Origin of the sequence: Streptomyces sp. NBC_00876 (assembly GCF_045207435.1) — a bacterium.
Classification (GTDB): domain Bacteria; phylum Actinomycetota; class Actinomycetes; order Streptomycetales; family Streptomycetaceae; genus Streptomyces.
Genome location: NZ_CP108800.1, coordinates 687,873 through 803,215, shown reverse-complemented (window position 1 = coordinate 803,215; position 115,343 = coordinate 687,873). Strand labels below are relative to the sequence as shown.

Below are 115,343 nucleotides of genomic sequence, written 5' to 3'. Positions count from 1 at the left end.
GAAGACGGAGAGCCTCACCATGGACACCGCCCCGCCCCGGGACTCGGGACAGCTGACCTTCCGCGATGCGACCGACGCGGATGTACCCGCCCTCGTGGAGCTCATCCAGTCCGCGTACCGCGGCGACACCAGTCGCGCAGGATGGACCACCGAGGCGGACATCCTCCAGGGACAGCGCACCGACCCGCAGGGGGTGCGCGCGGTGGTGGAGAGCCCCGGCAGCCGGCTGCTCGTGGTGGAGCGCGACGGCGAGCCGGTCGCCTGCTGCCAGCTCGAACACCGGGGGGAGGCGGCCTACTTCGGAATGTTCGCGGTCCGGCCCACGCTCCAGGGCGAGGGCCTCGGCAAGGTGATCATCGCCGAGGCCGAACGCACCGTCCGGGAGAGCTGGGGGGTGCGGGAGATGCACATGACCGTGATCTCGGTACGCGACGAGCTGATCGCCTGGTACGAGCGCCGCGGCTACCGCCGTACGGGACAGCTGAGCCCGTTCCCGTACGGCGATGAGCGCTTCGGCATCCCGCAGCGCGACGACCTCGCCTTCGAACTGCTGGTCAAGGACCTCGCGCAGGACTGAGGGAGCGCTACGCGGTGAAACGGCCCGCGCGGCGGATCTCGGGGAAATCGGTGGTCGCGCCGTCGAGGCCGAGCCCGCGGGCCAGCCGCAGGTGGTCCTGGGTGTTGACGACCCAGCCGACCACCGTCAGCCCCTCGGCATGGGCCCGCTCGACCAGTTCCAGGGTGATGCGCCGGACGTTCAGCACCAGCCGGGTGGCGCCCACCGCCTTCGCGCGGTCCACCAGGTCCTCGCCCCAGCGGCTGGCCACGAGCGCCGTCCGCACCCCCGGCACCAGCTGTGCGATCTCGGCGATCGCCTCGTCGTGGAACGAGATCACCTCGACCCGGTCGACGAGATCGCGCTCCCGCATCACCCCGGCCAGGGTGCGGGCGGCGGCCACGTCCTTGATCTCCGCCTGCAGGGGGGACCGCACGGCGTCGAGGACCTCCTCGAAGACCGGCACCCGCTCCCCCTGCCCGGCGTCGAGTTCGCGCAGTTCGGCCAGGGTCTTCTCGGAGATCGGGCCCTTTCCGTCGGTCGTGCGGTCCACCTCGGCGTCGTGCATGACGGCGAGGGCGCCGTCCTTGCTCAGATGAAGGTCAAGTTCGATGAGGTCCATCCCGGCCTGCTCGGCGTGGACGAACGAGCGCAGGGTGTTCTCCGGCTCGACACCCATCACCCCGCGATGACCGATGGTGAGAAAAGACAAGACAATCTCGCTTCCGTCGACGGTGTCTCCCCGCGTGGTCTCCCCGCGTGCTGCTCCTACCCACGCGGCACTACGGCATGACCGCAATCCGGCAGCCTAGTGTTCCGGCGCCGAGTGCGGGGCGGCCGGGCGCGGGGGAGCGGCGCCGTGTCCCCGGACACCGGCGGTGCCGAGCAGGAATCCGGTGATGACGGCGGCGACCAGGACGGCACGGATACTCACGCGGCGGTTCTCCAGGGGCTGCACGAACGGCTGACACCGTCCGTCCTACCGGCAGCGGCCCGCGCCCCGCGAGCCGCGTCACTCATGCGTGGGCGCGTCCTGCCAGGCCTTGCCGTGCAGGTGTGCGAGGGGTGGCGGGACTCGTTCTTCCCGAGCGGCGCTCGGCCGTCATCCATCCACGGAACAGGCCGCTCCACCGCCGTACGACGGGAAAATTCGCGGTGACCATGGGGGTGCGGCAGGATAATTTTCAGATCCCCACTTGTCTCGAAGAACCGTACACAGATACGGTTGCTTAACGCGAGGTTCTCCCGTGGAGGAAGTGTTATGACGGAAATTCTTGTGCACGAGGTCGCCACCGGCGGCATAGCTTCAGCACGGCGGGTGATCGATCACCCGTCCTGGCCGGTGCTCAAGAATGCCGTGGAGGAGATCCGGCCCTGGCAGTCGAAGGACGGTTCCATCGACTTCGACGCCGAGGGGGCACCCGCCCCGGCGGTCGCCGAGTCGGTACTGGAGCGGGTGGCCGCCGCGGTCGAGCAGCTCTCCCCGCTGCTCCCGCACGACGCCGCCTACCACCGCGCCCTGGTCAAGGACCTGCGTCGCTGGGCCGCGGACGGCTTCGGCGTCCCCGACTTCCTGGACTCGCTGCTGGCCTTCCAGCCGGCGAAGGACCGTGCCGACGGACTCCAGCACCTGGTCGTCTTCGCGATGTACACGCAGAACGGCAACCCCGACCGCAACCTCGAAGCGGTCGTGCTGCGGATGGTCTGGCCCGAGTGGCTCGCCGACCTGGAGGCGACCCGCTACGACAACCCGCTCTTCTGCGGCATCACCTTCGAGGACTTCACCTCCGGGTACGACACCAACTCCGCGGTGCTCTTCCCGGAGACCATCGCCGTGCGCGAGGCCCCCGAGCGCTTCAGCTGGGGCGGCATCTTCTGCGACCGCGAGGCCGCACGCTTCCGCCGCGTCACCGAGGCCTCCGTCGAACTCCTCGGCGTCGAGCTGCCCGACGACATCCGCGAGATGGTCGCCGACCAGCGGCGCTGCGAGCAGGCCTTCGTGCTCTGGGACATGGTCCACGACCGTACCCACAGCCACGGTGACCTGCCGTTCGACCCGTTCATGATCAAGCAGCGCCAGCCGTTCTGGATGTACGGGCTCGAGGAGCTGCGCTGCGATCTCACCGCCTTCAAGGAGGCCGTGAAGCTGGAGGCCGACGGCTTCGGCCAGGGCCGCGACGTGCAGTACGCCGTGCTGTTCGACCGGATGTTCCGCTTCCCGGTCACCGGCGAGCGCGTCCGCAACTACGACGGTCTCGGCGGCCAGCTGCTCTTCGCGTACCTCCACAAGCACGACGTCGTGCGCTGGACCGACAACACCCTGAAGATCGACTGGGAGCGGGCCCCGCAGGTCACCAACCAGCTCTGCGGTGAGATCGAGAAGCTGTACCGGGACGGCATCGACCGTCCCAAGCTGGTCCACTGGTTCGCGGCGTACGACCTGGTCGCCACCTACCTCGCGCCGCACCCCGGCTCCCGCTGGGCCAAGGGCCCGGACGCACTGGACCTCTCTTTGCCGCCCCGCAAGCTCGTCGACGACGTGCTTCCGGACGAGTTTCCCCTGAGCATGTTCTATGAGGCGCTCTCCAAGAAACTGAAGAACGTGATCGCCTCCACCAAGGGGATCACCGCCGCGGACGCCGGGCAGGCGGCCGCGTGAGCGCACGTCGTCAGGAGGCGGTGGCCATGAACGGAAACGGCAAGGGCAACGGGAACGGTGCGCTCGAAGGCGCCGTGATCGCCGTCGCGGGTGCCGCCGGCCCGGCCGGCCGGGCGGCGCTGCTCCGCCTCGCCGAGGCGGGCGCGGTCGTCGTCGCCTCCGATGCGAACGCCACCCGGCTCGCCGAGGCCGTGGACGCCGCCCGCTACGCCCATGGCGGAGCCACCGTCACCGGGGACACCGTGGATCTGCTCGATCTCGATGCCGCCCGTGACTGGGCCGCCAGGACGGAGAAGGAGTTCGGCCGGATCGACGGCCTGGTCCACCTCGTGGGCGGCTGGCGCGGCAGCGCGAGTTTCGGCGAGACCGACCTCGCCGACTGGACGCTGCTGGAGAAGCTGCTGATCCGCACCGTCCAGCACACCTCGATGGCCTTCCAGGACGGCCTGCAGCGCAGTGACCGCGGCCGCTACCTGCTGATCAGTGCGGCCGGGGCGAGCCGCCCCACCGCGGGCAACGCCGCGTACGCCGCGTCGAAGGCGGCAGCCGAGGCCTGGACGCTCGCTCTCGCGGACGAGTTCCGCAAGGCGGGGGGCGAGGAGGGGCCGCGGACCGCGGCTGCGATCCTGGTCGTGAAGGCATTGGTGCACGACGCGATGCGCGCCGAGCGCCCGAATGCGAAGTTCGCGGGCTTCACCGACGTCAAGGAGCTGGCCGACGCCATCGCCGGCGTCTGGGACCGGCCCGCCCCGGAAGTGAACGGAAAGCGCCTGTGGCTGACCCCGCAACCATAAGGACCGACGCGCGTCGTCACCACGACCCGCAGGTACGCGGATTCGCCAGTGACAACTACGCGGGGACCCACCCGGAGATCCTCCAGGCCCTCGCGCTCGCCAACGGCGGCCATCAGGTCGCCTACGGCGAGGACGACTACACCGGTCATCTTCAGCGCGTCATGCACAGCCACTTCGGCCCCACTGCCGAGGCCTTTCCGGTCTTCAACGGCACCGGCGCCAACGTGGTCGCGCTCCAGGCGATGACCGACCGCTGGGGCGCGGTCATCTGCGCCGAGACCGCCCACATCAATGTCGACGAGGGCGGCGCCCCCGAGCGGGTCGGCGGCCTCAAGCTGCTCACGGTGCCCACCGAGGACGGCAAGCTCACGCCGGAGCTCATCGACCGGCAGGCGTACGGCTGGGACGACGAGCACCGCGCCATGCCGCAGGTCGTCTCGATCACCCAGAACACCGAGCTCGGCACGGTCTACACGCCCGACGAGATCCGCGCCATCTGCGAGCACGCCCACGGGCACGGCATGAAGGTCCACCTCGACGGTGCCCGGATAGCCAACGCGGCGGCCTCCCTGGACGTGCCGATGCGCACGTTCACCAACACCGTCGGCGTGGACGTGCTCTCCTTCGGCGGGACGAAGAACGGGGCCATTTTCGGCGAGGCCGTCGTGGTCCTGAACCCGGACGCGGTCCGTGCCATGAAGCATCTGCGCAAACTGTCGATGCAGCTGGCCTCCAAGATGCGCTTCGTCTCGGTCCAGCTCGAGGCCCTGCTCGCGGGCGATCTCTGGCTGCGCAACGCCCGGCACGCCAACACCATGGCCCTTCGGCTCGCCGAGGGAGTCCGTGGGGTGGACGGCGTGGAGATCCTCTATCCCGTCCAGGCGAACGCCGTCTTCGCGCGTCTGCCGCATGCGGTGAGCGAGCGGCTGCAGAAGCGTTTCCGTTTCTACTTCTGGGACGAGAAGGCCGGCGACGTGCGCTGGATGTGCTCCTTCGACACCACGGAGGAAGATGTCGACGCCTTCCTCCTCGCGCTGAAGGAGGAGATGGCCGCCTAGGGCCTCTGGCCCTTCGTGCATAAATATGCGGCCGATCGGAAAAAGATTGACTCCGGTCGGCCGCTTGCCTATGCTCGGCGGTCATGGAGCTGATTCAGCAGGTCCCCGAAATCTCCGCGTATCTGGTCGCCGATGAGGCCATTGACCATGAGCACCCCTTGGTTCGCGAGACGGCTGCGCGCCTGCGCGCCGACTCGGAGGGTGCATACGCATACGCGGTAGCCGCCTACGGCTTCGTGCGCGACACCATCGCGCACTCCGCCGACTCGGGCGATATGCGAGTCACCTGGCGCGCCTCGGACGTCCTCGCCACCCGCAACGGCATCTGCCATGCCAAGTCCCATGCCCTGGCCGCGCTGCTCCGGGCGGAGGGCATCCCCGCAGCCCTCTGTTATCAGCGGCTCGCCGAGGAGAACGGGGATCCGGGCCCGGTGCACGGACTGATCGCGCTCAGGCTTCCGGGCCGGGAGCGCTGGGCCCGGCAGGACGCGCGCGGCAATCGGCCGGGCGTCGATGCGCAGTTCTCGCTGGACGGGGAGCGGCTGGCGTGGCCGATCCGCCCGCAGTTCAATGAAGTGGACTATCCGGTGCTCTATGCGGCGCCACACCCGGAGGTCCTGCGCGGCATGAAGGCGGCCGCCGACCGGGCCGAGCTCTGGCGCACGCTCCCCGCTGCGCTCTGAGCCTCGCGCCGCTGACCGCCGGTGCGCTCCCGACGGGGTTGAGCAGCTGAGCGCCGGGGTACGGACTGTGGTCCGTACCCCGGAGTGACGTTTCAGCGGCGGCCCGGACCCCGCCTGTCAGCCGCGCTCGCGTACCTCGGCGGGCGTCGGGGCCGTACCGCCGAGATGCGAAGGCACCCACCAGGTGTCGCTCGCGTCCTTCGGGCGCACCGGATAGGCGCGCTGGGCCGCTTCCAGCAGCTCCTGCACCCGCTCGCGCAGCCGCCGCGTGATCGCACCCGCGTACTGGTCGGTGGGAGCCTCCACCGGCTCACCGACACGGATCGTCACCGGGATGTGGCTGCGCTTGAAGTTGCGTGGGCGGCCCTTCGTCCACACCCGCTGTGTGCCCCACAGCGCCATCGGGATCAACGGCACACCGGCCTCCTGGGCGAGGCGCGCCGCGCCCGACTTGAAGCTCTTCAGCGTGAAGGACTCCGAGATCGTCGCCTCGGGGAACACCCCGACGATCTCACCGGACCGCAGCGAGGCGAGGGCGTGCGCATACGCGTCCTCGCCCTGCTTGCGGTCGACGGGGATGTGCTTCATGCCGCGCATCAGCGGTCCGGAGATCTTGTGCCGGAACACCGATTCCTTCGCCATGAAGCGGACCAGCCGCTTCTGCGGCAGCGCCGCGAGTCCGGTGAAGATGAAGTCCAGATAGCTGATGTGGTTGCTGACCAGAACGGCGCCACCGGTCTTCGGGATGTGCTCCGAACCCTGAGTGTCGATCTTCAGGTCGAGCGCCTTGAAAAGCGTACGAGCGGCGCCGACGACCGGTCGATAGACGAGTTCTGCCATCTGGAGAAGACCCTTCTTCAGCGCCTGGGGAGGGTTCTCCCGGCGGAAGTTACGCAGCCGTAGGTTTTCGGCATTGGGCCGATCGTGCCCCATGCGCGACGTGGTGGCCAGTCTCGGCGGGCGCGGGGCGCGAGATTCTCGTCACGTGGAAGGGGCGGGAATGTCCCGGCGCCCGCAGGTGCTGACCCTTTGCGTAGAGCTCTGACAGGAGGCCGAAGGTGGACCGGCAGACGTATGTGGACAGGCTGGACGCGGCCCAACTCGGCGTGGAATTGGGGGAGCGGGCCACGCTGCTCCAGTTCTCGAGCGCCTTCTGCCAGCCGTGCCGGGCCACCCGTCGCACCCTCGCCGAGGTCGCGGGAATGGTCGAGGGGGTCGCTCATGTGGAGATCGACGCAGAGGCACATCTCACTCTTGTGCGCGCGCTGGGCATCGTCCGGACCCCGACGGTGCTGGTCCTCGACGCCTGCGGCCGGATCGTCCGGCGGGCTGTCGGGCAGCCGCGCACCGTCGACGTCGTCGCCGCTCTGGGGCAGGCGATGTGACGGGCCGTGATGCTTCTCCCACCTGGTGGGACGGTCTTGACTGCACCGGCCACGCATCGTCAGTCTGACGCTATGCCGCCAGAACTCCTTCTCTACGGCCGGGTGCACGTCGACCTGGCACGCAACGCGAGTGCGCGCTGTCCGGATGCCTGAGCATCCACGGCCCCGAACACCCGACGCGCAGAAGGACAGCTCCATGACGGCATCACCCGAGCTCGGCAACGCCCGGACGGCATCCCCGGATCTTCTCCGCTCCGTATTCCGGCAGCACGCCGCAGGAGTCGCCGTGATCACGGCCGCCGGTGACCGGCCGGTCGGCTTCACGGCCACCTCGCTCAACTCCGTGGCCGCCGAGCCGCCCCTCATCTCCTTCGGTGTGGGCACCTCGTCCTCCAGCTGGCCGGTGCTCGCGGAGGCCGAGCACGTCGGCGTCCACATACTCGGCGAGCACCAGCAGGAGCTGGCCGCCACCTTCGCGCGCAGCGGCGCCGACCGGTTCGGGCCGTCCACCGATTGGCGCAGTGGGCCCGAAGGCGTCCCTTTGCTGGACGGCGTGCTGGCGTGGCTGGTCTGCCGGGTGGTGGCGCGGATCCCGGCGGGGGACCACCGGATCGTGATCGCCCAGGCCGTGGTCGGTGACCCGGCCGGGTCAGGCCGGCCGCTGGTCTATCACCAGGGCCGGTTCACGGCTCTGCGAGACTGAGAACTCCTTGGTGGCACTCGGGCGCCGAGCGTTGGGCAGATCACAGCGCAAAGCGCTTGCTTATGGGGCACGCACTGGGTGTACTGGCGAGTAATATTACGGTCGGAGCGTCGGTCGCCCCGACCGGAAATCGCCCCATCAGGCGCCTATGCTGCGTGCAACAAGGCAGCCCGGAAATGACGATGCAGTAGGAGAGCCGGCGTGAGCTTGAGGATCGTTGTCTGTGTGAAGTACGTGCCCGACGCGACCGGTGACCGGCATTTCGCCGATGACCTGACGTTGGATCGTGAGGATGTCGACGGTCTGCTGTCGGAGCTGGATGAGTACGCGGTCGAGCAGGCGTTGCAGATCGCGGACGGGGCGGACGATGCGGAGGTCACCGTGTTGACGGTGGGTCCGGAGGATGCCAAGGACGCGTTGCGCAAGGCGTTGTCGATGGGTGCGGACAAGGCTGTTCACGTCGAGGACGACGATCTGCACGGTACGGACGCGATCGGTACGTCGTTGGTGCTGGCGAAGGCCATCGAGAAGACGGGTTACGACCTGGTGATCTCGGGGATGGCGTCGACGGACGGCACGATGGGTGTGGTTCCGGCGCTGCTGGCCGAGCGGCTGGGTGTGCCGCAGGTGACGCTGCTGTCCGAGGTTTCGGTCGACGGTGGTGTCGTGCGGGGCCGCCGGGACGGTGACACGGCGTCGGAGCGGCTGGAGGCGTCGTTGCCTGCGGTGGTGTCGGTGACCGACCAGTCGGGCGAGGCCCGTTACCCGTCGTTCAAGGGGATCATGGCGGCGAAGAAGAAGCCGGTCGAGTCGCTGGATCTGGATGATCTGGGGATCGACGCGGACGAGGTGGGCCTGGGCGGTTCGTGGACCGCGGTCGACTCCGCGGCCGCACGTCCGGCCCGCACCGCGGGCACGATCGTCAAGGACGAGGGTGAGGGCGGCAAGGCGCTGGCCGAGTTCCTCGCGGGCCAGAAGTTCATCTGAGCCCCGGCTGTTCCCTCACCGCCCCCGCCTACCTCGCACACGCAGGAGATTGAAGTCCCATGGCTGAAGTTCTCGTCTATGTCGACCACGTGGACGGTGCCGTCCGCAAGCCCACCCTGGAGCTGCTGACGCTCGCCCGCCGCATCGGCGAGCCCGTTGCCGTCGCCCTGGGCAACGGCGCCGCGGACACCGCCGCCACGCTCGCCGAGCACGGTGCGGTCAGGGTCCTGACCGCCGAGGCCTCCGAGTTCGCCGACTACCTCGTCGTTCCGAAGGTGGACGCGCTGCAGGCCGCCTGCGACGCGGTGTCGCCGGTCGCCGTGCTGCTGCCCTCCTCCGCGGAGGCCAAGGAGATCGCGGCCCGTCTCGCGGTGCGGATCGGGTCCGGCATCATCACTGACGCCGTCGACCTGGAGGCCGGCGACCAGGGCCCGGTTGCCACGCAGTCCGCGTTCGCCGCCTCGTACACCACCAAGTCCCGTGTCTCCAAGGGCATCCCGGTCGTCACGGTCAAGCCGAACTCGGCCCCGGTGGAGCCGGTTGCGGCCGCGGGTGCGGTCGAGGAGCTGGCGGTCTCCTTCTCGAAGCTGGCCACCGGCACCAAGGTCGTCTCCCGTACCCCGCGCGAGTCGACGGGCCGTCCGGAGCTGACGGAGGCCGCGATCGTGGTCTCGGGCGGCCGCGGGGTCAACGGTGCGGAGAACTTCCACATCATCGAGGCGCTCGCGGACTCGCTGGGTGCGGCGGTCGGTGCCTCGCGCGCCGCGGTCGACGCGGGCTGGTACCCGCACACCAACCAGGTCGGCCAGACGGGCAAGTCCGTCTCGCCGCAGCTGTACATCGCCTCGGGCATCTCCGGCGCGATCCAGCACCGGGCCGGCATGCAGACCTCCAAGACGATCGTCGCGATCAACAAGGACGCCGAGGCCCCGATCTTCGACCTCGTCGACTACGGCGTCGTCGGCGACCTCTTCAACGTCGTCCCGCAGCTCACCGACGAGATCACCGCCCGCAAGGGCTGACCCGGCCGGCACGGCTGCACCACACGCACGATTCAACGGCCCGGGGCCGCGCGGTGAACCCACCGCGCGGCCCCGCACCGTTTCCGATCACCATTGACGCAGGTACAGCAGCCTTATAACTTCACTATACGGATTGTTGATTCCGGGAAGCGGAAATGACGAGAGCGTGGAGGGTGCGGAAATGGGTCAGCAGGAGAAGGCGGCGACGAGCCTCGCCGGTGCGGTCAGCGACGGGATCAGCGCCTCGCTCACGGCGGTGGACGCCGAACTCGCCCGCCGGTACCCGGGCGACCCCGGCACCCGTCAGCCCGTTCACACGGTCTACGTACCCGGCGACACCTTCACGGCAGGCACCATCCGCGCATGGGGCGACCAGGCGTTGAAGGCGCTCGACGAGCACGCTCCCGACGCGGCCTCCCTCGCCTCGGTGCTCGGCATCCCGGACGAACTCGCCGGGCCCGTCCACGACCGCGTACGCGCCAAGCTGGAGCGCGAGCCCGTCGAGGACCTGCGGATCGACTTCGAGGACGGCTACGGCCCCCGCTCCGACGCGGAGGAGGACGAGGCCGCGGCCCGCGCCGCCCGGCTGATCTCCGAGGCGTACGCGAACGGCACGGCGGCGCCGTACATGGGCATCCGGATGAAGTGCATGGAAGCCGCCGTACGGGACCGGGGCATCCGCACCACGGACGTCTTCCTCACTGGGCTGATGCGGGCGGGCGGCCTTCCCGACGGGCTCGTCCTGACCCTGCCCAAGGTGACGTACCCCGAACAGGTCACCGCCTTCGTGCAGCTCCTCGAAGCCTTCGAGCAGACGCACGGACTGCCCGCCGGGCGGCTCGGCTTCGAGATCCAGATCGAGACCAGCCAGTCCATCCTCGCCGCCGACGGCACCGCCGCCGTCGCCCGGATGATCGACGCCGCGCAGGGCCGGGCCACGGGGCTGCACTACGGCACGTTCGACTACAGCGCCTGCGTCGGGGTCAGCGCCGCCTACCAGGCGAGCGACCACCCGGCCGCCGACCACGCCAAGGCCGTCATGCAGGTGGCCGCCGCCGGCACCGGCGTACGCGTCTGCGACGGCTCGACCAACGTGCTGCCCGTCGGCCCCACCACCCAGGTCCACGAAGCCTGGCGGCTCCACTACGGCCTCACGCGGCGCGCTCTGGCCCGCGCCTACTACCAGGGCTGGGACATGCACCCGGGTCACCTGCCGACCCGTTACGCGGCCGTCTACACGTTCTACCGCGAGGGCCTGGAGCAGGCCGCGGGCCGGCTCGCCGCGTACGTGGCGAAGGCGGGCGGCGATGTGATGGACGAACCCGCCACCGCCAAGGCGCTCAGCGGCTACCTCCTGCGAGGCATCGACTGCGGGGCCCTGGACACCGCGGAGGTGGCCCGGCTGACCGGACTGACCCGCGCGGACCTCGACGCCTTCGCCTCACCGCGACGCGGGGGACTGACCGTCACGACGCCGTAGCCCGTATCCGCGCCGCTCGGACGAGCGGCGCGGAGGGTGCCGGCCCGCGCTCAGGTGCCGAAGCCGTCGCCGGACGGGCTCCCCGGCACCCCGTCGACCAGGTCCTCGAGACCGGACGGCGTCACGCGCCCCTCGTCCCGGAACAGCTGGGTGCCCTTCTCGCAGAGCGGTCTGTTGCCGCGTGCCCGCGAGCTGAACTCCTCAGGGGTGCCGCCGAACCATTCGCGCAGTCTCGGTGACTCCGCGAGCAGCTGTGTGAGCAACTGCCGCTCGCCCGGGTGCACCCTGGCGACGCCGGTTCCGTCGTGGATCACGCCGCGGCGGTGCACGTACGCGTGGACACCGCCCAGCAGTTCACCCGAAGGCGTTTCCATGGGGAAGCGGCCGGCCGGCAGGAGCACCCGGTCGTACTCGCCGTCGGGCGTGAAGACGCCCTCGCTGTCGTCGACGATCTTCAGCTGAACCGCGTCCAGCCACGTGACGAACAGGTCGCGCGTTCTGCCCGGTGCGTGGAACGGGGACGCCGAGACGTAGCCGAGCGGACTCACGTTGGCGGACACCCCGGCCAGGATGCCGGTCGCGCGCACCTTGACCATGGGGATCGTCGAGGAGACGCCGAGGCCGCCCATCTTGTGCCGGAGCTGTCCCGGGCAGGCGTTCGAGCCGATCGAGAGTACGGGGATCCGGTCGCCGGTCAGCGGCTCACCGGCGTCCCTGAGCACCTGGTCCAGCGGCAGCGGCCCGCCCGCCTCCAGGCCTTCCACCAGCCACTGGGCCGGCCCCGCACCCGGCCCGGGCCGCAGTCGCAGGTACGTGTTCCGATGCAGCAGGCCCGATTCCGAGGGCCAGGCCCCCGGGTAGATGAGCGGCTGCTCGCGTGGTGCCGCGTCGAGGCCGAGGGCCTCAAGAGTGCGTTCGTTCACCCTGCTTCTGAACCTTTCCCCGGAAGGCGAGTGCGGTGAGCGCGCATCCGGAGCCCTGGCGGACCGTACGCCGGGTCTCCTGGAGGCCGCATGGCGGCACAGGATACCCAAGTGGGCTCAGGCCGGGCGCAGTTCGCCCGATCCCCGCGGGATCAGCCTCGTCGGGAGCTCCACGCGTGCCGGGGCGTGGTCGGCTCCGTCGAGGCGGCGGAACAGGTGCTCGGCCGCGGTGCGGCCGACGGCCGCGGCGTCCTGGGAGATGACGGTGATGCCCAGCAGGTCCGCGAGCTCGATGTCGTCGAAGCCCACCAGGGCGACCGGCCGTTCCCGGTCCGCCAGGACGCGTACCGCGGTCACCGTCACCCGGTTGTTGCCCGAGAAGAGTGCCGTGACGGGCTCCGGACCGCAGAGCATGGTCTCGGCGGCGCGGCGGACCCGGCCGGGGTCCGTGGAGCCGAGGGAGACCCAGGAGTCCTCGACGGTGATTCCGGCGTCCGTCATGGCGGTGTGATACCCGCGAAGGCGCTCGGTGGCGGTGTGGATGCGGGGCTGGTCGCCGATGAAGCCGATCCGGCGGTGACCGTGCGCGATCAGATGGGCGACGCCCTCACGGGCGCCGCCGAAGCTGTCCGAGAGCACCATGTCGGCGTCGATCCGGCCCGCCGGACGGTCGACGAAGACCGTCGCTATGCCGGCCTTGATCTCCGGTTCCAGATAGCGGTGGTCGTCGCCCGCCGGAATCACGATGAGCCCGTCGACCCGGCGCGCGCACAGGGCGAGGACGAGTTCCTGCTCGCGCTCCGGGTCCTCGGCGCTCGAACCGTTGATGAGCAGGGCGCCGTGCGCCCGGGCGACCTCTTCCACGGCGCGGCTCAGCGGACCGTAGAACGGGTCGGCGAGGTCCTCCAGGACCAGGCCGATGGAGGCGGTGCGCCCCTTGCGCAGCACGCGCGCACTGTCGTTGCGGCGGAAGCCCAGCGCGTCGATGGCCTCCTGGACCCGGCGCTCGGTGTCGGGTGTGACGCCCGGCTCGCTGTTGACCACGCGCGAGACCGTCTTGAGGCCCACTCCGGCGCGCGCGGCCACATCCTTCATGGTCGGCCGGTTGCCGTAACGGGGCTCGGGGTGACGGGTGGTCTCGGCCACGGTGCGCTGTCCTGTCGTCGGGTGCGGGCTGTCCGGCGGGGCCGCGGAGGGTGCCGCGGAAGGGGCCGGAGGCTGTGGCGTCGAGCATAGGCCCTGGACAACGTTGTCAGCTGAATGGAGACTATGCAGACTATTCAATGAAGCCGCAGGTCCACCCCCTCACCATCCGGAGCCCACACCGATGCATACCGACCTCGTCGCCGCGCTGGACATCGGCGGCACCAAGATCGCCGGCGCGTTGGTGGACGGCAGCGGCACGCTCCTCGTACGGGCGCAGCGCCCGACGCCGGCCCGGGAGAGCGGCGAGCACGTCATGGCGGCGGTCGGCGAGGTGCTGGCCGAGCTGACCGCATCGCCGCTGTGGGGGCGGGCTTGCGCCGTCGGTATCGGCAGCGCGGGTCCGGTGGACGCCTCCGCGGGGACGGTCAGTCCGGTCAACGTTCCCGGCTGGCGGGGCTTTCCGCTGGTGGCGCGGGTGAGCAGGGCGACCGGCGGACTGCCCGTCGAGCTGGTCGGCGACGGGGTCGCGATCACCGCGGCCGAGCACTGGCTGGGCGCGGCCCGCGGCCACGACAACGCGCTGTGCATGGTCGTGTCGACCGGTGTCGGTGGCGGGCTCGTTCTCGGCGGCGCGCTCCACCCCGGCCCCAGCGGCAACGCGGGCCACATCGGACACATCAGCGTGGACCTCGACGGTGACCCGTGCCCGTGCGGTTCCCGCGGCTGCGTCGAGCGCATCGCGAGTGGGCCCAACATCGCGCGCCGCGCGCTGGAGGGCGGCTGGCGCCCCGGCCCGGACGGCGACGCGTCGGCGGTGGCGGTGGCGGCCGCGGCGCGGGCGGGCGACCCGGTCGCCGTGGCCTCGTTCGAGCGGGCCGCGCAGGCGCTGGCCGCGGGGATCGCGGCGACGGCCACGCTGGTCGAGATCGACATCGCGGTGATCGGCGGCGGGGTGGCCGGGGCGGGCGACGTACTGTTCGCGCCGCTGCGCAGCGCCCTGCGCCGGTACGCCACGCTGTCGTTCGTCCAGCAGCTGACGGTCGTGCCGGCGGTCATGGGCAACGACGCGGGGCTGGTGGGTGCGGCGGCGGCGGCCTTCGCTGCCCGCGTCGGCGCGGACGGCCCGGTCTCCGTCTAGACACCGCAGCCGTCCGGTGGGCCCGCCGGACGGCCGGGTCCCGGACCGTCCGGCGAGCGGGGATCCTGCGGCCGGGCGGCGACGGCGTCACGCCGCCACCCGGCCCCTCGGGTCCGTACCGTTCACACGGCCTCAGCAGGTGATGCGGAGGTCCCCCCAGTCCGCGTGGTCGTAGTCGACGCCGTCGCCGCCGTCGGTGACCACCAGGCGGACGACCTGCGCGCCGCTCACGTCCGCCGAGACGGACTGCGCGGCCATGTCGTTGGTCAGGACGCCGGTGGAGGCGGCCTTCGTGCCGTCCGACCAGATCTCGAAGGCCACGCTCCCCTTGGCGCCCGTCTCGTCGTCGACCCCGACACTGGCCGTCACGGTGCTGCACGCGCCGCCCGCGTAGTACTCGACGCTGCTGGACGCGTGAGCTCCCAGCCCCTTCGTGAACACCTGGCCGCCGATGGTCAGCGGCTTCCCGTCGCCCGCCGCGCTCTCGCCGTTGCTGGTGTCCTTCTCGACCGGCCCGTAGCCGTTGGAGGCGGAGAGCCGCGGCAGATCGCTCAGATAACCGCCCCCGGCCGGAGGCGCCACCACCACATGGGCCTGGAACGGTACGGAGGACCGCACCTGCTTCCCGGAGGGCGCGCGGTACCGAGTGGTGAGTGTCAGGTCGTACGTACCGGTGGCCGTGCCGGCCGGGGCCGTCACCTGCCAGCGCGTGGCCAGCGTCCGTCCCGTGGCGAGCGCCGCCGCCGTGGTCGCGGAATCGGCCCGTACCTGCCAGCCGGCCGGCCCGGTGAGCGCGGCCGACACCTTCGTGGCGGGCGTACGGCCCAGATCGGTGACCCGGGTCGTCAGCTTCGCCGTGCGGCCGGCCTCCACCAGCGCACTGCCGTCCAGAGCGAGCTCAACGGCGGGCGGATAGGCCGCCCAGTGCTTGTCGGCCGCGACACGCAGCAGCACGGTGCCATGGGCCGGGACGGTCGCCGAGAGGCCTCCCGCCGTGTTGGTGGTGGTGTGCGTCCACAGGTCGCGCACGCTGTACGCGGTGGCCTCCGGCAGCCCCGCCTCCGTGGCCGTCGTCGAGATCCGCTGCGCACTGCCGGTCTCGTTGAACAGTGCGACTGCCCGGCTGCCGTCCTGCATCTCCTTGGCGACGACCCAGCGCCCGCCGTCGGAGGAGAGCACGGTGCCCTGCTTGCCCAGCGGGTCCTGGTCGACGGCGATGACCTCGTGGTTGGAGAGGATGTCGAACGTCTCCGGCGTCGCCTTGCGCAGATCGGCCCCGATGAGCAGTGGCGCGGCCATGACCGACCACATGGAGAAGTGGGTGCGGTATTCGGTGTCCGTCATCCCGCCGTTCCCGACCTCCAGCATGTCGGGGTCGTTCCAGTGGCCGGGGCCCGCGGCCGCGGCGAGCGGAAGGTTCTGCTTCATGATCGACAGCATGCTGTTCCAGCTGTCGTTGATGTCGCCCGTGGTGCGCCAGAGGTTGCCCAGTTCGGCGGCCCACTCCCAGGGTTTGTTCTCGCCCCACTCGCAAATGCTGTAGACGATGGGCCGGCCGGTCGCGGCCAGCGCGTCACGCATCGTCGTATAGCGCTCTTTCGCGTCCACACCCAGGTTGTTGCAGTTGTCGTACTTGAGGTAGTCGACGCCCCAGTCGGCGAACTGCTGCGCGTCGCTGAACTCGTGGCCCAGCGCGCCCGGAATTCCGACGCTGTCACAGGTCCTGGTACCCGCGCTGGTGTATATGCCGAGCTTGAGCCCCTTCGAGTGGACGTAGTCGGCGACGGCCTTGATCCCGTTCGGGAAGCGCACCGGATCGGCTTCCAGCTTGCCGTCCGCATTGCGCTGCGTCTTGGCCCAGCAGTCGTCCAGATTGACGTACTCGTAGCCCGCTTCCTTGAGTCCCTTCTCGACGAAGATATCGGCGATTCCCTTGACCATCGACTCGTTGAACTCGGCCCGGCAATGGGTCGAGTTCCAGTTGTTGAAGCCCATGGGGGGAGTGAGGGCAAGGCCGCTTCCGGCCGGTGCGCCGGCGGGCGGCGCCGGGGTGGCCGGGGAGTGGGCCGCGGCGGGAACGGTTGCTCCCGCCGCGCACAGGAGGGCTGCGGTCAGCGCTCCGATGACTCTGTGGCGGCTTGTTCGGGTTGCGCTGCTGGAAAAGTGACGCATCGTTAGGTTCCTCCGGACTCGTGCCGAATCGAGTAGCGCCATGCACACATCAAGACGAGCGATTACGTTAGAGCCTGTTGGAGAATGTTGGAAGAGGGTGGGTGCTGGTTGCCCGGGATCTCGTCAAAACCCTTGACGGGGCCCCTGGTTGGGAGTGGGATCCAAGCGGGCGTTCGGTTGTGTTGGGTTGCCTTCCGGCAGAGGGGGTCATGGCGCACGCGTACGACAGGCCAGAGCTGCCCGGTAGCGTCGCGGGATATCGGATGTCCCGTCGGAGTCTGCTGCGTGGTGCGGCGGTTGGAGCCGGTGCGGTAACACTTCCCGCGCTGCTCACCGCGTGCGGAGGCGGTCCCGGTGGTGACGGGAAGACCATCACTCTGGGCTCGAACTCGTCCGATCCCATTCCGGAGAAGACGTTCGCGGAGGCCTTCAAGGCCTGTGCCGCTCAGTCGGGCGGCCGGAAGGCGAAGGCCAATACCGTTGACCACAACACTCTTCAGGGGAACATCAAACTCAAACGGTATCTACGGGGAAGCCCGATGACGTCTGCATGTGGTTCGCCGGAAACCGCATGCAGTACCTCGCGCCCTACTGCTGCTATCCGTGGGCCGTATTCAACCGGAAGAGTCTCTTCAGCGAACGGGGCCAACGGGCGCCGGTGACGCTGGACGAGTACGTGACCCTCGCCAAACAGACCTCGGTGATCGTCGCGCTCCCGGCCCTCGTCGCCTTCCTGCTGCTGCAGCGGCACTTCATCGCGGCGCTCACGCTGGGCTCCGGCAAGGGGTGACCGGGAGCTGGGGGAGCAGGTGCTTACGTGGGGCCCGGCAGGAACGGCAGCCAGGTCATTCCGTGGGCCTGTCCACACGGATCAGTGTCTGCTGGCCGTTGGCGACGAGCTTCCGCTCGCCGTCGCTGCGGACGCCGAACACCTCCAGGAGACACACGGTCAGAGTGCGTCCGGACTTCAGGACGGTGCCGATGGCCTCCAGGCGGTCGCCGGCGGCGGGCGCCAGGAGGTTGATCTTGTACTCGACGGTGAGGACCTCGGAATCCTCGGAGAGCAGGGTGAGCGCCGCGTAGCCGCCCGCGCTGTCCGCGATGGCGCTGGTGGCACCGGCGTGGATGTAGCCGTGCTGCTGGGTCACCTCCGGCCGGGACGGAAGCTCGATGTGCACCCGGCCGGGGCCGATGTGGCTGAGGCGTGCGCCGAGATGGGCCATGAGGCCCTGGCGCTCGAAGCTGTCCTGGACCCGCCTGCGGATCGCGGAGTCCGCTTCTTCCTGGTGCGCAGAGGGGTGTCCCATGTGCTCTCCTTCGGACGCCGTACGGGGTGGGCCGGGCACGACAGCCTGCCAGGCGCTCCATCAGCAGGTGCCCGCCGACGACGATCATCATGGCACCGCAGGCCTGAGCGTCGTCGACGACCGCCCGCTTCCCGAGCAGCCGCCAGCCCCATGGGGCTGTGCGCCGGCGGAGCGGCCCCGGAGGCACGGAAGGGGGACGCGGGCCCGATGGCAGAGGCGATTGTCAGTGGCGGGTGCGATCCTGCCTGCATGGACGAGATCATGCGGCGGCGGGTGTACGGCGCCGATCACGACGACCCCGACCCGGGGCCCCGGCCGGGTCGCAACTACCGGGAACTGGTGGGCGGCCCGCTCGACGGGCTGCTGCTGGACGTCACCGGCTGGACGGAGGTGGCCCTCGCGGACGGCTCCGCCCTGATCACCGAGATCGGCTCCTACGGGCCGGGCGGCCGGGCCGAGTACGGGCCGCGTCCGGACGAGCCGTACAAGTGGGACTGGCGGGGCGACACGCCGTAGCATCCGGGGATGTCACGCAGCGAGAAGAAGTCCCGCCGCCTCGTCGTCGACGGCACCGTCTTCCTCTGGAAGGTCGGTCACCGGCACGAGAGGGACGGTGGCCCGGAGCAGAACTGCCGCGAGATACTCGCCGTCCATCCGCTCGACGGCCGGGGGCGGTTGGAGATCGTCTTCCGGCCAGGACCCGGCAGGCTGGTGCCCGACGGCAGGCTGCACTCCGGCGGGGTGGCCACCGCGGGCGCCTACCTCAACCTGAACGAGCCGGGAACGGTGCGTGCACTGGTCGACGAGGCGATATCCGTTCACGGCTGGGACACCGATGACGCGGTGCCCCGGACGGTCGACGGATGGAGCGTCTTCGACGCGGTGTCCGCCCGTCGGCCCGAGACCACCCAGGAGCCGGGTTAGGGCAACGCCGGCCCGACGGACTGACCCGCGGTGCGGTAGCGGGGCGTTCGGCCGGTTCGCACCGGACGTCAGTGGCCCCGGTCCGAGGACTGCTGCGGCACGATCACCAGGAACACGTCCTGTTCCAGATCCATCACGACCTCCGCCGCGACACCCTCGCCGCGACGGGCCGCCGCGAACTCCTCCGCCGGCCAACTGCCTCGCGGGCCCCCTGCGGGGAACTGTTCAAGCACGGTGCGACGCACGGTCCACCCCCTGTCGTTCTTCCTGCTGCCCGCTCCAACGACGTCCGGCCGTACCCGTTACGGCTCCGCGGACGCCGCCCCCGTACCCGAGGACCTCCGCCGGCGGCCGTCCGTGGTTGCGTTCGTCCAACGGCATCGCCTCAAACGTGTCTTCGAGGCAGGGTGTTGCGGGCAAGCCACAGGGGGCTACGGAAGAGGGGGAACCGTGATCGTCTGGATCAACGGTCGCACGACCTAACCTTCAGCAGAGCGTGCAACGCAGCAATCAGTCGGCACTGGCTATGCACCTTCGTTCGTGCACCTTCGTGGTGGTCGAGCCCCGACCACCCCTACGGCCCCATCGGCTATATCGTCCCCGGCCCCGCCGATGCGACCGGTTCCGTCTTTTCCGCCAAGTCCGGTCCGTTCTGCCCGGCCCAAAAGCCCAAGCAGGGCGTTCCCTCAGGGAAGCAGTCGGGCATCGCAAGAAGTGGAACACCTGCGGAGTTCCTGCTCAGTTCGGCATCCATGGACAGCAGGGTCTGTACAGCGAGTGGTGTATCTCAGGGGTTGGTTGTTACTGCTGTGCTGCAGTGAGCCTGCCTTCGAAGGCGATGTCGAATGCCTGGAGTGCCGGCTTCCATCGCCTGGTCCAGCGTTTCGCGCCGGTGCCGGTCGGGTCCAGGCTCATGACCGCGAGGTAGACGCTCTTGAGGGCGGCCTGGATACGGGCGTTGACGGACTCGATCACGTTGGTCGTGCACACGATCTTGCGGATCTCGACGTCGAACTGGAGGAAGGGCACGAACTCCGCCCAGGCGTTCTCCCACACCCGCACGATCGCGGGGTACTTCGCTCGCCCCGGGATTCTCCCAGTGCAAGATAGTTTGTGTTGCTTTTCTGGCTGCGGCGCGGGCGCGCTGTGTCCTCAGCCGCGTTCACCCATCAAGCCCCCGGCGCGACCGGGGCGATGGCGCGGTCGGCGCGGCCTCCCTGGCGGCGGTCCAGGGAGACCGCGATCCCCTCGTGGGGCACAATGAGCGGCGCCGCGCCGACCTCGGCCCTGCGCCCTCGACGCCCAGCGCGCAGTACACCCTGTAGCTGTCGAGCCGGGAGAGGTTGCGCGGGCTGCTGATCGGGACGAGCGTGGCCACGGAATGGGCGGCGCGCTTGCGTACCCAGGCCACCGCCAACTGGGCGGGTGTCACGCCGGTCTCCTCGGCGATCGCCCGCGCGAGAGGCACGCCAGGCGGGGAAGTTGGGCGGCGCGGCATGCCGCGGGGAGTGCCCCCTGGGTCAGGGCTTCCTGCATTTTGTTCAGGAGAGCGAGGATGACTTCCAGCAGATCCGTTCCGTCCCTGACCAGTCGTCGACGGGGGTCGTGGATCAGCTGACTGAGTTCGTCGACCCAGGAACCTTCCCGGTGCGCTTGTTCGGCTTTCTGTACCACCGCTCGGAGAACGCTGGCCTGGGGCCCATCGGCCGCCAACTCTCGCAGGCGACGGATGGGCCTCACCGGTGCCCCGCGAGGCGATGTGGTCGAGTGCGGCATCAATGTGCGTCTGCGCAGCAGGTGCACTCGGCGGGGGACGAGCCAGACGAGTCCGTCGGGGGTAGCGGCCCAGGAGGATGCGGCCGGTTCGGCGAGTGCCGGTTCGGGCAGTTCGACGAGCCACGCCTGAGTGCTGTGAGAGCGGGAAGGGGCGGCGGCGACTGCTTCGAGCGCGGTGCCGTCGGTGCGAAGACGGTGCGGCGTGGAGGAGGGCCATTTCCAGCAGTTGGCCGCGCGGGCCGATGTGGCGGGCCGCAGTGCTGGTGAGGAGGAAGGCCAGGAGTGTCGGTGCCCAGGCTTGCCACTGGCCTGGGTTAGCGTCCGGAGGTGCCGCTCGTGTGCTGCCCCGTTCAAGCCGTACGGGGACGGCTGCCGAGCGCGCAGTGCGCGCCGCCTTCCAGGAGTTGTTCCACCTCGCGGTGGGCGGAATCGACGATGGCGCGGACGCACCGCGACGCATCGTCCGGGCGTCCGTCGGCGATGGCCTCGGCCACCTCCATATGGCGGCGTACGGCGTCCACGTCCACGTGGTCCGGCATCAGGGGCAGGTCGCGGCGGGCGAGGAGAAGCTCCTCAGTGACCTCGGAGAGCTGGGCGAACATCCCGTTCCCTGAGGCATTCAGCAGCGCCCGGTGAAAAGCCAGGTCCGCCGCTATGAAGCCCTGGATGTCATCAGCTCGAGCGACACTCTCCATCGCCCGGGCGAGCTCGACGAGCGCCTTCCGCGAACTGGGTGACGCGCCCACCGCCGCGAGAGCAGCGGCGGACGGTTCCACCGCGGCCCGCAACTCGGTGAGTTCGCGCAGCTGGGCGTTGCGGAAGGGCGAGGCCAGTCGCCATCGGATGACCTGGGGGTCGTAGAGGTTCCACTCGATCATCGGCCGCACGGTGATTCCCACGCGGGGCCGGCTCGTGACGACCCGCTTCGACTCCAGGACCCGGACCGCCTCGCGTGCCACGGTCCGGGAGACTCCGTACCGGTCCTGTACGTCTTCGAGGCGGAGCACCTCGCCCGCACGAATCTGCTCCGCGGCGAGGGACTCCCCGATGCGCTCGACCACCTGACCGTGCAGTCCGTGAAGTTCCACGCCACTCCCTGTCGTCCGTTTCGAAAGCGCCTACATTTGCCGATTGTGGCGTCCGGTGCTCGTCAACGAGAATTGGCGAGTCTGCGCAAGAGCGTGCCCACGCGTTCACCTGTGCTCGGGGCACCGCCCGACGTCAGGGCCGAACCGATCCCGCAGGCCACCGCACCCGCGGCGATCCATTCCGGGGCATTGTCGATTGTCACACCTCCAGTGGGCAGCAGGGGGGCCTGGGGGAGTGCCGCGCGCACGTCGCGCAGCCAGGCAGGTGATACAGCCGAGGCAGGGAAGAGCTTCAGCGCGTCGGCGCCCTCCTCCAGGGCGTGCACCATTTCAGTCGGGGTGGCGACGCCGGGGAAGACCGGAACTCCGTAGCGGTGGCCTGCGCGGATGACTTCCGGGTGGAGGCTTGGCGACACGAGGAAGCGTGCGCCGGCTTCTATGGCCGCGCGGGCCGCAGCCGCGTCGATGACGGTGCCCGCGCCGAGCAGCGCGTCAGGGCGGGTCTCGGCGAGGCGGGCCAGGGCGGTGAGAGCACGTGGTGTGGTCAGGGCGATCTCCACGGCGTGCAGCCCGGCGTCCAGGACGGCTTCCGCCGCGATGACGGCCTCGTCCGGACCTGCCGTGCGGATGATGCCGAACACGCGCTGTGCGGTGACGGCCTGGGTGGTTTCCCATCGGTACATGACGTTCATACTCTTTTGCTTGTGTAGGGGTGTGGTGGTTCGGCGGTGGCCGGTCGCCGCTGTCACCGGATGACGGTTTCGGATCCGGCGTCCGTGAAGCCGGCCAGGGCGCGATCGAGTCCGGCCTGGTTGGGCAGACCGTCCGTGTCCGTGGGGCATTGGACCACCAAAGCCGCCACAGCGGCGGCCTGGCGCAGGCACTGATCTGGGCCATGACCGTGCAGCAGGCCCGAGAGGAATCCTGCGGCGAAGGCGTCCCCCGCTCCCACGGGGTCGGAGACCGGTACGTCGAAGGCGGGCTGTCTGGCCGCTTCCGCCTCGGAGGTGAGACAGGTGGCCGATTTGTCGCGGTGCTTCACGACGACGGTTCGCGGCCCCTTGTCGAGCAGTGTGGCCGGGTCCGGGACGCCGAGCAGTTCCCACTCGTCCTCGCCCGCCAGCACCACGTCCGCACGGGACAGTAGGGGGGTGACGACCTCGCGCCAGCGGTCGGGTGAGCCGAGCTTGTGACGGATGTTCGGATCGAACGAGACCGTCGCGTCGGCGGCTCGCGCCAGTTCGAAGAGGCGCAAGGTGGCCCGGTGCGCCGAATCCGACAGCATTGGGGTGATGCCGGTGATGTGGACGAGTCGCGCCCCCTCGAACATGCGGGGCTCCAGTTCGTTCGGGGACATCCGGGAGGCGGCTGAGCCCGTACGCAGATACTGCACGTCGATGGCGCGCGCCGGATGGCTGTCGCGCATGAGAACTCCGGTCGGAGCCTCGGGGTCCGTTATGGCGTACGAGCTGTCCACGCCTTGCGCGCGGAGCTGGGCCAGCACGGCCCGCCCTGCCGGATCGTCACCGACGCGGCCCAGCCACCGGACGGAGTGTCCGAGCCGGGCCAGACCCGCCGCCACATTGCTCTCGGCGCCAGCGATGGAACGGCGGAACGCGAGCGCGTGTTCCAGCGGCACCCCGGGTTCGGCCAGCATGAGGAGCATGGCCTCGCCGCACACGACGACCTCGGCGCTCATCGGGCCAGCTCCGGCACCTGGGGGGCGAACTCGGCGCAGAAGCGGTCGATCATCTTCAACTCTTCCTCGTCGAGCCGGTACCCCGGGGCCCGGCAGTGGGCGGACGCAATCCAGCCACGGCGCACGGAGATCTCCTTCTCGACGGCGATGATGAGCTCCACGTTCTGCATCCAGTAGGAGAGGTAGGGCAGCATCCGGGTGTGCAGGGCGACGGCCCCGGTCTCGTCGCCCGCCTCCCAGCGCCTCCAGAGCTCGACGTACAACTCGGTGAAGGAGCAGCCCGGCTGCACGCCGACCGCGCCCCGCCGCAGGGCGTCCGGCAGTTGCAGACCGGCGTAGCCGACGAGCGAGGGCAGCGGACGTGGCCCGGCGGCCAGAGCCGCGATCAGCCGGCCCGGGGGAGCGGACTCGACCTTGACCCAGCGCAGATTGGGGTGTTCGGCGGCGAGCCGGTGCAGGGTGGGAGCGTCCAGTGCCGTTCCGGTCTGCGCCGGGGCGTACTGCACCACGACGGGCAGCGGATCGACGGCGGCGAGTATCGCACGCAGGTGGGCCGAGACGGCGTCCCTGGAGGGCGCGAGGAAGTGGGGCGGGAGCAGGTTGACGGCGTCGGCCCCGAGTTCCGCGGCCCGGAGAGCCTGGCGGACCGCGGACCGGGTGGCGTGGTCCGGGACGGAGACGATGGCGGCGACATCGTGGCGGTGCCGGGTCTGCTGGAGGAGAAGCCCGGTGAGCAGTTCCCGCTCGTCGGGGTCGAGTTTGTGGAACTCGCTCGCGAAACCGGGGAACATCAGCGAGCTCACCCCGGCCGCGAGTACCCGGTCCACCACTGTGGTGAATCCGTCGGGGTCGAGCTCTCCGTCGTCGTGGAACGGAACCTCCAGTACGGGTGAGACTCCTCGGATCAGTGTGTCGAGATCCTTGTGTACGGGTGCGGACATGTCGGTTCCTCAGAAGGCTTGGCGGGGCGGGGGCGAGTCGGTCGCGCCGACGAGGAAGTCGAGGTCGGCGCCGGTGTCGGCCTGCGTGACGTGTTCGGTGTAGAGGTAGGTCCAGCCGCGGGTGACGGGCGGTTTCGGCGGCTGCCAGGCGGAGCGCCGCCGGTCCATCTCGGTCTCGTCGATCAGCACGTCGAGGCGCCGCCCGGGCACGTCCAGTCTGACCTGGTCGCCGGTGCGGACGAAGGCCAGCGGGCCGCCGACGGCCGCCTCCGGTGCCACGTGCAGCACGCACGTACCGAAGGCGGTGCCGGACATGCGGGCATCGGATACGCGCACCATGTCCCTGATCCCGGCGTCCAGCAGCTTCTTCGGCAAGGGCAGGTTGCCCACCTCGGGCATGCCCGGATAGCCGCGGGGGCCTGTGTTGCGGACGATGAGCACCGTCTCGGCGGAGACGTCGAGCGTGGGGTCCTCGGCAACGGCGAGGTATTCCTCGATGGAGTCGAAGACGAGGGCGGGGCCGGTGTGGTCCAGCAGGTGCGGTGCGGCAGCTGACAGTTTGATGACGGCACCGTCCGGGGCGAGGCTGCCGCGAACCACGGCCGTCCCTCGTCCCGCGGGCAGCACCGGGTTGTCGAAGGCCCGGATGACCTCACGGTCGTACACCTGCGCACCCTGGCAATTGGCTGTCAGGGAAAGTCCGGTGACCGTCACCGTGTCCTGGTGCAGTGCGTCCTGCAGGTCGTTGACGAGCGCCGGCAGCCCTCCGGCGTAGGCGAACTCCTCCATCAGGAATCGCCCGGAGGGCATCAGGTCGATGAGCAGCGGAAGTTCGGCGCCCAGGCGGTCGAAGTCGTCGAGTTCCAGGGGTACTCCCAGCCGGCCGGCCAGGGCGAGCAGGTGTACCACCGCGTTGGTGGACCCGCCGATCGCCGCATTGATCCGGACGGCGTTCTCGAAGGCGGCTCGCGTCATGATGCGCCGGGGGGTGAGGTCGCTTCCCGCGAGTGCCACGGCACGTGCGCCGGTCTCTTCGGCCAGTGTGCCGCGCCGGGCGTCCACGGCCGGAAGTCCGGAGCCGCCGGGCAGCATCATGCCCAGGGCCTCCGTGAGACAGGCCATGGTGGAGGCCGTTCCCATGGTCATGCAGTGCCCCGCCGAGCGGTTCAGGGACGACTCGAACTCGGTGAACTCCTCCTGCGATATCGTCCCGGCGCGCAGCTCTTCCGTCATCCGCCAGATGTCCGTGCCGGAACCCACGTTGCGGCCCTTGAACCGGCCGTTGAGCATGGGTCCCCCGGTGAGGACGATGGCGGGCACACCGGCGCTGGCGGCACCCATCAGCGCGGCGGGCGTGGTCTTGTCGCACCCGGTGAGCAATACGACGGCGTCGATCGGATTGGCCCGGATCTGTTCTTCGATCTCCATGGCCGCCAGGTTGCGGTAGAGCATCGAGGTCGGCCGCAGGAACGGTTCCCCGAGAGACATGGCAGGGAATTCCAGGGGGAAGCCGCCCGCCTGCAGCACTCCACGCTTCACCGCGTCCGCGAGGATCTGCAAGTGGCCGTTGCACGGGGTCAGTTCGGAGAACGTGTTGCAGATGCCGATGACCGGGCGGCCGTCGAAGTTGTGACCACCGCGCCCCATGGCTCGCAGGTGGTGACGGGCGATGAATCCGTTCTTGCCGCCGTCGCCGAACCAGGCACGGCTCCTGAGTGGCTCTCGACGGGTGACGGGAACTGTGGCTGACGGTGTCTCTCGCTCTGCCATGTATGAGCCTCCGATGGGGTGCGGCCGCGCGGTTCCGCCCGCTTGAGACCGTGCTGTGACCGTGCAGGGGCTTGCCCTGCCGACGGTTTTAATGATGCTATCAAATGACGATAACGCCTCAGGGGCTGCGTGCGGCTGTCACGGAAGCGGAGGTTCACCCGTGGTACGCAATGCGCCGGTGCGGCTCGTCCGCTTCTTGACCTTTGGCGTACCGCCTGTCGCCACCGCCGGAACCCGTCCGTCGGGCACCGGCGGACCGGCCCCCCGCACACCCCCGCACCAATGCACGAAGCCCGGCGCCCTCCGCGGACGGGCAAGCACACCGACGTGACCCGGAACCACCGGATCAGTCCTCACCACACGGCCCCGACAGCACGATGCGCGGCGGTCACTGCCAGCTCGAAGGAGCTCCTCATGAACTCTTCGTTCCACCGGAACATCGCCGTGGCCACCGGCCTGCTGCTCACTCTCGGTCTCGCCACGGCGTGTTCGTCGGGCAAGGAGTCCTCCGGCAGCGACGCGGTCGACAAGAAGGTCGAAGGCAAGATCTCCCTCACGTACCTGCAGAAGCAGGGCGATCAGGAGTACTTCATCGGCGAGGCGGCCGGCGCCAAGGCGAAGGCCAAGGAGCTGGGCATCGACCTCAAGGTCGTCAACCTGGGCAACGACGCCAACAAGACCGTCAGCGAGGTCCAGTCCGCCGTCGCACAGAAGACGAGCGGCATCATCATCGTCGTCCCCGACCCGGCCGTCGGCCCGCAGGTCGTCCAGACGGCGAAGGACGGCAAGGTCGCCCTGCTCACCTCCGACGACCAGATCTGCACCACCGGACCCGACCCCGCCGCCTGCGGAAAGGACGACCTGGTCCCCCGCATCGGGTTCAGCGGTGCGCAGATGGGTGAGGAGGTCGGCAAGCGCGCGGCCGCCGAGTACAAGAAGGCCGGCTGGAAGGCGGCCGACACCCGGGTCATCTCGGCCTGGAAGCAGGACGTCACCGTCTGCGGCGACCGGGTCAACGCGGCCAAGAAGACCTTCGACGCCGCGGTGCCCGGCGTGAAGACCATCAACGTGCCCACCGACAACACCCCCACCGGCGCCCAGGACAAGATCGCCGCGACGATCACCGCGAACTCCAAGGTCAAGAACTGGGTCGTCTGGGGCTGCAACGACGAGAACGCCATGGGCGGGGTCACCGCCCTGCAGAACGCCGGCATCGGCCCCGACCACGTCATCGGCGTCGGTCTCGGCGCCTACCTCGCCTGCAAGGAATGGCAGACCGACAAGAAGAGCGGCATGAAGGCCGCCCTCTTCATCAACGGCAAGGACGTCGGCGCCCTGGCCGTCCAGACCATGTACGACAAGCTCAAGAACGGCAAGAGCTTCCCGCAGGAAGCCTTCGCTCCCACCACGATGGTCGACCACTCCTCCTGGAAGACCGCCGGTCTCACCTGCGGCTGACCCGGCCCGGCCCGCGGCCGCACCAGCGGTTGCTGCCACGGGCCGGAACGGCACCGCTCCATGCCGGTCCAACACCCTTGACCACTCTGCGCGCCATGCCTTCGAGGTGAACGACATATGACAAAAGCCCCCCACGCGCCCGCCGGCCCGGACCCTTCCGAAGGACAGACTGAAGAAGCGTCGCCGCCTTCCCCGTCGCCGGGCATCGTGGACGTCACCAAACGGTTCGGGGCGGTGCGGGCCCTTGGCGGGGTCACGCTCGACTTCCCCCGCGGGCAGGTCACCGCACTGATGGGTGAGAACGGCGCGGGCAAGTCGACCCTGCTCAAGATCCTCACCGGTGACCACCAGCCCACCCAGGGGCACATCGTCCTGGGTGGCGAGCGCGTGGTGCTCGACTCCCCGGCCAAGGCACGCACGGCAGGCATCCGGATCATTCCGCAGGAACCGGAGATCATCCCGCACATCTCGGTCGCCGAGAACGTCTACGCCGGCGCCCTGCCGCGCAAGTCCGGCCGGCGATTCGACCGGGCCGAGCTCCGCCGCCGCATCGACGCGGACTTGGCCCGGCTGGGCTTCGCCGATGTCCTGGACCCGAACCTCCTGGGTTCACAGCTGACCCCGGCACAACGCCAGCTGGTCGAGATCATGCGCGCCCTCACCGGCAGTACCGCGGCGACACTGATCGCGTTCGACGAACCCACGTCCTCCCTCGCCGAGCACGAGGTGGACGCCCTGTTCGCCCTGATCCGGCGACTGCGGGACCAAGGCATCGCGATCGTCTACGTCTCGCACCGCATGCAGGAGATCTTCCAGCTCGCCGACCGCATCGCCGTGCTGCGCGACGGCAGCCTGGTCGGTGTCCAGCAGGCCGACACGACGAACGAAGCAGAGCTCGTACGCCTCATGGTGGGCCGCGACCTGTCCACCATGTTCGTCCGACAGCGGGTCGCCACCGACCGCCTCGTCCTCGACGTCAAGAACCTCACCACCGACGATGTCCACGACATCTCGCTCCGGGTCCACGCCGGCGAAGTCGTCGGCCTGGCCGGTCTCATCGGAGCAGGACGCTCAGAACTCGCCCTCGCGCTGGCCGGCGACCAGCCCGTCCACAGCGGCACCGCCGCCCTCGACGGAGTCCCACTGCCAAGTGGCCGCCCCGGCGCGGTGATCCGCGCCGGCCTCGGACTCGCCCCCGAGGAGCGCAAGGCGCAGGCGCTCTTCCTGCAGCAGTCCGTCCGCGCCAACATCTCCCAGGTAGTCCTCGACCGGCTACGGCGCTCCCGCTTCGTACGCCGCACCGCCGAACGAGAGCTCGCCCAGCACTACACCGACCGGCTCCGGGTCCGCACACCCTCGATCGACCACGAAGTGCGCAAACTCTCCGGCGGAAACCAGCAAAAGGTCGTCCTCGCCCGCTGGCTCGCCCGCAAACCCAAGGTCCTCATCCTCGACGAGCCGACCCGCGGCATCGACGTCGGCGCCAAGGCCGAGATCTACCAGATCATCGCCGACCTCGCCGCCGACGGTGTGGCCGTCCTCGTCATCTCCTCCGAACTCCCCGAACTCCTCGGCCTCGCCGACCGCGTCGTCGTCATGCAGGGCGGCCGCATCACCGGCGAACTCAACCACGGCGAAGCCACCGAAGAATCCATCCTCCAGCTCGCCATGGCCGACGACATCATCAGCACCCGTACCCCCGGAGCCTCTTCATGACCACCACCAGCGCCCCATCCCCGGCAGTCAAGGAGCCGTCGGAAGGGCCGGCCTCCTCGATGCCGAAGCTGCTCTCCCGCATCAGCGGGCAAAACATCAGCCTCGTCGGCGCGCTGATCCTCGTGCTCGGGCTGTTCGGGGTCCTCAACGATAACTATCTGAGCCTGTCGAACATGCAGGTCATCGCGGAGGCGGCGACCATCACCGGGCTCCTCGCGATCGTGCAGACCGTCGTGATCATCTGCGGCGGCCTCGACATCTCCGTCGGCTCGCAGGCCGGTGTGGCATCCGTGGTCAGCGCCATGGTCTTCACCAGCACAGGCACCAACGCCTTCCTCGGCATGGCGGCCGCCATCGGAGTCGGCCTGCTCATCGGCGCCCTCAACGGTCTGATCATCGTCTACGGCCGGGTCAACCCCACCATCGCCACCCTCGCCGGCCTCGCCGCCTACAAGGGCCTCGCCCAACTCCTGTCCGACGGACGCGCCCAGGGATACGTCCTGAACAACGACGTCTTCATCTTCCTCGGCCGCGGAAAGATCGCCGGACTTCCCGTCATGGTCTGGATCCTCATCGTCGTCGCCGTGGCCGTCCACATCCTGCTCCGCTACACCGACATCGGCCGCAACATCTACGCCATCGGCGGCAACGACACCGCCGCCCGCCTCGCCGGCATCAACATCAACAAATACCTGATCTGCGTCTACGCCCTCATCGGCATCGTGGCCGCCATCGCCGGCATCCTCCTCACCGCCCGCACCGGATCCGGCCAGCCCACCTCCGGCAGCGAAGGCCTCGAACTCAAGGCGATCACCGCCGCCGCACTGGGCGGCGCGGCCCTCAAGGGAGGCAAGGGCGGCATCGGCGGCACCCTCCTCGCCGTCGCCCTCCTCGGCGCCCTGGAGAACGGTCTCACCGTCCAGGGCATCAACTCCTTCTGGCAGAACGTCGCCCAGGGCGCCCTCCTCGTCATAGCCGTCGTGATCCAGCAGCGACGCAGCGGCGAACGCGCTGTCGGACTACCCAACTGACTCAGCCGGGCCAGGCCCCACGCGGCCCGGGAAGGAAGGAGAGCCTTTCGCCGAACCACGTGCCCATACCGATCCGCACACATAGCAGCTTAGTTGTCAAGAAGGGTTTGACGTGACGTTCTCGCACAGCAGCACGCCTTCGGAACACACCGGCCCCGCCGCAAAGGCAGGAGGGTTCAGCCGCCGCGGTGTGCTGAAGAGCCTGGCGGCAGCGGGATTCCTCGCCGTAGCAGGTGATGTCTTCCTTGCCGCACCCGCCCAAGCCGCCACCGCTCCGCCCGTGATCCCGCCCCTTCCCGAGACGGTCTCCGGGGTAAGCAACCCGCGCGTTCCCGTCACCTCCGGATGGCGCTGGACGTCCAGCCCTCCGGCATCCTTCTGGACATCCGGCACCGACACCTCCTCGTGGCACCCGCTCGACGTACCCGGCGAACCGGCCCTGCAGAACCAGTCCGTCCCCTCGGACACCGAATGCGCGTACACGGTCGAGGTCACCGTTCCGGCGGACTTCGCGGGCAAGCGCGTCATGCTCCGCTTCGATGGCGTCTACAGCTACGCCCGGCTCTGGGTCAACGGCACTGCCGTACGCACCCACGACGGCGGCTTCACCACCTGGTATGCCGACATCACCTCCCTGGTCACGCCGGGCCGCGCGGCCGTCGTCACCCTCGGCGTCACCGACCGGCCCACCAGCATCGCCGGCCAGTCCAACTACGCGCACCACATCATCGGCGGCATCCTGCGCGACGTCACCCTGGTCGCCCTGCCGGCTTCCCACCTCACGAGGCTGCACGCCGACACGACCTTCGACAGCGCGTACCGGGACGCCACGCTCACCGTGACCGCGGCCGCGTCGTTCCAGACGGGCCAGAGCGGAACGGCCAAGCTCACCCTCACCGACCCCGAGGGCCGGCCGGTCGCGATCACTCCGTCGAAGATCGACCTGACCGGCACGGATCCGCAGCAGCAGGCCGTGATCCCGGTCAAGGCTCCCCTCAAGTGGGACGCGGAACGCCCCCACCTCTACACCCTGACCGCCGAGTTCACCGCCGGAGGCGTGACCCAGACAATGACCCGGAAGGTCGGGTTCCGTCAGGTCAAGGTCGAGGGGAACAAGCTGGTGGTCAACGGCAGCCCCGTACATCTGCTGGGCGTCTGCCATCACAGCATCACGGAGAAGCAGGGCCGTTCGACCAGCCCGGCCATGGAGGAGCAGGCCGCCCGCCTCTACAAGGAGGCGAACTGCAACTACATCCGCACCTCGCACTACCCGCCCACACCGGCGCTGCTCGACTGGGCCGACCGCCTCGGACTCTACGTCGAGGTCGAAGCCCCCGTCTGCTTCCAGCAGGGCACGGTCGACGACCCCGCCTACACCGAGCAGTACATGACGCAGTTCGCCGAGATGATCGAACGCGACCGCAGCCACCCCTGCGTGATCGAGTGGTCCGTCGGCAACGAGAGCGGCATGGGCCGCAACTTCGCCTCGGAGAACACGTACGCCCACGAGACAGACCCGTCGCGTCCCACGGTCTTCGAGGACATGGGCCAGAGCAACGGCGGTAATCAGACCGACATCTACAGCGGTCACTACCCCAACCTCCAGAACGCCAATGGCAACGCCAAACAGCCCATCCAGTACGGCGAGTTCGCCCATGTGCCGTGCTACAACGTGGGGACCCTGAAGGAGGACCCCGGGGTGCGCGACTTCTGGGGCCACAGCATCGCGAAGCTGGCGGACAAGTTCCGCACCACGGACGGAGTCGTGGGCGGCGCCATCTGGGCGGCCATCGACGAGGTGTTCCACCTGGCCAACGGGCCTGTGGGGTACGGCGAATGGGGCATCATCGACCTGTGGCGCCGCCGCAAGCCCGAGTTCTGGCTCACGCAGAAGGCCTACTCTCCGGTACAGATCGCGGACGGGGTGCTCACCGGCCTGACCCCGGGAGGAGCCATACCGGTGCCGGTCAAGAACTGGCACGACCACAGCAACCTCGGAGAACTCCAGGTCGGCTGGCAAATCGGCAGCAGGTCAGGCACCATCGACGGCGTCGATATCGCACCCCGGCAGAGCGGCACCCTGACCGTCCCGGCCGGCGCCTGGTCGGCCGGCGACACCCTCCGGCTCACCTTCCGGCGTGGCACGGCCCTCATCGACGAATACCGGCTCTGGCTCAACACCCGTGCGACGCCGCCCTCCCCTTCCGACAGCGGCAAGGCGCCCACCGTCAACGAGAGCCCGGACACGATCACCGTCATGGGCGTCGACGCGCCGTTCACGGTGGTGTTCGACAAGCGCACCGCACGGCTCGTCGAAGCGACCGCCGACGGCACCGTGATCCTGACGAGTGGCCCGGACCTGGTGATCTCCCGTGCCGTTCCCGGACAGTGGGTGGGGACATCGGCGAGCGTGACCACGGCCGGCGGCCAGGTGACCGTCACCCTGAAGGGAAGCTTCGGCGCCATCGACACCACGATCAAGGTGGCGGTGAGCCCTCGCGGTCTGCTGACCACGACCTACACGATCACCAACCCGCCCTCTGGCCAGGTCAGCGACGTGGGCATACGGTACGTCCTCGCCGACGGCACGGACACCTTGAGCTGGCAGCGGGACGCCCAGTGGACGGCGTACCCCGACGACCACATCGGCAGGGCCTCCGGTACTGCGACCCGCAGCCGGGCCACCGGCGCGGACGGATACCGCACGAAGCCGGACTGGTCATGGGCCCAGGACACCCACAGCTACTTCCTGTTCGGCAAGGACAGCGCCGCACACTGGACCAATGACTTCCGCAGCGCCAAGGCGAACGTCAGGGTGGCCAAGGCCACCGCGGGCACGTCGGGACCGGGTGTGCAGGTCGAGTCGGACGGTACCCACTCGGTCCGGCTGGCACCGCTGGAGCCGGCGCTCATCGACGACGCCTCCCCGGACATCGTCTACACGGGTTCCTGGACCCATGCGGACGCGAGCTCGGGCTACACCGCCGGAGACCTGTTCGGCACGGAATCCTTCACCAACGCAGCGGGTGCGGCAGCAGAACTGACCTTCACGGGTACGGGAGTCGGCCTGTATTCCGCCCGGGCGGACAACCTCGGCATCGTGAAGATCTCGGTGGACGGCAAGCCTGCGGAAACGGTCGACCTTTACGGACCAGGCAAGGCGCCGGCCCAGCTCGTCTTCCGAAGCGCATCACTGGCGTACGGACGGCACACCGTCAGGGTGGAGTGCACCGGCACCAAGAACGCCGCTTCGAAGGGTGCCTTCGCCCTCGTCGACGCCTTCCAGGTGGTGGACCCGGTGATCGACGACGCTTCGGACGCGGTCGTCTACAAGGGGTCGTGGACGCATGCGGACTCGAGCAAGACGTGGACGAGCGGCGATCTGGGGCGCACCGAATCCTTCAGCGGAACCGCGGGCGACACGGCGACCGTCAGGCTCTCGGGGACGGGCGTCCGCGTCATCTGTCCCAAGGGCCCCAACCAGGGGATCGCTGAGATCTCCATCGACGGTGGGCCCGCCACTGCGGTTGACCTCTATGCGTCGAGCAAGCAGTTCCAGCAACGGGTGCTCGAACGCACCGGCCTGGCCGAGGGTCAGCACACTGTCAGTATCAAGGTGAGCGGCCGCAAGAACGCAGCCGCCACGGACGCTTATGTGGTCCTGGACGCGTTCGAGGCGCTGTCGAGCGACGCCTTCCCGCTCCGGGCTCCCGGCGTGGGCCTGATCGTCAGCGCCCGCATCAACTATCCCGACCTCGCCTGGGGCAACTACGTCGACCCCGCGATCACGCTGCCGGCCGACTGGAGCGGCACGGCACGGGTGCGACTGCTGCCCTGACAGCCGTCGGAGCGCAACACAGTCCGAGGTCGTGACCGGTCCCCGCAAGGTGGGCGGTCATGGCCTCGGCCGCGCGATTCCCGTCGCCACCGGCGATCGCGTCGGCGATGCGCCTGTGCGCATCGCCCGTGGCTTCCTGACCCGCCCCCGGCGTTCACGACCGTGGTAGCTCGCTCTGCGGGAGTCGAGCAGAATGCCGTTCATTGCCGTGAGAACGAAGGAGAACGGGCCCGATGCGGCCAGTTCTGCGACAGCCTGATGGAAGGCGAGGTCCGCGGCGATGAACGCCTCCGGCTCACCGACCGCGTGGCCCATTGTGGCCAGCGCGCGATCCACCTCCGTCATGGAGCCCTCGCCGGCGCCGCGACGCACTGCGGCCCGGCGCGCGAGCTCCGCCTCGATCACACGCCGGGTGTCGAGCAGGTCCGCCAGATCCATCGAGTTCTGGCTGAGGCGGAAATCGAGAATCTGCTCCAGCACAGCGGGAGCGGGGACCGCTACACGCGCACGCTTGCCCTGGCTCAAGATGAGGGCACCACACGCGACCAGCGTGCGGATCGCCTCACGCACGTCGAGACGGTTGACGCCGTGCCGCTCAGCGAGTTCGGCCTCGGCCGGGATCTCATCGCCCGCCCGCAGACCGCGCAGCTTGATCTCGCCGATGATCTCCTGAGCTACGTGCTGACTCAGCGTCGTCCGCCCGATCGCCATGCGTTCACTCCCTCGCCTCTGGGCAGGAGCCGTCCGCCACCAACCCGCCAGCATATTTAGCAGCTTAGCTGCTAAATTCGCCTCATATTCAGCTCAGCACGCCGGCCCAGAGGCCCGCGCAAGCGATGGCTCTGCCCGGTGTGCTCCGTTACCCACCTCGACGACTCCCGCGCCCCGCGCGGAACGGAGACCGACATGTTTGACCTGAGCGATGAAGTAGTGCTGGTCACCGGCGCCGCCCGCGGCATCGGCGCCTCCGTGGCAGCGATGGCAGCCGCCGCCGGTGCAAGGGTGGGCCTCCTGGACATCGACGGTGACGGCGCGCGGGAGACCTCACGCCGTATCGGCCCGGCCGCCGGCTGGGCAGCCTGCGACATCACCTGCGAGGATCAGGTCCGCGACGCTGTGAACGCCCTGAGCGACGAGTTGGGACCGGCGACGGGCCTGGTGAACAACGCAGGACGGAACTCGTATGCCGACGTGGTCGCCATGACCACCCAGCAGTGGGACGAGGTGTTCGGCGTCGACCTCAAGGGGGCGTGGCTCATGGCCAGGGCTGTCCTGCCGGGGATGACCGCCCAGGGGCGGGGCGCGATCGTGAACATCGCCTCGATGCACGCCACGATGACCTGCCCCGGCATGTTCCCCTACGCCTCGGCCAAAGCCGGACTCGTAGGTCTGACACGCAGCATGGCCCTCGAGGTGGGGCCGCAGGGTGTCCGGGTCAACGCGGTCAGCCCCGGATATATCGAGACCGACCTGCTGGCCGAGTATTTTGACCAGGAGGCGCCGGAGGTCCGCCAAGAAGCGATGGCCAAACACATCCTCGGCCGTCTCGGCACCCCCGACCAGGTCGCCTCTGTCGTCGCATTCCTCCTGTCCGACGCTGCTGGATTCGTCACCGGCGCGGACTGGGCTGTCGACGGTGGAGTCTCCGCCCGATTCGCCTGAGGCGCGAAGCCCGGCGGCCCGGCGGCGGATGGGAAGACACCTTCCACCCTGCACGTGGCGAGGACGGGCCGGCGGCCCTGCGTATGACCGATGGGGCCGCCGGGGCGTCACGGTGCGAAGCGGTAGACCCTGTGGGCCGTACCGGCGAGGATCGCGGCCCGTTCCCCGGCGGAGAGTTCCGCGATCAGGGCGCGGCCGATTTCCAGAGTCTTCCCGTAGTCGGCGGCCAAGAGACATACAGGCCAGTCAGACCTTGCCATCAGCCGGTCCGGCCCGAAGGCATTGAGTGCCATATCGACGTAGGGGCGCACCGCGTCGGTCCAGCTTGAGCCCGGCGGTATTTCGGTCAGCAGGCCGGACATCTTGGCGCTGACGTTCCCGTTCCTCGCGAGGGCCCGCAGGCCGTGAGACCACAGTGCCGCAGAACCCGGTGCAGGCGACGGCTTGCCGAGGTGATTCAGGACGAGTCGCAGGTGAGGAATCGCCCTTGCCGTTTCCGCAGCAGCTGACGGTTGTTCCGGGGTGACCAGCAGGTCGTATGCGAGTCCTGCCGCGGCTACGGCCTTCAGGCCGCGGTGATACGTCGGTACGACAGAGCCAGCGTCGATCGGGCTCCCCCTGCACGGGGTGACGGATCGACCTGAGGTACCGGCCATTGGGTCCCTCGCGCAGTTCGGCCACCTGGTCGGCTACGTCGGGAGCGGTCAGATCGACCCAGCCGACCACTCCGGCAGTGAGCGTGTGCTGTCCTGCGAGAGCCAGGAGCTCGTAGGTCTTTTTCCGAGTGGGAGCGGTCTGCACCAGTATCGCCGAGGTGACTTCGGCAGCCTGTGCGGCCGGCTCCAGGCCTTCGACACCGAAGTTGCGTCGGATCGGGGCGAGCCCGGGGCCTTCGATCCACGGCTGGCGGCGCGCGGCAAGGTCCCACACGTGTACGTGGGCATCCACGAAGCTCGTCGCAGCGCTCATGGTCGCGAAGGGCGTTCGCTTCGCGACGGCGCCGGGCGTACCCGCAGACCAGACATGCCGCCGTCCACGGCCAGCGCGGTGCCCGTGACCGAGCCCGCCGACGGGCCGGCCAGATAGGCGATGGCAGCGGCCACCTCGTCTGCGGTGACCAACCTGCCGGTGGGCTGCCGGGCCTCCAGCGCAGCCCGCTCGCTTTCCGGGTCGTCGGCGGCGTCCAGTAGGCGCCCGACCCACGGTGTGTCGACAGTTCCCGGGTTCACGCAGTTGACACGAATTCCTTCGCCGACGTGGTCGGCCGACATTGCCAAAGTCAGCGACAGCACGGCGCCCTTGCTCGCTGAGTACAACGCGCGTCGGGGGAGCCCGGCGGTCGCGGCGATCGAGCAGAGATTGACGATCGAGGCGGCGCCTGACTCCCGCAGGTATGGCAGAGCCGCCCGGGTCGTCCGCACGACTCCGAGAACGTTCACGTTGAGCACGCGCAGCCACTCTTCGTCCAAGTGGTCCGCAATGGTCCCCGCCGCCCCGACACCCGCGTTGTTGACCAGGATGTCTATGCCGCCGAGCGCGTCGGCCGCCCTCAGCACCGCGTCATGGATCGACGCTTCGTCCGCGACGTCGGCCTGGAAACCTATGAGTGGCGCGGGCACGTCAGCCGGCGCGAGGTCGAGGACTGCCACGCGGGCGCCCAGCGAGGCCATCAAGAGCCCTGTGGCGAGGCCGATGCCGGAGCCGCCTCCAGTGATGACCGCGCGCAGCCCTGTGAGGTCGCTCATGACTTCTTCCCGTTCCGCTCACCGAGGGGTGCGGCAACGAAGACCTGACGCTGCACACCCAGCCCGTCGATGCCCAACTCGACCACGTCGCCCGCCTTCAGGTAGGGCGTGTCCGGAAGTCCCAGGGCGACGCCGGCAGGGGTGCCGGTATTGATCAGGTCGCCGGGTTCGAGAACCATGTACTGGCTCAGGTACCAGACGAGATGGTTCACGTCGAAGATCATGTCCTTGGTGTGCCCGTCCTGGCGCCGGACACCGTTGACCGACAAGTGCATCGCGAGGCTCTGGGGGTCGCCTGCCTCGTCTGCGGTGACGAGCCACGGGCCGAGCGGGTTGAACGTCTCACAGGATTTGCCGAGGTCCCACTGCGCGGAGTACTCCAGCTGGAACTCCCGCTCGGAAACGTCGTGGCTGACGGCAAACCCGGCAATGACCGCTGCGGCGTCCTCGGGGGAATCCAGGTAGCGGGCGCGGGTGCCGATGACGACGGCCAGCTCCACCTCCCAGTCCGTTTTCACTGACCCCCGCGGCACCCTCACACGGTCGTAGGGACCCACCACTGTCGAGGAGTCTTTCAAGAACACCACAGGACGCACAGGGATCGCTGCCCCGGTTTCTCGTGCATGGTCCCGGTAGTTCAAGCCGACGCAGACCACCTTCCCCGGGCGAGCCACGGGTGCTCCGACCCGGGCTTCTCCAGCCTCCAGGGTGGGGAGGACACCGGTACCGAGCGCCACCCGTATCCGCTCCAGGCCGTTGCCGGAGAAGAAGTTGCCGTCGAAGTCCTCGACGAGGCCGGACAGGTCCAGCAGCCGCCCGTCATGGGCCAGCAGAGCGGGCCGTTCGGCCCCAGGGGGACCGATGCGCAACAGTTTCACTTCACACTTCTTCCTTGATCCAGATTCACCACCACACATCGGAGAACTCGGCGGTGAATCGCAGCGAACCTAGCGTTTTCATGGGATCATCGCAAGAAGTCATCAGACCTCTCGTGGTTGCACTCGTGAGGGGCGGCCGCCGTGGTTCAGCGGGTGGCTTGCTTCGGTGCAGGCGCACTTCAGGTAGAGCCGCTGCAGGCAGGTGTTCCCCTGTGGCGGCTGCTTGCCGGTCTGCCGGCAATCGATGAGATGCAGGGCGCAACGCTTATGCGGAGAAGCCATGCCCCAGATCAGTCATGTCCCAGCTCACGTTGAGACCCCGTTCACAGGAGAGCCCATGGCACACCACCCCCGGATCCTGACCACCGCGAGCGGCACAGCGGTGCCGAAGTTCGGCCTTGGATGCGCTCCGCTCGGCAACATGTTCCGCGCGCGTTCCGACGAGGAAGTCGAGGCCGTACTCGAAGCTGCCTGGGAGGCCGGTGTTCGGCACTTCGACACGGCGCCCCACTACGGGCTGGGCCTGTCGGAGCGGAGGCTCGGCCGGTTTCTGGCGACGAAACCGCGCTCGGAGTTCGTGATCTCCACCAAGGTGGGCCGACTCCTGCGGGAGGACCCTGCCTGGGACGGCAGATCGACCGACCCGGAAGGGTTTGTCGTCCCCGCGCAGCTCCGCCGCTCCTGGGATTTCAGTCAACACGGCGTTCGGGCGGGGTTGGAGGACTCGCTCGAACGTCTGGGGATGGACCGAGTGGACATCCTCTACCTGCACGACCCGGAGCATTCCGGCGACTCCCGGGCGGTTCATGAGGGGATGGCGGCCCTCAGCCGGATGCGTGACGAGGGAGTGGTCACCTTCGTCGGCGCAGGCTCGATGGATCCGAGCACGCTGATCTCCGCGGTAGAGACCGGGTTGGCGGACATCGTCATGGTCGCCAACCGTTACACCCTTCTCGATCAGGGTGCGGTGCCCGGTCTTGCTGCCGCGAGCCGTCGTCACGGCACCCTGATGGTGGCGGCGGCGGTCTTCAACAGCGGTCTCCTGGCGCGGTCGCCCACCAAGGGGGCGACGTTCGACTACCAGGTTGCCTCCGAGGACGTCCTCGCCCGGGCGCGCAGCATCGAATCCATCTGTGTCGCGCACGGTGTCGAGCTTCCCGCGGCCGCCGTGCAATACCCCCTGCTCGACCCTGCTGTGGCCGGCGTGGTCGTAGGCGCAGACAGTCCCGACCAGATCCGTCAGAACCTCACCCGGTTCGGGGCCGCGATTCCTGATGCCCTGTGGGACGACCTTGACCAGAAGGGTCTGGTACCGCGAACCAGTCGGTGACCCCGAATCCGGCGGCTGCGACCACGCGACGGACGTCGAGCAAGTGCTCATACCTCTTGTTGTGGGTAGATCCAGGTTTCACCGTATTACTGGCTCAATGCCATGCTGTTGGGGGCGTAGACATAGGAGAACTTTCTCGTTACGTTGCCGTCACTTACTGGCGACACGGGAGTGGACATGGTCCGACGGACAAGTACAGCCATCGCGGCGGCCGCCGCGATGTTGTTTTCGACAGTCCTCGTGGGAGTCTCCGCGGAGCCGGCGCAGGCCGCCGGCTCCGTGTACTTCGTCTCGCCGGACGGCGACGACTCGGCAAGCGGGGAGGAGCCCTCACCCCTGCGCACCATCCAGCACTGCGCGGATACCGCGCAGCCCGGTGACACCTGCCGCATCCTGTCCGGGACCTACCGGGAGACAGTCACCCCGCCCACGTCCGGTACGGGTACGGCCCCGATCCGCTTCGAGGCGGCGCCGGGGGCCCAAGTAACAGTGGACGGCACCGACGCCGTCTCCGGGTGGACCCCCGACGTGGGCAATGTCTACAAGACGTCCCTGGTCCTGGCCGGCACCGCGAGCGCGCCCTACGGCAGCAGCGTCGATCCCGCGAACTCCGACCTGTGGGCCAATCAGATATTCACGGGCTCGACACCAGTGCCGGAGGCGTCCTATCCGGCTTCCGGCGCCGGAGTCTGGGACGCGGGATACGTCTCCGCGGGCTGGTCGGGGTCCCTCACCACGGGCGGCACCTGCGCGAAGCCGCCCTGTACCTCTCAGGGCACCGGCACCCTGAGATATGACGGGTTCCCTGCTCTGGGTGACCTCACCGGCGCCACCGTCCAGCTGGCCGGCCACTGGGTGACAACGACAAGCACGGTGTCCTCCGGCAACCTCGACGGCACCAACAAGACACTGCACCTGACATTTCCCAACAGCGACTCACCCGTCATGATCGGTGGCCCTTCGCCCAAGTTCCGGCTGGTAGGCAAGAAGTCATTCCTGCGTGAGCCGAACCAGTGGTACTACGACGCTGCAAGCCACCAACTGTTCATGCGGGCATCCGACGGTCAGGCACCGCGCAATATCACGGCCAAGAAGCGCAACTACGGCTTCGACCTCGCCGGGCGCAGCTCCATCGTCATCGACGGGATCAAGTTCTTCGGCACAACGATCCGCACGAACGACTCCAGCTCGGACATCACCCTGGCCAGGATCGACGCAAAGTACCTGTCCGAGTGGCAGACCACGCAGTACCGAAGCGACTTGCCCTACGCCGGCATCTACGCCGGCAACCACCGCGCCGACAGCGGAATCCGTCTGCACGGCAGCAACAACAAGCTCCTCGACAGCCGCATCCAGTACTCCGGCGGCGCAGGGATCTCCCTCAAGGGCTCCGGCCACGTCGTGCGGAACAATCTCATCACCGACATCGCCTACAACGGCTCGTACGCCGCTGCTGTCACCGTCGAGGACGGGACCCAGAACTCCTCCATCGTCCAGAACACGATGCGTTCCACCGGCCGCGACGTCATCAACATGAACACCAACGCCTACCCCAACGCCGGCTACGACCTGCGGATCGCCTACAACGACATGTCCGACTACGCAAAGATCGGATACGACCTGGGCGCCGTCTATGTCTGCTGCGACACCTCGCTGCGCGGCAGGATCGACCACAACACGATCCATAACCCCTCCCATGTCGGCAACGGCCTGCATTTCGACAACGGAACCATCGACGTCAACGTCGACCACAACGTCATCTGGGGTCTCGGATCCAGCGCGAACAGCGGCTACGGCATCGCGCAGGGCGGCTGGAACGCGGGTCACCCCCTGCCGTACCTCAAGGGCTCATACACGAACAACACTGTCGTCACGCCCGACAAGTCGACGATCCTGAACTACTACGCGACAGCTGCCCAGGTCGCCAATACCACGGCCCGCAACAACATCCTCGACGGCGACAAGCCTGCTGACCGGACCTATGAATACATCCCCGGTGGCACCCCGAACGAGTCACACAACCTCGCCACGAAGTACAGCCAGAACCCCGCCGCCAACACGCCGAATCCCGGCTACACAGCATTCTCCGCGAATGACTTCACACCCGCGGCGGGATCACCCGCGATCGACAAGGGCACACCGGTGGCCGGAGTGACCGACGGCTACACGGGCAGCGCCCCCGACCAAGGAGCCTACGAGGCGGGCCAGGCCGCATGGCTGACCGGCTGCACCATCGCACCGGAGTGCGGCAAGGCTTCGACAGCGAAGGTGACCATCGTGGCCCGGCACAGCGGCAAGGACATCGCTGCGGACGGGACCGCCGCGCAAATCACGCAGCGGACCGACACGAACAGTCCTTCACAGCAGTGGGAGATCCTGCCCCAGGCGGGGGGCACCGTGCAGATCAAGAACCTCGCCAGCGGACTGTGCCTGGCAGTCGCGGGCGGGCGTACGGACAACCTCGCGCCGGTCTACCAGTGGTCGTGCTCCACCCAGCCGCACTTCTCGTGGAACGTGCGTGAAACCGCCGCAGGCTACCAAGAGATCGTGGCCTCCCACTCCGGCAAGTGCCTCAACGTAGCCGGGCTCGGCACTGAGGACGGCGTCGGTCTCCTGCAGTACACATGCAGCGACGTCGGCAATATGCAGTTCACTGTCCGACCGGTCAAGTGAAGCCCCTCCTAGCCAGTTCGAAGAGAAGCTGACCCGCTCCCGCACGACGAAGCCGGGGCGCCGCGGAGGGAAGACCCTTGCGGCGCCCCGGCTCATGAGTTCGCTGAACGGCACGCAATGAGCAGCAGTTCTGAAGAGCAACGACCGGCCCAGGAAGGGTGACCCATGCGACAGATGGATAGGGCTCCTAGTGAAGAACGAATCCACGTGACGGGCAGGCGGACCCGCGTCCGGCCAGGAATGGAGATCCGGTACGCCGCAGTGCATGCCGAGATCCCCTCCGCGGTATGCGACGCACTGGCTTCCTGCGGCGTGGTCCGGTGGCAGATCTGGCGTGACGGAAGGGGACTCTTCCACCTGATCGAGACCACGGACCGCTATGAGGTCATGGTCGAGCGGATGCTGAGAATCGGCCCGGTCGACCCCGACTGGGACGCCATCATCAGCGAGCTGCTGGAGGACGGAACAGACTCCGACGAAATTCTCCCGCTTGTCTGGACCATGACCGGGACAGCGCAATTCGCCGGAGCAGAGGGCGAAGTGCTCCCTGCTCCGGCGAAGTGATGAGGGTCAGGCGCTGAGCGGAGGCCGCCCGGCGGCCTCCCACTCCTCGTACTCGGCGCGTCCGACGTCATCGAGGGGGTAGTAGCGGCGCAGCGCACCGCCGAGCGCGAGTTTTGCCCGCGAGAAGTCCTCCCACGCCTCGTGGGAGGCGCCGGCCTCGGCGACCGCAGTGGCCTTCGCCACCGGCACCACAACTGCTCCGTCGTCGTCGGCGACGATGAGGTCCCCGGGAAGGACCAGGGTGCCTCCCACGGCCACCGGAACGTGGTAGCCCCAGGGCAGCAGTTCCCCCTGGGAGGCGTAGTGGGGTGTCGGCCCGAGCGACCAGATCGGCACGTCGAGCTGGTCGAGTTTGGCCCAGTCCCTGATGCCTCCGTCCGCGACGAGACCCAGACCACCGCGGTTCTGGAGGTGGGTGGCGAGCATCTCCCCGACCACACCACTGCGCAGGGAGCCGTGCGCCTGGACGACCAGGACGTCGCCGGGTTCGATGAAGTCGAGGACCGCCCACAGCGCGGTGGCCCGCTCGACGTACTCCTGGGTGACGCCGGCGTCGCTGTAGATGTCCTCCCGCATCGGCATGAGCTGCAGGGTGACAGCCCGACCGATGATCCTTCGGCCCGGCTTGTTGGACCGAGGACCCTGGATGAAGGTCTTGGTGATGCCCATCTGGTGCAGCGTGGCCGACGCGGTGGCGGCGGTCACCGTCCGCAGGGACTCGACCAGACCGGGGTCCAGCCGGGGAACCGCAGGCCCCTTGACGGGCAGCGTCCACGCTCCCTCGATGCGGTACTCGGGTATCCCGTCCGGCCCTATGCCGACAGGCTCGATCCCACCCTTGGGAGTGGCCCCTGTCATCGGTACACCTCGACGCTGTAGTGGCCCTCGACGTAGGGATACCGATCGACAAGGTCGTCGATGAGCTCCACCCCCAGGCCCGGCGACTCGAGTACCGAGACGGTGCCGTCCTTGACGCGCGAGCCATCCTGGACGATGTCCCATCTCAACGGGCCCTGGACCATGCATTCCTCGACCATCGAAGCGTTCGGAAGCGCCGCGACAGCGTGAGCGTTGGCCATCAGCATGACCCCGTTGTGCCACGAGTGAGGAATGAGCGAGAGGCCCGCGCTGTCGGCGATGCGTCCGATCCGCATGACCTCGCTGATGCCGCACACACCGGCGTCGGGCTGGACGATGTCAAAGCATCCACGGTCGATCCACGGCCGGAACTGCTCGATGGTGGTGAATGACTCGCCACCGCTGATCTTCAGGTCCACCGACCGCGTCAGCGAGGCGTATCCCTCGATGTCGTCCTTGGCGAGCGGCTCTTCCAGCCACAGTGCTCCGCGCTCCGCCAGGCCCTCCGCGAGCTCACGTGCTTCGGCACGCGAGAGTCGGCTGTTGGCATCGACCGCCAGCCCCGCGCGGTCGCCGACGGCCTCGCGAACCTCGTCGAACAAGGCGAGGAAGCGAGCCGGAGTGACATTGTCCCAGTGCCACGCGGTGCCGAGCCGGAACTTCACGGTCCGGTATCCCGCATCCACGTAGCCGAGCACGTCCTCTATCAGCGTGCGAGGCTCGTCGTGCCAGTCGTAGCGCACGCCGCCCGAGGCATAGACATCGACCTCGCTCACAGAGGCCGAAGGTTCCAGGAGCTGGGCCACCGGCTTGCCGGCCAGGCGGCCGCGCGCATCCCACAGGGCGCAGTCGATGCCGGCGACGGCGAAGTCGTGTGCCGAGCCCACCGCGTGCTCCAGAGCGGTCCCGGTAGGACGGGGCACGATGGAAAAGTCGTCGAGATCTCTGCCTATGAGGCTGGGGCGGTACCACCGGACCCAGTCGGCGATCTGGAGCGGATTGCCGTACGAGCAGGCTTCTCCGATCCCTGTCACGCCGTCATCGGTCTCCACGACGACGATGGCCACATCCGCTTTGACGCTGCGGTATCGATCGGTCAGCCATTGGTCTGCCCGCCCGTGCAGCCGGGTAGCACACAGAGTGCGTATGTCGGTGATCACAGAATGTGATCCTTTCGAAGAGTCATTCCTTCTCTGCTCCAGCCTTCTGGCCGGCGACCAGGAAGCGCTGGGCGAAGAGGAAGATGAGCAGGATCGGGGAGATGGACAGCAGGGCGGCGAGTGCCACCTCGGGCTCGCGCACGGGAATGCCCGTGAAATTCGCGCCGCCGAGGGCGTTGGTGTTGCGGACGAGCAGTTGAAGCCCTGTCTGCACGTTGGCCAGCTCTGGATCGGTATTCATGATGTACGGCAGGAAGAACGTGTTCCAGGCCGTGACGAACGAGAAGAACGAGACCATCGCGATCGCGGGCCGCGCTATGGGGGCGTAGATACGGAAGAAGATCGTCCACTCCGAAGCCCCGTCGAGCCGGCCGGCTTCGATCAGGGAGTTCGGCATCGAGGCCACAGCGTGCAGATACACGATGTAGACGCCGAATGGGTAGAAGGAGAGGGGCAGGATGACCGCCCACAGCGTGTTCGTAAGGTCGACCGCCGACATCTCGAGGTAGAGCGGCAGGATGAGGGCGGCCTGCGGAACGATCATCGTGACCATTGTCAGAAACAGCATCGTGGTCCGGCCGACGAAGGCGAACTTGGCGAGGCCGTAACCGGCGGGGACACAGGTGCACACGGTCAGAAGTACGGCGGCAACGCTGATGATGGCGGAGTTGCCCAGCCACGTGCTGAAGATCCCGTCGCTGTAGCCGAATACATGTGACCAGGCGTCGCCGACGTGGGAGGCGCTGCCGAATGAGAGCGGCGCATCGTTCGTCAGTTCCTTCCGGGTCTTCGTCGGGGCCAGCAGCAGCCACAGGATCGGAACCCCGAAGAACAGGACGGTCATCGACAGGAGTGCGTTACGGCCCAGAGAGCCGAGCGGTGCCCCCGTCCCCCTCCGGCCGGACGGGGAGGATGGTGAGGACGGTGCCTTGTTCATGCCGCTTCTTTCGAGTGGAAACGGGTCTTCTTGATCACGACAACTGCCGCCGTCACCGTGACCAGGAGCAGGAGCACCGAAAGGGCGGAAGCGCGACCGTAGTTGGACTCGCCGGTGGCGTAGGAGAAGACGAGCTGGTTCAGCGACCAGGCGCTGTCGATCTGACCGCGGGCGCCCGCACCGAGTACCTGCGGCTCGACGAAGACCTGAAAGCCGTTGGCGAGGGAGACGATGAAGATGAAGCCGATGTAGTTGCGCAGCATCGGTAGCTTGATGTGCCATACGACGTGCCACGCGCGCGCCCCGTCGAGTTCGGCTGCCTCCAGCACGTCCTTCGAAATGTCGGTGAGCGCACCGTAGAGCAGCACGATCCAGCCGCCGGCTCCGGCCGCGATGCCCATCACCGAGAGGATCACCGGCATCGTGCTGTCACGGACAATGGTTCCGGAATCGTCCGTGAGCGGCTGCAGAAGCGTCCCGACCGGACTGACCGCAGGCGAGAACATGAACAGCCACAGCAGGGCCGCGGCCGCTCCCGTGACTGCGCCGGGAACGTAGGAGACGAACCGGGTCAGCGCCGCGAAGCGGGTACGTCGGGCGTCCATCGCCAGGGCGATCGCGAAAACGATCACCAGCATCGACGGCAGCCAGATCAGCAGGTACTGGCCGACGTTCTTCGCTGCCCGGACGGTCCGGTCGTCACTGAGGACAGCCGCGTAGTTCTCCGTCAGGCTCAGGTGGGCATCTCCGATGACGGGTGTCACCTCGAAAGAGGTGGCGATGCCGTAGACCGTGGGCACGATTCCGAAGAGGACAAGGAAGACCAGGTACGGCAGAACGAAGGAGATACCAGCGGTGCGGCGCCGGAGACGGCGTCGCACCGCGGAGGTGGGCGGCGCCATCAGTTATTCGCCCTTGACCGTGTAGCTCGCCGACTTCGCGGCCTTGGACACCCGGTCGCCGAAGGCCGTCAGCGCGGCGCCGATGTCGCGGCCCCTGCTCTTGACGACGGTGGCGTTGAACGCATCCTCCGCCTGGACCTGGAAGCGTACGAACCCGAGGGTGGGGGAGATCCTGCCCGCGGCATCCCTGTAGACGGCCGAGGGGTCTTCCGCGTACCAGCCGTCCTTAGCCACCTTCTTGAGCCAGGCGTCAGCTGCCGCGGTGGAGGCCGGGTAGCCGGGCGAAGTGCTCTGGACAGCTGGGTCCGTGGCCATCCCCGAGGCGAACTTCGCGGCGGCGTCCCTGTTCTTGGAGAGCGCAGAGACCACCCAGATACCGCCGCCCGCGGTGCCCGACGCGTTGGTCGTGGCCCCCTTCCAGGTCGGCATGGGCGCAGCGGCCCAGTCGCCCTCCTTCGGGGCGGTCGGCTTGATTCCGTAGTCGCCCATCCAGGACGGAGAGATCGATGCCAGTAGCTTGCCGCTCTTGACGACAGGCGTGTAGGCCGCGTCGAAGGGGTCCAGCGGCGAGAGGGTCTTGTTGGCGAGCAGCGGACCGATCACGTCGTTGACCCGCGTGCATTCCGGAGACTTCAAGTCGATCTTGACAGTCGTCGGAGAACTCGAAGCGCTGAAGGCGCAACCACTCGAGCCGTAGTAGGCGTTCAGCCCGTATCGGCTGTTCACCGAGCCCAGAGAGTATCCGGGGTGCTCCTTGCCGACCTTCAAACCGAGCGCGAGCCACTCGTCGAACGTCTTCGGGACGGTGTAGCCGAACTCCTTGAAGAGGCTCTTGTTGTAATACAGGACGGTCTGGGCGAGGTCGTTGGGCAGACAGTAGGTCTTGCCCTCGAACGTGCAGGCCGCCGTGGATCCCTTGGCGAATCCGCCCAGGACATCGGGACCGACCACGTCGTTCAGCGGGAGTGCGTAGTTCACGGGGTTGACCATCATGCCGGCGATCTCGTCCGGGTAGCTCAGGAAGATCGCGTCCGGCACGTCCTTCTTCGCCTTGACCGCGAGAGCGATCTGGGCCGATATGTTCCCGTGCGTGTTGTCCACGGACTTGATCGTGGCCTTCAGGTCCGGATGGGCTGCGGCGAACTCCTGGGCCGGCTTCGTGCGCGTGTCGTCGACCCAGATGGTGATCGGAGCACCGGCGTCCTGCTTCACGTCGGACTTCGACTCATTCTGCCCGCCGCACCCGGCGAGCATCAGGCTGGTCACCGCAAGGAGAGGTACGACCGCGAGTCTGGCTTTCATGTGCTTCTCTTCCTCGGAGGGCGGGATGAGCTTAGAGCGCCATCAGAGCGACTTCTCCGACCTCTCATGTACGCTGAGCGCCTATGTGACACCCGAATGAACGCTCATGTCAACGATGGGCCGTAAAGACATCGGAGAACTTCGCCGGGTTGGAGCACATGTGGCACGGCGTAATCGCGACATAACGTTATGTGTAGGAGGGGTAGGCTGTGGCTGTCATCGACGGCGTGGTTGCCGAGGTCCGGAAGCTGATCATCGAGGGGCGTCTGCTGCCCGGGGACCGGCTCCCGCAGGAGTCCGACTTCGCCGAGCAGCTCGGTGTGTCCCGTAGCTCGCTACGGGAGGCGGTCAGGGTCCTTGAGCAGATGCGCGTGCTTGATGTCCGTCATGGTTCAGGGACGTATGTCAGCTCGCTGCAGCCTGCTCAACTCCTTGAGGGCATCGCCTTCGCCGTGGAAGTGATGCGCGACGAGACGCTCCTGGAAGTGGTCGAAGCCCGAGAACTCCTCGAACCGGCGGCCACGCGCCTGGCAGTCACCCGCATGACTCCCGAAAGTCTGGCCCGTATCCGCGCCGCCTACGAACGGCACAGCGAACAGAGATCGATCGAGGATCTGGTCTATGGGGATCTGGAGTTCCACGCGGAAATCGTCCGCGCCACAGGCAACCAGACGCTGATCAGCCTGCTCGAGGGTCTCTCAAGCAAGACCGTGCGCCTGCGCCTGTGGGGCGGCATCGTCAGTGACAACGCAGTCGACCTGACCGTCCAGCACCACCACAACATCCTCACGGCTATCGAGGCCGGAGATCCCCATGGCGCCGAATGTGCCGCGTACGTGCATGTGACAGCCGCGCGCAGATGGCTCGATGCCTACTTCGCCGAGCACGGCAAGCCGGCCTAGAACCGACCTGTTGGCGAGCGCAAGTCGGACGACGCCGCTGGTCAGAGGGGCGGGAAGGCGGGCTCTCTACTGAGCAGAATGCTTCAAGACCGAGCGCCCAGCATTTCCAGCCCAGACTGAGCGCGAGTAGGGCGGCAGTGACGACGCGCCGCCATCGCATCCTCTGGGCCCTGGGTGCGTTCTTCGCCTTTGCGGTCGCGGCCACCGTGCAGGCCCGGGGCATCGCTGCTGTGAACGCGAGCGGCTTGGGTCATGGCTGAGGGCCAGGCGCCGTCGGCGGATTTCACGGCGACTCTGCGGGGGCGGGACCGTGTGACTACCCGCATCAGCCCTCTGATCTCGGCCTTCGGCGTCCTTGTCATGGGAGCTTTGCGCAGCTCGCATGCTGGGCCGTGGGAGTCGCGGTGGACCTGACGGTAAGCAACGACATGGCGGGCCGCCGTCGCCACCCGCTACGAGAAACGCGCCTACATCTACCTCGGCACCGTCACCCTCGCAGCCCTCGTCATCTGGCTCAGAACATGATCCGAGAACAGTGCCTAGTAGTACCCCTTCACCTCGTCGAGCAGCCCCCGCACGATGTCCGTGTGTCCCGCGTGCCGCCGAGTCTCCTCGGCCCACTTCAGCGGAGCGCCATTGGCCCGCCAGTCGGCGTCCTCGTCCGTCTCGTCGAAGGACGGGTTCTGTGTCTTGTCGGCCCCGAGGAATGCCACCTCCAACCAGGTGTGCTCGACCCACTGCGTGTGGCTGATCAGCCCGGCCGTCGCCATCGCCGGCGAGGTCGGGACTACGGAACGGTGCGCGTCGGCCTCGCTCAGGCCATCGCACTTCCATCGCAGGATCTGCCGCTGGAGGTCCAGCCAGCCGATGAGCGCGGTGCGCTCATCGGCCTGCAAGGGGGGACGCTCAAGTGAAGGTGCCATGCCTGCACGTTGCGCGGTCACAAGACCCGCCGGACAGGCCCCAGTCACGAGTGACGACGGGGGTGGTTGCTAGGCGCGTACCCAGAACTCGATGGACAAGGGCGGGAGGGGCAGGGTCAGCTCCGGGCCGGTCCTGGTGCCGAGGTTCTTGTTGTTGGTCGCGGGGCCGTACCGGTGTCCTTCGAAAGCCGCGGCTGTCTGGGTGTCCACGGTGTAGGTGAAGGAGTCCGTGGGCGACCGGTTGGTCACGGCGAAGACCTGCTTGCCCTGTGGGGTCTTCCAGGCCATGATCCGCTGGTCGCCGAGCCTTGTGGATTCGTCCACCATGTAGCGGACGGAGTCCCACGGCATGTACTTCACGAACCCGGCCACGCCGTTCCAGTTCTGCGGGTTGTAGTCCCAGTGGCCGACGGGGATGTCCGGGAAGTGACTGAAGTCCTTGTCACTCGGCGGGCGCCAGAATCCGAGCGAGTAGCCCGGGGACTCGGCGTTGGTCGTCGGCTTGAGGGCATGCAGCCAGAACCAGGTTGGCGAGTCCTGGAAGACCATCCAGTTCATGATCGACTGTGCCGTGTTGACGGTCCGTACGTCGGAGGTCTGGTGGTCCAGGTACTCGAACTCGTTGTTGTAGACCGGCTTTCCGACGGCGCCCGAAGTGAAGTCCTTGGTCATCTGGTCGTTGCTGTCCGCGCCGATGCGGTGGTACGTCCAGGCATCCACGTACTTCAGCGCGTTCGGGTCGGCCTTGAGCGCCGCGCCGATCTCGCCGCCCCAGCCGTCCAGGCTGTCCGCCATGATCTGTGCGTCCGGGTACTTGGCCCGGATCTTCGGCGCCACTGCGGCGAAGGCCTTCCGGTACTGCTCGGCGTCGTACCTGCACGAGGAGTACGCGGCGGTGAACCGCGGCTCGTTCTGTAGTCCCCACATGGAGATCGGTACGCCCCGGGAGCTGAGGTGGTCGAGGTCGCCGGCCATGGCATCGCCGAGCGCGTCCAGGTCCGCTGGGGCGAACGACTTGAGTGTGCCGCCGATGTAGGAGTTGTTGGACTTCCAGCCGGGAGCAGGTGACCAGTACTCGGCCGAGATGCCCTCGATGCCGGTCTGCTCGATCATGTCCGCGAGTTGCGCGGTCTGCCCGGGGTAGCGGCCTCTCAGGTGCTTCTGCGTGGAGTCCAGGCCGCGGTAGTAGAGCCCCAGTGCCAGCCGGCAGTAGCGGAAGCCCCGGTCGGAGCGGCCCGCCATGAGCATGTCCTTGTAGAACCGGGTCCGCTCGGAGGGCGTGAGGTCGTACGGCACGCCACTGACGGTGTCGGGAAGGCCGTCGTTGCCGGAGCCGATGGAGTCGGACTGGATCTCGAATCCCAGGCCCTTGATGGTCTGTTGGCGTGCCTGGTCGTAGCGGATGGTGTAGGTGCCGGACGTGGCTGCTGCGGCGGCGGGAACGCGGTTGAGTACGGGGTAGATCGCTGCGCCCGCTCCCGCGATCGCGGCGCCGCGCAGCAGCGAACGGCGGTTGAGGTGTCTCGGCTCGGGTGTGGCACCGGGGTGGGACATCTTCGTCTCCTGTCAGTCGGTCGGCCGATCAGTGCGGGTGAGTCAGCTGTTCTCGACCCAGAACTCGATGGTGTTGGGCTGCACGGTGATGACCAGTTCGGGACCGCTTGCGGTGCCCCGCGCCACGTTGTTCTCGGCCAGCGGCTCGGTGTGCGGACTCCATTTGAACCGGTGGCCGGTGAAGGTACGGCTGCTGCCAGTGCTCACCTTGAAGGTGTACGGCGCGGCGGTGGACGTCTCCGCGTTCGGGACCCGGTGGGTGAGCACGAAGACAAGTTTTCCCTCCGGCGTGCGCCAGGCCATGATCCGGTTGTTCACGGACGGCTTGCCGGTCGCCGGGTCCACCGGCTCATCGACGTGGTGGCGCACCGAGTTCCACGGCATGTACCTGGTGAAGCCACTGACCGCGTTCCAGACGGGTGCGTTGTAGTCCCAGTGGCCCTTCTGGATGCCCGGGTAGTTGGTGAAGTCGTCGTCCTCCTCCGGCCGCCAGATGCCGAGGCCGTAGCCCACGGCGACGTTCGTGTACGTGGGCTTGAGGGCGTGCAGCCAGAACCAGGTACGGGAGTTGGCGAACGTCATCCAGTTCATCACCGAATGGGCCGTGTCCACCGTCAGCTCGTAGTTCAGCGTGGAAGCGCCCTCCCACTCGAACTCGTCGTTGAAGACCTCGCGTCCCTCACGGTTGTCGAGGTAATAGGCGGGGGTGGAGATCAGTTTGTCCGAGGACTGGCTGGTGTAGTGGTGCGTCCAGGCGTCGACGTACGACAGGGCGGTGCTGTCGCCGCGGACGGCCGTGCCGAAGCTGCCGGACTGACCGTCACGGGAGTCGACGTGGACGAGTGCGCCGGGGAAGGCCGACCGCACCTTCGGAGCGACGGCCCGGAACGTTTCGAGGTACGACTCGGCCGTGTAGCCGCAACTGCCGTATTTGCGGTCCCAGTTGCCCGGCTCGTTCTGTAGGCCCCACGCCCGGACGGGGAGTCCGTTGGATTCCAGATATGTCAGGTCCCTGACAACGGAGTCGCCGAAGTCGTTCAGGAACCGGGCCTTGTCGCCGTTGTACTGGGGGTGGGTCGTCGCGAAGCTCGGCGCGAAGCAGGCCAGCGTGCCGTTCATCAGGCTCTGCGTGGACTTCCAGTACGGCGCGGGCGTGAAGTACGTCGCCGCGAGGCCGTCCAGCTTCGCCTGCTTGTGCATCTCGGCGAGCACGCCCATCTGTGAGGACCAGCGGCCGATGATCTGCTTTCTGTCCTGCGAGACGCCGCGCAGCCAGATGCCCTGGCCCAGCCGGCAATAGCGGAAGCCCCGGTCGGCACGCCCCCCCATCAGGATGTCGCGGTAGAAGCGGGCACGTTCACTGTCGGTCAGGTCGTGCGGGGCTCCGGACCTGACCGGGTCGTCCGGGTCCATCTCGTTGTCCTTGGCCCCGATGTGGTCGGACTGGATCTCGAAGCCCAGGCCGAGGATCGTCTGCCGCTGGCCGGAGGAACCGCTCTGGATGAGATACGAGCCCGACGCCGCCGTGGCGGCCGTCGCGCGCGGTACTGCCGTGATGCCGAGGGCGACGCCCGTACCGGCGGCGGCCATCGCGCTGAGCACGGCACGGCGGGCGGGGGATGGTGCGGTGCCTGGGAACTGGTCGGTCACAGTAGTCCTCCGAGTGGTCAACGCCACTGTTTGGTACGGAAGTTGGGTGTGCCGGAACTTTCGGGCGTGCGGTGGTGCGGGCTTCGGCGCGGGTGTGCACGGCGCCGGGACCCTTCGCCGGAGGCCGGGCCCAGGGATGCGACCCGGCTTCCGCGCTCAGCAGCGGGCGATCGTGTAGCGGTCGACGACGGCTTCGTCGAGTTCGATACCGAGGCCCGGTCCGGTGGGAACGGTGAGTGCGCCGTCGCGGAACTCCGGCGGGTTCACGAGGATCGCCTCGCGGATGGGGTTGGGCAGCCGGTTGTACTCGTACGTACGCAGGTTGGGTGTGGCCGCGCAGAGCTGGAGGGCTGCGGCGAGGCTGACGCCGGAGCCGACGCCGTGCGGGGCGATGTCGACGTGGAAGGCGGAGGCGAGCGCCGCGAGCCGGGTCGCCTCCGTGAAACCGCCGCAGCGGGCCACGTTCGGCATGAATACGTCGATCGCCTCCAAGAGGAGGGAGTCGCGCAGGTCGAAGCGAGTGAAGTGGGTCTCGCCGTTGACGATCGTGAGCCCGGTCCTGCGGCGCAGTTCGGCGAGGTTGCGCAGGTCGTCGACCTGGAGGGGCTCCTCGTACCAGGAGATTCCGAGGTTCCGCAGGACGGCGCCGACCCGGGTCGCTTCGTCGAGGTCGTAGGCGCAGTTGACATCCGTGAGGATCTCGATGTCAGGGCCGACCTGGGCGCGGACGGCCGACAGGTGCGCGTGGTCGGTGCGCTCGCCGCGGCCGATCTTCACCTTCAGCGCCTTAAAGCCCTGGTCCACAAAGCCCTGTGCCTGGCGGGCTGATTCCTCCGGGTCGGCGTGCAGGGCCACGGGGCTGGCGTAGCAGTCGATGCGTTCGCGTACCGGTCCGCCGAGCAGCCGGTGGACCGGTTCCCCGGCAACCTTGCCCCGCAGGTCCCACAGGGCGAGGTCGATGCCCGCGACGGCCTCGAGGTAGAAGCCGCGGTTGTGACCGCCGGCGGCCTGGCCGCGGTAGAGGCGCTCCCAGACCGCGGTGGTGGCGAGGGCGTCCTGCCCGACGAGGAGCGGGGCCAGGACCGTCGACACCACGGTTGCCGTGACCTCCGGCGAGGGGAGGCCATAGCACTCGCCGATGCCGACGCTGCCGTCCTCGGCGTGCACTTTGACCAGCGTGGCGTACTGGCCGCGACGCGGCAGGACAAGATGGCTGGAGGCCGGGTAACGCAGCCAGTCCGGTACGTCCTCGGGGGAGTCGTAGAGGTCGTCGAAGCTGGCGGAGAGGGCCAGGACTTCGACCTTGGTGATGGTCAGCGGAGCAGTGCTCACGTGGGGTTCTCCACTCGGTCGGCTCGGACGCGGGGTCCATGCGGGTGTGGCGGTGTGGGTCACCGGGGCTGAGGCTTCGTGTAGGCCTGCTCGTCGCGGGCGGTTTCCCTGCCCGCGAAGACCGCGATCGCGGTGATGACGCAGCCGGCCATGACGTAGAGGGCGACGGGGGCGATCGAGCCGCTGGAGGCCTGGAGCGCGGTGCCGATGAACGGAGCCGTGCCGCCGAAGATCGCGCCGCCGAACTCGCGGCCGACGCTGATGCCGCTGTAGCGGACACGGGCGTCGAACAGCTCGGCGACGAGGGCCGCCTGCGGGCCGAAGACCATGTCCTTGCAGATCGGGATGGCGATCACCATGGCCAGGAAGATCAGGCCCGTGTTCCGTGTCTCCAGGAGCTGGAAGAACGGGAACGCATAGGCGATGGTGCAGGTCAGCCCGATGGCGACCATGACACGGCGCCCGATCCGGTCGCTCAGCCAGCCCCAGAACGGGATGGCCGCTATCTCCAGTGCCGAGGCCAGGGCGATCGACCACAGCATCGTGGACTTCTCGATGTCCAGTTCCTTGGTGGCGTATGACAGGGCGAAGGCCTGGATCAGATAGCCCCACACAAAGCCCGAGACAGTGATGCCCAGGACCCGCAGGATCGCGCCGGGCTGCCTCTTGACGGTGGCGAGCAGCGGGAACCGCTCGCGCTCGCCGCTCTCCTCCAGCTCGGCGAAGACGGGCGTCTCCTCGATGCCCATGCGGACCCACAGGCCGAACAGCACGAGTAGTGCGCTCAGGAGGAAGGGAATGCGCCAGCCCCAGGACTCGAAGGAGTCGTCGGGCAGCATGGACACGAGGCCGAACACGGCGCTGGCCAGGACGAATCCGGCGCCGGTGCCCATTGCGGGGATCGCGCCGTGCAGGCCACGCTTCCCTGGCGGAGCGTTCTCCACGGTCAGCAGGGTGGCGCCGGCGAACTCGCCGCCCACCGCGATGCCCTGACACACCCGCAGGAAGATCAGGAGGATCGGCGCCCAGATCCCCACCATTGCATGAGTGGGCAGAACGCCGATCAGGGTGGTCGTGACGCCCATGCCCATCATCGTGATCAGCAGGACGTACTTGCGGCCTATTCGGTCTCCCAGGTGACCGAAGAGCATGCCGCCGATGGGGCGCGCGGCGAAGCCCACCGCGAATGTCGCGAACGAGGCGAGCGTGCCGCCCGTCGAGGACGAGCCGAAGAACAATGGACCGAAGATCAGCGCCGAGGCCAGGCCGTACAGGTTGAAGTCGTACCACTCCATGACCGTGCCGACGGTGCTCGCCACCATCGTGCGCCGGTCGGCCTTGGTGCGTTTCGGATCCATCTTGCCGTCTTCGGCCGCTATGACAGCGCTCATGAGGACGTCACCACCTTTTGCGAAGAGCCGGGGGAAGGTGGGCTCACCGTATTCGATATACGAAATAAGAACTAGGGGTTTCCCTCGACGGACTCCAGGTAACTCGGAACGTGTCCGCCCGCCTACGGACCGCACTGCGCAGGGCTCGGCCCGAAGGGCCGCGCAGGGGGAGAGGTCACCGGCGAGGCGCGGGCGAACACCGCTCCCGCGAGCGGGTCGGGGATCGCCAGGCGGTGCCGCGCCGTCGTCGCGTACATCCGGCCGAGGCCGAAGGCCACGCTGCTGGTGTGCGGGGTGGGGAGGCCCAGGGTCTGTACCCGCACACCGTCGGGCGTGTAGCAGCGGACCTGGCCGGTGCCCCAGAGCGCCAGCCAGAGCAGCCCCTCGTCGTCGACCGTCATGCCGTCCGGGCGCCCCTCGGGCGCAGTGAAGTGGGCGAGGAGCGAGGGTGCGCCAAGTGCCCCGGTGCACGGGTCGACGGGGTAGCGCAGGACGGTTCCCTCGGCGCTGTCGGCCAGGTACATCAGGCTGCCGCAGGGCGAGAACGCCGGGCCATTGGGGACGGTCAGTCCGTACAGCATGCGGTGCACGGTGCCGTCGTGGTCGACGCGGTAGAGCGAGCCCAAGGGCGCGTCGCCCCGGAGCGCCATGCTGCCCGCCCAGAAGCGGCCCGCAGGGTCACAGGCGCCGTCGTTCATCCGCATCGGGCGCTTCGCGTGTGCCTCGGGCCGGTCCAGCCATCGGGGCCTACCGCCCTCGGGGACGAGGGCGATCCCGGTGTCCGCGGCGACGATCCATTCGCCGTCGTCGCCGCTGACAGGCGCTACCGCGCCCAGGGGTACACCGAGGCCGAATATGCGGTCAGGTGTCAGCCCTGGGGTGTCCGCGCAGCGGTACAGGTCGCCCTTGAGGAGGTCAACGAACACCATGCTGCCGCGGTGCGGGCGCAAACCCTCTGCCAGCTGGTAGCGGCCGGGGGTCCAGACTTGCCAGTCAGTGCCCGTCTGGTCGTGCGCCTGCGGGCTGGTTCGTGCGATGTCGTCAGCCACCGCATTTCCCTTTGCTCGCGCGGTTCGGGGTGCCACCGGTGAAGGTCACCGGAGGGTGGAGCCCGGCGTGAGCCGCAGCAGGCCGAGTTCGTCCCGGCGGGGCAGGCCCTCCCAGTCGCCGGCCGAGGCGACTGCGAAGGCACCGGTGGTGACGGCGCGGTCCAGCCGTGCTTCGACGGGCTCACCGTCGAGCAGCGCTGACAGGTAGCCGGCCACGAACGCGTCGCCGGCGCCGACAGTGTCCCGCACCGACACTGCGACGGCGGGCAGTGCGAAGGAACCGCCCTGATAGAAGACCTCGGCGCCGTCGGCGCCTCGCTTGATCACGACCTCACCGACGCCCTGGTCGAGCAGAGATTCCACGCGCGCGTCCTCCGTACTGGCCCGCTCTGAGGCGATGAGCGGAAGTTCGTCGTCGGAGGCGACGAGGATGTCGACGTTGCGGGCGAGCGGGCGCAGGCTGCTGGCCGCCTCGGCAGTGGACCAGAGCCTGCTGCGGTAATTGACGTCCAGGCTGACCCGGGCGCCCATTGCAGGAGCGGCACGGACCGCTGCCGACACCGCCTCGCACGGCCCCGTGCCCAGGGCCGTGGTGACGCCGGTGACGTGTAGGACCCTCGCCGGTTCGGCAAGTGCCTGCCGCAGGTGCTCCGGGCCGAGCGACGCACCTGCGGAACGGTCGCGGTAGTAGTGGACACGTAGGAGATCGGCGACGCGCGGTTCGAAGACCACGAGCCCGGTCGGGCAGGCGCCGGTGGTGGCCGCGCAGGAGACGTCGACGCCTTCGGCGCGCAGGGTGCGCAGCACAAGGCTGCCAAACTCGTCCGTCCCGGTCAGCCCGGCCCAGCGGACCGAGTGGCCGAGCCGGGCGAGCCCGATCGCGACATTGGACTCGGCGCCCGCAACGGAGAGCCCGAGTGAGCCGCCGAGCTGGAGTGGGCGATCGGCACGCAGCGCGGCCATTGTCTCGCCGAAGGTCAGGACGTCGCTCACCGGGCCCCCAGTGCCACTGTGCGGAACTGCTCGGAGCGCTCGGCGAGGCCGTCGAGACCGTCGCCGTGCGCGGCCCCGCAGACGAGGGGATTGCCGATGCCGACGGCGAGTGCGCCGGCTGCCAGGTAGGCGCGGGCCGCGGCGGAGTCGATCCCGCCGACCGGTACGAATGGGACGTCGGGGAGCGGGCCGAGCAGCGCCCGTAGATACGCGGGACCTCCGAGGGTGGCAGGGAACAGCTTGACGGCGGTCGCCCCCTCGTTGACGGCGGCGATGACCTCGGTCGGGGTGACGGCGCCCGCGAGCACCGGCAGGCCCAGTGCCCTGCTCTCGGCGACGGACTCGGTCAGTCCGGGTGTCACGGTGAAGCGGGCGCCCGCCTCGGCGGACCGGCGGGCCTGTGAGGCGGTAAGGACGGTCCCTGCTCCGAGCAGTGCCGTGTCGCCGAGCCGGGCGCGCGCCTTGGTGATGACGTCGAGCGCGTCCGTGGTGGTCAGCGACACCTCGACGATGCGGATGCCGGAGTGGAACAGTGCGAGCACCGTGTCGAGCGCGGCCTCGGGGTCGCTGCCGCGGACGATGGCTAGAAGTCTTTCGGTGCGTAGGGCGGAGAGGAGATCGGGAGCAGCTGTGGCCATGGGTGCCTCCGGAACGGCATTGATGATATTTAGTAGATCGTATACCTTTCTCTTTTGACTTCAACCCTCGGTTAGGGCGATCGCCGTCCCGAGCCCCCTTCAGTTGCGTGAGGTGCCTGCGAAATGAGCCGAACTGCCCTAGTCACAGGTGCGGCAGGCGGCATTGGCCGTGCTGTCGCTGCCCGCCTCGTCGCCGACGGCCTACGGGTTGCGGGGGTCGACCTCAGTGATCCGGTCCTGCCCGGCGTCAGCTACCACCGCGCCGACGTCACGCGCGCGGATGAGGTCGCATCGATGGTGGATCGGGTCATCGCCGAGCAGGGAGGTGTGGACGTCCTGGTCGCCTGCGCGGGCATCACTGCCGGCACGCCCCTGCACGCCACCACCGAGGAGGACTGGAACGCGGTCCTCGCGGCCAACCTGTCCTCGGTCTTTCTCTGTGTGCGTGCGGTCCTGCCCTCGATGATCTCCGCGGGTACGGGTGCGGTCGTCACGCTGGGTTCGGTACTGCACCGCACTGCCGCGCCCGGGCTGCCCGCCTACGCCGCCGCCAAGGGTGCACTCGCCGCCCTCACCCGGCAACTTGCCGTCGACTACGGCCACCACGGGATTTCGTTCGTCACGGTCTCGCCGGGCTGGGTCCGCACTCCGGCCACCGAGTCGCGGCTGGAGGGGCAGGATGACCTGCGCCTCCTGCGGGAGAGCAACCCGATGCGTACCCTGGGCACCCCCGAACAGATCGCCGCTTCGGTGGCCTTCGCATCCTCGCCTGGGGCCATTTTGCTCAGCGGCTCGGAATTGGTGCTGGACGCGGGTGCTTCTGCCGTCAGCCCCGCCAGCCTGTTGCGGGACGGTCACCGCAAGCGGATGGGGCTGCCGCCACTGGGTACAGGATGAGACCGGCCGGGCACGGGGCGGTTGTGTCGACTGCCCGCTCGGCCGGTCAGGGCTCCTCGGCCACCTCATGGCCGGCCTGCGAGATGGTGTGCGCCTGTGCGGCCGCGGCCGCACCCGCCGGGTCGCCGAGTCGCAGCGCTTCGATGATGGCGTCATGCTCCTCCACGACTGACTGCCAGTTCTGCGTGTCCACCGGGGAAGCAATGCGGAAGCGGCGAATGGTGAGCAGAAGTTGCTCGGTCAGCTCGGCCAGGATGCGGTATCCGCTGGCCTCGGAAAGGGCGCGGTGGAAGTCGGAATTGAGTTCCGGTAGACGCTTTGTGGCGCCGGCGGCGAGTTCGGCGCGCATCATGGTCTGCACCGCTTCCAGTCTGACCAGCAGGGCATCGCTCATGCGCTCTGCCGCCAACTTGGCGACGAGGCCCTCGATCGCCTCGCGGGCGAGGAAGACGCCCCGCATCTCGGTCTTGTCGACCTGGGTCACCGCCACCCCCGAGTGCATCTGCGAGGTGACGAGCCCCTCGGACTCCAGACGCTTGATCGCTTCGCGGATGGGAATCTTGCTCACGCCGAGATTGCGTGCCAGCTCGTCCATGTTGATGCGCTCGCCGGGGCGCAGCTCGCCGCCCGCGATCGCCTCGCGCAGGTTGTCGTAGGCCATCTCTGCCTTGCTCTTCACTACGGGCAGTCGCGAGGCCCAGCTTTTCTGCGTCATGCATCTATCGTATGCGATATCCGGTGGAGGGGATGGGGTCGCTCGCATTGCAACGGCATGACTGGCATGCGTGCGGTCGAGAAACTCGCAGCGGGCCAAAGGGCCCGGGGCGGTGACCGGTCGGACGAGGCCGAGGTGGTCGGTGGGCGTTTGCGAGGTCCGGAGTGAGTGAGAGTCGGGCGTGCTGCCCGCAGAACAGGCGGTCGGCGCGCTGGTCCGGGCCGAGGCCGGTGCGGCCGATCCAGTCGTGGACGGGCGCGCTTTCCCGGCGGAGGTTGAGGCGGGCGCCGAGTGTGAGGGGGACGGCGACGGCAGGGGTGTGGTGTGCGGCGGTTTGCTGGGCGACGAAGCCAACCTTGACGAGTTGCGCGGGGCCGGTGGCCGGGCGATCGCCGCAGACCTCGATGGAGTCACCTTGGTTGCCTCGCGGGCGTGGCGGGCCTGCCAGCGGCTGCGGGTCCAGCTCTTCGGGGTTGGACCCCTGGCTGCGCTTCATGCTGGGAGAACATCCACCGGAAGTAGCGTCGATCAGTGGCTGCCAGACGAGAAGCGTGCCCAAGACGCTTCGTGCGCACGCCTTCTTTACGTTCCGGAAGCCGTCCACGGAAACAATTCCGTGCCCACTCGGCGTTCATGATCCATGAGCCAGGAGGGGAAGGTGCAGGGCCTGAAGCTGTTCAGCACAAAAGGCGGCGCGACCCAGGTCACGCCGCGTCTTGCTGACGTTGAGGCAGACGTGCAGAGCCTTGTCGAGGCAAACATGAAGGCGCTGCTGGGTATCCGGTTCCTGGCGAGCGAGTACAGCACCGGGCCGGTCCATGGCGGCCGGATCGACTCGCTTGGGCTGGATGAGAACGGTAGCCCGGTCATCGTTGAGTACAAGCGTGGAAGCCCACTTGGGACGCTCGGCGCTCCCCGCCTCGTTTCTCACGGAACCCCCTTGTCGGCCAAGGGGGTTCGGCTCCTCTTTACGGCAGGCGCTCGCCTGAACGGGCGGGCATTCCGAGGCGCGCCGCAGCTGTTTCGGGCAGGCCTGTGTGGCCCCGGGCAGGCCCGGGGCCACACGAGCGTCGAGCGCGATGTCGTCAGGCCGTCGCCGCTCTACGAGGCGGGAACCAGGTTCCATTTCTGGTTACCACCACTGTTCGCCCCCCACTGGATGATCTTGGCGCCGTTGCTGACGGACGAGTCGTCGAGATCGACGGCCAGGCCGTTGTGGACGCTTTCGATCCGGACCAGGTTGGGTCCGGCGTCGACGACCCTCCAGCGTGAGTTGCTGTTGCCGTCGTCCGTGTACTGGATGAGCTGGGTTCCGTACGCGTCGGTCGGACCCGGGACGTTCAGTACCTTGCCGCTGTTCACGTTGGCGAGGGTGTACTGACCGCTGCTCCGCGCCGTGAAGGTCCACTGCTGGTCGGGATTGCCGTTGTCCTGCCATTGGACGATCGTGGCGCTGTCGGCCTTCGACGCCTGGTTGACGTCGAGGCGGCCGCCGCTGACGGCGTTGACGAGCTTGTACTTCGTGCCCGCCGTCACGAGGGGGACGAGCTTCCACTGCTGGGCGGCGCTGGTGGAGGCGGTCTGCTGGACCACCTTGCCCCCGGACGCCGCGATGTTCCGCCCGTTGTAACGGGACGCGATGGTGTAGGCACCGTTGCCGGCCGGCTTCAGCTTCCACTGGGAGTTGCTCTTGTGGTCGTCCTTGTACTGGATGAGCTGCGTACCGGGCGTGCTGGTGGGACCGGGGACGTTGACGAGCTTGCCGCTCTTCACGTTACGGACCGCGTAGTGGCCGTCGCCTGTGGGCCGGAGCTGCCACTTCTGCGATGCCGAGCTGCCGGCGCCGGTCGCGACCAGGCCGGCGCCGTCCGAGCGGGAGCCGCCTTCGACGTCCAGGAGCCGGCCGCCGGCGCTGTTGACCAGGTTGTACTGGACTGTGGTGGGCGTGGCCTCGGACGACGGTGTGACCTTCAGCAGACGGCTGCCGTGAGCGGGCACCGTGGCGCTGAACGCATCCGTCGAGGTGCCCAGATCGGTACGGGACCACAGGTCACGGACGGCCGCCGGTCCGGCGAGGCCCAGATCCGGGAAACGGGCGGTGACCTTGGCCGATGCGGAACCCAGGTTGAACAGGGCGACGGTCTGGCTGCCGTCCGGGTTCGGGACGGTCCACACCTGCTGATCGGTGAGCTGGTCCACCGGGCGGGCCGGGCGGCCGGCCTGGTTGACGGCGATGACCTCGTCGTTCTTCAGCATGGCGAGGTCGTCGTCGTCCATCTTCGTCATGTCGACGCCGAGCAGCAGGTTCGAGGCGGAGATGGCCCACAAGGTCATGTGGGATCTGCGTTCGTCGCCGGTCAGGCCGGTGTCCGCGCCGTTGCCGACCTCCAGGGAGTCGAAGTCGTTCCAGCTGCCGGGGTCCGCGTACTGGGTCCACTTCGGCGCGGTCCTGAACCGCTCCGAGACCTTCGCCCAGCTCGTCAGCGGGTACTTGGACGTGATCGGGCAGTAGCACTCCAGGTCGCCGTTGGTGCGCCAGCTGTGCGAGAGCCGCCTCCAAGTGTCGGCGTGCTTGATGTCGAGCGCGAGTGACAGACCCAGATGGATGTCACGGTCGGTCCGGTCGAGCGCCTTCGACCAGGCCTCGATGTCGGGGATGTTCCAGGTGCCCACCCCGTCGAGCTTGAGGTAGTCGACGCCCCAGGAGGCGAGCTGCTTCGCCCACGAGTCGACGAAGGCCTGTGCGGCGGCCGGGTTCTTGGCGTAGTCGATGTAGTACATGCCGTCGCGGTTCGGACCGAAGCCACTCTCGAACTTCGACGTGTCCGACACGATGTCGCGGGCGCTGTAGCTCGTGCCCTCGATCGGGGTGTCCTGGTCGTACGCGGCCTTCGGCATGCCCGGTGTGAGGTAGATGCCGAACTTCTCACCGAGGCCGTGGACGTAGTCCCCCATGGCCTTCATGCCGTTCGGGAACCGGGCCGGGTCCGTCTTCCACCGGCCGTGCTCGTCGACCGTCTCGGACGGCTTCAGGTACCAGAAGTCGTCGATGTTGATCCGGTTCCAGCCATGTTCGATCAGGCCGAGGTCCTTCATGGCCTTCGCCTGGGTCTTGATGTTGTCCTCGTTGGCGTCGTAGCGCGTGTAGCTCCAGCTACTCCAGCCCATGGGCGGCGTGGGCGAGACGCCGTTGTCCTGGGCGGCGGCGGAGGGCGCGTTCACCACTCCGAGGGGGAGGAGCGCCACCGAGAGGGTCGCGGAGACGCCCATCGCCAAGGCGCGCAGCCGGCTTGGGCGAGAGGGGCTGGCGGTGCGGCTTTCCTTCATGGAATTCCTTGAGGGGGTCCGGCGGCGCGAAGCCGTTCGACGAGGTCGATCCCAGCGCATGCGCTTCAACAAAAAACTTTCTTTTCCAACAGAAATGCAAGGGATCGAACAGGGTCACGCAATGGAACGGCGTGGGCCCCACCTGGGACAACCCCTCGGGCTCCCTCGTTCTGGCTATACGAGTTATCACCCGGGCATGTCGGCGGCGGCCGGCGGCAGATCCCAGAAGGGCGGCAGCGCACTCGGCTCCGCGCCCGCGGCGGGCCGGAAGTCACGCCAGGTGCCGTCGAAGGGGAACGCCCCATAGACGGCGAGAGCCGCCATCCGCAGCCCTTCGGCCCGGATGGCGGCAGCTTCGTCGGCTTCCCAGAAACCGGGACGCCCGGTCAGATCGGTGAACTCGTCCTCATCCTTCCACTCCCACGTACGCCGGTCCGGCGCGACGAGGAGGTCGAGTGCGTGGTCCACATGGTCCGTACCGCCCGGCCACCGGCCCGCGCCCGCCTCCAGGTTCACGTACCACCCGACGAACTCACCGGCCCGGTCGAACGACCACCACACGGAGTGCCGCCGACCGGGCCGGGTGAGCATCAGGGTGCCGTACGGCTCCCAGGTGGCCGGAGTGAGAAGTGTCGGCACTTCCATGGCCCGGTACCTCGGCCAGGCCCGGGTCGGCGTGCCGTCGAGCGCCACACGCCGCATGGTCGCGGAGCCGGCCCCGACCCAGGTCAGCAGCCCCCGGTCGTCGTCCGAGACGACCCGGCCGCACTGGGCATAGGCGATCCTCCCGTCGGGGTACAGACCCCTGCGTACGACGGTGTCACCCGGGTTGAGCGCCGATGGCACGTCCGAACCCTCCTTTCGGTCCGGCTAAGAGGCGTAGAACTGGAACCTGTCGACCACCCAGTAGAAGTCGTTGTCACCGGTGTACTGGAAACGGACGTGCGCGGACGTGGCGCCGTCAGGGATGGGGACCTCGATCGACTGCTGCTGGGCGATGACGTCGGAGGTGTAGCTCTTGATCTCCTGGGGTGGGCCGGCGTTGAAGGACACGAGCACCTTCGCGGTCTGCTTGTCCGCCTGGCGGTAGTGGGTCATGAACTTGACGGTGATCCTGCTCCGGCCGGAGAGGTATCCGTAGGCGGGGGAGACCAGCGTCGATTCGAACTGCCCGGAGAACGCCTTGTCGGACCATTCGTCGGAGTCGGCCACCGCGAACACGCCGCGTGCCCGCACGTTGAGTTCGCGCCACTGGTCGCGCTGGGTCCGGGACCAGAACTCGTTCGTGGTGAACGTCCAGCCGCGCCACTCGGTGACGCCGCCCGTTCCCATCGCACTGTTGATCACCGACCAGCCGCTGGGAGCGGTATGGGTGTACCCCAGGACGCCGGCGGGAATGCCGGTCTCGTCCGCGCGCGTCTTCAACTTCCCCTGGAGAGCGTCGAACGGGTCGCCGGTACGCTCTTGCAATGGTCTGCCGTCCAGGTCCCAGTCGGAGTCCACCGGGAGGCCGAGCTGCTCGAAGACCGTGGGGACGACGTCGACGAGCCGGGTGTCGATCGGCCGGAGGCCCGCTTCGATGCCCGGCCCCTGGGCGAGGATGAACGTCTGCCGTTCCTCCCAGGAGCTGCCGCCGTGCCCGCCTGCGTCCACGTGGCCGTGGTCTGTGGTGACGATGACTGTCCACCGCTCGTCGGAGTACGTGGGACGGGACTTGATCGCCGCCCACAACTTGCCCACGTGCGCGTCCTGCCCGGTGATCGCCTCCATGTACTCCGGGCCCGTGCCCACGTCATGAGCTGTCTGGTCGGTGTTGCCGAAGTAGATGAACATCGCGTCCGGGTTCTGCTTCCGGATGACCGACTCCGCCTCGGCGGCGATCTGCGCGTCATTGGCGGCGTTGTGCGTGGGCAGAACCAGCTTGGCGTCGGCGCCCGAGGTGATGACCCCGGACTCGTCGAGCGGCACCCAGTCGACAGCGGCGTATGTGGACAGCCCCGGCTTCACCTGGGCCAGCCGCGCGAGGAGACCGGGATACGTGTCGAAGCGGCTGCCCTCGAAGGTGTTGTCCATGACGTTGTGCTTGTCCGGCCAGACACCGGTCGAGATGGTCGACCAGCCGCAGCCGGAGACGGTGGGAGCCATCGGGTTCGTATAGAGCAGGGACTTGGCGAAGGTGCCTTTCGCCATCATGGACTTGAGGTTCGGGGCGTCGGCCGCTTCGAGCCGGTCCGCGCGCAGACCGTCCATGCCGATGATGAGGACCTTGTCCCTGCTGATGCCGTCGGGCAATTCCGGTGCGGCAGCCTGGGCGGCGGGTGCGATGGCGAAATTCGTGACGGCGACTGTCGCGGCGGTGGCGGCGCCCGCAGCGAGAACGCTGCGGCGGCTGGGCGGTTGGGTCACGCGAGTTCCTCCGGGATGTGGGTCACGGGCGGGACCGGTTCGGCCGTTCCCGATGGACAGCACGGGGCGCGATGCCCGTGCTCAGTAGCGGATGCAGGCCGAGCGCAGGTCGGTGTAGAAGTTCCAGACGTCGGGCGAGCATTCGGGCGCACCCAGCTGGGAGGCCTTGGCGCCCATGTGCGGCAGGTGGGAGTACGCGCCCACGCCCGGGCGGTTGACGTGGAGCATGCCGGCCTGGAAGTCCTGCAGGGCCTGGAACATCAGGGACGGGTTCTGGGTGAAGATCGTCCCGGACATCCCGTACTTCACCGAGTTCGAGATGCGCATGGCGTCCTCGTAGCCGTCGCAGTCGATCACCGAGAGCACCGGGCCGAAGACCTCTTCCTGGGCGATCTCGCTGTCCCGCGCCACGTCGGTCAGGACGGTCGGCTCCACGAAGTACCCCGGGGTGCCGAGCTCGGCCGCCCGGCCGCCGCAGACCGCCGTGGCCCCGGCGGCGACCGCCGACGCGACGGCATCGAGGCACGCCCGCATGCGTGCCTCGTTGACGACCGGGCCGATGTCCGCCCAGTCCTGGTCACCGCGGCCGATCCGCATGGCACGCACCCGGGGAAGGAGCCGCTCCAGCAGCGTCTCCCGTACGGAACGGTCGACGATCACCCGGCTCGTGGCGCTGCACCTCTGGCCGCTCTGACCGAAGGCGCCGTGGACGATCGCCTCGACGGCCGCGTCGAGATCGGCGTCGGCGAGGACGATGAGCGCGTTCTTGCCGCCCAGTTCGAGCTGGGTGCGCATGAGCCGGTCCGCTCCCGCCCGGTTGATCGCCCGGCCCACCGGCAGCGAGCCGGTGAAGGAGATTCCGGCCACCCGGGCGTCGGCGACGAGTGCCTCTCCCGGGTCCCGGTCACCCTGCACCAGGTTGAGCACCCCCGGCGGCAGCCCCGCGTCGGTGAACGCCTGGACCAGCAGGGACGATGTCCAGGGAGTCAGGGGCGACGGCTTCAGCACGGCGGTGCAGCCGGCGATCAGCGCCGGAGCGACCTTCCACATCGGGATGGCGACGGGGAAGTTCCACGGGGTGATCAGGCCGACCACGCCGAGCGGACGCCGAAACGTCATCGCGATGGTCCGCGGCTCTTCCGCCGGGGTGGTGACTCCGTTGATCCGGCGGGCCTCGCCGATCGTGAAGTCGAGGATGGCCAGCGAGCGCGACACCTCGCCCCTCCCCTCGGACAGGCGCTTGCCCTGTTCACGGGTGATCGCCTCGGCGAACTCCTCGCGGCGCTCGTCGATCAGCCGGGCCGCCGCGGTCAGGAACGTCGCTCGCTCTATGGGGCCGAGCGCGTCCCACGCGCCCTGAGCGGACGCTGCCGCGTCTACCGCCGAGGCGGCGTCCTTGGCGCCGGACTCCGCGAAGTCGCCTATGACGTCGTCCGTGTTCGCCGGGTTGAGGTTGGCGCGAACCGCGCCGGTGGACGACGACACCCAACTGCCGTCGATGTGGTTGAGGAGGTGATCAGGGCGCGGCTCTGCCATGAGGGGCTCCAGGGGAGGAATCGGCCGGTGCGGCCGGAGGTCCGGGTGGGGAGGGTCCGGTCCGTGGCGTTCACGGAGCGGGTGGGCCGGTCGAGGGGCGTCTCAGTCCATGTGCAACGCGATGCGCGGCGCGATGCCTTCGCGGGCGGCCGTGACCGCCGCGTCGATGTCGGTGAGCGGCAGCGGGTCGGAAACGAGCCCCGCGAACAGGTCCTGGGCCGGTGTCCCTGCCAGGAAGCGAATGGCTTCGGCCAGGTCGTCCACGGTGTAGTTGTGGCTGCCGACGATGTGCGAGAGGTTGCGTACGAAGGTGTTGGGTTCGAAGCGGACCTCCGGCCCGGGGGAGACCGAGCCGACCAGGGCGACGCGTCCGTCCATTCCGACGATGTCCAGCGCGGACTGCACGGCGCGGCTGTTGCCGGAGAGTTCGATGACGACGTCGGCTCCGTACTTGAGGGCGTGTTCCGCCAGTTCGGACGGGTCGCACAGGGCGGTCGCCCCGAACTCCAGGGCCATCTCCCGTCGCTTCCCGTCGATGTCGCAGGCGACGACATGCTCGGCCCCGAGTTCACGCGCGTAGGCGATGGCGGTCAGGCCGAGCATGCCGCAGCCGATCACGACCACGGAGTCGCCGGCCGACAGCTCCGCCCGCCGCGCGGCGCAGACCACGGTGGCCGTGGCGCAGTTCGCCGGCGCCGCCACTGCCGCGGGGAGGGACTCGGGCACGGTCACCAGCCCGGTGCCCCCGACGAGGTGGCAGTGGGTGGCGAAGCAGCCGTTGAGCCCCCAGTGGCCGGTGATGGCCTCGTGTCCGTACTTGCGGACGGCGGTGCACTTCTGCGGCACACCGCGCAGGCACCGGCGGCAGGAGCCACAGGAGGTTCCGATGGTCCACGTGACGCGCCCGCCCGGTTCGACCAGCCGGCCGTCCACCGTGCGAACGGAGCCGGCCACCTCCTCGACGATTCCGACCGCCTCGTGGCCGAGGACCGTCGGCGTCGGGGTCGGCCGGTCGCCGGAGAGGGTGTGTAGATCGCTGCCACAGATGGTGGCCAGTTCGATGCGGACCAGCACTTCACCGGGGGCCAGTTCCGGGCGTGGCCGGGGGGTGAGGGCGAAGCCGCTGTCGGGACCGGACCAGACGGCCGCCAGGGGCAGCGGTGCGGCGCTTCGGGCGGACGACGGACTGCTCGGATCTGTCATGGTCGGTCTCCGCTAGCGTCGGATGGTGAGGGCGACCAGGGCACTGCACGCGCAGGCCCCGGCGACGATGGGGAAGATGAGGCTGGTGTTGCCGGTGCTGTCCATGAGGCCACCGACCATCGGCTCGGCCGCACCGGCGAACAGGTACGCGAAGCAATTGACCACTCCGGTCGCCGTGCCCGCCATGCGCCGGCCCGCGATGTCCGGACACAGGGCCCAGAAGGAGGACTGGGGACCGTAGACGAAGAAGCCCGTCAGGAACAGGACGACGATGCCGCTCGTCGTGCCCAGCGGAGCCACGTACATGGTGGTCGCCATCAAGGCGCCCAGGACCATGAAGAGGAAGATCGGACGGTCACGGCGGGCGCCGAACAGGCGGTCGGATATCTGGCCGTTGACCAGGGCGCCGACAGCCATCCCGACAGGCAGCGCGACGGAGATCCACAGGGGGCTGATCCCGCTTCCGCCGGTTTCCCAGTCATTGCCGAGGAAGTAGACGGGGACCCAGATCAGCAGACCGTAGCGGGCCGCGTTCTGGAAACCGATAGCGATGCCGGCCGACCAGATCTTCGGATTGCGCAGCACCGCCTTGTACCGCTGGAGGCTGGTCTCGTCCGCGGCCGCGGCGTCCGCCGCCTGTTCCTCGGGGGGCAGCGCGTAGGAGGCGGGCGGGGTGACACCGGCCTTCGCCGGGCTGTCCCGGGCGACTATGTAGAAGGTCACGCCGCCGACGAGCATCAGCAGGACGGGGACGCGGAAGATCCACTGCCAGTCCAGATGAAGGGTATCCACGACGATCGTCGACGTGACGTAGGCGAGAACGGAGGCCATGCCGGCGGCGAAGGTGTAGAAACCGAAGCTCCGGCCGCGCTCGTGCGGGGCCCACCAGTTGGAGATCACGCGTCCGCCGGAGGGGAACCCCAGGGACTGTGCGAATCCGTTGGCTCCCCAGAACAGCCCGAGGGTCTTGGGCCCGGTGGAGAAGCTGGTGCACCAGTTGAGGAGCGTCGACAGGATCGCGCCGGCCGTCATCATCCGCCGGCCGCCCCACTTGTCCGCGAGGTTGCCGTTGATCATCTGCCCGGCGGCGTACGACCACAGAAGGATGCCGCTGATCGCGCCGAGCGTGGCCTTGCTCAGGCCGAGGTCCTCTTCGATGCCCGGGATGGCGAAGCCGAACGTCTGGCGGCCCGTGTAGAAGAAGAAGTAGCAGAACATGGCCGACAGCAGCATGCGCCACTTGAGCCGCTTGTACTCGTTCTCGGCCAGCGGCTGGGGACCGGTGGTCCCTGACAGGATCTTTTCCGAGTTGGACATGGCTTTCCAACCGATCTGCGATGTGGCTGGGCGATCCACCTGTGGTGGTTGAGGTGGCGCGGCGGGGACCCGCGCCAGGAGCCGCTCCGGCCGCCGCCGCCGAGCGGTGCGGCGGCCGGAGCGGACATCAGACGGTGTGCGGGGACTCCTCGCGGCCGGCCGGAGTCATGGCCACCCAGTAGGCGTCGTAGTTGTGGATGCGGGCAAGGTCGCCGAAGGGGCTGGCGAGCGGCTCCGGCTCCGGCAGGCGCCGGTTGATCAGGAACGGGATCTGCAGTTCTCCCAGCGCGCCGTGCGACCGCAGCGGCGCGTCGAGGCCGGTCAGGTCGTGCCAGGCGGCGAAGCGGCCGAGCGCGGTGCCTGCCTCGGCGAGGACGACGATGTCGCCGATGCGGTCGGCCGGCAGGGCGAAGCGTTCGGCGGCCTCCTCCCGGCCGTGGACCTCCTGGACGCCCTCGATGGCACCGAGTTCCGTGATGACGGCCCCACGGTCGGCGTGCTCCGGCAGGTATACACACGCGAACGAACCGAGAGCACCGTGGTGCACCGTGTACGGGTCCGTGATGGGCAGGATGACCCGCAGGCCGTCCGCGTCCGCTTCGGCGGGGACGGCGAGGATGCGCCGGACCTCCTCCTCCACGTAGATCACCTGCGCGACGCCGGACGCGTCGGTCTTGGCGCTCATGCCGTGGTCGGCGGTGAGCACGACCGTCGCCCCGAGTTCGGCGAGCCGCCCCGCGTAGTGGTCGATCTTCTCGTAGAGGTCGTTGGCGGCCTCGGTCCCCGGGGCGTTCTTGTGCTGGATGTAGTCGGTCAGGGACAGGTACATCAGGTCGGCGCCGCGGGTCTCGAGGATCTTCACCCCGGCCGCGAGGGCGAACTCGCTGAGATCGGCCGAGTAGACGCTCGGCAGCGGCTTGCCGACCAGCTCCAGAACGTCACCGATGCCGTTCTCCTCGACAGTGGCCCGGTCGGCCTTCTCCGCCGAGAAGCAGATGCCGCGCCGGGACGGCACGGTGAACTCTCCATCGGATCCGTCGAGCGGGGGGCCCTCCTCGACCAGACCGGCTCCGAGCAGCCGGCGCAGCTTGTCCTTGGCCGTGACGACGACGACGTCGAGACCCGCCTCGTTGGCGGCGCCGAAGATCGTCGGCGCGCGCAGGAAGCGCTTGTCGTTCATCAGCACCTCCTCACCGAGCTCGGTGTCGAAGATGTAGTTGCCGCTGATGCCGTGCACGCTGGGGGGCCGGCCCGTGGCGATGGATACGTTGTTCGGATTGGTCAGGGCGGGCATGGCGCAGTGTGCGGGCCACGAAGTCCCCCCGTTCTCCAGGACCTTGCTCAGCCAGGGCATCCGTCCGGCCGCCATCGCCTCGAGGTGGTAGTCGGGTTCACTGCCGTCGATGCAGATCACCACCACAGGGGCGGAGGGCCTGGTGTAGGTCCTGCCGTTGACGGTGAACGTCGATACGGTCACGGGTGCTCCTCGTTGCGTTGCGTGGCTGAATCGCTGACGACGAGACTGGCGGGTGCGGTGACGGAGGAGGAACCCCCGATTCGGTTATGAGGGGTATTCGATTACTCGTGCCGCGTCCGCCCGGAGCTGTGACCTGCCGATTTCCGCCGGGTACGGGGCGTGTGCCATCGGTGGGATGTCCCCGGACGGGACCGGGTGAGGCGTCCTGCGACCGGGGCGCGTACCGACGAGCAGGCGTCGGCGGTCAGAGTCCGGGCCAGCTCGTCTGCTCTCTCACGAGTTCCACGAACGCGTTCTCGGCGGGGGACAGGATGCGGTCGCGGCGGCGGACGAGCGAGATGACCCGCGACTGCGCCGGCTCCTGCGTCGGCAGCGCGACGAGGGTGCCTGCCCGCAGCTCGTCGGCCACCGCGTGCTCCGAGATAAGGGCGATGCCGAGACCGGCCCTCACACATCTCTTGAGGACCTCGGGGCCCCACGCGTCGGTATGCGGTGGATCGACGATGCCCCATCCGGCCAGTGTTCGCTCCTGCACCTCCCGAGTCTGCGATCCCGGCTCGCGCAGCACGATCCGCTCGCCGGAGAGCATCTGACCGGTGAGCGGTTCCCGGCCGCCGAGGGGATGGCCCGGCGGGGCGATGAGCACCATGTGGTCCTCCAGGACGGGCTCGCTCACCAGCCGGGGCTCGGCGGGAGTCCCGGCGACGACAGCGACGCCCACCTCACCGCTCGTCAGGTGCTGGGTCACGGTGGCGTTGTTGCCGACGAAGACATGGCTCTCGATCCCGGGATGCCGTCTGCGGTACTCGGCCAGCAGATCCGGCAGCAGATAGGTGCCCAGGGTCGTCGACCCACCCACGACGAGCCGTCCCGACTGGAGGCCGCTGAGCTGCTGCACCGCCGAGACCGCCTCGTCGGCCAGCAGGAAGACACGCCTGGCGTACTCGGCCAGCAGTTCGCCCTCGGCGGTGGGGCGGATTCTGGCGCCCGAGCGGTCGATCAGGGTGATGTGCAGGGACTCCTCCAACCTGCGCATCTGGTTCGAGACCGACGGCTGGCTCATAAAGAGCTTCTGGGCGGCAGCGGAGAAGCTGTGGTGATCGATGACGTGCAGGAAGATCCATAGGCGGTGCAGGTCGAGCGTCACGAAGCGCATTCCCGTCGAGCGAAGTGGGGGGACGGCCGCATTCCATCGGATCTTCCCGGCCACGCACCAGTCCCGCGCACGGATTCGACCGGTCGTCGCCACACCGGCTTCCTGGGCCGATGGCAGGTGCTGAGGGCTGCCCCGCCAGGAATTGCTGGACAGCTCTTGGGCCAGGGCTTCTGCTCCACTCCGAGGGTCTGTCCGCCTGAGGGCAGCTCTCACCTCGGTACGAGGTGTCCGGCGCGCTTGTAGGTGCGTATCAGCAGGGCGGTCTGGACTTCTCGTACACCCTCCAGCGCCGAGAACGCCCGGTCGTGGAAGTCGTGCATGTCCGCGGTCGTGGTGTGGCTGCTGTAGCCGAGGACGTTGTCCTTGCCGGTGGTGACGACGAGGTGCCGGACCGAGGGGTCACCGGCCGGGTGGCGCAACGCCGCGTCGAGGTGGACGTGTTCGACGCGGAGCTGGAAGCGCGATTCCACCGGGTAGCCGAGCATTCCCGGTTCCGCGAACAGCCGCAGGTGGAAGACGTGCCCGCAGTGAATCAGCACGCCTTGCGCGAGCACACCCGTGCCACCGTCGCCCGCCGCCGCACTCGCCCTGGCGCCGGTGGCCGACGAACTCGGCCTGACCGTCAAGCTGCTGGGCACTCCGGCGGAGGAGTACGGCGGTGGCAAGGTCGATCTGCTGAACGCGGGGGCCTTCGACGATGTGGCAGCCGCCATGATGGTGCACGCCGCACCGGTGGACGGCGTCGGCATGACGTCCCTCGCCATCGGCAGCTGGAAGGTGCGCTACACCGGCCGACCCGCCCATGCCGCCGCCATGCCGCACCGGGGCATCAACGCAGCGGACGCCATGCTGGTCGCCCAGGTGGCCATCAGCGCGTACCGGCAGCAGATGATCCCTGACGGCGTCGTGCACGGAGTCGTGACCGGTGGGGGTGAGGCGCCCAACGTCATCCCGGCGCGAGTGACCGCGGACTACGACTGCCGGGCCGCCACCGCTGAGGACCTGGCCGAACTTCAGGTCCGGATCCGGGCCTGCTTCGAGGCCGGCGCCCACGCCACCGGCGCCGAACTCGCCCTGGAAGCGGTGGGGAACGACTACGCCGACCTGCGGCAGGATCTGGCCATCTCGGCCGCCTACCGGAACGCGGTCGCAGGCCTCGGCCGCGACATCGCGGACACTGCGGACTCGATGCGCGCCGGCTCCACCGACATGGGCAACGTGTCCCACGTCGTCCCCACCATCCACCCCGTGATCGGCTACGACTGCGGCGACACGATCATGCACAACCCCGAGTTCACCCGCTACGGCACCGGTGCCGGAGCGGACAGGGCCGTTCTCGACGGCGGACTGGCCATGGCGTGGACGGCGCTCATCCTGGCCACGGACCAGGATCAGCGCACCAGCCTGTTGACCCGGCTCGCCGGCCGGTCGAAGGCAACCCGCCCCTGACCCGGGGCGTACGTGTGCGGTGGGCCCCTCGTGCCGCCCGTCGACGGCGCGAGGGTCCCACACGGCACGGCAGACTCAGAGCAGGTGATCCACGGCGCGGATTGCTGCGTCGAAGGCGGCGTGGGTGTAGCCGAACGCCTCGGCGTCGGAGTTGGCGATGGCGATCCGGCCGACGGGGCGGCGGGCCTGGGCATAGGGCCGTTGTGATTCGGGCTGGTACAGGGACGGGTCGTCGAGGGAGTTGTACTCGTAGGCGTACCCGTGGGCCCAGCGGTTGACGGTGATGGCCGTGATGTCTCGGGCGGGGTCGAACCCGTGGTCGCCGAGGGAGCGGGTCATCGAGTCGCGGATCTCGCGCTCGAAGTCCTCGAACGGCATCCTGATCAGTGTGCGGCGGCCGGCCTTGTGCTGTTCGCGGCAGATGAGGCCGGGAGAGCCGGGGGTCGCCGACAGGGAGACCACAGTGGGGAGTTCGGGTCGGTGCGGCATGGCGAAGTCACCGATCTCGGTGACCGTGGGCAGGCCGAAGCTGGAGAAGAACATCGAAGGTGTACTGACCCGGGAGACGCGGGCACGGGCGAAGGCCCGCCAGTCGCGGAGCGCGACCCGTGCGTACACCAGTGGCACCTTCGTGCCGTAGCGCATCGCTGTGACCTGCTCCGCCGGCAGTTCGGGTACGACGTACGAGGAGACGGAGTTCCAGCAGGCCATGACCACGCCCTTGGCCCGGACCCGATAGCTGCGGCCGCCCTTGGAGTAGTCGACGACCGCGCCCTTCCGGCCTTCGTTGCGGACCTGGAAGGCTGTGCTCCCGAGGCGGATGCGGACGTGGTTGTCCCGGTCGTCGAGGCGGGAGTAGTCCGCCTTCGCGGTGACGATCTCCCGCCAGTCGGGCCGGCGCTCGTCGAAGGCATCGGGGACCAGCTTGCTGACCAGCAGTCGGGCGAGTGAGGCGTTGCCCTCGGGGAAGTAGAAGTTGCCGTCCTCCTCGGTCTCGGCAAGGTGCATCAGCGGTGTCAGGCCGGCGCCGGGCCACGGTGTGTGTGCGAGTCCCAGGCCGCCGAAGCCCGGCTGTCCGGTCGCCCACGCGTCGGCCGCGGCGACGTGGTCGACGTTCACGCCCCACAGGCCGTTGGTGCCGCGCTTGACGATCTCGAGGGCGTCGTCGTCCAGGCCGAGCTTCTCGCGAAGATAGGTCTCGTACGGGGTGCGGGCGAGGATCTCCTTCTTCTGTGCGTCCGTCAGTCCCGGGTAGAAGTCCTCGTCCGTCGTGTAGAGGCGGACCAGTGCGGCCCGGCTCGCCTCGCTCATCGGCAGCCTGGTCGCGTACGACGCCCAGGACTCACCCGATTCGCGGATGACCAGCTGGTCCTTGCCCCAGCGCTCGGAGTTGAACAAGGTGCCGCTGCGCAGCGAGTACGGTGCGTACGCGTCGCTCTTGACCGTGGCTTCCAGTGCCTTCAGATCGACGCCGAGGTCCTTGGTGAGAAGGTCGCGGGCGCCGCGCGACCAGGTGCTCGGGGTGTCGATGTTGACGGTGCCGCCGTTGGACAGGAGCTGAGTGCGGCCGACGTGGAACTCGTTGCGCCTGGCATGCCCGCCGAAGTCGTCGAGGGCGTCGAGGACGAGGACCCGGGCCCGCGGGCCGGCGTGCTTGCGGTAGAGGTGGGCAGCGGCCAGACCGCTGAGGCCACCGCCGACCACGACCAGGTCGTAGGTCTCACGGGTATCCGATATACGCCCGGGTGCGAACGCACCGTCACGTACGGCGTGCGCCACGTCGTAGGAGCCCGGCTGCTGGCCCCGCAGGCCGTTCACGCCGGGCGGGTAGGGCGTGACCGGCTTACCGTGCCCGTGATGGGTGGGGCCGTGCCCTGCGCTCGGAGCCGCCTGCGCCGCTCCGGGAAGCGCCATCGCCGCGGCCGCGCCCACGGCGGTGACGGCCACCCCGTCGATGAAGTCACGGCGCGTGACCTTTCGACCCATCCCAAGCTCATGATCACTGAATCTGGGCATACGAGACCCCTCACGTGGATCTTCGGATTTCGGATCAGAACTACCTGGCTGGAATGCTATACAGCTGTCTCCGTATTTATGAAGCACGGATTTCGTTGCACATCGGGGTAGTTGATGCGAAATCAGTTGCCCGGCGGGGAGAGGGGAGTGTGCTGCGCGAGCCCGTCCTGTGCTCAGGGCGCGTCGGCTTCTCGTCAGGGACGCCCGGCTCTCGCCGGGCGTCCCGTGCCCTTGCGCCCGGATGCGCTACGTCGTCCGTGCCGGGCTCACTTGCCGACGCGCCGCCACTGCTGGCCGGTGCCGCCGTTGGCGGTCTGCTGCTCGATCGTCGCGCCGTTGGACGCCGAGCCGCCGGTCACACCCAGCACCTTGCCGCTGCGGAGGCAGGTGAGGACGACATGGCCGTCACCGGTGTCGGTGATCTTCCACTGCATGTTCGTGTCGTGCAGCGATTGCCACTGGATGAGCTTCGCGCCGTCGGCCGACCCTCCGCCGCTGATGCCCAGCGCCAGCGGGGTGGTTGCGTGTGTCGTGCAGATCTCGTACACACCGCCGCCGACCGGGGTGAACCGGAACTGCTGGTTCGCCGCAGAACTCGGTGTGTACTGAACGGCCCCCGTGCCTGCGGCCGTCGACGCGTTCGGGATGTCCATCGCCCGTCCCGACTGGCGGTTGACCAGTTGGAAGACGGTGTACTGTGCGGGCGGCGTGACCGTCACCGACCCGGTGGAGGGGATCGTGACCTGCTGGCTCCAGTCGCCGTAGACGATCGTGGTGGACCGACCGGCCGCACCGCGCACGGTGGCGCTGATGACCTTCCCGGACTTCCAGCTCATGTTCAGGCTGAGCCCGCCGCGGAGGCCCAAGCCGGTGACCGATCCTTCCGCCGCCCATGCCTCGGGCAGCGCGGGCAGCAGCTCGACGCGTCCGGGCCGGGACTGCGCCAGCATCTCGACCATCGCGACCGGTGTGCCGTAGTTGCCGTCGATCTGGAAGATGTAGCCGCCTCCGTAGCGGTACATGTCGAACATGTTGATCGCGGTGCCGGCGTCGGCGGTGCCCGACGGGTTCAGTACGGAGAGCATGAGGTCGTACGCCTTGTCGGCATGCTTCAGCCGGGCCCAGCACATGGCCCGCCAGGCACTCGCCCAGCCGTAGCTCGCGAGGCCCCGCGCCTCCAGCAGCTTGGTGGCACCTCTGATGAGCGAGTCGGGGGAGTCCTGGAGGTTGATGCGGTCACCGGGGAAGAGACCCGCATGGGCGGAGAGGTGGCGGTGGGAGGTCTCGCCCAGGTTGTCGTCGCTCATCCACTCCTCCAGCCAGCCGCTCGTGGTACTGACCCCGGGCATGTAGAGCTTGCCCTGGAGGCCGGCGACCGTGGAGGCGTACGAGGCGTCCTTGCCGAGCTTGGCAGCGGCGGTGCGGTAGTTGGCGAACAGCTGCCAGACCAGTTCCTGGGCGTATGTGATGCCACGGGCGTTCTCCGGGCCGTGCTCGGGTGACCAGTCGTGGTCATCGACCAGGACCTCACGTCCCGCCACGGTCATGGTGATGAGCCGGGACTCCCAGAATTCGCAGGCGCCCTTGAGCAGGGGGTAGATCTTGGCGAGGTGGGCGTCGTCCAGGGTGTACTCGTAGTGCTCGAAGAGCGAGTTGCACATCCAGGCGTTGCCGGCGGGGTGCCACCACCAGCCGTTGCCGCCCCAGATGTTGGCGGTGATGGCCATCGTCCAGCCGGCGACCTTGCCGGACGTGTTGCGGAAACGGTTGCGGGAGTCCTGGAAAAGGGCGGTGGTCGTCGCCTGCCAGCCAGGCAGCTGGGCCACGCAGTAGTCGGTGAAGGCGTCGAAGCACTCGGGCAGGCCGACACGGTCGGGCAGCCAGTAGTTCATCTGGACGTTGATGTCGGTGTGGTAGTCGCTGAACCACGGTGGCTGGTTGCTGTCGACCCACAGTCCCTGGAGGTTGGTCGGGAGGCTGCCGCGTGAACCGGTGATCGTCAGGTATCGGCCGAACTGAAGGTAGGAGGCTTCGAGTTCGGGGTCGGGGGCGGAGCCGGTGGCGGCCCTTGCGGCGAGCCGGGCCGGTGTGTCCAGCGCCCGCTGGGCGGCGCTGGAGGCCCCCAGGTTCACCGTCATTCGCTGGTCGAGTCGCTGGTAGTCGGCCACGTGAGTGGCGACCAGCGTCGAGCCGGCCACGGCGGCGGCCTGTGAAGCCTTGGTGCGCGCGACGGTGAGCGGCACCAGCGTGGCGTCCTTGTACTGAACGGACGCGTCCGCCTTGTAGTTCGTGCCACCGGAGAGGACCAGTACGACCTCGGTGCAGTTGCTGAATGTCACCTTAGCGCCGGTCGCGGAGACGGTGCCGCCCTTGCCGGCGGCCCGTACTGCGGTGGCGTACTTGAGTGTGTTGGGCAGCGCCGCGTCGAACGACACTTCGGCGGCGCTCGCGTTCGACGTCACGGTCTCGCCGCGGGTTCCGGCCAGTGTCATCGACCCGGTGTAGCTCCCGCCACCGCTCTGGGTCAGGCGCACCACGATCACGTCGTCGGGATGGCTGGAGAACACCTCGCGCCGGTAGGTGACCCCGCCTGCCTGGTACTCGGCGGTCACCAGGCCGTTGCTCATGTCGAGGCTGCGGCGGTATCCGCTGATCGCGGATGCGGCGTGGGCGGGTATGTCGAGGTACGCCTTGGCGAGCATCCCGAACGTGCCGAAGTTGGATGCCTCGTAGGGGAACTGCCCGTCCGACTGCAGGGCGGCGTTCGCGTGACCGGTCCACAGGGTCGCGTCCGAGAGGATCAGGACGTCACGGGACGGGTCTCCTGTGACCAGGGCGCCCAGCCGGCCGTTGCCGATGGGCAGGCCCTCCTCGATGATCTTGCTTTCCGCGCCGGGGCGCGTGTACCAGAGCCTGATCGTCTCCGCGTCCGGGACCAGCGACTGAGCGTCGGGGCGCGTAACGGCGGTGGCAGCCGACGTGAACTCGGGCAGCGAGGAGAGCGCGAACAGGGCGCCCACTGAGGCCGCCGCTCGAAGCACTCCGCGGCGTGACATTCCGCCCTCGGCGGGGGGAGGTGTGAGGGAGTGATCGGACATGGGTGTGCGGCTCCTTCGATGGGGGGCGGGCCGGACTCGGCGGCACAGCAGCAGTGCAGCGGCATCCAGGAGGCGTGTCAAGAGATCCGACGCCATTTCATATAGGAGAAAAGATCGCTCTGCCCTAAATAAGTAGAATGTCTCCAATGAATAGCGGTCACCCATACCTGTTTCCTATGGGATTCCAGGGAGGGTGGTCGGACCGTATTGGGTGCGATGGCGGGAACGGAACTCCGTCTCGGGTCAAGTGGCAGTGCCCGGGGCAGCTCGTTCCCGCCTCGCTAAGCTGCTGGTGGTCGCACGTGTAGTGGAGTGAGGGGATCTGGATGCCGGCGAATGACCCGCCTGTCTTCGATGACCGGGCCGGGGGGCCCGGTCCCGCCGCGGCGCCGGTCCGCCAGCCACTGTCCGACAGCGTCTACGAGGACATCAAGGCCATGGTCATGGACCATGAGATCGCTCCGGGCGCCCGGGTCGGCATCGAAGCCCTGTCCCGCAGGCTCGACGTCTCCCCGACCCCGGTTCGCGAGGCGCTGGCCCGCCTGGAGTCCGACGGTCTGGTGGTCAAGCGTTCCCTCTCCGGATACCGGGCGACTGAACTCCTCACCCGGCAGGGGATTGAGGAACTGTTCGAGATGCGGCTGCTGCTGGAGCCGCAGGCCGCGGCGCTGGCGGCCCTGCATGCCGACGAGGCACAGCTGGACGCCATCGAGGCCATCCAGGAGGACATGGAGGTCCACCCCAGCCCGGCCGGACCGTACGCGTCCTACCGTGACTTCGCAGCCCTCGACCAGCGTTTCCACGACGCGGTCGCGGTCGGCGCCCGTCGCCCCCTGCTTCGGGACGCGGTCGAGCGGCTCCACGCACATCTCCATATCTTCCGCCTCAGCAGCCTCCCCGCCGAGGACGACCCGACTCTGGCTGAGCACGAGCGGGTCGTCCGAGCGATACTGCGGCGCAGTGCCGAGCGGGCCGCACAGGCGATGACGGACCATCTGGCCCACAGTCTGGAGCGCCAGCTCAGCCGCTTCGAGGAGGAGTGACCGGCTGGGCCGGCGCCGCGACGGGCGTCAGCCGGTAGACCCGCCGCGCGGTCCCGCCCCATACCTCGTCCCGCTCGACGGGGGTGAGCGCGTTGAGCAACTCCCCGGTGAAATCCACGACCTCGCCGTAGCTCGCCGCCAGCGTGCTCACCGGCCAGTCGGAGCCGAACATGAGCCGCCGGGGCCCGAAGTGGTCCTGCACGGTGTCGGCGTACGGCCTGAGGTCCCGGACGGTCCACGATCGCCAGTCGGCCTCGGTCGCCATCCCGGAGAGCTTGCACACCGTGTTGGGCAGCGCGGCCAGCTCGCGTACCCGCCGGGCCCACGGCTCCAGTTCGCCCGAGGCGATCGGGGGCTTGCCCAGGTGGTCGAGGACGAAGGTGAGACCGGGGACTGCCGCTGCCGCCCGTGTCGCCGCCGGCAACTGGTGCGGCAGGACCAGGAGGTCGTACACCAGTCCGGCCGCCGCGACCGCGCGCAGTCCCCGCAGCACCTCCGGCCGCGTCAGCCAGTCCGGGTCCGCCTCCCCTTGTACCTGATGGCGGATGCCCCGCAGGAGTCCGCCGCCCGGCAGTGAGCGCAGCCGGGCGAGTTCGTCGGCGATGCCCGGCGAGGTGAGATCGGTCCAGCCGACGACCGCGCCGATCAGGTCACTGGCCGCGGCCAGGGCCAGGAACTCGGGTGTCTCCTCGGCCACGGTGACGGTCTGCACGAGCACCGTGGCCGACACACCGGCCTCCCGGGCCTCCGCCTCCAGGTCGTGGTGGAGGAACGAGCGCCGCAGCGGGGCCAGTTCAGGGCCCTCGATCCACTCCTGGTCGCGTACGTCCAGGTCCCACAGATGGTGGTGGGCATCGATGAGGGTCATGGTTCACTCCTCCTGGGCACCGGGACGCCGGCCGTCAGCAGGTCCTGTGCCCGCAGGCCCTCCCACACGGTGTCGGGCAGGAAACGGTGGAACTGCTCGGCCGCGTCACGGACCTGCTCGGCCGACCGAGCCCCGAGCAGGACGGAACCGACCGCCGGATGCCCGAAGGGGAAGCGGAGTGCCGCGGCACGCAGCGGCACCCCGTGGGCCTCGGTGACGTCGCGTATCCGAAGCGCCCGCCGCACCAGCGCTTCGGGGGCGGTGGCGTAGTCGTACGTGGCGTCCGGAGCCGGGTTCGCCAGCAGACCGGAGTTGAACACACCACCGATGATCACGCTCTTGCCCGTCCTCGCCGCCGCGGGCAGCAGCGAGTCCAGCGCGCCCTGCTCCAGCAGCGTGTACCTTCCGGCGCACAGCACGGCATCGATGTCCGTGTCCGTGACGAAACGTGTCAGCATCCGCGTCCGGTTCATACCGACGCCGATCGCCCGGACGACTCCCTGTGCCCGCAGCTCCTCCAGCGCCGGATATGCCTCCTTGAAGGCCTGTTCCTCGTGGTCGTCGGGGTCGTGGAGGAGTACCAGGTCGACGCGGTCGAGCCCGAGCCGGGTGAGGCTGTCCTCCAGCGAGCGGCGCACGCCGTCGGCGCTGAAGTCCCAGCGGCGACGGTGCGTGGCCGCAACGGCGAAGCCGTTGGCCCGGTCGTCCCCGCCGCCCTCGTGCGGCTCGAGCACCCTGCCCACCTTGGTGGACAGGGTGAAGCTGTCTCTGGGTCTGGACCGCAGGGCCGCTCCCATGCGGCGCTCGGAGACACCGAGCCCGTAATGCGGGGCGGTGTCGAAGTAGCGGATGCCCGCTTCCCAGGCAGCGTCCACGGCCGCTGCCGCCGCTTCCTCGCCCACGTCCTCGAAGAGACCGGCGACAGCGGCGCCGCCGAACCCGAGCGACGTGACGGAGACACCGCTGCGGCCGAGGGTGCGGGCGCTCATCACCGACCCTGCTCCGCTGTCGCCCGATGCGCTCGTCATTGACCCTCCGGCCGCAGTCGCAGGCCCTGCATCCCGCCGTCCACCGCGAGCGCGGTGCCCGTGACGGAGGCGGCGGTGGGGCTCGCCAGGTACACGATGGCGGCGGCGACCTCCTCGGCGGTGACCAGACGGCCCATGGGCTGGCGGGCGTTGAGCGCCGCCCGCTCGGCGTCCGGATCGGCGGCCCGCTCGAGCAGACGGCCCACCCACGGGGTGTCGGCCGTGCCGGGGTTCACGCAATTGACGCGGATTCCCTCGCGGACGTGGTCCGCTGCCATGGCGAGCGTCAGCGACAGGACCGCTCCCTTGCTGGCGCTGTAGAGGGCGCGCTGCGGAAGCCCGGCCGTGGCCGCGATGGAGCAGGTGTTGACGACGGAGGCGTGCGCCGAAGCACGCAGGCGGGGAAGGGCCGCGCGGGTCGTGCGCACGATGCCCAGGACATTCACGTCGAACACCCGGTGCCACTGCGCGTCGTCGTTGTCCTCCACGGTGCCCGCCGCACCGATGCCCGCGTTGTTGATCAGAATGTCGATGCCTCCGAGGTCGTCGGCGACGGCGGCGACGGCGGCCCGCACGGACGCGTCGTCGCTCACGTCGGCCGTGTACCCACGCAGGGGCTTGTCCACCGCGGACGGGTCGAGGTCCACGACGGCGACGGCGGCACCGCGGGCGGACAGCAGGTCCGCGGTGGCCCTTCCGATGCCGGAGGCACCGCCGGTCACCAGGGCCCTGAGGCCGGACAGTTCGCTCATCGGTTCGTCTCCTTCTCCTGTGCGGCAAGGTCGGCCGCCCAGAAGGCGCCGTCCGGGTAGCGGTATGTTGCGAGCGACTCGGCGTGCATCTCCGAAGAGAAGCCAGGCGTCAGGGGAGCCGTGTAGTGGCCGTTCGCGATGGTCGCAGGGTCCTTGAAGTGCTCGTGCAGGTGGTCCACGTACTCGATCACCCGGTCCTCGGTGGTCCCGGACAGCGCGACGAAGTCGAACATCGACAGATGGCGGACGAGTTCGCACAGGCCGACGCCGCCGGCGTGCGGACAGACGGGGACGCCGTACCGCATCGCCAGCAGCAGGATCGCCAGGTTCTCGTTGACGCCGCCGACCCGGGCCGCGTCGATCTGGAGGATGTCGATCGCACCGGCCTGCAACAGTTGCTTGAACACGATCCGGTTCTGGACGTGCTCGCCGGTGGCGACCTTGACCGGGGTGACGCCCTTGCGTATCGCCGCGTGCCCGAGAATGTCGTCCGGGCTGGTGGGCTCCTCGATCCAGTACGGGGCGTCGGCGGCGAGGGCGTTGGTCCAGTCGATCGCCTCGGCCACGTTCCAGCGCTGGTTGGCGTCGACCGCGATGCGGACGTCCGGGCCGACCGCCTCGCGAGCCGTACGCAGCCGGCGCAGGTCATCGGCCAGGTCCGAGCCGACCTTCAGCTTGATCTGGGTGAAGCCGTCGGCGACCGCCTGGCGGGCGAGCCGGACCAGCTTCTCGTCGGAGTAGCCCAGCCAGCCGGGGGACGTGGTGTACGCCGGGTAGCCCTGGGCCACGAGATGCTCCTCGCGCGCGCCGGCTCCCTCCTTGCCGCGGGTGAGGAGGGCCACGGCCTCCTCACGGCTGAGGGCGTCTTCGATGTAGCGGTAGTCGACCTGGTCCGCCAGCCATTCCGGTGCGGCGTCGGCGAGCAGCTTCCACAACGGCTTGTCGGCCCGCTTGGCGGCCAGGTCCCACACGGCGTTGACGACCGCGCCGATCGCCATGTGCATCACGCCCTTCTCCGGCCCGAGCCAGCGGAGCTGGCTGTCGCCGTTCAGGGCGCGGCTGACCGAACCGGGGTCGGCGCACAACGCGTCGACCGGCAGACCGACGACGTGGTCGCGGAGCGCGGCGATGGCCGCTGCCTGCACCTCGTTGCCGCGGCCGATGGTAAAGGTGAAGGCGTGGCCCTCCAGGCCGTCGAGCGCGTCGGTCCGCAGGATCACGTACGCGGCCGAGTAGTCGGGGTCGGGGTTCATCGCGTCGGAGCCGTCGAGCTCCCGCGAGGTGGGAAAGCGGATGTCGATCACGTCGACATCGGTGACGCGTGCCATGCCGCCGTCGCGCTTGTCGTGGGTGTTCATGCCGGCCTCACGCGTTCTGGAAGGTCTGCCGCTGGCTGCCGAGCCCGTCGATACCGAGCTCGACCATGTCGCCGGCCCGCAGATACGGGGTTCCCGGGAGTCCGAGGGCCACGCCGGCCGGTGTTCCGGTGTTGATGACGTCGCCCGGCTCCAGGACCATGTACTGGCTCAGGTACCAGACGATGTGGGCGACCGGGAAGATCATGTTCTTGGTGGTGCCGTCCTGCCGGGGGACGCCGTTGACGTTCAGGCGCAGGCCGAGGGCCTGCGGGTCGGGGATCTCGTCGGCGGTCACCAGCCAGGGGCCGAGCGGGTTGAACGTTTCGCATGACTTGCCGAGGTCCCACTGCGGGGACTGCTCGAGCTGGAAGGCGCGCTCGGAGACGTCATTGCTGATCGCGAAGCCCGCGATCACGCCCGCGGCGTCGGTGGGCCCGTCCAGGTAGCGGGCGCGGCGGCCGATGACGACCGCGAGCTCGACTTCCCAGTCGGTCTTCTCGGACCCACGGGGGACGAGCACGGTGTCGTTCGGGCCGACGACGGTGCCGGGGTCCTTCATGAACACCACCGGGCGCGGCGGTATGGCGGCCCCGGTCTCCTCGGCGTGGTCCCGGTAGTTGAGGCCGATGCACACGACCTTTCCTGGACGGGCGATCGGCGCGCCTATGCGTAGTCCCGTGGTGTCCAGGACGGGAAGTGAGCCGGCCTGCAGGGCCGCTGCGACTCGCTCGACTCCGTCGGAGGCGAGGAACGGCCCGTCGATGTCGCCGGTCCGGCCGGTGAGGTCGTAGGTGCGTCCGTCGTCGGTGAGGACGGCCGGGCGCTCGGCGCCGGGCGCGCCGAGGCGCATCAGTTTCACGTGGTTCTCCTTGCGGGAGCGGCGCGCCGGCGCCGCTGGACGGTTCGGGTGTGCGGGGGACCAGGGCCGGCGGCCTACTCCATGAGGAAGACCTGCTCCGCCGACGCCCACCACGTGCCGGGTGCGGCTTCCGCCACGGGCGACTGGCAGGGGGCGGTGAGCCGCCACCATTCCTGGGTGGCGGGGTCGTCGGCCATCAGGGCGAGGTCGGCGTCCAGGTCGTCGCCGTGGTACTCGAAGTAACTGAACAGCCGGTCGCCGAGCAGGTGGATCGAGTAGTTGGCGATGTGGGAACGCCGCAGCCGGTCGAGCACGGGCTCGGGGACGGCACGATGCAGTTCCCGGTACTCCCCGGCCTTCTCGGGGCGCAGGCCAATGACCTGCGCGACACGCCTCACGTGGTCGGGTCCTTCAGGGAGGTGGCGGAGACCGGTCGGTCGTGGATGATGCGGATGATGCGACCGCTCATCCGGCCGTAGTCGTGGTCGTTGGCCACCTCGCCGCGGATGCGGTGGTCGGCCATCACGACGACCCGGTCGGCCAGGGTCACCATCTCGGCCAGGTCGCTGCTGATCAGCAGGATCGGCAGTCCGCCGCGCGCAAGCTCCCAGATCAGCTCGTGGAAGGCGTGCTTGGTCCGAACATCCACGCCGACGGTCGGCTCGTCGACGACCAGCAGCCGGGTGTCGGCCGCCAGCCACTTCGACAGGCTCACCTTCTGCTGGTTGCCGCCCGACAGCTCACCGGCGTTCTGCGCGAGACCGGAGATCTTGATGCCGAGGCGCTCGACGAGGTCCTCGGCTGTCTCGCGTTCCCGGCGGGCGGGGACGTACCCGAGGGCCTTCGCCAGCTTCCGCCACACCGTCACGGTGATGTTGCGGAGGATGGGCTGCTCCAGGAAGACGCCCTCCTCCTTGCGGTTCTCGGTGAGGTAGCCGATGCCGTACTCGTGCAGTGCCTGCCGCGGCGAGCCGATCTTCGCGGGCTCTCCGTACACGCGGATCTCACCGCCCGTGACGCGCTCCAGACCGAGCACCGCCTTGACCAGTTCACTGCGCCCCGCGCCGACCAGACCGTACAGCCCGACGATCTCGCCGGGTCGCACGGCGAGCGAGATGTCACGGTGCCCCGAGGCCGTCGAGAGGCCGCTGAGGGAGAGGGCGGGAGCCGCGGATGTGTCCACGGGGCGTGGCGACATCGCCGTCACCGCGTGCGCGCGTCCGACCATCAGAGTCACGATGTCGTCCTGGGTGTGCTCCGAGAGCGGCGCCGATTCGAGCACGGACAGGCCGTCGCGCAGCACGGTGACGGTGTCGCAGACGGAGAAGACTTCTTCCAGCTTGTGGCTGACGAACACCACGCACGTGCCGCGCTCGGTGAGCCGCCGGACGACGTCGAAGAGACTCATCGCTTCCTGCGGGGAGAGGGAGGCGGTCGGCTCATCGAGCAGGAGGACCTTGCTGTCGGTGTGGAGCGCCTTGGCGATCTCCACCAACTGCTGTTGTGCAACCGAGAGTTCGGACACCAACTGGTCCGGATCGATATCGAGGCCGAGTTCGGCCAGGCAGCGCCGGGCCGGCGCCGTCATGGCTTCCCGGTCGACCAGGCCACGGCGCGAGGGTGGGTTCTGCAGGGTGATGTTCTCGGCTACGGAGAACCCTGGGATCAGGTTGCGTTCCTGGTGGACGACGCCGATGCCGGCGCGCATGGCGTCCAAGGGGGAGCGCAGGTGGATCTCCTGGCCGGCCCGGAGCAGCCGGCCGCCGTCGGGCGCGTGCACGCCTGTGATCACCTTGATGAGGGTGGACTTCCCCGCCCCGTTCTCGCCGAGCAGGGCGTGCACGGAGCCTGCGGCGAGCCGCAGACCGACGCCGTCGAGGGCGCGGACACCAGGGAAGACCTTGACGATCTGATCGCATTCCAGCAGGACTTCGCTCATCGTGCCTCTCCCGTCGGCGTCGGTACGGCCGTCGGCCGGGGTGTTTCCTCGGGAGGTGCCGGCGGGGGTGTGCCGCCCGGTGACACGACCTTCTTGGCGAGGTGACTCTGGTGGATGCGACCGCCGACGACGGTGCCGAGAACGACGACCCCGATGAGGAAGTTGACCCAGCTCGGGTCGAGGGAGAACTGAGCCCGCGCGGTATCGATCAGACGCATGACGAAGGCGGCGAGCACGGTCCCGAGCACGGCGACGGAGCCGCCGGTCAACGCCACGCCGCCGATGATCGGCGCCGCGAAACTGGGCAGCAGCCAGTCTCCGCCGACACTGCGGTTGACCCCGGGCAGCGAGGCCGTGGCGGTCAGGGCGGCGATGCCGATCAGCAGCCCGGACAGGGTGTGCGCGAGCACGATCTGCCGGTCGGTGGAGATGCCCGACAACTTGGCGGCGAGCGGGTTCCCGCCGGCGGCCAGCAGCCGCCGCCCCGCCACCGTGCGGTACATGAAGGCGGCGAGGAGACCGGCCGAGACCAGGGCCGTGACGAAGACGAGCGGGATGTTCAGCGGGGCGGCACGGCCGAAGTCGCGCAGCGTGGCGGAGTACCCGTCGATGGTGCGGGTGCCGGAGAGCCGGTACTGCGCACCCAGCAGGATGGTCATGGTGCCGAGCGTCACGATGAAGCCGTTGATCCGTGTGGCGACGATGAACAAGCCGGTGATCAGACCGATCAGCGTCGCGCCCAGGACACCGATGAGAACGGCGAGCCCGGCCGGGACACCGGCGTCGACCATCAGGACGCCCATCAGGCAGGCGCTGAACCCGCCCAGCGCCCCGACCGCGAGGTTGAGCTGCCCCACACTCAGGGCAACCATCTGGGCCAGCCCGATGAGGACCGGTGTGGCGAGGTACTGCAGGAACGTACGGAGGGAGGGCCCCTCGAAGAAGGTGCCGGACGACGAGACTCCGAGGGCGACGTAGCCGACGATCACCACACCCAGCAGGGTCGTCGTCGTGGAGCGCGAGAAGCGGTGCAGTGCGGACCGGGCCGCCGCCTTCCGGTCCTGGAGCGGGGTCATGTGGAACGCACCACCTTGCGGTAGGACACGACGGTGCGTACCCGGTCGGCGGACAGGGCCAGGAGCAGGACGCACCCGAGGTAGATGTTGAGGCTTTCGAGACCGACGCCGAGCAGGTCCAGACCCTTGCGGATCACACCGACCAGCGAGGTGCCGAGCAGAGCACCGACGACGGAGACGACGCCGCCGGTGAGCAGAGTCCCGCCCAGGACCGAGCCCAGGAACGAAGGGAGCATGAAGTCCTCGCCGATGGACGCACGGAACGTTCCCGTGCCGACGGCGGCCATGAAGCCGGCCAGTGCGGCGAGCAGGCCCGACAGCGCGTGCGCGAGCACGATCCTGCGGCCGGTGGGGATGCCGGACAGCTCGGCGGCACTCGGGTTGGCGCCGGTGAGCAGCAGCTCGCGTCCCATCCGGGTACGGGAGTAGAGGAAGCCGAGGCCGACGAGGGCGATGAGGGTGAACTGGATGATCTGCGGGACGGCCGCGGAGCCGCATACCTGTCCGAGACAGACGTCGGCAAGTGAGGAGGAACGCAGTTCCGTGAGCCCGTCGGGACGGGTGGTGAACGCGGCGTTCTCCGTGAAGGCCGAGTAGAGCAGAGAGACGAGTCCCAGCAGGGCGAAGTCCATGGCCAGGGTCACGACGAAGGAGTTCACCCCCGTGCGGGCGATGATCCAGCCGGTCAGCGCGCCGATCGCACAGCCCGCCACCAGACACAGCACCAGGCCGAGCGGCAGCGACAGGCCGAGCCGGTCATAGCCGAAGCCGGCGAAGAACGCGCCGAAGGCGGCCATGCGCCCGACGGCGAGGTTCATGTGCCCGATGGACAGCACGACCATCTGCGCCAGTGCCACCACTGTCAGCGTCGAGATGTCCCTCATGAGCGGGAAGAGCACCAGCCGCTCGTCGAAGAACGCCGGCCGCAGAACACCGAACAGAGCGGCGAGCGCGATGATGAGGACGACGAGTCCGAGCCGCTGGTTGACCCAGAACGGCAGCCGGTGCGCCGGCCGGGCACCGTCGGTGGGGCGGTCCGTCTCGCTGTCGGGCGGAGCGACGTCAGTCTTCACGACACCCTCCTCCGGTCGATGGCGTCCATGTCCCAGTCGATCCCGATGCCCGGCTCGTCCGGAGCGACGGCCAGACCGTCCCGCACGGTCATCTCTGTGCGGGTGACCGCGCGCAGCTGCGGGATGTACTCCACGTACGCCCCGTTGGAGACGGCGCCGACGAGACTGACGTGCAGCTCCATCAAGAAGTGCGGGCAGACCTTGACGTTGAAGGTCTCGGCCAGGTGGGCCACCTTCAGCCAGGGTGTGATCCCGCCGACCCTGGCCACGTCGACCTGTACGACGGAGGCCGCGCCCGTCTCCAGATAGGTGCGGAACTGCATGGGCGAGTACATCGACTCGCCGACCGCGATCGGTATCCGCGTCGAGCGAGCGAGCCGGGCGTGGCCGCTGATGTCGTCCGCGGGCATGGGTTCCTCGAGCCAGTAAGGGTCGTACGGTTCGAGGGCGGCGGCCAGCTGCACGGCGGAGGACAGTGACTGCGACTGGTTCGCGTCGGTCATGATGTGCAGGTACGGTCCCACGGCCTCGCGTACGGCACGCAGGCGCTCCGCGTCCTCAGCCGGGTGTGGCTTGCCGACCTTGATCTTGACGCCCGCGAATTGCGCCTGCTTCGCGGCGAGGGCCGATTCGACCAGCTCGTCGGTGCCGAGGTGGAGCCAGCCACCCTCGGTGTCGTACACCGGGATCTCCCGGCGGTGACCGCCTGCCAGCCGCCACAGCGGCTCGCCGGCGCGCTTGCAGCGCAGATCCCACAGGGCGGTGTCGATCGCGGCGAGCGCGAGCGAAGTGATGGCGCCCGTGGTGGTGGCGCGGGTCAGGCCGAACAGATCCTGCCAGAGCCCCTCCACGTTGCGCGCGTCCTTCCCGGCGAGGAGGGGCAGCAAATGGTCGCGCAGCAGCGCCAGGACGGATGTACCGCCGGTGCCGATCGTGTAGGCGTAACCGGTTCCCTCGATGCCGTCCGTCGTCGTCAGGGTGACGAGGATCGTCTCCTGTTTGACGAACGACTGCACGGCGTCGGTGCGGTCGGTCTCCACCGCGATGTCGGCCAGCAGGGCCGACGCTTTCGTGATCATGGTCATGCGCGTGTGCTGACTTTCTGTCGTTGTGCCGGGCCGGTCAGCCGCAGGAGAGGTACTCGTCGGCGAACTGCTTCTTCAGCTCCGCCGTCTTGGCCTTGCGTGCCTCGTCGTAGGTGCCGACGTTCTCCTTCGTGACGACGAAGGAACCCGAGTCGGCGATCTGGCCCGGCTGCTTCATCGTGCACTGCTTGGTCTGCAGGAGCGCGAGCGCCCAGGATCCGATCTCGGCCTGACCCACCGGGTTCTGTACGACCGTGGCGCTCACCGATCCGTTCTTGATCGAGGAGAGGATCTTGGCGTCGTCGTCGATGGCCACGACCTTGGCCTTCGAGCCGGTCTCCTGGACCGCCTCAGCGGCGGCAACCGCCGGGTTGTACGCGGTCGAGACGATGCCCTGGATCCGCGAGCCCTTGGTCGCGAGCAGGTCGGAAACGGCCTTCTGCGCGGTCTGGAGGTCCTTGTCGATATCGGTGATGTTCTGCAGCAGGTCGACCTTGCCGCCGGACTCCTTCACCGCCTTCTCCACGCCCTTGATCCGCAGCTGCGTGTTGGCGTCGACGTTGTTGCCCGTCAGGTGAACGAGCGTGCCCTTGCCGCCCATCGCCTCGATGGTGGCCTTGGCCGCCTTGTAAGCGGCGAGTTCCACATCGGTGGAGAGGCAGAAATCGGCCTCGTTCTTGCCGCCGGCGGGGCATGAGCCCAGGGAGGCCACCGCGAAACCCTGGGACTTGAGGTCAGCGAAGGTGGTGTTGATGTCGGTGGGGGACACCCCGAAGACGCCGAAGGCGTTGTAACCGCGTGCGGCCAGGGTGGACAGCAGGTTGTTCTGCTTCTGCTGGTCCCACTCGGCGGTCTCGTCGAGCGTGACGTCGCCCAGCTTCAGCGTCTTCTTGGCATCCGCGCCCGCCTGCTTCCACGGCTGGAAGTACGGGTGGGCGCCACCCGGTACGAGGGCGATCTTGGTGCCGGAACCGTCGGCGAGTTCGGCGCTTCCCTTGCCTGTCTTGGCGGTTGCGGTGTCGGCCGGCCCGGTGTCGTCGGAGGACTTCACGGTGCATGCCGTCGACGCGAGGGCCAGGAGGGCGAGGGTGGCGACGGCGGACACTGCGGATCTACGAAGGATCATGATCATTGCCTCAGTTGAATCAGATAGGATTCCGTTGCCGAGATGGTGCGGGAGGTGGGATCGCCACGTCAAGACCTGCGCATCGGTTATTTCGGGCAAGGCGGGTTCATTCCGCTGTGAGCTGCCCGCCTGCCCTGCGTCGAGCGGGATCCCGGCCTGGCGGCGTGTGGCCTTCCGGGATCGGGTCCTGTTGAATCGCATAGGATTCTTGGAGCCTGGGGGAAGAGAGTGATGCTATGCCGGTGAACAACAACGAAGGGTCGGAGTCCGTCCCGCTCGCCGCCACCGAGCGGCGCGCCGACGTGACGGTGAAGCGCGAGGTGCTGGGCGACAGCGTCTACGAGGCCGTCAAGGCGATGGTGATGGACCACGTGATCCAGCCGGGTGCCCGCGTCGGCATTGAGGCGCTGTCCCGATCGCTCGGCGTCTCACCTACCCCTGTGCGCGAGGCTCTGGCCCGCCTTGAGGCGGACGGCCTGGTCCTCAAGCGGTCGCTGGCGGGCTACCGTGCCACCGAGCTGTTGGACCGCCGGGACGTGGAGGAACTCTTCGAAATGCGGCTCCTTCTGGAGCCGCGGGCCGCGGCTCTGGCCGCGGAGCAGGCCGACGACGCCGTGTTCGACCGGATCGAGAGTCTGGTGGAGGAGATGCAGGGCCTGCCCGACCAGGGCCACAGTTTCGCCGTATACGGCCGCTTCGCCGTGCTGGACCAACGCTTCCACGACGCGCTCGCCTCCGCCTCGGGACGCACGCTGCTCGCCGCCGCGGTGGAGCGGCTGCACACGCACCTCCACCTCTTCCGGCTCAGTCCGGTCACGGGCGGCAGCCCCGCCACGGCCGTAGAGCACAGCCGGATCCTGCGAGCGGTGCTCCGGCGCAACCCCGAAAGGGCGGAAGAGGCCATGCGCGAGCATCTGGAGCTCAGCCTCGGGCGACATCTCCACCGGTACGAGGGCGGCGCCTGAGATTCCGCCTCTGATGGCTGACGTGGCTGTCCACGTCGTCACTTCCCGGGCCAGGAGGGTGCGGCGGGCGGTGAGTGCCAGGTAGGCGCTGTGGGCGTCGTGGGTCACGGCGTGTGTGGCGAAGTCGGGGCCGTGGGCGGTGCGTACCGCGCAATGTGGAGAAGAGTGTGGCGAAGCATTGGTGTGCGGCTTCGTCGGGGTCGGGCTGGGTGATGTGGTCGCGGGTGCGGAGCAGGAGCGCGGTGAAGGTGTCGGCGAGGGCGTGTACGTGAGTGCGGCCTCGTCGCTGGACTTCGGGGTGGGCGCCGGAGAGCAGTACGACCGCTTTCAGGAAGGCTGCGTGACGGCGGAAGAGGTCGGTGAACTCTGTGACCGCCGCTGTGATGAGTTCGCCGGGGTCCAGGTCCCGCCAGGGCGAGGGTTCGCTGAAGATCTGCTGGTCGGCGACCGCGCGCGAGATGCCGTGCTCGTGGACGGCGAGGAACAGGGCGTCCTTGTTGGTGGTGCGGTCGTACAGGGCCCGGGGAGCGACCTGCGCTTTGTCGTTCAGGGCCGCGATGCTGAACGCTTCGTGGTCGCCTTCCTCGATGAGTTCCACGCCGGCGTCCAGAATGCGGGCCCACGCCGGCCGGGTGCTTTCCTGGCGGGGTTCCCGGATCTCCAGGAGGTGAGGGCGATGGCGGTGAGCGCGAGTCCCACGGCGACTCCGGCGTGCTGGGTGAAGCGTCTGGTCATGCGACGTGCCCGGAAGCAGGGCAGCTCCGAGTGGTCTGCATATTGGCAGCTAAGCTGCGAACGTGCTCGGGTGGGGTGGGACGACTCGTTCATTCGTTATGGATGAGGCCTCGCGGGGGCGTGCCAACCGCCTGCGCGAAGCCGTGGATCCGGCCCTTGCGAGGGCGTCGTTACGGCGTGATCTCCAAGTCCTCACCCGTCTCCGTCAGGTGTGCCGCCATGGCTGCGACAGCCCCCTCGGGATCGCCCGCAGTGATGGCGTCCAGGATCGCGCGGTGGGCAGTGATCGTGTCCTGCTGGCTCTCGCCATGGAGGGAACGGCCGTCGTAACTGGCCAGCCGGTGCTCGGTCAGGACATCACCGAGGGACTCCAGGACCAGCTCCAGGATGCCGTTGTCGGCCGTCCTGGCGATCTCGTGGTGGAACGCGAGGTCGAGCGCCACGAAGCGGTCGCGGTCGTCGACCGCCTCCTCCATCTTCTCCAGCAGTGCGGTGGCATCGTCCGTGGACGCAGCTCCCGCACCCACACGCACCGCCGCGCGCGAGGCCATGGCCCCTTCGACCGCGCCACGGGCGTCCAGCACATCCTCGAAGCGCAGCGACTGCTGGCGCAGCCGGAACCCCAGGATCTGACCGAAAACGCGTGCGGTCGGCACATTCACGCGAGCCCGCCGGCCCTGGCTGGAGACGAGGATCTCCCGCGCGGCCAGCGCCCGGATCGCCTCACGGACCGCGAGCCTGTTCACCCCGAACCGGGCAGCCAGTTCGCCCTCCGGCGGGATCTCGTCGCCCGGCTTCAGGTCGGACTCCTCGATCAGCGTGATGATCTCGCTTGCGACCTGATCGAACAGCGTGGTGCGGCGCACTGCCACGTCGGGACTCCTTCGAGGATGCTGCTGGGCGGCATCAGCCTACTGCCGGGCGTTCGGCCTGCTCCGGTGCAGTGCGCTCGATCGTGGTCCCTCGCTGAAGCGACCTCGGATGCCCGCCGTCCTCGCCGTCCCACCGTCGTGCCGGCATGAGGCGTCGACCGACGCGAGGACGCCACGCAGGGTGCCCCTCGGAGTCCGACGTGAGGGCGCCTCCCCCTTTCCTGCTACCCACATCGCCTTTCGCGAAGTCGGCCGCGATCCGAACTGCTCGGCTAGGCGCCACCTCTCGGATGCCCCAGTGCTGCGCCGGCGGGTGACCGCTGCCACCAACAAGGCCTGGCTGATGAATTGGTGATCGTGCAGGCCGAAGACAACTGGCTCAGCCGCCAGTTGTCACCGAGTGCCGCTCGAACTTGAAGTGTGCGAGATCTAGTGGGCATAGCTGCTTAACTGCTAAGTAGTACGCATGCAACGATACTCACGAGCAGGCCTGCTTCTGGCGGCCGTGCTGACCGTGTCGCCTGCCGTCATGGGGCAGGCGCACGCGACGACCGAGGCAACGGACTCGGCGGATACCCCACTGGTCATCGAATCCGCAGGCCTACGAGTGCGCACCGGAGCGCAGTTCCCCTACATCGTCGACTACACCGACCGGACGAACGGCGCCGTCCTCGGAGGTCGGGCCACACACCTGGACACTGTGGTACTGAACGGCACGCCGCACCGGGCCACGGGCCGCGCGAGCGTCGACGGTGCCACGGTCCGCTACCAGCTGGCCTTCCCCGACCTCGACGGCGTCCGGATCGACGCGGAGATCGCGGTCAAGGGTTCCCAGGTCACCTTCCGGATCGACAAGATCACCGACACCGCCGACTTCCGCGTCCACACCATCGACATCCCGGGCCACAACCTCCTCTCCGTACGCGGGGACCAGCCCGGCGCGCACGTCACCGCCGCCCGCGTCGACCCCGACAAGAACGGCAAGGGCGACACCTTCACCGCCGTCACCCAGGACACACCCGCCGACGCGTCCCCGCAGGGCTCGGCGTACGCCGTCGTCAACACGGACCGGCTCGCTGCCGCGATCGAGACCAACTCCGTGCAGGACGAGGCCACCAGCGAGAACACCCGCGTGAAGCGTCAGGCCGTCAAGACCGACGGGACGACCGAGGTCGGAATCTCCAGCGGACAGTGGACCTACCGCGCCGCGGGCTCACCCTTCACCGAGGAGCTTCCCTGGGCGAAGGTCGTCGTCACCGGCGACCGCAACGACGACGCCGAGGTCGACTGGCAGGACGGTGCCATCGCCTTCCGCTCGATCGGAGTGCGGGCCGAGGGATCCGAGGACACCCCCGGCCGTGTGGTCACCCACATCCCCTTCAACTTCGCGAGCTACGCGAGCAACCCCTTCACCAAGACACTCGACAACGTGAAGCGGATCTCGCTGGCCACCGACGGCCTCGGCCAGCTCGCCATCCTCAAGGGCTACGCCCAGGAGGGCCACGACTCCGCCCACCCCGACTACGGCGGCAACTACAACACCCGGGCCGGCGGGCTGGGGGACCTCAACGCCCTCGCGAAGGCGGGCAAGGCCTGGGGCGCCTCGTTCGGCGTCCACGTGAATTCCACCGAGGCGTACCCGGAGGCCAAGGCTTTCAGCGACACGCTGGTCGACGCCAAGGCCAAGGGCTGGGACTGGCTCGGCCAGTCGTACTACATCGATCAGCGCCGCGATCTCACCAGCGGTGACATAGCCAAGCGCTTCCAGCAGCTCAGGGACGAGACCGACCCCAACCTCAAGTTCCTCTACATGGACGTCTACTACAGCCACGGCTGGAAGTCCGACCGCCTCCAGACCGAACTGCGCAAACAGGGCTGGCAGCTCGGCACCGAGTGGGGCGACAAGATGGAACGCTCCTCCCTCTGGTCACACTGGGCCAATGAACCGAGCTACGGCGGCGATGCCAACCGCGGCATCAATTCCCAGGTCATCCGGTTCATCCGCAACAGCGAGAAGGACGTCTGGATCGACAACCCGCTGCTCGGCTCCGCGAACATCAAGGAGTGGGAGGGCTGGGGCAACCAGAACGACTGGAACGCGTTCTACGCCAACATCTGGAACCGGAACCTTCCCGCCAAGTTCCTGCAGCAACAGCAGATCACCCGCTGGAGCGACCACGAGGTGCAACTCACCGGCGGCGTCCGCGTCACCGACGCTTCCGGCAGCCGTCAGGTGTTCGTCGGCGACGACAAGGTGCAGGACGGCAACTCCTACCTCCTCCCCTGGAGCGGCGCCAAGGCCTACCACTGGAACCCGGCCGGCGGCACCAGCACCTGGCCGGTCCCGAAGCAGTGGAAGAACGAGAAGTCGGTCACCCTCTACAAGCTGACCGACCAGGGCCGGGCCGAAGCCGCAACGCTCCCCGTCCAGAACGGGAAGATCACCATCGACGCGGCCAAGAACCAGCCTTACGTCGTCTACCGCAACGACCACGGCAGCACCCAGCGGCCGGACTTCGGCCAGGGCTCCCACGTCACCGACCCCGGCTTCAACTCGGGCACCCTCAAGGGCTGGCAGACCGACGGACCCGCCTCCGTCCAGCGCAACGCACTCGGCCAGTACGAAGCCGTCATCCCCGGCTCCGCCACCGGCACCCGACTCACCACGACCCTGAGTGACCTCATCCCGGGCAAGCGCTACGCCGCATCCGCCTGGACCGAGGTACAGCCTGGCAAGTCCCGCAAGGTGACACTGACCGCCGGTGGTGCGCGGAACTGGATCGACCGGTCGACAGCGAAGGACGCCGTCGGAATCGATGAGAAGAGCGGCACCTATTTCCAGCGTACGACCGTCCGCTTCACGGCCACGGCCCGGACGGCGCGGCTGACCGTCGACGCGGCGGCGGGCGACGCTGCCGTCAAGCTCGACGACGTCCGCGTGGTCAACACCACCAAGTCCGAGCAGGCGGGCGCCGTCGCCCACTGGGACTTCGAGGACAACGAACAGGGCTGGGGCCCGTTCGTGCAGACCGAGCCCGGAAACATCCGTACCGTGCGCTCCGAGAAGCACGCCCCGTACACCCAAGCGGGCTGGAACGGACAGCTCATTGACCAGACCCTCGACGGAAACCACTCGCTGAAGTCCCACGAGGAGGGCGCCCAGCTCGTCTACCGGACGATCCCGCAGACCGTGCGGTTCGAGCCCGGCCACCGCTACCGTGTCTCCTTCGACTACCAGAACGCCATCGCCGGCCAGTACGCCCTGTCCACCGGATACGACCGGCTGAACGCGACCGGTGCCGGGACGACCGAGACGCAACAGATTCCCTTCGGGCAGCAGCGGACCACGGCCCGCTACAACCACGAGTTCACCGCAGGAGACTGCGGCGACTACTACATCGGCATCCGCAAGGTCGGAAGTGCCCCCGACCAGGCCGACTTTGTGATGGACGACTTCACCGTGACCGACCTGGGCGAGACGGACGACCTCACCTCCTGCGCAACGCTCGCCGTCCACCCCAAGTCCGGCAAGCTCGTGCCCGGCGCCGTCAACAGCGTCGACGTGGCCTTCACCAACGGCGAGACGACGCCGGCCACCGCCGTCGAGACCGGGCTGACCGTCCCCGACGGCTGGACCGCCCGGCCCGAGACCTCCGACACGCTCGACTCCGTCGCCCCCGGCGCCACCGCCAAGGTGACCTGGAAGGTCACCCCGAAGGCCGGCATCCCCGCCGGCACGTTCACCCTGAACGCCCGGGCGTCATACACCGCGGGTGAGAAGAAGACCTCGACCGCGGCCGCTGTCGAGGTCAGTACGGTCCCGCCCGACTACCTGCCCCAAGACCGCATCAAGATCGTGGATGTCGACAGCCAGGAGACCGAGGGTGAGGACACTCCCGCCGTCAACGCCCTCGACGGCGACCCCGCCACCTGGTGGGGCACCGGCTGGTCGGCCTCGTCCCCGGACTACCCGCACCACATCACACTCGACCTCGGCGGCGCCCACCGGCTGAAGGAGTTCAGGTACCTGCCGCGCCAGAACCACACCAACGACCGGATCAAGGACTACGAGGTCTACGTCTCGGCCGACGGCCAGGACTGGGGCGCGCCGGTCGCCAAGGGCACCTGGCCCGACAGTGCCGACGAGCAGATCGTCCCGCTCGGCGGACGCACCGGCGGCTTCATCAAGCTCGTCGCCCTCAGCTCTGTCAACGGTCAGCCGTGGGCGGGAGCGGCGGAACTGAACGTCCTCACCCAGGACTGAAGACCGCGCACAGCCGGCAGAGCCGCACATCAAGAGGAGGCCCTTCCGGGTGCCCGCTTCGGCGAACCAACCGGGTTCAATTGGGCGGCGGTGGCGAACCCGTGACGCCGTCGTTCATGCCCCCCGGCCGCAGACAGTCCGCCGGCAGCCGCGATCCACGCCGCCGCCCACCGTCTTCTGCGGCCGTTCCCTCACACGTAGCTTGCTCAGCGCCGGGTGCGCACGAGGCGTGACCGGCCGATCATGAAGGCGCCGGCACCGGCGCCGACCAGTACGAGCCCGAGGACGCCGATCGAGAGATCGGTACCCGACGAGGCGAGGTTGGGCGTCGAAGCTTCAGTCGTTGTGTCGGTCGGTTTCTCGGCCGCCGCATCAGCGGCGGGTGCGGGGGCTGCGGTGGCGGCGTCGGCCGGGTCGCCCGCGTCGCCGTGGGCGGGGGTGTCCTCGTCGAGACCGGCGACCGCCGGTGCGGGCGCCCGGAGCGGTTCTTCGCCGTCGGCCGTGGCTCCGATCCGCAGCGTCGCCTGCCCGCCATCGTTACTGACGATCTCGATGCGCAGGCCGGCCTCGGTGGTCTCGAACGTCTCACCGGCCGACCAGTACAGGTTGCGCACGCCGTCGCTGCCGGCAGCGGTGGGCACGACCATGGTCGAGGTCCCCTTGCCGACGTAGCGCAGGATGCGCACGCCGTAGCCGCGTCGAAGCTTCGCTCCCTCTGCTTCGGTGATGCGTCCGTCCGGGTCTTCGATGCCCTTGTCGCGGTCGACCGGTTGGCTCAGTTCGACGTAGAACGTGCGCCCAGTGGTCGGATCTGTCGCCTGGACAGCGACGAGGCCCGACTCGTTGTCGCGCGAGCGGATCGTCACCTTCTGGTTGACGCCGGCACCCTTGACCACCTCGTAGCGATCCGCAGGGAGCCAGCCCAACCGGATGCGGTTCGGGCTGGAGAGCGGTTTGAACATCCACGAGCGCGTTGCCCCCTGAACGTCCCACGCGTCGCCGTACTCCGAGCCCTTGCATGTGCCCTTCTCGCCCCAGTCAGCCGTCAGCGAGCCGTCGACGATGCCATCGGGGCAGACGAGCACGCCGGCGTGACCGAAGCCGAGGTTGTGCCCGAGTTCGTGGGCGTAGGTGCCACCGCTCCCGAGACCGGGTACGTAGATGGCCCCGCCGCTGTCGGGACCGCTGGTCACCGAGCCCGTGGCGGAGCCGCCGGTGCAGTTGCCGACTGCCACGATCAGGTGCTTACGAGGACCGCCGGTGAAGCCGACGGCCTTTGACACCTCGCTACGGGCGTGCCCACGATCGCCGTCGCACGTCCCGAGACCGGGCACCCAACGCGTGGCCTCGATCGAGAACTCGACGTTCCCGTCGGACTCGTCGCTCCACAACTCCGCCGCAGCGCTCACGCTCTTCTTGACCTCGGCGATATACGCCGTGCCGTTGTCGTTCGGCTGTGGCAGCGCCGGATCGGTCGTGACCGCAATCGTGATCGGATGCTTCTTCTCAGCCGCCACAGCCCCGGAGGCGCCGAGAGAGGTAATCGCGAGACCGGCCGACGACGCAATCACGAACGCCGTCAGCGTTGCACGGCGGGCCCCCGTGCGTGCGGGGGGTATGGGGGAAGTTCTGGACACAGAAGCTCCTATCAGACACGTGTGGCGCCGGAATCTCCCCGACTCCCGAATGGATGACGAAGTGTCACAGCTTGGGGTGAAACTCCGGAGATGACCGCAGGGGACCCCGGTAGGAGGCTGCCCCTGAACTGGAGATGGGCGGTGGCGAGGCGGCCGCCTCACCGCTGGAACACGGCCCCACTCCAGGTCCCGCCGGTCGGGAAGTCCGCCGGATCCCGTATCCCCACGCGGGAAGGCCGCTGCCGGCCGGGTGGGAGCCGGTGCCCGATGGCTTCACTCAGTCAGAGTGCGCGAAGGGCCATGCCGTCGCAGACCGCTGTGCCGGGCTGCTCCCGGTAGCAGAAGACCGTTGCCGTACTGCCGGATGGGCCGGTGGTGAACTCCACTGAGGCGAGCGTCCATTCGATGCCCGAGACCAAGACGGAAGTGGCGACTCCTCCGAAGCCCTTGGCGCCCAGAGCTGTGGACCCGCCGTCGTTCCTGATCCAGGCCGAGAGGACGTAGCGTGTGGCGGGGCGCAGGCCCGTCACGTACTGTTCCGCCGTGGCGAAGCCGTCGGCGGGTGCGGTGAGCCGCGCCGCCCCTGTTCCTTCGTGGGCCTCGGCGACGGATGCCGCGTTGCGTGTCGCCCAACCCGTGAGGCCGTTCTCGAAGCCGCCGTTGGAGAGCAGCGGGGGGAGCGGTGGAGCCTCCACCGGACTGGGACGCGCGCCTTCGACACCTGGCCCGTTGTAGGCGCCGATACTGGGGGTCGTGCCGGGAAGGACTGGGTTTCCGGAGAAGTCGCGGTCGCCGATGTCGGGGATTGCGGCGCCGGCACCCAGTGCGGGGGAGTCCACGTGCAGTTCGTACGCCGTGCCCGCGTCTGCGATCCCCGTGGCCGTGCCCCGGCCTGTCAGCAGCGGATCGGATGTGCCTCCACCCGGATTCGCGGGCGCGCCCGTGACGTTGTGCAGCACGTTGTCCGACACCGTCACCCCGCCGGAGCGCAGGGTGAATGTCGCCGTGCCTGCTCCTTCCTTCACGACCACGTTGTTGCGGAACGCGATGTCGTGCCGTTGGGCGGTGTTCTCGTTCACGACGGTCTGGGAGACGCCGGGGGCGATGTAGATCGTGTTGTTGAGGAAGCGCACGTCGTCGAAGGACCCGGAGCAGGTTTCTATGCCCCGGAACCGGTCGTTCTGGCTGATGTTGTAGCGGATCACCGCGTCGCCGAGAGTGCCGCCCGCAGTGCAGACGAGGAAGAAGCCGCCGGCGTTGTCGTGGCTGTAGTTGTACTGGAACACCGTGCCGAAGGAACCCTCGTCCACGTCGTACGCCATACCGTCTCGAGTCGTCTCACCGCCGGAAACGTCGTTGTACTGGAAGACGGTGTGGTCGGCGTTCCACGGCCAGATACCGGCGTTGTATCCGGCAGAGCGCCGCTGGAAGCCGCGGACAGTGTTCCGCTCCACCAGAGCGCCGTCCGTGGCGGTCATGACGATGCCGTCGCCGCCCAGGTCCTCCAGGGTGTTGCCGCGGACGACGACACGGGTGGCGGCCAGCCACCGGGGGCCGGTCGGGTCGTAGTCGGTGATCGCGGGCCGGTTGTTCCAGCTGGACGCGAAGTAGATGCCCTCCCGGTCCACGGTCCGCAGGGTGTTGCCCTCCACGCGGACGTCGTCGAACCGCGTCTCCACCTTGGAGCCGGTGACGGAGAAGAGGATGCCCGCCGAGCCGCCGGTGTGCTTCGTGTCGTCGCCGAGCACGTCGTGTATGTCGAGATCCGTCAACCGGTAGTGCGTGCCGGTGCCGTAGTCGTCGAGCAGAACGTGGACACCGCGTTTGTTGTGGGCGGGGTTCCCCGCGTTGGTGATCTCCAGGCCGGAGACCTCCACCCACTCGGTGTTGTGGAGCAGGACGGTGTCCGGGGCTCCGGCACCGTCGATCACCGGCTTGGCCCCCTCGCCGTATGCGCCGATGACGAGCGGATGGCCGGGCCGCCCGGCGCCCTGCGGAGTCAGCGTGCCCGTACACCGTGAGCCGCGAGCGAACAGAAGCCGGTCACCGGCGCCGAGGGAGAGGGAGTTGACCTGATCCAGAGTGTGCCACGGGTGGGCGGGTGACCCGTTCGCCGGCCCGTCGGTCGACCGGCAGTCGACGTGATGAACCCTGCGGCCCTCACCGCCCGCCGCGGCGGCGGCCGACGAGGCCCCGGCCACCAGCATGAGGGAACACATGAAGGCCAGGCCATGCCTCAGAAGGTGTCTCATGAGCGCTCGATTCTCTCGCGGTGAAGTGGCCAGTACGTACGGGCTCGCGACGTATTCCCGGCCGCAGCGGGATTCCCCGTCGCTGCCCGTCGGAGGCGTCGTGACGGTGGGCGCCACGCCGGGGATGGCTTCGAAATGGGGAGATCCGTCGGCAGCAGCCAAGGCCTCGATGGTGACACCGGCTGAGTCGGCCGATGCCGTGGTGGGGCAGATGAGTCAGTTCTAGGTGCTCAGCACCACGTACTCCCACTGGCCCAGGGGCTGTTCGAGGATGACACCGCCATCTCTCCAGCCCACGGGAATGCGAGTGCCGCGCGCGGTGACCTGGACTGCCGTAGCCGGCTCCGGCATGCCGACAGGGAGCCGGACCCGGATGTCGTCCGCCTCATCCGGAGACGCGTTCCAGATGACCACGCACCAAGTGCGCTCATCTGTGAGTGCTTGTGTCACCAACCAGGGATGGCCCGTGGCTCGTGCATGGGACGCGTCGGAGATCCAGTCGAGGACGGCACTGAGCTGGACAGCTCGCTGCGGGTTCATCCGTACGTGGTCCGCCGTGTGCGCGGGCCACGGGACGACCGCGATGCGGCCGCCGAGGTCGTTGTTGTGGAGGATCAGGCCGGGGCCCGTCACACGCCCGAGCTGATCGTGCACGACGCTTGCCACGCGTGCCTCCGGAAGGTGTTCCACGTGTGTGAGATCCGCGCGGTCGTAGCTCTCCACGTCGAGGGAGATCAGGCATCCCTGCCGCAACGAGAACTCCGGGTCCGTGCACACCTCGCGGACGTACCCCTCGGGCGCGGGGCGGACAGAGGTCACACCGATCAAGGGGCCGTAACCCCGTTCGAAGAGGATGCGCGCGGCCACGGAATCCAGCAGGAGTCCGCCGCTCAGCCACTCGCGCAGTTCGGCGTCGTCGAAGGCCCAGGCGGTGTCCCCGGACAGGGCGTTGACCCTGGCGCCGCCGCGACCGGTCACCGCATGGCCGGTGGCGCCGAGCAGGCCGGCCCATCCGGCCTGCTCCACGACGAGCGACTGCCAGCGAGCCGTCTCGGTGTGGACCCGCCGGCCGGTCGCCTGTGACCATGGAAGGCCGATACCGACGGTCCGCAAGGACTTGGGGAACGTCTTGGAGAGCCAGTCGAACGTGTCGCGCCACTGGGCGAGGAAGTGCGCCCGGCGCGGTTCGTCGTCCGGGTGGTTGCCGAGGAAGTCGTACAGGCTGATCGCCAGCCCGTCACAGCCGAGCACATGGGCCAGCGACATCTGCGCGGCGGTCTGCCGGAACGACTTGTTCCACTGCCCGTACGGCCAGCACTCGATCTCCGGAAGGATGCGGACCGCGTCCGGCTGCACCGAGCGCTGCATGTCGAACTGAATTGAAGCGTAAGGCAGTTCAGTGCCTCCCGTGTCTGAGTAGGCCCAGAAGTGCGGGCGGTGCAGACCGGGCAGTTCGAGCCACGCCGACCAGTCGCGCCCTTCGGCGGCGTGCTGATCGATGCGCGAGGACATCAGGCCCAGCCGGTCACCCAGGATGTCGCGCCAGGACGTGAGCAGCTCGCGCTGCGTCGCATCCCAGAAGTCCAGCCACCGACCACGCCATGCGTGGGGTTCGCCCGGTGCGGTACAGGCGGCGACCAGCTCCTCCCGGGTGGTGGCGATACCGGTGCGGCGCGTGAACTCGGCCAGGTGCAGTTCGCAGAAGCAGCCCCCCCAGTCCAGAGGCCGGTGGTTGTGCAGCCGGATGTCGTCCTCGATCCACACCGCGTCCACGTCCTCGGCTGCGTAGCGGCGCAGCGTCTCGGCGTAGTACGCGCGCCATGCAGGGTCCAGAGGGCACACCTGGGCGGCGGCGGTCATCCCGGACTGGTCGGTCATCCGTTGCCATGCCTGGTCCGGAGCCAACGAGCGGGCCCAGTCGCTGTGGCCGACGGTGTGGCCGGGGTTGAGGCTCACCGCGATGCCCTCGGCACGGAGCATGGTGCGCCAGGGACGCGTGGCGGTCAACCAGTGGTCGATCCGGTCGAGGCTGTCGTGACCGTCGTTGTATTCCATGCCGAAGAGGAACACGCAGATCTCCTCGGCGCGCGCACTGCGCGCCATGGCAAGCAGCCGGTCTCCGACTCCGGCCGGGTCGGCGTCGGGATCCACCTGTAGGCGCAGGACATAGCGGGAGGTCACCTGTTCGGACTTTCGGTCGTCGGGCACCGGCCGTGAAGCGGGCATGGAGTGACGCAGTAAGGAGCCTGGCGATATAGCAGCTAGGCTGTCAAGTGCCCATCGCGGGTGGGGTGGCGGCTGTGCCCGTAGCGCCGCACGATCGAGGCCGCGGCTTCGGGTGGGGGTGCGATGGCACAGGAGTGGGCAGGGGCGGTTGACCGATCGAGTGGTACTCACGCGAAGGCGCGGGCATTCGCCTCGTTCGGCCTGGACCAGGGCGCAGGCACCGTGAGCTCCGGCGGTCTGGAACAGAGCAGCGCGCGTGTGACCTTCCACCTGGTGGACGTCACCGACAGCAGCGCAGTCGAGGCGTCGTGGTCGCCTCCTCGACCGTCCTTCCCACCAGGCAACCGCACCCGGCCGGTGTCGATTTCGCACAACGGACTCAAGAGAGAGTGCGCCAGAGGCCGAGGCCGTGAGTGGCGCTCGCCGGCAGGCAGGTCCACTCCGTTCATCGGATGGCAGGCCCTGAGTCCGTGGATGCCGGACGGCGTCCACGGACACAGGGCCTGGCCATGAGGGCGTCGGGGTCAGTTGCCGCGGCGGGTTTTCACCGGCTTGACCCAGACCACCTTGTTGTTGACGCGGACGGCAACCTTGTCCCGGTTGTGCGCCCGGTCGGCCACGATGGTGAAGTCCGTGACACGCCCGCTCCGCCAGGTGCAGCTGACCTCGTAGCCGCCGCGGGCCCGCAGACCCGAGAACGAGCCGTCGGCCCAGTCCTTCGGGAGCGCCGGCAGGAGGTGAATGACCTTCTCGTGGCTCTGCAGCAGCATTTCGGCGATCGCGCCGGTGATGCCGAAGTTGCCGTCCATCTGGAACGGAGGGATCTTGCAGAACAGGTTCGCCCCCGTGTTGTACCGCAGGAGACCCCGGACCATGTACCGCGCGCGCTCGCCGTCTCCGAGACGCGCGAACAGCGCGGCCCGCCAGGGCCAGGTCCACGATCCCCGGCTGTCACCGGTGACGGTGGCCTCGCTGAACGGGACGCCTTCCTTCTCGCCGCACCGCGCCTTGAGCGAGACGAGCGCTGCTGCCGCGAGTTCGGGCGACGTGTCGGGCGTGATCTGACGGCCCGGATACACCCCGAACAAGTGAGAGGTGTGGCGGTGGATGTCATTCGGGTCGTCGCGGTCGGTCTGCCATTCCTGGAGCTGGCCCCACCGGCCGATCTTGTTGGGTGCGAGCCGCTTCTGCATGGTGGCGACGGTGGCCTGGTAGTCGGGGTCGACGTCGAGCACCGCCGCGGAGTCGAGGTAGTTGCCGAAGAGGTCCCAGATGATCTGCTGGTCGTACATCACCCCGTCCTCGCGTGGACCGTGTTCGGGTGACCACCCGTTGGGGGACACGAGCTGACCGGCCGCGTTCTCGACGAGCCGGTCCTCCCAGAACTGGCAGATCTCCTTGATCATCGGATAGGCGACGTCGCGCAGGTACGTGAGGTCCTGGGTGAAGGCCCAGTGCTCGTACAGGTGCTGCGCGTACCAGGCGCTGGCAACGGTGTTCCATTCCCAGGCGTTTCCTCCGAAGACGCTCTGGCTCGTGCGGGCCGTCCAGCCTCGGGTTTCGGCGCCGAACGCGTTCCGGGTCGCCACGCGGCTGGGCACCGCCACCTGGCGCACGAACTCGACAAGTGCCTCGTGGCTCTCGCTGAGGTTCGTCGTCTCCGCGCCCCAGTAGTTCATCTGGACGTTGATGTTCGTGTGATAGTCCGATGCCCACGGCGGCTGGTTGCTGTCGTTCCAGAGCCCTTGGAGGTTCGCGGGCAGGCCGCCCGGTCTCGATGAGCTGTGGAGCAGGTAGCGGCCGAGGACGAACATGCTCTGCTCGAGTCCGGGGTCGGACTTGCCGGCTCCGTAACGGGCAAGCCGCGCGTCTGTCGGGAGTGCGGCGGTTCCGTCATCGGTGCGCCCCCAGTTCACGGAGACACGCGAGGCCACCGCGCCGGCCTCGGCGAGTTGTGCTTTGCGCAGCGCCTTGTAGGACCGTCGGGACGCGGTGGCGAGGGCTGCCGTGATGGCGGGCTGGGGGTCCGGCCCGCGCCACTTCGCGGCGGCGTCAAGTCTGTAGTCGGTGCGTGCATCGAGGAGCAGGGTCATGCGTGTCGCCGACCGAACCCGCAGTTGGGAACCCGCGGCGGTCACGGAACCGTCGGTGTCGGTCACCTGGAGGACGGCGGCATGCTTGAGGCCGTTGCCCATGGTGCCGCCGAATCGGACGGTCCCCGCTGCGGCATCGACCGATGCGGGCGCGTCCTGTGCGGAGGTGAGTGCGATGTCGCAGTCGAGTGCGCCGGCGCGGTCGGCCTCGTAGCGCAGGACGAGCAGGTCGGCTGACCGGCTGGCGAAGGCCTCTCGCAGGACCTTCTGTCCGGGGGACCCGAACCGGGTGGTGTGGATTCCGGACTCGGGGTCGAGTGCACGGTGATACTCGATGACCGGGCCCAGTTGCGCTGTGTCGAGCTCGGTTCCGGTGAGACGGACATCGGCGACGCGCACGGCTTTGGACCCGGACTTCGGGCGTAGCGTCAGACGGTAGCGGGTGAAAGCCCCGGGCTTGCCGATGGTGAACTGCCGACGCTCACCGCGCTGGAGTGCAGGCTGGAGGGCGCGCTCGTCGAGGGGGGTCCAGTCCAGACCGTTGGCGGAACCCTCGAGGGTCAGCGAACCGGGATCCTCTTGCGGGGTGTCAGGCGCAGCCGTCACGCTGTAGCCGGTGACCGTCGCAGCTGATTCGAGGTCGCCTTGCCACACTGCTCCGCCGGTTGCGTCGGCCGCTCTCCACACCGTGGAGCCGTTCCCGTCCATGCTCCGAGAGATGTCGTGCCCGCGTCCGGAGCCGTCGGCGTGGCCGGAGGGTGAGGAGACGTACAGGAGGTGCCGGCCGCCGAGGTCGACCCCGGCAAGGGCGATCTCGGCCACCTGGAAGTGGCTCACTCCTGGGCGGGGCGTGAAGACGAAGCGGTAGAACGTATGGGCCGCACTGTTGGAGCAAGTGAACTCCCTGGTCTGGTTGCGGCTGTCGAAGGGGCCGGGAAGCGACCGGGTGTCGAGTGTGGTCCATGCGGTTCCGTCCGCCGAGCCCTGGAAAGTCCAGTTCTGAGGGTCCCGGTCAGGGACGTCTTCGGCGCTCGTGAGCCGGTAGGCCGACACTGCGGCAGGTGCGGTGAGGGCGGCCTGCCAGATGACCTCCTTTGGCGGGGCTTCGATGCACCATTTCGTCCGCGGGTCGCCGTCGACTGCATTTCCCAAGCCCTGGTTCGGGGCAGTCTGGTAGGGACCACCGGGAGAGGTGACCTCCGGCCGGGCACCGAAGGAGAGCAGGACGTCACCAAAGGCACGATAGGACCCGAAGCCGGTCATGCTCGTGTCGAAGGCACCGTCCCCCTGGCCGGCGAGCGCGTTGTCGTAGTCGTTGACTCCGCCCCACAGACTCTGCTCGTTGAACTGGATCCGTTCGTGGTCGGGCCGGCCGAAGAGCATGGCGCCGAGCCGGCCGTTGCCGATTGGCAGCGCCTGGGACTGCCAGTCCGTGGCGGGGAGCCGGTACCAGAGGGAGTGGCGGGCGAGCTCGGGGGGCCGCACCGCCTTCGTCGCAACCGGTCGGGAGCCGCCCGATGCCGCGGACGCCGAGGTCGGATTGGCGACCAGAGGGGTCAGGGCCAATGCGCCACCGTACGCCGCGGCGCGCAGGACGCCACGGCGCGACATGCCGTCTTTGCCCTCGGAGGGAGGCTGGACAGGGAAAGGGGAGGACATGGCCGTGCGGCTCCTTCTTCGAGGGTGAGGACTGTGCAGAAGTGCACCGGCACGGACGGATCATGTCAATGATTTTGACCAACTTCCCTATAGGATTTACGCTCGCCTCCAGCGAGTCATGCACGTGACCCTTCAGGGGTCGCTCGACCTGGCGGCTCGGCCGATTCCGTCATCGCTTCAATGTGTAGCCCACTTCCTGTGGTTCGAAGCGCCTAGCGATGGAGATTCAGCCTCGTTCCCCTGTCGTGCCGACGGGCCGCGGCGGCGGACTGCTCTGCGGGGCTTGACGAGGTGCCGCTCGTAGCCCACTATCTCCTCATCGGTTTCCTATTTGATTTCGGAGTCGAGGTAGGTATCTCGGGACCAGAGCTGATCTCCCGTCGTGGGTTCGTCGGCCGCAGGGCCGGCGGAGGTCTTCACGGTGCTTGCCGTAGGGCCTGAACGGCCTCACCGTCGAAGGAGCCAACACCTTCCGGCGGAACGTAGCCCAGGGCGCCCTCCTCGCCACCGCCGTCGTCATCCAGCAACGTCGCAACGGCGAAGACCCTGTCGGGCTGCCCCAGTGACGCGCAGTCGCAGCTTTGGCCTCGGACGGGCAAGGCCCCGCCCTCACGCCAGCCACGTCCTGTGGCGTGACGCCCACCCGCCTCCGCGTGGACCGCTTCCGTCGGTGCGGAGGGCGGGACGGGTGCCGATGAAGCAGCTTCACGTCGCGGTCCCCGACGGCCGCTTCCATGAAGGCGCAGTCCCGTCAGGCTGGCTGCATACGCGCTCCATTGTCATGATCACGACTGTTACTCTCATTGGAGATCTTCGTGCAGACCCATTTCATGTCGCCGGACAGCGACGTTCCACCAGTACCCGCCTGCACCAGATCACTCTTGTCCAGGAAGGGCGTTCGCGGCCGGGCGTGGATGGCGCTCCTGGCCGCCACCGTAGGCGCCTTGCTCGCCGCACCGCTGCACGCACAAGCCCAGTCCACCGAGACAGTCGTCGATGTCACGACGTTCGGTGCCGACCCCACAGGCAAGCACGACAGCGCCGTAGCCGTGGCGAAGGCCCTGCGCCAGGCGAAGACTGTGAAGGGGCCGGTGCGAGTACTGTTCCCGCGCGGGACCTACCAGATTTATCCGGAGCAGGCCGAGACGAGGGAGCTGTACCTCTCCAATACCGTCGGTGCCGACCAGAGATTCCGGGACAAGCGGATCGGTATCCTCGTCGAGGACATGCGTGACGTCACGATCGACGGCGGTGGTTCGCATCTGCAGTTCCACGGGCTGATGACCACGTTTGCGGCCATCCGCTCCCAGAACGTGTCCGTCCGCGATTTCAGCTTCGACGTCACCGCCCCCAAGGTCGTCGATGCCGCCGTCAGCGAGACGGGCGTGTCGGACGGCCGCGGGTACCGGGTGTTGAGCGTCCCGCCCGGCAACGGCTTCACCGTGGCGAACAACCAGGTGACATGGCTGGGGGAGAAGAGCCCGGCGACCGGTGAGCGTTATTGGTCCGGTGTCAACGGCATGCGCTACACACAGGTTCACGACCCGGCGGCGAAGCGCACCTGGCGCGGCGCCAATCCGCTGTTCACCAATGTCGCCTCGATGACGGATCTTGGAGGCAACAAGCTGCGCATCGACTACTCGACCGGAGCGGAGCCGGCCGACCGAGGCCTCGTCTATCAGATGCGTGAGGACACCCGGGACACCGCTTCCGCGTTCTTCTGGGAGTCGAAGGACGTCGTCGTACGGGGCCTGAAGGCCCGTTACCTGCATGGATTTGGCTTCCTCGGACAGATGAGCGAGAACATCACCCTCGAGGGAAACGAGTTCCGCACCGACCCAGCCACTGGGCGCAGCACGGTTGGTTTCGCGGACTTCGTACAGATGTCCGGCGTCAAGGGTGCGGTGAACATCAGGAACAACATCTTCGACGGCGCCCACGACGACGCGATCAACATCCACGGCACCTACGTCGAGGTCACCGGCCGCCCCACGGACAAGGCGCTCACTCTCACATACAAGCACCCCCAGAGCGCCGGGTTCCCCCAGTTCTATCCCGGCGACAGCGTGGAGATCGTGGACAAGCGGACCATGGCGCCGGTCCCCGGTATCACCGCCAAGGTCGTCTCGGTCGACGGGCCGACGGGCCGGGACCACGACAAGTCGCTAACCACCATGACGGTCACCTTCGACCAGGCCATCCCCGCCTCGGTCACCGCCGGGAACTTCGTGGTGGAGAACACCACCTACACACCCACGGTCGACATCAGCGGCAACACCTTCGTCAACATCCCTACCCGCGGCATCCTGGTAACCACCCGCAAGCCCGTCGTCATCAAGAACAATGTGTTTGACGGCAATCAGATGGCCAGCATCTTCATCTCCTCCGACGCGTACCAGTGGTACGAGTCCGGTCCCGTCCAGGACGTCCTGATCAGCAACAACACGTTCCTGCGCCCCGTGAGCCCGGTGATCTTCATCGAGCCCACCAACCAAGTCCTCGACGCCACCCAGCCTGTGCACCGCAACATCCGCATCCAGGACAACGACTTCAGGATCGGCAACGTCCGGCTCCTCGACGCCAAGAGCGTCAGCGGCATCACCTTCGAACGCAATGACGTCTTCCGCCTCGACCGCAACACCGCCTTCACCGCCCACGCCGACCACACCTGCGTCGCCCTGGGTGGCACCACCGACGTCCGTGCGGCCACCAGCACGTCGCCCTACTCCACGGCCCTGTTCTCCTACCGCGGATCGTCCGGTGCTGTCATCAAGGACAACAACTTCGACAACGGACTGAACCTCCGCGCCGACCTCGACTCCACCGACCTCGCACAGGTCACCACCGACGAGATCACCACTAACGGCGCGGACAAGATCCTGCCCCTGCTGCCCTCGGTCACCTACACGAGCAGCAACCCGGCTGTCGCCACCGTCGACCAGAACGGCAAGGTCACGGCCAAGGCCGCCGGCACCACCACCATCACGCCCGTCACAACCAGCCAGCACGGACCGACCAACGGCACACCCGCCACGATCGAGGTCGACTGCCCGGTGGTGCCGGTTCCGACCGGCTACCGACAGGTGACCGTTGCCGGAACCGGCGACGTGATCGACGTGAGCAATGGCAGCCTGGCCGACCATGCTCCGGTCATCCGCTGGCCGAGCGGCAACGGATCGAACCAGCGCTTCGAGTTCAAGTCACTCGGAGACGGTTACGTGCGCATCGTCAACCAGAACAGCGGCAAGGACCTGGTCGTGAGCGACGCGTCCCAGACCGCCGGAGCAAAGATCATCCAGCACTCCTACGCCCCCGGTACGTACACCAACGACGAGTGGATCCTGGAAGACGCCGGTAACGGCCGCGTGCGCATCGCCAACCGCTACAGCGGGCTCTATCTCACCGCGGGCGCTACCCAGGGCAGCCAGTTCGAACAACGGCCCATGGATGGCGGCAACAGTCAGACCTTCACCATCTCGTAGCGCACCAGTAGCACGTCGTTGCCTGACCTGCGAGTTTCGCGACGCAGTCGCGGTGTAATGGCCATGAGGTACTCGAGGGGCGGTCTCACGGAGACCGTCCCTCGAACGTTGGGTCGCTCAGACGGCGGCCGCCGTCATGGCGAGGAGCCGCTTCGCCACGACGCCATAGTGTCGTGCTGTCCAGGACTGAGCTTGCTCCGCTATGACGGACACCATTGGTGTGATGGTCAGGCTGCGAGTGCGGTCTCGTACTCGGCGGGGCTGAGGTAGCCGAGGCTGCTGTGCAGTCGGTGCAAGTTGTACCAGCCCTCGATGAAATCAAAGATCGCGGTGCGGGCTGCGGCCCGGCTGGGCCAGGCGGAGGTGCCGAGCAGTTCGCGTTTGATGGTCGAGAAGAACGACTCGGCGAGCGCGTTGTCCCAGCACTGACCGGTGCGGCCGACTGACAGCCGGACCCCGAAATCGGCCGCCAGGGCGGCGAATTGCCGGCTGGTGTACTGGCAGCCGCGGGTCCGAGTGGAAGATCACGGGATGGGTGGGGCGACGCTGCCAGCAGGCGGCTTTCCGTCCAGTGTGTTGTGGTGCGGCAGTTTCGACAGTCGCAGGCCCTGGGGCTGGTGGCCAGTGCCATCGGCGGACAGCGGCCACGACCACAGAAGGGCGACGGTGCCGTTGCAGTGCCGCCGGCGACGTCGAGGCGCTCACCAGCGCCTTGAAGGTGCAGTTACGGGCGAAATCCGATGGCCTGGAGCGGACGTTCTTGACCGGCCAGGGCCAAAGCCCCGTGTGCAGGCAGCCGCGCCCACCCACCAACGGGCGGGGCCGGGCAACAACTGTCCACGGCTTTGTCCGGGCCCTCCCGCCCGCCGTCGGTACTGCCAGTGGACCGTGGGCTCCCTCGTGTGAGGTCGTGCTGTGTACCGGCGCGGCCAGCCGCTCTGCGGACCCGTCCTCGATGATGCTGAGTCAATGGGTGAGCATGAGCATCAGAGGCGGTCCCGAACCTGGCGTCCTCGCCGGTTCCCCAACTTGGTCCCTCGGAGTGTCGCGGGACAGGTGTTCCTGCTGCAGGTGGTCGTGGCGATCGTGCTCGTCGCCGCTACTCTGCTGGTGCTCGTTGTCCAGTCCCAGCAGCACGCCGCTCAAGAGGCGCGGGACAGGTCGCTGGCCGTGGCCGTGGCGTTCCGGGACGCACCCGGCACCGCCACGGCAATGCAGTCGGAACACCCCACCCTGGTGCTGCAACCCAGTTCGGAGAAGATGCGCAAGGACGCCGACGTCGGCTACGTCGTCGCGTTCGACCCGAAGGGCATCCGCTGGTCGCATCCCGACCCGAGCCGCATCGGCGGCCATGTCACCGGTGACTTCGAGCCCGCGCTCACGGGCAAGCCCTTCCAGGAAACGTTCGACAGCGCGCTCGGGCGAGCCGTTGACACGACGGTCGCTGTCTTCGACGACAAGGGCCGTGTGGTCGGACTGATCTCGGTGGGGATCTATGTCAAGAGCGTGAACGAGATGGTCGCGCACCAGCTGCCGGTCCTCCTCTCGGTCGCAGGCGGGGCACTCCTGCTGGCCGCGGCCGGCTTGGCGGTCGTGAGTAGACGGCTGCGCCGCCAGACCCGTGGACTGGGGCCCGCCGAGATGACACGGATGTACGAGCATCACGACGCGGTCCTGCACTCGGTACGAGAAGGTGTTCTCATCATCGACGACCGCGGCGTCCTCACGCTGGCCAACGACGAGGCACGACGCCTGCTCGACCTGCCGCGCGACGCCGAGCAGCGCGAGGTGACCGACCTGGGCCTGGCCGCGGACACCACGGAGCTCTTGGCCTCGGGCAGGACGGCCAGCGACGAGGTCCACGCCACCGGAGACAGGCTGCTCGTCGTCAACCTCCGTACCGTCGACGGCGGAGTGGGCCCGAGGGGCAGCGTGGTCACCCTGCGCGACACGACCGAGCTGCGTGAGCTGGCGGGCCGGGTCGAAGAGGCACGTTCGCGGCTGGAACTGCTCTTCGACGCCGGAACGCACATCGGTACTTCCCTCGACGTGGTGCGCACCGCCGAGGAACTGGCGGCCGTGGTGGTGCCTCGGTTCGCCGACTTCGTCACCGTGGAGCTGCTGGATCCCGTACTGCGCGGAGAGGAACCCAGAGGAGCCGTCACCGGCATGCGCCGCACGGCGATCGCCGGAATCCGCGACGATCATCCCCTTTTCCCGGTGGGGGAGATGCTGCAGTTCCCTCCCGGCAGTCCTGAGGCGCTCGGTGTGACCGGCGGGCGGGCCGTCCTGGCGGCCGACCTCTCGGCCTCCGATGGCTGGGCCGCCCAGGACCCGACACGGGCGCGTGCGGTCCTGGACTACGGCATCCACTCCCTGGTCTCCGCACCGTTGCAGGCACGCGGTGTGGTGCTGGGCAGCGTCGACTTCTGGCGCAAGGCCAAGGGCCCGTTCGAACCGGAGGACCTGTCGGTCGCCGATGAACTGGCAGCCCGAGCAGCTGTGGCCATCGACAACGCGCGCCGTTTCACCCGTGAGCACGCCATGGCGGTCACCCTTCAGCGCAGTCTGCTGCCGCGTGTCCTGCCTGTGCACTCCGCTCTGGAGGTGGCCCATCGCTACCTCCCGGCTCAGCCGGGCGTAGGCGGGGACTGGTACGACGTCATCCCACTGTCCGGAGCCCGGGTCGCACTGGTGGTCGGCGATGTAGTAGGACACGGCCTGCATGCCGCCGCCACCATGGGGCGGCTGCGCACCGCCGTGCACAATTTCTCCGCCCTGGACCTGTCCCCGGACGAACTCCTCGCCCACCTCGACGACCTCGTCGGCCGCCTCGACATGGAGGGAGCGAGCGACGTCGAAGTCTCCGGGGCCACTTGCCTCTACGCCATCTACGACCCGGCTGCCGGGCACTGCTCCGTTGCCAGGGCCGGCCATCCGGGCCCAGCCCTGGTTCTTCCGGACGGCACCGTCACCTTCCCGGAGATTCCCGGGTCCCCGCCTCTCGGAATCAGCGAAGGCCTGCCGGTGGAGACCACCGATCTGGTGCTGCCCGAGGGGAGCAGTTTGGTCCTGTTCACCGACGGCCTGATTGAGCGGCGAGGCCGCGATATCGACGTCGGAATGGAGCTCCTGCGCACCACGTTGGAGCGGCCAGGTTCCCTCAGCCCGGAGGCCACCTGCCAAGCGGTCCTCGATGCGCTGCTGCCTGCCAGGCAAACAGACGATGTGGCCCTGCTCATCGCCCGAACCCGCCTCCTGGACCCGGGCCGCGTCGCCGACTGGGACGTCTCCGACGACCCGACGGCTGTCTCCGGAATCCGCGCGGAGGCCGCCCGCGTGGTGAACGGGTGGGGTTTGGAGGACGCCGCGTACACGACGGAACTCATCGTCAGTGAACTCGTCACCAATGCGATCCGTTACGGGGCCCCGCCGATCCGGCTCCGGCTGCTGCACAACGACGACACCCTGATCTGCGAAGTGGCCGACGGTGGCAGCACCGCCCCACACGTGCGTCGGGCTGCCAGCACGGACGAGGGCGGGCGCGGCCTGTTCATCATCGCCCGGCTGGTGCACCGGTGGGGTACCCGCTACACCGCACGTGGCAAGGTCATCTGGGCCGAGCAGTCGCTCGGCGCCGGAGTGCCGGACAGCAGT

General features: G+C 68.5%; 88 protein-coding genes and 5 pseudogenes (1 of these 93 only partly in view). 31 read left to right on the top strand and 62 right to left on the bottom strand.

Translation table 11 applies throughout. The annotated features are described in order from the left end of the window. The first annotated feature begins 19 nt into the window (after positions 1-19). Positions 20-577 (top strand): GNAT family N-acetyltransferase, encoded by a 558-nt coding sequence (locus OG782_RS03490; RefSeq protein ID WP_406447909.1) that lies wholly within the window; start codon positions 20-22, stop codon positions 575-577. 7 nt (positions 578-584) lie between these two features. On the opposite strand, the gene OG782_RS03485 is transcribed toward OG782_RS03490, so the two are convergent. Beyond that, on the bottom strand, positions 585-1,268 hold the full coding sequence (locus tag OG782_RS03485) for a glycerophosphodiester phosphodiesterase (protein ID WP_406447908.1): 684 nt from the start codon (positions 1,266-1,268) through the stop codon (positions 585-587). Positions 1,269-1,364: 96 nt separating this feature from the next. Continuing rightward, entirely contained in the window at positions 1,365-1,490 is a 126-nt protein-coding gene (locus OG782_RS03480) for a hypothetical protein (protein WP_406447907.1), read from the bottom strand. 327 nt (positions 1,491-1,817) lie between these two features. Between OG782_RS03480 and OG782_RS03475 the strand changes: the two genes are divergently transcribed. From OG782_RS03475 to OG782_RS03460, 4 genes are all read left to right on the top strand, one after another. Beyond that, the gene (locus tag OG782_RS03475) at positions 1,818-3,215 is read left to right on the top strand and encodes a DUF6421 family protein (RefSeq protein ID WP_406447906.1); all 1,398 of its coding nucleotides are present in this window, start codon (positions 1,818-1,820) and stop codon (positions 3,213-3,215) included. Positions 3,216-3,241: 26 nt separating this feature from the next. Next, a complete protein-coding gene (locus OG782_RS03470; RefSeq protein WP_406458814.1) occupies positions 3,242-4,009 on the top strand; it encodes an SDR family NAD(P)-dependent oxidoreductase in 768 nt (255 codons plus the stop codon). After that, on the top strand, positions 4,006-5,067 hold the full coding sequence (locus tag OG782_RS03465; protein ID WP_406458812.1) for a threonine aldolase family protein: 1,062 nt from the start codon (positions 4,006-4,008) through the stop codon (positions 5,065-5,067). Before OG782_RS03470 ends, OG782_RS03465 begins: the two co-directional genes overlap by 4 nt. Positions 5,068-5,150: 83 nt before the next feature. After that, entirely contained in the window at positions 5,151-5,750 is a 600-nt protein-coding gene (locus tag OG782_RS03460; RefSeq protein WP_406447905.1) for a transglutaminase family protein, read from the top strand. 117 nt (positions 5,751-5,867) lie between these two features. Here OG782_RS03460 and OG782_RS03455 read toward each other — a convergent pair whose 3' ends face one another. Then, on the bottom strand, positions 5,868-6,590 hold the full coding sequence (locus OG782_RS03455; RefSeq protein ID WP_406447904.1) for a lysophospholipid acyltransferase family protein: 723 nt from the start codon (positions 6,588-6,590) through the stop codon (positions 5,868-5,870). Between the two features lie 218 nt (positions 6,591-6,808). Between OG782_RS03455 and OG782_RS03450 the strand changes: the two genes are divergently transcribed. The 5 genes from OG782_RS03450 to OG782_RS03430 all read left to right on the top strand — a co-directional run bounded on the left by OG782_RS03450 (position 6,809) and on the right by OG782_RS03430 (position 11,327). Continuing rightward, positions 6,809-7,135, top strand: coding sequence for a TlpA family protein disulfide reductase (locus OG782_RS03450; RefSeq protein ID WP_406447903.1), 327 nt, complete (start codon positions 6,809-6,811; stop codon positions 7,133-7,135). Between the two features lie 196 nt (positions 7,136-7,331). Then, positions 7,332-7,838, top strand: coding sequence for a flavin reductase family protein (locus tag OG782_RS03445; protein ID WP_406447902.1), 507 nt, complete (start codon positions 7,332-7,334; stop codon positions 7,836-7,838). A 201-nt stretch (positions 7,839-8,039) separates the two neighbouring features. Next, positions 8,040-8,825, top strand: a complete 786-nt coding sequence (locus tag OG782_RS03440; protein ID WP_406447901.1) for an electron transfer flavoprotein subunit beta/FixA family protein — start codon at positions 8,040-8,042, stop codon at positions 8,823-8,825. Between the two features lie 59 nt (positions 8,826-8,884). Further along, positions 8,885-9,847, top strand: a complete 963-nt coding sequence (locus OG782_RS03435) for an electron transfer flavoprotein subunit alpha/FixB family protein (RefSeq protein WP_406447900.1) — start codon at positions 8,885-8,887, stop codon at positions 9,845-9,847. Between the two features lie 181 nt (positions 9,848-10,028). Further along, entirely contained in the window at positions 10,029-11,327 is a 1,299-nt protein-coding gene (locus OG782_RS03430; protein ID WP_406447899.1) for a DUF6986 family protein, read from the top strand. 50 nt (positions 11,328-11,377) lie between these two features. Here OG782_RS03430 and OG782_RS03425 read toward each other — a convergent pair whose 3' ends face one another. Both OG782_RS03425 and OG782_RS03420 read right to left on the bottom strand, forming a co-directional pair. Next, positions 11,378-12,250 carry a hypothetical protein gene (locus OG782_RS03425; RefSeq protein ID WP_406447898.1) on the bottom strand — a complete coding sequence of 291 codons (873 nt, stop codon included), beginning with the start codon at positions 12,248-12,250 and terminating at the stop codon, positions 11,378-11,380. A 117-nt stretch (positions 12,251-12,367) separates the two neighbouring features. Further along, the gene (locus tag OG782_RS03420; protein WP_406447897.1) at positions 12,368-13,396 is read right to left on the bottom strand and encodes a LacI family DNA-binding transcriptional regulator; all 1,029 of its coding nucleotides are present in this window, start codon (positions 13,394-13,396) and stop codon (positions 12,368-12,370) included. A 181-nt stretch (positions 13,397-13,577) separates the two neighbouring features. On the opposite strand from OG782_RS03420, the gene OG782_RS03415 reads away from it, so the two are divergent. Beyond that, positions 13,578-14,534 carry an ROK family protein gene (locus OG782_RS03415; protein ID WP_406447896.1) on the top strand — a complete coding sequence of 319 codons (957 nt, stop codon included), beginning with the start codon at positions 13,578-13,580 and terminating at the stop codon, positions 14,532-14,534. A gap of 132 nt (positions 14,535-14,666) precedes the next feature. On the opposite strand, the gene OG782_RS03410 is transcribed toward OG782_RS03415, so the two are convergent. Next, complete coding sequence (locus OG782_RS03410; protein WP_406447895.1) at positions 14,667-16,706, bottom strand: NPCBM/NEW2 domain-containing protein; 2,040 nt, start codon at positions 16,704-16,706, stop codon at positions 14,667-14,669. 263 nt (positions 16,707-16,969) lie between these two features. Between OG782_RS03410 and OG782_RS03405 the strand changes: the two are divergent. Continuing rightward, positions 16,970-17,400 (top strand): annotated as a pseudogene (locus OG782_RS03405) (carbohydrate ABC transporter substrate-binding protein); the annotation flags it as partial. A 151-nt stretch (positions 17,401-17,551) separates the two neighbouring features. Here OG782_RS03405 and OG782_RS03400 read toward each other — a convergent pair. After that, positions 17,552-18,013, bottom strand: coding sequence for a PaaI family thioesterase (locus tag OG782_RS03400; protein ID WP_406447894.1), 462 nt, complete (start codon positions 18,011-18,013; stop codon positions 17,552-17,554). A gap of 249 nt (positions 18,014-18,262) precedes the next feature. Here OG782_RS03400 and OG782_RS03395 point away from each other — a divergent pair, with 249 nt between their 5' ends. Both OG782_RS03395 and OG782_RS03390 read left to right on the top strand, forming a co-directional pair. After that, positions 18,263-18,529, top strand: coding sequence for a hypothetical protein (locus OG782_RS03395; protein WP_406447893.1), 267 nt, complete (start codon positions 18,263-18,265; stop codon positions 18,527-18,529). 9 nt (positions 18,530-18,538) lie between these two features. Continuing rightward, the gene (locus OG782_RS03390; RefSeq protein ID WP_406447892.1) at positions 18,539-18,937 is read left to right on the top strand and encodes a hypothetical protein; all 399 of its coding nucleotides are present in this window, start codon (positions 18,539-18,541) and stop codon (positions 18,935-18,937) included. Between the two features lie 68 nt (positions 18,938-19,005). On the opposite strand, the gene OG782_RS03385 is transcribed toward OG782_RS03390, so the two are convergent. The 7 genes and pseudogenes from OG782_RS03385 to OG782_RS03355 form a co-directional block, all read right to left on the bottom strand. Then, positions 19,006-19,182, bottom strand: coding sequence for a hypothetical protein (locus tag OG782_RS03385; RefSeq protein WP_406447891.1), 177 nt, complete (start codon positions 19,180-19,182; stop codon positions 19,006-19,008). Between the two features lie 556 nt (positions 19,183-19,738). Further along, positions 19,739-20,017, bottom strand: a pseudogene (locus OG782_RS03380) (transposase); the annotation flags it as partial. Positions 20,018-21,063: 1,046 nt separating this feature from the next. Beyond that, on the bottom strand, positions 21,064-21,801 hold the full coding sequence (locus OG782_RS03375) for a FadR/GntR family transcriptional regulator (protein WP_406447890.1): 738 nt from the start codon (positions 21,799-21,801) through the stop codon (positions 21,064-21,066). 62 nt (positions 21,802-21,863) lie between these two features. Further along, positions 21,864-22,484, bottom strand: a complete 621-nt coding sequence (locus tag OG782_RS03370) for a bifunctional 4-hydroxy-2-oxoglutarate aldolase/2-dehydro-3-deoxy-phosphogluconate aldolase (protein WP_406447889.1) — start codon at positions 22,482-22,484, stop codon at positions 21,864-21,866. A 62-nt stretch (positions 22,485-22,546) separates the two neighbouring features. Further along, positions 22,547-23,500, bottom strand: a complete 954-nt coding sequence (locus OG782_RS03365) for a sugar kinase (protein WP_406447888.1) — start codon at positions 23,498-23,500, stop codon at positions 22,547-22,549. Continuing rightward, positions 23,497-24,441, bottom strand: coding sequence for a dihydrodipicolinate synthase family protein (locus OG782_RS03360; protein WP_406447887.1), 945 nt, complete (start codon positions 24,439-24,441; stop codon positions 23,497-23,499). Before OG782_RS03360 ends, OG782_RS03365 begins: the two co-directional genes overlap by 4 nt. 9 nt (positions 24,442-24,450) lie before the next feature. Further along, positions 24,451-26,211, bottom strand: coding sequence for an IlvD/Edd family dehydratase (locus tag OG782_RS03355; protein ID WP_406447886.1), 1,761 nt, complete (start codon positions 26,209-26,211; stop codon positions 24,451-24,453). A 414-nt stretch (positions 26,212-26,625) separates the two neighbouring features. On the opposite strand from OG782_RS03355, the gene OG782_RS03350 reads away from it, so the two are divergent. The 4 genes from OG782_RS03350 to OG782_RS03335 all read left to right on the top strand — a co-directional run bounded on the left by OG782_RS03350 (position 26,626) and on the right by OG782_RS03335 (position 34,254). Continuing rightward, the gene (locus tag OG782_RS03350; RefSeq protein WP_406447885.1) at positions 26,626-27,669 is read left to right on the top strand and encodes a substrate-binding domain-containing protein; all 1,044 of its coding nucleotides are present in this window, start codon (positions 26,626-26,628) and stop codon (positions 27,667-27,669) included. A 207-nt stretch (positions 27,670-27,876) separates the two neighbouring features. Further along, positions 27,877-29,385: a sugar ABC transporter ATP-binding protein gene (locus tag OG782_RS03345; RefSeq protein ID WP_406447884.1), complete on the top strand. Its 1,509-nt coding sequence runs from the start codon at positions 27,877-27,879 to the stop codon at positions 29,383-29,385. Continuing rightward, on the top strand, positions 29,382-30,416 hold the full coding sequence (locus OG782_RS03340) for an ABC transporter permease (RefSeq protein WP_406447883.1): 1,035 nt from the start codon (positions 29,382-29,384) through the stop codon (positions 30,414-30,416). The genes OG782_RS03345 and OG782_RS03340 overlap by 4 nt, the downstream gene beginning before the upstream one ends. A 112-nt stretch (positions 30,417-30,528) precedes the next feature. Next, a complete protein-coding gene (locus OG782_RS03335) occupies positions 30,529-34,254 on the top strand; it encodes a glycoside hydrolase family 2 TIM barrel-domain containing protein (protein ID WP_406447882.1) in 3,726 nt (1,241 codons plus the stop codon). Here the strand turns inward: OG782_RS03335 and OG782_RS03330 are convergent. Together OG782_RS03330 and OG782_RS03325 are read right to left on the bottom strand one after the other, a co-directional pair. Further along, a complete protein-coding gene (locus OG782_RS03330; RefSeq protein ID WP_406458810.1) occupies positions 34,202-34,351 on the bottom strand; it encodes a hypothetical protein in 150 nt (49 codons plus the stop codon). The two genes, OG782_RS03335 and OG782_RS03330, sit on opposite strands and share 53 nt — an antisense overlap. Then, positions 34,312-34,965: a FadR/GntR family transcriptional regulator gene (locus tag OG782_RS03325; protein ID WP_406447881.1), complete on the bottom strand. Its 654-nt coding sequence runs from the start codon at positions 34,963-34,965 to the stop codon at positions 34,312-34,314. The genes OG782_RS03330 and OG782_RS03325 overlap by 40 nt, the downstream gene beginning before the upstream one ends. Positions 34,966-35,160: 195 nt before the next feature. On the opposite strand from OG782_RS03325, the gene OG782_RS03320 reads away from it, so the two are divergent. Beyond that, the gene (locus OG782_RS03320) at positions 35,161-35,916 is read left to right on the top strand and encodes an SDR family NAD(P)-dependent oxidoreductase (protein WP_406447880.1); all 756 of its coding nucleotides are present in this window, start codon (positions 35,161-35,163) and stop codon (positions 35,914-35,916) included. A 107-nt stretch (positions 35,917-36,023) separates the two neighbouring features. Here the strand turns inward: OG782_RS03320 and OG782_RS03315 are convergent. The 3 genes and pseudogenes from OG782_RS03315 to OG782_RS03305 form a co-directional block, all read right to left on the bottom strand. Next, positions 36,024-36,885, bottom strand: a pseudogene (locus OG782_RS03315) (amidohydrolase family protein). Continuing rightward, complete coding sequence (locus OG782_RS03310; protein ID WP_406447879.1) at positions 36,882-37,661, bottom strand: SDR family NAD(P)-dependent oxidoreductase; 780 nt, start codon at positions 37,659-37,661, stop codon at positions 36,882-36,884. The pseudogene OG782_RS03315 and the gene OG782_RS03310 overlap by 4 nt, the downstream one beginning before the upstream one ends. Continuing rightward, positions 37,658-38,539: a fumarylacetoacetate hydrolase family protein gene (locus OG782_RS03305; protein WP_406447878.1), complete on the bottom strand. Its 882-nt coding sequence runs from the start codon at positions 38,537-38,539 to the stop codon at positions 37,658-37,660. Before OG782_RS03305 ends, OG782_RS03310 begins: the two co-directional genes overlap by 4 nt. A gap of 337 nt (positions 38,540-38,876) precedes the next feature. Between OG782_RS03305 and OG782_RS03300 the strand changes: the two genes are divergently transcribed. The 3 genes from OG782_RS03300 to OG782_RS03290 all read left to right on the top strand — a co-directional run bounded on the left by OG782_RS03300 (position 38,877) and on the right by OG782_RS03290 (position 43,106). Then, positions 38,877-39,869: an aldo/keto reductase gene (locus OG782_RS03300; protein ID WP_406447877.1), complete on the top strand. Its 993-nt coding sequence runs from the start codon at positions 38,877-38,879 to the stop codon at positions 39,867-39,869. A gap of 240 nt (positions 39,870-40,109) precedes the next feature. After that, positions 40,110-42,542: an RICIN domain-containing protein gene (locus OG782_RS03295; protein ID WP_406447876.1), complete on the top strand. Its 2,433-nt coding sequence runs from the start codon at positions 40,110-40,112 to the stop codon at positions 42,540-42,542. 165 nt (positions 42,543-42,707) lie between these two features. Further along, entirely contained in the window at positions 42,708-43,106 is a 399-nt protein-coding gene (locus tag OG782_RS03290) for an L-rhamnose mutarotase (protein WP_406447875.1), read from the top strand. Positions 43,107-43,112: 6 nt separating this feature from the next. Here OG782_RS03290 and OG782_RS03285 read toward each other — a convergent pair whose 3' ends face one another. The 5 genes from OG782_RS03285 to OG782_RS03265 all read right to left on the bottom strand — a co-directional run bounded on the left by OG782_RS03285 (position 43,113) and on the right by OG782_RS03265 (position 48,265). Continuing rightward, entirely contained in the window at positions 43,113-43,964 is an 852-nt protein-coding gene (locus OG782_RS03285) for a ribonuclease activity regulator RraA (RefSeq protein ID WP_406447874.1), read from the bottom strand. Continuing rightward, complete coding sequence (locus OG782_RS03280) at positions 43,961-45,124, bottom strand: mandelate racemase/muconate lactonizing enzyme family protein (RefSeq protein ID WP_406447873.1); 1,164 nt, start codon at positions 45,122-45,124, stop codon at positions 43,961-43,963. The genes OG782_RS03285 and OG782_RS03280 overlap by 4 nt, the downstream gene beginning before the upstream one ends. A gap of 22 nt (positions 45,125-45,146) precedes the next feature. Further along, on the bottom strand, positions 45,147-45,968 hold the full coding sequence (locus OG782_RS03275) for a carbohydrate ABC transporter permease (protein WP_374769666.1): 822 nt from the start codon (positions 45,966-45,968) through the stop codon (positions 45,147-45,149). An 89-nt stretch (positions 45,969-46,057) separates the two neighbouring features. Next, positions 46,058-46,963 (bottom strand): carbohydrate ABC transporter permease, encoded by a 906-nt coding sequence (locus OG782_RS03270; RefSeq protein WP_406447872.1) that lies wholly within the window; start codon positions 46,961-46,963, stop codon positions 46,058-46,060. A gap of 3 nt (positions 46,964-46,966) precedes the next feature. Continuing rightward, positions 46,967-48,265, bottom strand: coding sequence for an ABC transporter substrate-binding protein (locus OG782_RS03265; RefSeq protein WP_406447871.1), 1,299 nt, complete (start codon positions 48,263-48,265; stop codon positions 46,967-46,969). Positions 48,266-48,474: 209 nt separating this feature from the next. Here OG782_RS03265 and OG782_RS03260 point away from each other — a divergent pair, with 209 nt between their 5' ends. Further along, a complete protein-coding gene (locus tag OG782_RS03260) occupies positions 48,475-49,167 on the top strand; it encodes a FadR/GntR family transcriptional regulator (protein ID WP_266784742.1) in 693 nt (230 codons plus the stop codon). Between the two features lie 539 nt (positions 49,168-49,706). Here the strand turns inward: OG782_RS03260 and OG782_RS03255 are convergent. The 8 genes from OG782_RS03255 to OG782_RS03220 all read right to left on the bottom strand — a co-directional run bounded on the left by OG782_RS03255 (position 49,707) and on the right by OG782_RS03220 (position 58,697). Continuing rightward, positions 49,707-50,090, bottom strand: coding sequence for a DUF664 domain-containing protein (locus OG782_RS03255; RefSeq protein ID WP_406447870.1), 384 nt, complete (start codon positions 50,088-50,090; stop codon positions 49,707-49,709). Between the two features lie 69 nt (positions 50,091-50,159). After that, the gene (locus tag OG782_RS03250) at positions 50,160-51,644 is read right to left on the bottom strand and encodes a hypothetical protein (protein ID WP_406447869.1); all 1,485 of its coding nucleotides are present in this window, start codon (positions 51,642-51,644) and stop codon (positions 50,160-50,162) included. Between the two features lie 42 nt (positions 51,645-51,686). After that, positions 51,687-53,294, bottom strand: coding sequence for a hypothetical protein (locus OG782_RS03245; RefSeq protein WP_406447868.1), 1,608 nt, complete (start codon positions 53,292-53,294; stop codon positions 51,687-51,689). Between the two features lie 156 nt (positions 53,295-53,450). After that, positions 53,451-54,626, bottom strand: coding sequence for a mandelate racemase/muconate lactonizing enzyme family protein (locus OG782_RS03240; protein WP_406447867.1), 1,176 nt, complete (start codon positions 54,624-54,626; stop codon positions 53,451-53,453). 59 nt (positions 54,627-54,685) lie between these two features. Then, complete coding sequence (locus OG782_RS03235; RefSeq protein ID WP_406447866.1) at positions 54,686-56,017, bottom strand: MFS transporter; 1,332 nt, start codon at positions 56,015-56,017, stop codon at positions 54,686-54,688. A 122-nt stretch (positions 56,018-56,139) separates the two neighbouring features. Then, positions 56,140-57,066, bottom strand: coding sequence for an SMP-30/gluconolactonase/LRE family protein (locus tag OG782_RS03230; RefSeq protein ID WP_406447865.1), 927 nt, complete (start codon positions 57,064-57,066; stop codon positions 56,140-56,142). Positions 57,067-57,111: 45 nt separating this feature from the next. Continuing rightward, positions 57,112-58,059 (bottom strand): sugar kinase, encoded by a 948-nt coding sequence (locus tag OG782_RS03225; protein WP_406447864.1) that lies wholly within the window; start codon positions 58,057-58,059, stop codon positions 57,112-57,114. Continuing rightward, positions 58,056-58,697 carry a bifunctional 4-hydroxy-2-oxoglutarate aldolase/2-dehydro-3-deoxy-phosphogluconate aldolase gene (locus OG782_RS03220; protein WP_406447863.1) on the bottom strand — a complete coding sequence of 214 codons (642 nt, stop codon included), beginning with the start codon at positions 58,695-58,697 and terminating at the stop codon, positions 58,056-58,058. The genes OG782_RS03225 and OG782_RS03220 overlap by 4 nt, the downstream gene beginning before the upstream one ends. Before the next feature lie 123 nt (positions 58,698-58,820). On the opposite strand from OG782_RS03220, the gene OG782_RS03215 reads away from it, so the two are divergent. Next, a complete protein-coding gene (locus OG782_RS03215; RefSeq protein WP_406447862.1) occupies positions 58,821-59,594 on the top strand; it encodes an SDR family NAD(P)-dependent oxidoreductase in 774 nt (257 codons plus the stop codon). Between the two features lie 46 nt (positions 59,595-59,640). On the opposite strand, the gene OG782_RS03210 is transcribed toward OG782_RS03215, so the two are convergent. Continuing rightward, positions 59,641-60,309 carry a GntR family transcriptional regulator gene (locus OG782_RS03210; protein WP_406447861.1) on the bottom strand — a complete coding sequence of 223 codons (669 nt, stop codon included), beginning with the start codon at positions 60,307-60,309 and terminating at the stop codon, positions 59,641-59,643. Positions 60,310-60,967: 658 nt separating this feature from the next. Between OG782_RS03210 and OG782_RS03205 the strand changes: the two are divergent. Continuing rightward, positions 60,968-61,216 (top strand): annotated as a pseudogene (locus tag OG782_RS03205) (transporter); the annotation flags it as partial. A 194-nt stretch (positions 61,217-61,410) separates the two neighbouring features. Here OG782_RS03205 and OG782_RS03200 read toward each other — a convergent pair. From OG782_RS03200 to OG782_RS03160, 9 genes are all read right to left on the bottom strand, one after another. Beyond that, positions 61,411-63,636 (bottom strand): alpha-galactosidase, encoded by a 2,226-nt coding sequence (locus tag OG782_RS03200; RefSeq protein WP_406447860.1) that lies wholly within the window; start codon positions 63,634-63,636, stop codon positions 61,411-61,413. Positions 63,637-63,822: 186 nt separating this feature from the next. Continuing rightward, the gene (locus OG782_RS03195; RefSeq protein WP_406447859.1) at positions 63,823-64,482 is read right to left on the bottom strand and encodes a DUF402 domain-containing protein; all 660 of its coding nucleotides are present in this window, start codon (positions 64,480-64,482) and stop codon (positions 63,823-63,825) included. A gap of 24 nt (positions 64,483-64,506) precedes the next feature. Further along, positions 64,507-66,042: an alkaline phosphatase family protein gene (locus OG782_RS03190; protein WP_406447858.1), complete on the bottom strand. Its 1,536-nt coding sequence runs from the start codon at positions 66,040-66,042 to the stop codon at positions 64,507-64,509. A gap of 81 nt (positions 66,043-66,123) precedes the next feature. After that, on the bottom strand, positions 66,124-67,578 hold the full coding sequence (locus tag OG782_RS03185; RefSeq protein WP_406447857.1) for an aldehyde dehydrogenase family protein: 1,455 nt from the start codon (positions 67,576-67,578) through the stop codon (positions 66,124-66,126). Between the two features lie 102 nt (positions 67,579-67,680). Continuing rightward, a complete protein-coding gene (locus tag OG782_RS03180) occupies positions 67,681-68,781 on the bottom strand; it encodes a zinc-binding dehydrogenase (protein ID WP_406447856.1) in 1,101 nt (366 codons plus the stop codon). A 12-nt stretch (positions 68,782-68,793) separates the two neighbouring features. Then, entirely contained in the window at positions 68,794-70,098 is a 1,305-nt protein-coding gene (locus OG782_RS03175; protein WP_406447855.1) for an MFS transporter, read from the bottom strand. Between the two features lie 127 nt (positions 70,099-70,225). Next, positions 70,226-71,575 carry an alkaline phosphatase family protein gene (locus OG782_RS03170; protein WP_406447854.1) on the bottom strand — a complete coding sequence of 450 codons (1,350 nt, stop codon included), beginning with the start codon at positions 71,573-71,575 and terminating at the stop codon, positions 70,226-70,228. Positions 71,576-71,819: 244 nt separating this feature from the next. Then, complete coding sequence (locus OG782_RS03165) at positions 71,820-72,731, bottom strand: LysR family transcriptional regulator (protein WP_326733780.1); 912 nt, start codon at positions 72,729-72,731, stop codon at positions 71,820-71,822. A 209-nt stretch (positions 72,732-72,940) separates the two neighbouring features. Next, entirely contained in the window at positions 72,941-73,285 is a 345-nt protein-coding gene (locus OG782_RS03160) for a hypothetical protein (RefSeq protein WP_406447853.1), read from the bottom strand. Between the two features lie 4 nt (positions 73,286-73,289). Between OG782_RS03160 and OG782_RS03155 the strand changes: the two genes are divergently transcribed. Continuing rightward, positions 73,290-74,180: a M20/M25/M40 family metallo-hydrolase gene (locus tag OG782_RS03155; protein WP_406447852.1), complete on the top strand. Its 891-nt coding sequence runs from the start codon at positions 73,290-73,292 to the stop codon at positions 74,178-74,180. A gap of 75 nt (positions 74,181-74,255) precedes the next feature. Here OG782_RS03155 and OG782_RS03150 read toward each other — a convergent pair whose 3' ends face one another. After that, a complete protein-coding gene (locus OG782_RS03150; RefSeq protein WP_406447851.1) occupies positions 74,256-76,166 on the bottom strand; it encodes an NAD(P)-binding protein in 1,911 nt (636 codons plus the stop codon). Positions 76,167-76,462: 296 nt separating this feature from the next. After that, entirely contained in the window at positions 76,463-79,294 is a 2,832-nt protein-coding gene (locus OG782_RS03145) for a glycosyl hydrolase family 95 catalytic domain-containing protein (RefSeq protein ID WP_406447850.1), read from the bottom strand. Between the two features lie 326 nt (positions 79,295-79,620). Between OG782_RS03145 and OG782_RS03140 the strand changes: the two genes are divergently transcribed. Continuing rightward, on the top strand, positions 79,621-80,337 hold the full coding sequence (locus OG782_RS03140) for a GntR family transcriptional regulator (RefSeq protein ID WP_406447849.1): 717 nt from the start codon (positions 79,621-79,623) through the stop codon (positions 80,335-80,337). On the opposite strand, the gene OG782_RS03135 is transcribed toward OG782_RS03140, so the two are convergent. From OG782_RS03135 to OG782_RS03085, 11 genes are all read right to left on the bottom strand, one after another. Then, a complete protein-coding gene (locus OG782_RS03135; RefSeq protein WP_406447848.1) occupies positions 80,315-81,205 on the bottom strand; it encodes an amidohydrolase family protein in 891 nt (296 codons plus the stop codon). The two genes, OG782_RS03140 and OG782_RS03135, sit on opposite strands and share 23 nt — an antisense overlap. Then, positions 81,202-82,194 (bottom strand): aldo/keto reductase, encoded by a 993-nt coding sequence (locus tag OG782_RS03130; RefSeq protein ID WP_406458808.1) that lies wholly within the window; start codon positions 82,192-82,194, stop codon positions 81,202-81,204. Before OG782_RS03130 ends, OG782_RS03135 begins: the two co-directional genes overlap by 4 nt. A gap of 35 nt (positions 82,195-82,229) precedes the next feature. Next, complete coding sequence (locus tag OG782_RS03125) at positions 82,230-82,985, bottom strand: SDR family NAD(P)-dependent oxidoreductase (RefSeq protein WP_406447847.1); 756 nt, start codon at positions 82,983-82,985, stop codon at positions 82,230-82,232. Beyond that, positions 82,982-84,343, bottom strand: coding sequence for an enolase C-terminal domain-like protein (locus tag OG782_RS03120; RefSeq protein ID WP_406447846.1), 1,362 nt, complete (start codon positions 84,341-84,343; stop codon positions 82,982-82,984). The genes OG782_RS03125 and OG782_RS03120 overlap by 4 nt, the downstream gene beginning before the upstream one ends. 7 nt (positions 84,344-84,350) lie before the next feature. Continuing rightward, entirely contained in the window at positions 84,351-85,202 is an 852-nt protein-coding gene (locus OG782_RS03115; RefSeq protein ID WP_406447845.1) for a fumarylacetoacetate hydrolase family protein, read from the bottom strand. A 74-nt stretch (positions 85,203-85,276) separates the two neighbouring features. Next, positions 85,277-85,600, bottom strand: coding sequence for an L-rhamnose mutarotase (locus OG782_RS03110; RefSeq protein WP_406447844.1), 324 nt, complete (start codon positions 85,598-85,600; stop codon positions 85,277-85,279). After that, positions 85,597-87,141: a sugar ABC transporter ATP-binding protein gene (locus OG782_RS03105; RefSeq protein WP_406447843.1), complete on the bottom strand. Its 1,545-nt coding sequence runs from the start codon at positions 87,139-87,141 to the stop codon at positions 85,597-85,599. Before OG782_RS03105 ends, OG782_RS03110 begins: the two co-directional genes overlap by 4 nt. Further along, on the bottom strand, positions 87,138-88,217 hold the full coding sequence (locus OG782_RS03100) for an ABC transporter permease (protein WP_406447842.1): 1,080 nt from the start codon (positions 88,215-88,217) through the stop codon (positions 87,138-87,140). The genes OG782_RS03105 and OG782_RS03100 overlap by 4 nt, the downstream gene beginning before the upstream one ends. Further along, positions 88,214-89,290: an ABC transporter permease gene (locus OG782_RS03095; protein WP_406447841.1), complete on the bottom strand. Its 1,077-nt coding sequence runs from the start codon at positions 89,288-89,290 to the stop codon at positions 88,214-88,216. The genes OG782_RS03100 and OG782_RS03095 overlap by 4 nt, the downstream gene beginning before the upstream one ends. Continuing rightward, the gene (locus OG782_RS03090) at positions 89,287-90,375 is read right to left on the bottom strand and encodes a mandelate racemase/muconate lactonizing enzyme family protein (RefSeq protein ID WP_406447840.1); all 1,089 of its coding nucleotides are present in this window, start codon (positions 90,373-90,375) and stop codon (positions 89,287-89,289) included. Before OG782_RS03090 ends, OG782_RS03095 begins: the two co-directional genes overlap by 4 nt. A 37-nt stretch (positions 90,376-90,412) precedes the next feature. Continuing rightward, a complete protein-coding gene (locus OG782_RS03085) occupies positions 90,413-91,501 on the bottom strand; it encodes a substrate-binding domain-containing protein (protein ID WP_406447839.1) in 1,089 nt (362 codons plus the stop codon). 356 nt (positions 91,502-91,857) lie between these two features. On the opposite strand from OG782_RS03085, the gene OG782_RS03080 reads away from it, so the two are divergent. Continuing rightward, the gene (locus OG782_RS03080; RefSeq protein ID WP_241200421.1) at positions 91,858-92,466 is read left to right on the top strand and encodes a GntR family transcriptional regulator; all 609 of its coding nucleotides are present in this window, start codon (positions 91,858-91,860) and stop codon (positions 92,464-92,466) included. Here OG782_RS03080 and OG782_RS03075 read toward each other — a convergent pair. Continuing rightward, the gene (locus OG782_RS03075; RefSeq protein WP_406447838.1) at positions 92,423-93,064 is read right to left on the bottom strand and encodes a TetR/AcrR family transcriptional regulator; all 642 of its coding nucleotides are present in this window, start codon (positions 93,062-93,064) and stop codon (positions 92,423-92,425) included. The two genes, OG782_RS03080 and OG782_RS03075, sit on opposite strands and share 44 nt — an antisense overlap. Positions 93,065-93,371: 307 nt before the next feature. After that, positions 93,372-94,073 (bottom strand): FadR/GntR family transcriptional regulator, encoded by a 702-nt coding sequence (locus OG782_RS03070; RefSeq protein ID WP_306085667.1) that lies wholly within the window; start codon positions 94,071-94,073, stop codon positions 93,372-93,374. A 466-nt stretch (positions 94,074-94,539) separates the two neighbouring features. On the opposite strand from OG782_RS03070, the gene OG782_RS03065 reads away from it, so the two are divergent. Beyond that, positions 94,540-98,337 (top strand): endo-alpha-N-acetylgalactosaminidase family protein, encoded by a 3,798-nt coding sequence (locus tag OG782_RS03065; RefSeq protein ID WP_406447837.1) that lies wholly within the window; start codon positions 94,540-94,542, stop codon positions 98,335-98,337. Positions 98,338-98,543: 206 nt separating this feature from the next. On the opposite strand, the gene OG782_RS03060 is transcribed toward OG782_RS03065, so the two are convergent. The 4 genes from OG782_RS03060 to OG782_RS03045 all read right to left on the bottom strand — a co-directional run bounded on the left by OG782_RS03060 (position 98,544) and on the right by OG782_RS03045 (position 108,204). After that, entirely contained in the window at positions 98,544-99,974 is a 1,431-nt protein-coding gene (locus tag OG782_RS03060) for a hypothetical protein (RefSeq protein ID WP_406447836.1), read from the bottom strand. A gap of 281 nt (positions 99,975-100,255) precedes the next feature. Then, complete coding sequence (locus tag OG782_RS03055; RefSeq protein ID WP_406447835.1) at positions 100,256-102,226, bottom strand: right-handed parallel beta-helix repeat-containing protein; 1,971 nt, start codon at positions 102,224-102,226, stop codon at positions 100,256-100,258. A 222-nt stretch (positions 102,227-102,448) separates the two neighbouring features. After that, positions 102,449-104,452 carry a hypothetical protein gene (locus OG782_RS03050; protein WP_406447834.1) on the bottom strand — a complete coding sequence of 668 codons (2,004 nt, stop codon included), beginning with the start codon at positions 104,450-104,452 and terminating at the stop codon, positions 102,449-102,451. 524 nt (positions 104,453-104,976) lie between these two features. After that, on the bottom strand, positions 104,977-108,204 hold the full coding sequence (locus OG782_RS03045) for a glycosyl hydrolase family 95 catalytic domain-containing protein (protein WP_406447833.1): 3,228 nt from the start codon (positions 108,202-108,204) through the stop codon (positions 104,977-104,979). Positions 108,205-109,085: 881 nt separating this feature from the next. On the opposite strand from OG782_RS03045, the gene OG782_RS03040 reads away from it, so the two are divergent. Next, positions 109,086-111,686, top strand: a complete 2,601-nt coding sequence (locus tag OG782_RS03040) for an RICIN domain-containing protein (protein ID WP_406447832.1) — start codon at positions 109,086-109,088, stop codon at positions 111,684-111,686. A 227-nt stretch (positions 111,687-111,913) separates the two neighbouring features. Here OG782_RS03040 and OG782_RS03035 read toward each other — a convergent pair. Beyond that, a pseudogene (locus OG782_RS03035) lies at positions 111,914-112,211 on the bottom strand (transposase); the annotation flags it as partial. Positions 112,212-112,655: 444 nt separating this feature from the next. Here OG782_RS03035 and OG782_RS03030 point away from each other — a divergent pair. Further along, positions 112,656-115,343, top strand: partial view of a SpoIIE family protein phosphatase gene (locus OG782_RS03030; protein ID WP_406447831.1) — the 5' portion only. Its footprint extends 48 nt past the window's final position; only the first 2,688 of its 2,736 coding nucleotides appear in the window; the start codon lies at positions 112,656-112,658; its stop codon lies beyond the right edge, outside the window.

Bases quoted from the DNA above. Each gene is read 5' to 3' on its own strand.
- OG782_RS03185 (WP_406447857.1), bottom strand. From the start codon at position 67,578: ATGGCAGAGCCGCGCCCTGATCACCTCCTCAACCACATCGACGGCAGT.
- OG782_RS03180 (WP_406447856.1), bottom strand. From the start codon at position 68,781: ATGACAGATCCGAGCAGTCCGTCGTCCGCCCGAAGCGCCGCACCGCTG.
- OG782_RS03490 (WP_406447909.1), top strand. From the start codon at position 20: ATGGACACCGCCCCGCCCCGGGACTCGGGACAGCTGACCTTCCGCGAT.
- OG782_RS03220 (WP_406447863.1), bottom strand. From the start codon at position 58,697: ATGGCCACAGCTGCTCCCGATCTCCTCTCCGCCCTACGCACCGAAAGA.
- OG782_RS03055 (WP_406447835.1), bottom strand. From the start codon at position 102,226: ATGAGACACCTTCTGAGGCATGGCCTGGCCTTCATGTGTTCCCTCATG.
- OG782_RS03475 (WP_406447906.1), top strand. From the start codon at position 1,818: ATGACGGAAATTCTTGTGCACGAGGTCGCCACCGGCGGCATAGCTTCA.
- OG782_RS03325 (WP_406447881.1), bottom strand. From the start codon at position 34,965: ATGGCGATCGGGCGGACGACGCTGAGTCAGCACGTAGCTCAGGAGATC.
- OG782_RS03400 (WP_406447894.1), bottom strand. From the start codon at position 18,013: ATGGGACACCCCTCTGCGCACCAGGAAGAAGCGGACTCCGCGATCCGC.
- OG782_RS03085 (WP_406447839.1), bottom strand. From the start codon at position 91,501: ATGATCCTTCGTAGATCCGCAGTGTCCGCCGTCGCCACCCTCGCCCTC.
- OG782_RS03300 (WP_406447877.1), top strand. From the start codon at position 38,877: ATGGCACACCACCCCCGGATCCTGACCACCGCGAGCGGCACAGCGGTG.
- OG782_RS03210 (WP_406447861.1), bottom strand. From the start codon at position 60,309: ATGACGCAGAAAAGCTGGGCCTCGCGACTGCCCGTAGTGAAGAGCAAG.
- OG782_RS03045 (WP_406447833.1), bottom strand. From the start codon at position 108,204: ATGTCCTCCCCTTTCCCTGTCCAGCCTCCCTCCGAGGGCAAAGACGGC.
- OG782_RS03410 (WP_406447895.1), bottom strand. From the start codon at position 16,706: ATGCGTCACTTTTCCAGCAGCGCAACCCGAACAAGCCGCCACAGAGTC.
- OG782_RS03415 (WP_406447896.1), top strand. From the start codon at position 13,578: ATGCATACCGACCTCGTCGCCGCGCTGGACATCGGCGGCACCAAGATC.
- OG782_RS03270 (WP_406447872.1), bottom strand. From the start codon at position 46,963: ATGGCGCCGCCCACCTCCGCGGTGCGACGCCGTCTCCGGCGCCGCACC.
- OG782_RS03320 (WP_406447880.1), top strand. From the start codon at position 35,161: ATGTTTGACCTGAGCGATGAAGTAGTGCTGGTCACCGGCGCCGCCCGC.
- OG782_RS03350 (WP_406447885.1), top strand. From the start codon at position 26,626: ATGAACTCTTCGTTCCACCGGAACATCGCCGTGGCCACCGGCCTGCTG.
- OG782_RS03200 (WP_406447860.1), bottom strand. From the start codon at position 63,636: ATGAAGGAAAGCCGCACCGCCAGCCCCTCTCGCCCAAGCCGGCTGCGC.
- OG782_RS03105 (WP_406447843.1), bottom strand. From the start codon at position 87,141: ATGAGCGAAGTCCTGCTGGAATGCGATCAGATCGTCAAGGTCTTCCCT.
- OG782_RS03390 (WP_406447892.1), top strand. From the start codon at position 18,539: ATGTCACGCAGCGAGAAGAAGTCCCGCCGCCTCGTCGTCGACGGCACC.
- OG782_RS03265 (WP_406447871.1), bottom strand. From the start codon at position 48,265: ATGAAAGCCAGACTCGCGGTCGTACCTCTCCTTGCGGTGACCAGCCTG.
- OG782_RS03360 (WP_406447887.1), bottom strand. From the start codon at position 24,441: ATGTCCGCACCCGTACACAAGGATCTCGACACACTGATCCGAGGAGTC.
- OG782_RS03135 (WP_406447848.1), bottom strand. From the start codon at position 81,205: ATGACCCTCATCGATGCCCACCACCATCTGTGGGACCTGGACGTACGC.
- OG782_RS03150 (WP_406447851.1), bottom strand. From the start codon at position 76,166: ATGGGTCGAAAGGTCACGCGCCGTGACTTCATCGACGGGGTGGCCGTC.
- OG782_RS03100 (WP_406447842.1), bottom strand. From the start codon at position 88,217: ATGACCCCGCTCCAGGACCGGAAGGCGGCGGCCCGGTCCGCACTGCAC.
- OG782_RS03365 (WP_406447888.1), bottom strand. From the start codon at position 23,500: ATGAGCGCCGAGGTCGTCGTGTGCGGCGAGGCCATGCTCCTCATGCTG.
- OG782_RS03090 (WP_406447840.1), bottom strand. From the start codon at position 90,375: ATGACCATGATCACGAAAGCGTCGGCCCTGCTGGCCGACATCGCGGTG.
- OG782_RS03235 (WP_406447866.1), bottom strand. From the start codon at position 56,017: ATGAGCGCTGTCATAGCGGCCGAAGACGGCAAGATGGATCCGAAACGC.
- OG782_RS03460 (WP_406447905.1), top strand. From the start codon at position 5,151: ATGGAGCTGATTCAGCAGGTCCCCGAAATCTCCGCGTATCTGGTCGCC.
- OG782_RS03340 (WP_406447883.1), top strand. From the start codon at position 29,382: ATGACCACCACCAGCGCCCCATCCCCGGCAGTCAAGGAGCCGTCGGAA.
- OG782_RS03050 (WP_406447834.1), bottom strand. From the start codon at position 104,452: ATGCCCGCTTCACGGCCGGTGCCCGACGACCGAAAGTCCGAACAGGTG.
- OG782_RS03125 (WP_406447847.1), bottom strand. From the start codon at position 82,985: ATGAGCGAACTGTCCGGCCTCAGGGCCCTGGTGACCGGCGGTGCCTCC.
- OG782_RS03310 (WP_406447879.1), bottom strand. From the start codon at position 37,661: ATGAGCGACCTCACAGGGCTGCGCGCGGTCATCACTGGAGGCGGCTCC.
- OG782_RS03455 (WP_406447904.1), bottom strand. From the start codon at position 6,590: ATGGCAGAACTCGTCTATCGACCGGTCGTCGGCGCCGCTCGTACGCTT.
- OG782_RS03285 (WP_406447874.1), bottom strand. From the start codon at position 43,964: ATGACAGGGGCCACTCCCAAGGGTGGGATCGAGCCTGTCGGCATAGGG.
- OG782_RS03255 (WP_406447870.1), bottom strand. From the start codon at position 50,090: ATGGCACCTTCACTTGAGCGTCCCCCCTTGCAGGCCGATGAGCGCACC.
- OG782_RS03430 (WP_406447899.1), top strand. From the start codon at position 10,029: ATGGGTCAGCAGGAGAAGGCGGCGACGAGCCTCGCCGGTGCGGTCAGC.
- OG782_RS03250 (WP_406447869.1), bottom strand. From the start codon at position 51,644: ATGTCCCACCCCGGTGCCACACCCGAGCCGAGACACCTCAACCGCCGT.
- OG782_RS03165 (WP_326733780.1), bottom strand. From the start codon at position 72,731: ATGCGCTTCGTGACGCTCGACCTGCACCGCCTATGGATCTTCCTGCAC.
- OG782_RS03080 (WP_241200421.1), top strand. From the start codon at position 91,858: ATGGTGATGGACCACGTGATCCAGCCGGGTGCCCGCGTCGGCATTGAG.
- OG782_RS03065 (WP_406447837.1), top strand. From the start codon at position 94,540: ATGCAACGATACTCACGAGCAGGCCTGCTTCTGGCGGCCGTGCTGACC.
- OG782_RS03120 (WP_406447846.1), bottom strand. From the start codon at position 84,343: ATGAACACCCACGACAAGCGCGACGGCGGCATGGCACGCGTCACCGAT.
- OG782_RS03275 (WP_374769666.1), bottom strand. From the start codon at position 45,968: ATGACCGTCCTGTTCTTCGGGGTTCCGATCCTGTGGCTGCTGCTGGCC.
- OG782_RS03470 (WP_406458814.1), top strand. From the start codon at position 3,242: ATGAACGGAAACGGCAAGGGCAACGGGAACGGTGCGCTCGAAGGCGCC.
- OG782_RS03445 (WP_406447902.1), top strand. From the start codon at position 7,332: ATGACGGCATCACCCGAGCTCGGCAACGCCCGGACGGCATCCCCGGAT.
- OG782_RS03435 (WP_406447900.1), top strand. From the start codon at position 8,885: ATGGCTGAAGTTCTCGTCTATGTCGACCACGTGGACGGTGCCGTCCGC.
- OG782_RS03370 (WP_406447889.1), bottom strand. From the start codon at position 22,484: ATGTACCGATGGGAAACCACCCAGGCCGTCACCGCACAGCGCGTGTTC.
- OG782_RS03130 (WP_406458808.1), bottom strand. From the start codon at position 82,194: ATGAGCGCCCGCACCCTCGGCCGCAGCGGTGTCTCCGTCACGTCGCTC.
- OG782_RS03175 (WP_406447855.1), bottom strand. From the start codon at position 70,098: ATGTCCAACTCGGAAAAGATCCTGTCAGGGACCACCGGTCCCCAGCCG.
- OG782_RS03395 (WP_406447893.1), top strand. From the start codon at position 18,263: ATGGACGAGATCATGCGGCGGCGGGTGTACGGCGCCGATCACGACGAC.
- OG782_RS03140 (WP_406447849.1), top strand. From the start codon at position 79,621: ATGCCGGCGAATGACCCGCCTGTCTTCGATGACCGGGCCGGGGGGCCC.
- OG782_RS03215 (WP_406447862.1), top strand. From the start codon at position 58,821: ATGAGCCGAACTGCCCTAGTCACAGGTGCGGCAGGCGGCATTGGCCGT.
- OG782_RS03145 (WP_406447850.1), bottom strand. From the start codon at position 79,294: ATGTCCGATCACTCCCTCACACCTCCCCCCGCCGAGGGCGGAATGTCA.
- OG782_RS03355 (WP_406447886.1), bottom strand. From the start codon at position 26,211: ATGGCAGAGCGAGAGACACCGTCAGCCACAGTTCCCGTCACCCGTCGA.
- OG782_RS03290 (WP_406447875.1), top strand. From the start codon at position 42,708: ATGCGACAGATGGATAGGGCTCCTAGTGAAGAACGAATCCACGTGACG.